Origin of the sequence: Caulobacter sp. 602-1, from assembly GCF_003931565.1 — a bacterium.
Lineage (GTDB): Bacteria > Pseudomonadota > Alphaproteobacteria > Caulobacterales > Caulobacteraceae > Caulobacter.
The window spans coordinates 169040-279045 of sequence record NZ_RRYI01000002.1 but is presented as its reverse complement, the minus strand read 5'-3'; the positions used below and the strand labels follow the sequence as shown (position 1 = coordinate 279045).

112 protein-coding genes, 2 tRNA genes and 2 pseudogenes (2 of these 116 running past the window's edge) are annotated in these 110006 nt (G+C 67.9%); 52 read left to right on the top strand and 64 right to left on the bottom strand.

Translation table 11 applies throughout. The features are described 5' to 3' along the window. The 3 genes in view from hutH to hutU are tightly spaced (each overlapping or abutting the next) and all read left to right on the top strand, a layout consistent with a single transcriptional unit that may run on beyond the window. A protein-coding gene (gene hutH, locus EIK80_RS06130; RefSeq protein WP_125156095.1) for a histidine ammonia-lyase crosses the window boundary here: on the top strand, positions 1-666 show its end. The gene continues 876 nt to the left of window position 1, outside the view; the window shows 666 of its 1542 coding nt (coding positions 877-1542); its start codon lies off the left edge, out of view; its stop codon occupies positions 664-666. After that, positions 663-1478, top strand: a complete 816-nt coding sequence (gene hutG / locus EIK80_RS06125; RefSeq protein ID WP_125156094.1) for an N-formylglutamate deformylase — start codon at positions 663-665, stop codon at positions 1476-1478. The genes hutH and hutG overlap by 4 nt, the downstream gene beginning before the upstream one ends. After that, positions 1475-3139, top strand: coding sequence for a urocanate hydratase (hutU, locus tag EIK80_RS06120; RefSeq protein ID WP_125156093.1), 1665 nt, complete (start codon positions 1475-1477; stop codon positions 3137-3139). The genes hutG and hutU overlap by 4 nt, the downstream gene beginning before the upstream one ends. Here hutU and EIK80_RS06115 read toward each other — a convergent pair. Both EIK80_RS06115 and EIK80_RS06110 read right to left on the bottom strand, forming a co-directional pair. Further along, positions 3136-4683 carry a glycine betaine ABC transporter substrate-binding protein gene (locus EIK80_RS06115; RefSeq protein WP_125156092.1) on the bottom strand — a complete coding sequence of 516 codons (1548 nt, stop codon included), beginning with the start codon at positions 4681-4683 and terminating at the stop codon, positions 3136-3138. The genes hutU and EIK80_RS06115 overlap by 4 nt on opposite strands. Then, a complete protein-coding gene (locus EIK80_RS06110; protein WP_125156091.1) occupies positions 4676-5440 on the bottom strand; it encodes an ABC transporter ATP-binding protein in 765 nt (254 codons plus the stop codon). The genes EIK80_RS06115 and EIK80_RS06110 overlap by 8 nt, the downstream gene beginning before the upstream one ends. 146 nt (positions 5441-5586) lie before the next feature. On the opposite strand from EIK80_RS06110, the gene EIK80_RS26335 reads away from it, so the two are divergent. Further along, positions 5587-5757: a hypothetical protein gene (locus EIK80_RS26335; protein WP_199743397.1), complete on the top strand. Its 171-nt coding sequence runs from the start codon at positions 5587-5589 to the stop codon at positions 5755-5757. 107 nt (positions 5758-5864) lie between these two features. On the opposite strand, the gene fliE is transcribed toward EIK80_RS26335, so the two are convergent. Genes fliE through flgB form a run of 3 tightly spaced genes read right to left on the bottom strand, consistent with a single transcriptional unit; the run spans position 5865 to position 7062 of the window. Next, the gene (fliE, locus tag EIK80_RS06100; RefSeq protein ID WP_125156089.1) at positions 5865-6176 is read right to left on the bottom strand and encodes a flagellar hook-basal body complex protein FliE; all 312 of its coding nucleotides are present in this window, start codon (positions 6174-6176) and stop codon (positions 5865-5867) included. An 11-nt stretch (positions 6177-6187) separates the two neighbouring features. Then, positions 6188-6607 (bottom strand): flagellar basal body rod protein FlgC, encoded by a 420-nt coding sequence (flgC, locus tag EIK80_RS06095; protein ID WP_099580657.1) that lies wholly within the window; start codon positions 6605-6607, stop codon positions 6188-6190. 11 nt (positions 6608-6618) lie between these two features. Then, positions 6619-7062, bottom strand: coding sequence for a flagellar basal body rod protein FlgB (flgB, locus tag EIK80_RS06090; protein ID WP_125156623.1), 444 nt, complete (start codon positions 7060-7062; stop codon positions 6619-6621). Between the two features lie 111 nt (positions 7063-7173). On the opposite strand from flgB, the gene EIK80_RS06085 reads away from it, so the two are divergent. From EIK80_RS06085 to EIK80_RS06070, 4 genes are read left to right on the top strand one after another with little or no spacing between them, the layout of a single operon-like run. Continuing rightward, entirely contained in the window at positions 7174-7482 is a 309-nt protein-coding gene (locus EIK80_RS06085) for a flagellar biosynthetic protein FliO (protein ID WP_125156622.1), read from the top strand. Further along, a complete protein-coding gene (gene fliP / locus EIK80_RS06080; protein ID WP_125156088.1) occupies positions 7482-8282 on the top strand; it encodes a flagellar type III secretion system pore protein FliP in 801 nt (266 codons plus the stop codon). Before EIK80_RS06085 ends, fliP begins: the two co-directional genes overlap by 1 nt. A gap of 26 nt (positions 8283-8308) precedes the next feature. Beyond that, complete coding sequence (locus tag EIK80_RS06075) at positions 8309-9220, top strand: ribokinase (protein WP_125156087.1); 912 nt, start codon at positions 8309-8311, stop codon at positions 9218-9220. Between the two features lie 36 nt (positions 9221-9256). Further along, entirely contained in the window at positions 9257-9892 is a 636-nt protein-coding gene (locus tag EIK80_RS06070; protein WP_125156086.1) for a glutathione S-transferase family protein, read from the top strand. Positions 9893-9920: 28 nt separating this feature from the next. Here the strand turns inward: EIK80_RS06070 and EIK80_RS06065 are convergent, their stop codons facing one another. The 4 genes from EIK80_RS06065 to EIK80_RS06050 all read right to left on the bottom strand — a co-directional run bounded on the left by EIK80_RS06065 (position 9921) and on the right by EIK80_RS06050 (position 13454). Continuing rightward, positions 9921-10415, bottom strand: coding sequence for a PAS domain-containing protein (locus EIK80_RS06065; protein WP_125156621.1), 495 nt, complete (start codon positions 10413-10415; stop codon positions 9921-9923). A 197-nt stretch (positions 10416-10612) separates the two neighbouring features. Beyond that, positions 10613-11032 (bottom strand): MucR family transcriptional regulator, encoded by a 420-nt coding sequence (locus tag EIK80_RS06060; RefSeq protein WP_125156085.1) that lies wholly within the window; start codon positions 11030-11032, stop codon positions 10613-10615. Between the two features lie 229 nt (positions 11033-11261). Further along, positions 11262-12485, bottom strand: coding sequence for a DUF2336 domain-containing protein (locus EIK80_RS06055; RefSeq protein WP_125156084.1), 1224 nt, complete (start codon positions 12483-12485; stop codon positions 11262-11264). Positions 12486-12569: 84 nt separating this feature from the next. Next, positions 12570-13454, bottom strand: a complete 885-nt coding sequence (locus tag EIK80_RS06050) for a crotonase/enoyl-CoA hydratase family protein (RefSeq protein ID WP_125156083.1) — start codon at positions 13452-13454, stop codon at positions 12570-12572. A 123-nt stretch (positions 13455-13577) separates the two neighbouring features. Here EIK80_RS06050 and EIK80_RS06045 point away from each other — a divergent pair, with 123 nt between their 5' ends. After that, positions 13578-15002, top strand: a complete 1425-nt coding sequence (locus tag EIK80_RS06045; protein ID WP_125156082.1) for a S41 family peptidase — start codon at positions 13578-13580, stop codon at positions 15000-15002. A gap of 4 nt (positions 15003-15006) precedes the next feature. Here the strand turns inward: EIK80_RS06045 and EIK80_RS06040 are convergent, their stop codons facing one another. Beyond that, entirely contained in the window at positions 15007-16341 is a 1335-nt protein-coding gene (locus EIK80_RS06040) for a cytochrome P450 (RefSeq protein ID WP_125156081.1), read from the bottom strand. A 177-nt stretch (positions 16342-16518) separates the two neighbouring features. On the opposite strand from EIK80_RS06040, the gene EIK80_RS06035 reads away from it, so the two are divergent. From EIK80_RS06035 to EIK80_RS06010, 6 genes are all read left to right on the top strand, one after another. Then, positions 16519-18186, top strand: a complete 1668-nt coding sequence (locus EIK80_RS06035) for a GMC family oxidoreductase (RefSeq protein ID WP_125156080.1) — start codon at positions 16519-16521, stop codon at positions 18184-18186. Positions 18187-18203: 17 nt separating this feature from the next. Then, positions 18204-19742 (top strand): acyl-CoA synthetase, encoded by a 1539-nt coding sequence (locus EIK80_RS06030; RefSeq protein WP_125156079.1) that lies wholly within the window; start codon positions 18204-18206, stop codon positions 19740-19742. A gap of 69 nt (positions 19743-19811) precedes the next feature. Then, complete coding sequence (locus tag EIK80_RS06025) at positions 19812-20825, top strand: GSU2403 family nucleotidyltransferase fold protein (RefSeq protein WP_125156078.1); 1014 nt, start codon at positions 19812-19814, stop codon at positions 20823-20825. 50 nt (positions 20826-20875) lie between these two features. After that, positions 20876-22210, top strand: a complete 1335-nt coding sequence (locus EIK80_RS06020; protein WP_125156077.1) for an Nramp family divalent metal transporter — start codon at positions 20876-20878, stop codon at positions 22208-22210. A gap of 67 nt (positions 22211-22277) precedes the next feature. Beyond that, on the top strand, positions 22278-22727 hold the full coding sequence (locus EIK80_RS06015; RefSeq protein ID WP_125156076.1) for a MaoC family dehydratase: 450 nt from the start codon (positions 22278-22280) through the stop codon (positions 22725-22727). 63 nt (positions 22728-22790) lie between these two features. After that, positions 22791-23267 carry an OsmC family protein gene (locus EIK80_RS06010; RefSeq protein ID WP_125156075.1) on the top strand — a complete coding sequence of 159 codons (477 nt, stop codon included), beginning with the start codon at positions 22791-22793 and terminating at the stop codon, positions 23265-23267. Positions 23268-23328: 61 nt separating this feature from the next. Here the strand turns inward: EIK80_RS06010 and EIK80_RS06005 are convergent. Beyond that, positions 23329-23525: pseudogene (locus EIK80_RS06005) on the bottom strand (CsbD family protein). Positions 23526-23599: 74 nt separating this feature from the next. Beyond that, positions 23600-24448: a serine protease gene (locus EIK80_RS06000; RefSeq protein ID WP_125156073.1), complete on the bottom strand. Its 849-nt coding sequence runs from the start codon at positions 24446-24448 to the stop codon at positions 23600-23602. Positions 24449-24580: 132 nt separating this feature from the next. Between EIK80_RS06000 and EIK80_RS05995 the strand changes: the two genes are divergently transcribed. The 3 genes from EIK80_RS05995 to EIK80_RS05985 all read left to right on the top strand — a co-directional run bounded on the left by EIK80_RS05995 (position 24581) and on the right by EIK80_RS05985 (position 29193). Further along, the gene (locus EIK80_RS05995) at positions 24581-26767 is read left to right on the top strand and encodes a S9 family peptidase (protein ID WP_125156072.1); all 2187 of its coding nucleotides are present in this window, start codon (positions 24581-24583) and stop codon (positions 26765-26767) included. After that, positions 26764-27318, top strand: a complete 555-nt coding sequence (locus EIK80_RS05990; RefSeq protein WP_125156071.1) for a GNAT family N-acetyltransferase — start codon at positions 26764-26766, stop codon at positions 27316-27318. Before EIK80_RS05995 ends, EIK80_RS05990 begins: the two co-directional genes overlap by 4 nt. A 72-nt stretch (positions 27319-27390) precedes the next feature. Beyond that, the gene (locus EIK80_RS05985; RefSeq protein ID WP_125156070.1) at positions 27391-29193 is read left to right on the top strand and encodes an ATP-binding protein; all 1803 of its coding nucleotides are present in this window, start codon (positions 27391-27393) and stop codon (positions 29191-29193) included. Between the two features lie 73 nt (positions 29194-29266). Here EIK80_RS05985 and EIK80_RS05980 read toward each other — a convergent pair whose 3' ends face one another. Beyond that, positions 29267-29695 (bottom strand): MucR family transcriptional regulator, encoded by a 429-nt coding sequence (locus EIK80_RS05980; protein ID WP_125156069.1) that lies wholly within the window; start codon positions 29693-29695, stop codon positions 29267-29269. Between the two features lie 536 nt (positions 29696-30231). Then, positions 30232-30305: transfer RNA gene (locus EIK80_RS05975), tRNA-Gln, on the bottom strand. Between the two features lie 165 nt (positions 30306-30470). Between EIK80_RS05975 and EIK80_RS05970 the strand changes: the two genes are divergently transcribed. Both EIK80_RS05970 and sppA read left to right on the top strand, forming a co-directional pair. Further along, a tRNA-Pro gene (locus tag EIK80_RS05970) sits at positions 30471-30547 on the top strand. A gap of 174 nt (positions 30548-30721) precedes the next feature. Continuing rightward, positions 30722-32506 (top strand): signal peptide peptidase SppA, encoded by a 1785-nt coding sequence (sppA, locus tag EIK80_RS05965; protein ID WP_125156068.1) that lies wholly within the window; start codon positions 30722-30724, stop codon positions 32504-32506. A 340-nt stretch (positions 32507-32846) separates the two neighbouring features. Here the strand turns inward: sppA and EIK80_RS05960 are convergent, their stop codons facing one another. Next, positions 32847-35783: a TonB-dependent receptor gene (locus tag EIK80_RS05960; protein WP_233586456.1), complete on the bottom strand. Its 2937-nt coding sequence runs from the start codon at positions 35781-35783 to the stop codon at positions 32847-32849. A gap of 703 nt (positions 35784-36486) precedes the next feature. Here EIK80_RS05960 and EIK80_RS05955 point away from each other — a divergent pair. After that, a complete protein-coding gene (locus EIK80_RS05955; RefSeq protein WP_125156066.1) occupies positions 36487-36894 on the top strand; it encodes a TIGR01244 family sulfur transferase in 408 nt (135 codons plus the stop codon). A 6-nt stretch (positions 36895-36900) separates the two neighbouring features. On the opposite strand, the gene EIK80_RS05950 is transcribed toward EIK80_RS05955, so the two are convergent. Continuing rightward, positions 36901-37047 (bottom strand): hypothetical protein, encoded by a 147-nt coding sequence (locus EIK80_RS05950; RefSeq protein WP_125156065.1) that lies wholly within the window; start codon positions 37045-37047, stop codon positions 36901-36903. Between the two features lie 74 nt (positions 37048-37121). Between EIK80_RS05950 and EIK80_RS05945 the strand changes: the two genes are divergently transcribed. Next, entirely contained in the window at positions 37122-38015 is an 894-nt protein-coding gene (locus tag EIK80_RS05945; RefSeq protein WP_125156064.1) for an MBL fold metallo-hydrolase, read from the top strand. Between the two features lie 11 nt (positions 38016-38026). Here EIK80_RS05945 and EIK80_RS05940 read toward each other — a convergent pair whose 3' ends face one another. After that, positions 38027-40975, bottom strand: coding sequence for a long-chain-fatty-acid--CoA ligase (locus EIK80_RS05940; protein ID WP_125156063.1), 2949 nt, complete (start codon positions 40973-40975; stop codon positions 38027-38029). 210 nt (positions 40976-41185) lie between these two features. Here EIK80_RS05940 and EIK80_RS05935 point away from each other — a divergent pair, with 210 nt between their 5' ends. Next, on the top strand, positions 41186-42943 hold the full coding sequence (locus EIK80_RS05935; protein WP_125156062.1) for an ATP-binding protein: 1758 nt from the start codon (positions 41186-41188) through the stop codon (positions 42941-42943). A 3-nt stretch (positions 42944-42946) separates the two neighbouring features. On the opposite strand, the gene EIK80_RS05930 is transcribed toward EIK80_RS05935, so the two are convergent. Then, a complete protein-coding gene (locus EIK80_RS05930; RefSeq protein ID WP_125156061.1) occupies positions 42947-44446 on the bottom strand; it encodes a bifunctional aminoglycoside phosphotransferase/ATP-binding protein in 1500 nt (499 codons plus the stop codon). Positions 44447-44590: 144 nt separating this feature from the next. Between EIK80_RS05930 and EIK80_RS05925 the strand changes: the two genes are divergently transcribed. Next, entirely contained in the window at positions 44591-45211 is a 621-nt protein-coding gene (locus EIK80_RS05925; RefSeq protein WP_125156060.1) for a TetR/AcrR family transcriptional regulator, read from the top strand. Between the two features lie 18 nt (positions 45212-45229). Here the strand turns inward: EIK80_RS05925 and pdxH are convergent, their stop codons facing one another. Further along, positions 45230-45898: a pyridoxamine 5'-phosphate oxidase gene (gene pdxH / locus EIK80_RS05920; protein ID WP_125156059.1), complete on the bottom strand. Its 669-nt coding sequence runs from the start codon at positions 45896-45898 to the stop codon at positions 45230-45232. A 131-nt stretch (positions 45899-46029) separates the two neighbouring features. On the opposite strand from pdxH, the gene EIK80_RS05915 reads away from it, so the two are divergent. From EIK80_RS05915 to EIK80_RS05905, 3 genes are all read left to right on the top strand, one after another. Continuing rightward, entirely contained in the window at positions 46030-46728 is a 699-nt protein-coding gene (locus EIK80_RS05915) for a DnaJ domain-containing protein (protein ID WP_125156058.1), read from the top strand. Between the two features lie 106 nt (positions 46729-46834). Beyond that, a complete protein-coding gene (locus EIK80_RS05910; RefSeq protein WP_125156057.1) occupies positions 46835-47251 on the top strand; it encodes an organic hydroperoxide resistance protein in 417 nt (138 codons plus the stop codon). A 12-nt stretch (positions 47252-47263) separates the two neighbouring features. Continuing rightward, the gene (locus tag EIK80_RS05905; RefSeq protein ID WP_125156056.1) at positions 47264-47713 is read left to right on the top strand and encodes a MarR family winged helix-turn-helix transcriptional regulator; all 450 of its coding nucleotides are present in this window, start codon (positions 47264-47266) and stop codon (positions 47711-47713) included. A gap of 41 nt (positions 47714-47754) precedes the next feature. On the opposite strand, the gene EIK80_RS05900 is transcribed toward EIK80_RS05905, so the two are convergent. From EIK80_RS05900 to EIK80_RS05890, 3 genes are all read right to left on the bottom strand, one after another. After that, the gene (locus EIK80_RS05900) at positions 47755-48159 is read right to left on the bottom strand and encodes a DUF4282 domain-containing protein (protein ID WP_199743396.1); all 405 of its coding nucleotides are present in this window, start codon (positions 48157-48159) and stop codon (positions 47755-47757) included. Between the two features lie 103 nt (positions 48160-48262). Next, positions 48263-48769: a hypothetical protein gene (locus EIK80_RS05895; protein ID WP_125156054.1), complete on the bottom strand. Its 507-nt coding sequence runs from the start codon at positions 48767-48769 to the stop codon at positions 48263-48265. A gap of 88 nt (positions 48770-48857) precedes the next feature. After that, positions 48858-49478, bottom strand: a complete 621-nt coding sequence (locus tag EIK80_RS05890; RefSeq protein ID WP_125156053.1) for a TetR/AcrR family transcriptional regulator — start codon at positions 49476-49478, stop codon at positions 48858-48860. 112 nt (positions 49479-49590) lie between these two features. On the opposite strand from EIK80_RS05890, the gene EIK80_RS05885 reads away from it, so the two are divergent. Further along, on the top strand, positions 49591-50907 hold the full coding sequence (locus tag EIK80_RS05885; RefSeq protein ID WP_125156052.1) for an oxygenase MpaB family protein: 1317 nt from the start codon (positions 49591-49593) through the stop codon (positions 50905-50907). 4 nt (positions 50908-50911) lie between these two features. Here EIK80_RS05885 and EIK80_RS05880 read toward each other — a convergent pair whose 3' ends face one another. The 11 genes from EIK80_RS05880 to EIK80_RS26330 all read right to left on the bottom strand — a co-directional run bounded on the left by EIK80_RS05880 (position 50912) and on the right by EIK80_RS26330 (position 64443). Further along, positions 50912-51907 (bottom strand): class I SAM-dependent methyltransferase, encoded by a 996-nt coding sequence (locus tag EIK80_RS05880; RefSeq protein ID WP_125156051.1) that lies wholly within the window; start codon positions 51905-51907, stop codon positions 50912-50914. A gap of 47 nt (positions 51908-51954) precedes the next feature. Next, positions 51955-54060, bottom strand: a complete 2106-nt coding sequence (gene flhA, locus EIK80_RS05875; RefSeq protein WP_125156050.1) for a flagellar biosynthesis protein FlhA — start codon at positions 54058-54060, stop codon at positions 51955-51957. 136 nt (positions 54061-54196) lie between these two features. Beyond that, positions 54197-55564, bottom strand: a complete 1368-nt coding sequence (gene flbD / locus EIK80_RS05870; RefSeq protein WP_125156049.1) for a sigma-54-dependent transcriptional regulator FlbD — start codon at positions 55562-55564, stop codon at positions 54197-54199. 30 nt (positions 55565-55594) lie between these two features. Then, complete coding sequence (gene fliN / locus EIK80_RS05865) at positions 55595-55927, bottom strand: flagellar motor switch protein FliN (protein ID WP_125156048.1); 333 nt, start codon at positions 55925-55927, stop codon at positions 55595-55597. Positions 55928-55942: 15 nt separating this feature from the next. Next, complete coding sequence (locus EIK80_RS05860) at positions 55943-56581, bottom strand: flagellar assembly protein FliH (protein ID WP_125156047.1); 639 nt, start codon at positions 56579-56581, stop codon at positions 55943-55945. Positions 56582-56591: 10 nt separating this feature from the next. Then, positions 56592-57614, bottom strand: coding sequence for a flagellar motor switch protein FliG (fliG, locus tag EIK80_RS05855; RefSeq protein ID WP_125156046.1), 1023 nt, complete (start codon positions 57612-57614; stop codon positions 56592-56594). Next, on the bottom strand, positions 57614-59272 hold the full coding sequence (fliF, locus tag EIK80_RS05850) for a flagellar basal-body MS-ring/collar protein FliF (protein ID WP_125156045.1): 1659 nt from the start codon (positions 59270-59272) through the stop codon (positions 57614-57616). The genes fliG and fliF overlap by 1 nt, the downstream gene beginning before the upstream one ends. Positions 59273-59548: 276 nt before the next feature. Beyond that, a complete protein-coding gene (gene sciP, locus EIK80_RS05840; protein WP_047410412.1) occupies positions 59549-59830 on the bottom strand; it encodes a CtrA inhibitor SciP in 282 nt (93 codons plus the stop codon). A 168-nt stretch (positions 59831-59998) separates the two neighbouring features. Beyond that, positions 59999-61759 (bottom strand): flagellar hook protein FlgE, encoded by a 1761-nt coding sequence (gene flgE / locus EIK80_RS05835; protein ID WP_125156044.1) that lies wholly within the window; start codon positions 61757-61759, stop codon positions 59999-60001. 129 nt (positions 61760-61888) lie between these two features. Next, positions 61889-62617 carry a flagellar hook assembly protein FlgD gene (locus EIK80_RS05830; RefSeq protein ID WP_125156043.1) on the bottom strand — a complete coding sequence of 243 codons (729 nt, stop codon included), beginning with the start codon at positions 62615-62617 and terminating at the stop codon, positions 61889-61891. A 14-nt stretch (positions 62618-62631) separates the two neighbouring features. Beyond that, the gene (locus EIK80_RS26330; protein ID WP_233586454.1) at positions 62632-64443 is read right to left on the bottom strand and encodes a flagellar hook-length control protein FliK; all 1812 of its coding nucleotides are present in this window, start codon (positions 64441-64443) and stop codon (positions 62632-62634) included. A 403-nt stretch (positions 64444-64846) separates the two neighbouring features. Between EIK80_RS26330 and flgK the strand changes: the two genes are divergently transcribed. From flgK to mnmA, 3 genes are read left to right on the top strand one after another with little or no spacing between them, the layout of a single operon-like run. Beyond that, a complete protein-coding gene (gene flgK / locus EIK80_RS05820; RefSeq protein ID WP_125156042.1) occupies positions 64847-66958 on the top strand; it encodes a flagellar hook-associated protein FlgK in 2112 nt (703 codons plus the stop codon). Positions 66959-66961: 3 nt separating this feature from the next. Beyond that, positions 66962-67885 (top strand): flagellin, encoded by a 924-nt coding sequence (locus tag EIK80_RS05815; RefSeq protein WP_125156041.1) that lies wholly within the window; start codon positions 66962-66964, stop codon positions 67883-67885. 54 nt (positions 67886-67939) lie between these two features. After that, positions 67940-69160, top strand: coding sequence for a tRNA 2-thiouridine(34) synthase MnmA (mnmA, locus tag EIK80_RS05810; RefSeq protein WP_199743395.1), 1221 nt, complete (start codon positions 67940-67942; stop codon positions 69158-69160). 104 nt (positions 69161-69264) lie between these two features. Here the strand turns inward: mnmA and EIK80_RS05805 are convergent, their stop codons facing one another. Next, a complete protein-coding gene (locus EIK80_RS05805; protein WP_125156040.1) occupies positions 69265-69576 on the bottom strand; it encodes a hypothetical protein in 312 nt (103 codons plus the stop codon). Between the two features lie 165 nt (positions 69577-69741). Here EIK80_RS05805 and EIK80_RS05800 point away from each other — a divergent pair, with 165 nt between their 5' ends. Then, on the top strand, positions 69742-70107 hold the full coding sequence (locus EIK80_RS05800; RefSeq protein ID WP_125156039.1) for a DUF2200 domain-containing protein: 366 nt from the start codon (positions 69742-69744) through the stop codon (positions 70105-70107). Here EIK80_RS05800 and EIK80_RS05795 read toward each other — a convergent pair. Next, positions 70104-70319: a hypothetical protein gene (locus EIK80_RS05795; RefSeq protein WP_125156038.1), complete on the bottom strand. Its 216-nt coding sequence runs from the start codon at positions 70317-70319 to the stop codon at positions 70104-70106. The two genes, EIK80_RS05800 and EIK80_RS05795, sit on opposite strands and share 4 nt — an antisense overlap. Continuing rightward, on the bottom strand, positions 70316-70816 hold the full coding sequence (locus EIK80_RS05790) for a helix-turn-helix domain-containing protein (RefSeq protein WP_125156037.1): 501 nt from the start codon (positions 70814-70816) through the stop codon (positions 70316-70318). Before EIK80_RS05790 ends, EIK80_RS05795 begins: the two co-directional genes overlap by 4 nt. 323 nt (positions 70817-71139) lie before the next feature. Here EIK80_RS05790 and EIK80_RS05785 point away from each other — a divergent pair, with 323 nt between their 5' ends. After that, the gene (locus EIK80_RS05785) at positions 71140-72327 is read left to right on the top strand and encodes an acetyl-CoA C-acyltransferase (protein ID WP_125156036.1); all 1188 of its coding nucleotides are present in this window, start codon (positions 71140-71142) and stop codon (positions 72325-72327) included. 82 nt (positions 72328-72409) lie between these two features. Continuing rightward, positions 72410-72679: a GNAT family N-acetyltransferase gene (locus EIK80_RS05780; protein ID WP_125156035.1), complete on the top strand. Its 270-nt coding sequence runs from the start codon at positions 72410-72412 to the stop codon at positions 72677-72679. A gap of 48 nt (positions 72680-72727) precedes the next feature. On the opposite strand, the gene EIK80_RS05775 is transcribed toward EIK80_RS05780, so the two are convergent. Continuing rightward, the gene (locus EIK80_RS05775; RefSeq protein ID WP_125156034.1) at positions 72728-73228 is read right to left on the bottom strand and encodes a helix-turn-helix domain-containing protein; all 501 of its coding nucleotides are present in this window, start codon (positions 73226-73228) and stop codon (positions 72728-72730) included. 101 nt (positions 73229-73329) lie between these two features. On the opposite strand from EIK80_RS05775, the gene EIK80_RS05770 reads away from it, so the two are divergent. Then, a complete protein-coding gene (locus tag EIK80_RS05770) occupies positions 73330-74130 on the top strand; it encodes an SDR family oxidoreductase (protein WP_125156033.1) in 801 nt (266 codons plus the stop codon). Between the two features lie 221 nt (positions 74131-74351). On the opposite strand, the gene EIK80_RS05765 is transcribed toward EIK80_RS05770, so the two are convergent. After that, positions 74352-74921 carry an OmpA family protein gene (locus EIK80_RS05765; RefSeq protein WP_125156032.1) on the bottom strand — a complete coding sequence of 190 codons (570 nt, stop codon included), beginning with the start codon at positions 74919-74921 and terminating at the stop codon, positions 74352-74354. Between the two features lie 200 nt (positions 74922-75121). Next, complete coding sequence (locus tag EIK80_RS05760) at positions 75122-75991, bottom strand: LysR family transcriptional regulator (RefSeq protein WP_125156031.1); 870 nt, start codon at positions 75989-75991, stop codon at positions 75122-75124. 110 nt (positions 75992-76101) lie between these two features. Here EIK80_RS05760 and bla point away from each other — a divergent pair, with 110 nt between their 5' ends. Then, on the top strand, positions 76102-76992 hold the full coding sequence (gene bla, locus EIK80_RS05755) for a class A beta-lactamase (RefSeq protein WP_125156030.1): 891 nt from the start codon (positions 76102-76104) through the stop codon (positions 76990-76992). 298 nt (positions 76993-77290) lie between these two features. Beyond that, the gene (locus EIK80_RS05750) at positions 77291-77707 is read left to right on the top strand and encodes a DUF2330 domain-containing protein (protein ID WP_125156029.1); all 417 of its coding nucleotides are present in this window, start codon (positions 77291-77293) and stop codon (positions 77705-77707) included. Here EIK80_RS05750 and EIK80_RS05745 read toward each other — a convergent pair. Next, positions 77704-78672 (bottom strand): SDR family NAD(P)-dependent oxidoreductase, encoded by a 969-nt coding sequence (locus EIK80_RS05745; protein ID WP_125156028.1) that lies wholly within the window; start codon positions 78670-78672, stop codon positions 77704-77706. The genes EIK80_RS05750 and EIK80_RS05745 overlap by 4 nt on opposite strands. A 106-nt stretch (positions 78673-78778) precedes the next feature. Between EIK80_RS05745 and EIK80_RS05740 the strand changes: the two genes are divergently transcribed. Beyond that, complete coding sequence (locus EIK80_RS05740; protein ID WP_125156027.1) at positions 78779-79369, top strand: TetR/AcrR family transcriptional regulator; 591 nt, start codon at positions 78779-78781, stop codon at positions 79367-79369. Between the two features lie 81 nt (positions 79370-79450). Next, a complete protein-coding gene (locus EIK80_RS05735; protein ID WP_125156026.1) occupies positions 79451-79969 on the top strand; it encodes a type II toxin-antitoxin system PemK/MazF family toxin in 519 nt (172 codons plus the stop codon). Between the two features lie 127 nt (positions 79970-80096). Here the strand turns inward: EIK80_RS05735 and EIK80_RS05730 are convergent, their stop codons facing one another. The 10 genes and pseudogenes from EIK80_RS05730 to prmC form a co-directional block, all read right to left on the bottom strand. Further along, positions 80097-80429: a hypothetical protein gene (locus EIK80_RS05730; RefSeq protein ID WP_125156025.1), complete on the bottom strand. Its 333-nt coding sequence runs from the start codon at positions 80427-80429 to the stop codon at positions 80097-80099. Positions 80430-80508: 79 nt separating this feature from the next. After that, positions 80509-81366 (bottom strand): hypothetical protein, encoded by an 858-nt coding sequence (locus EIK80_RS05725; RefSeq protein ID WP_125156024.1) that lies wholly within the window; start codon positions 81364-81366, stop codon positions 80509-80511. Positions 81367-81575: 209 nt separating this feature from the next. Continuing rightward, positions 81576-84161 (bottom strand): ATP-dependent chaperone ClpB, encoded by a 2586-nt coding sequence (clpB, locus tag EIK80_RS05720; RefSeq protein WP_125156023.1) that lies wholly within the window; start codon positions 84159-84161, stop codon positions 81576-81578. Positions 84162-84258: 97 nt separating this feature from the next. After that, positions 84259-85026, bottom strand: coding sequence for a M48 family metallopeptidase (locus EIK80_RS05715; protein WP_125156022.1), 768 nt, complete (start codon positions 85024-85026; stop codon positions 84259-84261). 71 nt (positions 85027-85097) lie between these two features. Then, positions 85098-85670 (bottom strand): hypothetical protein, encoded by a 573-nt coding sequence (locus EIK80_RS05710; protein ID WP_125156021.1) that lies wholly within the window; start codon positions 85668-85670, stop codon positions 85098-85100. A gap of 75 nt (positions 85671-85745) precedes the next feature. Next, entirely contained in the window at positions 85746-86093 is a 348-nt protein-coding gene (locus EIK80_RS05705) for a response regulator (RefSeq protein WP_255414584.1), read from the bottom strand. A 4-nt stretch (positions 86094-86097) separates the two neighbouring features. Continuing rightward, entirely contained in the window at positions 86098-87147 is a 1050-nt protein-coding gene (locus tag EIK80_RS05700) for a sensor histidine kinase (protein WP_125156020.1), read from the bottom strand. Between the two features lie 231 nt (positions 87148-87378). Further along, entirely contained in the window at positions 87379-88524 is a 1146-nt protein-coding gene (locus EIK80_RS05695; RefSeq protein ID WP_125156019.1) for a DUF4167 domain-containing protein, read from the bottom strand. Positions 88525-88528: 4 nt separating this feature from the next. Beyond that, positions 88529-88708 (bottom strand): annotated as a pseudogene (locus EIK80_RS05690) (hypothetical protein); the annotation flags it as partial. A gap of 73 nt (positions 88709-88781) precedes the next feature. After that, positions 88782-89651 carry a peptide chain release factor N(5)-glutamine methyltransferase gene (gene prmC / locus EIK80_RS05685; protein WP_125156018.1) on the bottom strand — a complete coding sequence of 290 codons (870 nt, stop codon included), beginning with the start codon at positions 89649-89651 and terminating at the stop codon, positions 88782-88784. Positions 89652-89741: 90 nt separating this feature from the next. Between prmC and EIK80_RS05680 the strand changes: the two genes are divergently transcribed. Together EIK80_RS05680 and EIK80_RS05675 are read left to right on the top strand one after the other, a co-directional pair. Continuing rightward, the gene (locus EIK80_RS05680) at positions 89742-89993 is read left to right on the top strand and encodes a type II toxin-antitoxin system ParD family antitoxin (protein ID WP_125156017.1); all 252 of its coding nucleotides are present in this window, start codon (positions 89742-89744) and stop codon (positions 89991-89993) included. After that, complete coding sequence (locus tag EIK80_RS05675) at positions 89990-90283, top strand: type II toxin-antitoxin system RelE/ParE family toxin (RefSeq protein ID WP_158624641.1); 294 nt, start codon at positions 89990-89992, stop codon at positions 90281-90283. Before EIK80_RS05680 ends, EIK80_RS05675 begins: the two co-directional genes overlap by 4 nt. Here the strand turns inward: EIK80_RS05675 and EIK80_RS05670 are convergent. Continuing rightward, the gene (locus EIK80_RS05670; RefSeq protein ID WP_125156015.1) at positions 90266-91036 is read right to left on the bottom strand and encodes an MOSC domain-containing protein; all 771 of its coding nucleotides are present in this window, start codon (positions 91034-91036) and stop codon (positions 90266-90268) included. The two genes, EIK80_RS05675 and EIK80_RS05670, sit on opposite strands and share 18 nt — an antisense overlap. A 103-nt stretch (positions 91037-91139) precedes the next feature. Here EIK80_RS05670 and EIK80_RS05665 point away from each other — a divergent pair, with 103 nt between their 5' ends. Genes EIK80_RS05665 through EIK80_RS05650 form a run of 4 tightly spaced genes read left to right on the top strand, consistent with a single transcriptional unit; the run spans position 91140 to position 94324 of the window. Then, positions 91140-92354 carry a YihY/virulence factor BrkB family protein gene (locus tag EIK80_RS05665; protein ID WP_125156014.1) on the top strand — a complete coding sequence of 405 codons (1215 nt, stop codon included), beginning with the start codon at positions 91140-91142 and terminating at the stop codon, positions 92352-92354. Between the two features lie 37 nt (positions 92355-92391). Then, positions 92392-92919: a GNAT family N-acetyltransferase gene (locus EIK80_RS05660; RefSeq protein ID WP_125156013.1), complete on the top strand. Its 528-nt coding sequence runs from the start codon at positions 92392-92394 to the stop codon at positions 92917-92919. Positions 92920-92966: 47 nt separating this feature from the next. Next, the gene (locus tag EIK80_RS05655; RefSeq protein WP_125156012.1) at positions 92967-93494 is read left to right on the top strand and encodes an AAA family ATPase; all 528 of its coding nucleotides are present in this window, start codon (positions 92967-92969) and stop codon (positions 93492-93494) included. A gap of 59 nt (positions 93495-93553) precedes the next feature. Then, positions 93554-94324 (top strand): hypothetical protein, encoded by a 771-nt coding sequence (locus tag EIK80_RS05650; RefSeq protein WP_125156011.1) that lies wholly within the window; start codon positions 93554-93556, stop codon positions 94322-94324. Positions 94325-94328: 4 nt separating this feature from the next. Here the strand turns inward: EIK80_RS05650 and EIK80_RS05645 are convergent, their stop codons facing one another. Beyond that, positions 94329-95705 carry a PLP-dependent aminotransferase family protein gene (locus EIK80_RS05645; protein WP_125156010.1) on the bottom strand — a complete coding sequence of 459 codons (1377 nt, stop codon included), beginning with the start codon at positions 95703-95705 and terminating at the stop codon, positions 94329-94331. A gap of 122 nt (positions 95706-95827) precedes the next feature. On the opposite strand from EIK80_RS05645, the gene EIK80_RS05640 reads away from it, so the two are divergent. Both EIK80_RS05640 and EIK80_RS05635 read left to right on the top strand, forming a co-directional pair. Beyond that, on the top strand, positions 95828-96493 hold the full coding sequence (locus EIK80_RS05640) for a LysE family translocator (protein WP_125156009.1): 666 nt from the start codon (positions 95828-95830) through the stop codon (positions 96491-96493). A gap of 65 nt (positions 96494-96558) precedes the next feature. Beyond that, positions 96559-97032: a molybdopterin-dependent oxidoreductase gene (locus EIK80_RS05635; RefSeq protein ID WP_125156008.1), complete on the top strand. Its 474-nt coding sequence runs from the start codon at positions 96559-96561 to the stop codon at positions 97030-97032. A gap of 47 nt (positions 97033-97079) precedes the next feature. Here the strand turns inward: EIK80_RS05635 and EIK80_RS05630 are convergent, their stop codons facing one another. Further along, positions 97080-97607: a DUF1993 family protein gene (locus tag EIK80_RS05630; protein WP_125156007.1), complete on the bottom strand. Its 528-nt coding sequence runs from the start codon at positions 97605-97607 to the stop codon at positions 97080-97082. A 213-nt stretch (positions 97608-97820) separates the two neighbouring features. On the opposite strand from EIK80_RS05630, the gene prfA reads away from it, so the two are divergent. Both prfA and EIK80_RS05620 read left to right on the top strand, forming a co-directional pair. Then, the gene (gene prfA / locus EIK80_RS05625) at positions 97821-98891 is read left to right on the top strand and encodes a peptide chain release factor 1 (RefSeq protein ID WP_125156006.1); all 1071 of its coding nucleotides are present in this window, start codon (positions 97821-97823) and stop codon (positions 98889-98891) included. A 58-nt stretch (positions 98892-98949) separates the two neighbouring features. Then, entirely contained in the window at positions 98950-99714 is a 765-nt protein-coding gene (locus tag EIK80_RS05620; RefSeq protein WP_125156005.1) for a pseudouridine synthase, read from the top strand. 3 nt (positions 99715-99717) lie between these two features. On the opposite strand, the gene EIK80_RS05615 is transcribed toward EIK80_RS05620, so the two are convergent. From EIK80_RS05615 to EIK80_RS05580, 8 genes are all read right to left on the bottom strand, one after another. Next, entirely contained in the window at positions 99718-100110 is a 393-nt protein-coding gene (locus EIK80_RS05615) for a hypothetical protein (protein WP_125156004.1), read from the bottom strand. Positions 100111-100133: 23 nt separating this feature from the next. Then, complete coding sequence (locus EIK80_RS05610; RefSeq protein WP_125156003.1) at positions 100134-100586, bottom strand: MaoC family dehydratase; 453 nt, start codon at positions 100584-100586, stop codon at positions 100134-100136. Positions 100587-100672: 86 nt separating this feature from the next. After that, positions 100673-101086 carry a hypothetical protein gene (locus EIK80_RS05605; protein ID WP_125156002.1) on the bottom strand — a complete coding sequence of 138 codons (414 nt, stop codon included), beginning with the start codon at positions 101084-101086 and terminating at the stop codon, positions 100673-100675. 122 nt (positions 101087-101208) lie between these two features. After that, positions 101209-101616, bottom strand: a complete 408-nt coding sequence (locus EIK80_RS05600; protein ID WP_125156001.1) for a hypothetical protein — start codon at positions 101614-101616, stop codon at positions 101209-101211. 12 nt (positions 101617-101628) lie between these two features. Then, positions 101629-102768 (bottom strand): flavodoxin-dependent (E)-4-hydroxy-3-methylbut-2-enyl-diphosphate synthase, encoded by a 1140-nt coding sequence (ispG, locus tag EIK80_RS05595; RefSeq protein WP_125156000.1) that lies wholly within the window; start codon positions 102766-102768, stop codon positions 101629-101631. Positions 102769-102831: 63 nt separating this feature from the next. Then, a complete protein-coding gene (locus tag EIK80_RS05590) occupies positions 102832-103884 on the bottom strand; it encodes a RodZ family helix-turn-helix domain-containing protein (protein ID WP_125155999.1) in 1053 nt (350 codons plus the stop codon). A gap of 158 nt (positions 103885-104042) precedes the next feature. Then, entirely contained in the window at positions 104043-106307 is a 2265-nt protein-coding gene (ptsP, locus tag EIK80_RS05585) for a phosphoenolpyruvate--protein phosphotransferase (protein ID WP_125155998.1), read from the bottom strand. 323 nt (positions 106308-106630) lie between these two features. After that, entirely contained in the window at positions 106631-107029 is a 399-nt protein-coding gene (locus EIK80_RS05580; protein WP_125155997.1) for a hypothetical protein, read from the bottom strand. A gap of 210 nt (positions 107030-107239) precedes the next feature. Between EIK80_RS05580 and EIK80_RS05575 the strand changes: the two genes are divergently transcribed. Beyond that, the gene (locus EIK80_RS05575) at positions 107240-107743 is read left to right on the top strand and encodes a hypothetical protein (RefSeq protein ID WP_125155996.1); all 504 of its coding nucleotides are present in this window, start codon (positions 107240-107242) and stop codon (positions 107741-107743) included. On the opposite strand, the gene EIK80_RS05570 is transcribed toward EIK80_RS05575, so the two are convergent. Then, positions 107740-108693 carry a DMT family transporter gene (locus EIK80_RS05570; protein WP_125155995.1) on the bottom strand — a complete coding sequence of 318 codons (954 nt, stop codon included), beginning with the start codon at positions 108691-108693 and terminating at the stop codon, positions 107740-107742. The genes EIK80_RS05575 and EIK80_RS05570 overlap by 4 nt on opposite strands. A gap of 132 nt (positions 108694-108825) precedes the next feature. Here EIK80_RS05570 and EIK80_RS05565 point away from each other — a divergent pair, with 132 nt between their 5' ends. Then, positions 108826-109191 carry a SprB repeat-containing protein gene (locus EIK80_RS05565; protein WP_125155994.1) on the top strand — a complete coding sequence of 122 codons (366 nt, stop codon included), beginning with the start codon at positions 108826-108828 and terminating at the stop codon, positions 109189-109191. Here EIK80_RS05565 and EIK80_RS26630 read toward each other — a convergent pair. After that, a complete protein-coding gene (locus EIK80_RS26630; RefSeq protein WP_255414583.1) occupies positions 109188-109355 on the bottom strand; it encodes a helix-turn-helix domain-containing protein in 168 nt (55 codons plus the stop codon). The two genes, EIK80_RS05565 and EIK80_RS26630, sit on opposite strands and share 4 nt — an antisense overlap. Positions 109356-109466: 111 nt before the next feature. On the opposite strand from EIK80_RS26630, the gene EIK80_RS05555 reads away from it, so the two are divergent. Further along, the gene (locus tag EIK80_RS05555; RefSeq protein WP_125155993.1) at positions 109467-109841 is read left to right on the top strand and encodes a SprB repeat-containing protein; all 375 of its coding nucleotides are present in this window, start codon (positions 109467-109469) and stop codon (positions 109839-109841) included. Positions 109842-109843: 2 nt separating this feature from the next. On the opposite strand, the gene EIK80_RS05550 is transcribed toward EIK80_RS05555, so the two are convergent. Beyond that, positions 109844-110006, bottom strand: partial view of an AraC family transcriptional regulator gene (locus EIK80_RS05550; RefSeq protein ID WP_125155992.1) — the 3' portion only. The gene runs 569 nt beyond the window's last position; only the last 163 of its 732 coding nucleotides appear in the window; its start codon lies beyond the right edge, outside the window; it ends in the stop codon at positions 109844-109846.

Genomic DNA, 110006 nt, shown 5'->3' with positions numbered 1-110006 from the left:
ATGGGCGCGGCGCTGGATGTCCTGCGCCAGGCGGCGGCGACGCTGGGGACCGAGGCCAATGGCGTCTCGGACAATCCGCTGATCTTCCCGGAAGCCGATGAGGCGCTCTCCGGCGGCAATTTCCACGCCGAGCCGGTGGCCTTCGCCGCCGACATGATCGCCCTGGCCGTCTGTGAGATCGGCTCGATCGCCGAGCGCCGCATCGCCATGCTGGTCGACCCGGCGCTGTCAGGCCTGCCGGCCTTCCTGACGCCCAAGCCCGGCCTGAACTCCGGCTTCATGATCCCGCAGGTCACGGCCGCCGCCCTGGTTTCGGAGAACAAGCAGAAGGCCTATCCGGCCAGCGTCGACTCGATCCCCACTTCGGCCAATCAGGAGGACCATGTCTCCATGGCCGCCCACGGCGCGCGGCGCCTGCTGGGCATGGTCGAGAACGCCACGGCGGTGCTGGGCATCGAGCTGCTGGCGGCGGCGCAGGGCTGCGACTTCCACGCTCCGCTGCGGTCGAGCCAGGCGCTGGAAGCGGTGCGGACCCTGACGCGGAGCCAGGTGCCGCATCTGGACGACGATCGGCACTTCCACCCGGACCTGGAGGCGGCCAACGCCTTGGTGCAGTCCGGTGCGGTGATCGCCGCGGCGGGCGACCTGCCGGGGGTTAGCGGATGAACTGGCTCCAGATCGCCCGCGGCGACGCGCCGCTGATCGTCAGCCTGCCCCACACCGGGACCGAGATCCCACCCGATATCGAGGTCGGCCTCACCTCCCCCTGGCTGGCCCGCAAGGACGCCGACTGGTGGGTCGACCGGCTCTACGCCTTCGGCGAGGGGATGGGGGCGACGATGGTGCGGACGGCGATCTCGCGCACGGTCATCGACGTCAATCGCGACCCTTCGGGCGCCTCGCTCTATCCGGGCCAGGCGACGACCGAGCTGTGTCCCACCACCACCTTTGACGGCGAGCCGCTGTGGCGTGATGGCGGCCCGGACGCAGCCGAGATCGACAGTCGCCGGGCGATGTACTTCGAACCTTATCACGCCGCCCTGCGCGCCGAGATCGACCGCCTGCTCACGATCCATCCGACCGTGGTGCTGTACGAGGCGCACTCGATCCGTTCGCTTGTGCCGCGCCTGTTCGACGGCGAGCTGCCGCAGTTCAATCTCGGAACCAACAGCGGCGCCTCCTGCGACGACGCCCTGACCGCCGCCGTCGAGGCCGCCTGCGACGCCTCGGGACGCTCGCGCGTCTCCAACGGCCGCTTCAAGGGCGGCTGGACCACGCGCCACTACGGCCAGCCAGCGACCGGCGTCCACGCCATCCAGATGGAGCTGGCCTGCCGGGGCTACATGGACGAACCCGCCGAGCTCGCCGAAGACACCTGGCCCACGCCGTTCCACGCCGACCGCGCCGAGCCGCTGCGCGCGGCGCTGGAAGACGTCCTTTCCGCCTGCCTCACCTTCGCCCGGAGCCACCGAGCATGACCCGCCGCGACAACACCCGCATCATCCGCCCCGCCACCGGGACCGAGCTCACCGCCAAGTCCTGGCTGACCGAAGCCCCGCTGCGGATGCTGATGAACAACCTGCACCCCGACGTCGCCGAGCGGCCGGAGGAGCTGGTCGTCTATGGCGGCATCGGCCGCGCCGCCCGCGACTGGGAGAGCTTCGACAAGATCGTCGAGACCCTGCGCCGGCTCGAGGACGACCAGACCCTGCTGGTCCAGTCCGGCAAGCCCGTCGGGGTGTTTCGCACCCATGCGGACGCGCCCCGGGTGCTGATCGCCAATTCCAACCTGGTGCCCCGCTGGGCGACCTGGGAGCACTTCAACGAACTCGATAAGCGGGGTCTGGCCATGTACGGCCAGATGACCGCCGGCTCGTGGATCTATATCGGCGCCCAGGGTATCGTGCAGGGCACCTATGAGACCTTCGTCGAAATGGGCCGCCAGCACCATGGCGGCGATCTGTCGGGCAAGTGGCTGCTGACGGCGGGCCTGGGCGGCATGGGCGGGGCGCAACCCCTGGCGGCGGTGATGGCCGGCGCTTCGTGCCTCGCCATCGAGTGCCAGCCCTCGCGGATCGATATGCGGCTGCGCACCGGCTATCTCGACAAGTCCACCGACAGCGTCGACCAGGCCCTGGCCTGGATCGAGGAGTCGTGCGCCGCGAAATCCCCGATCTCGGTCGGCCTGCTGGGCAACGCCGCCGAGCTGCTGCCGGTGCTGTTCAAGCGCGGCGTCCGCCCCGACCTTCTGACCGACCAGACCAGCGCCCATGACCCGATCAACGGCTACCTGCCAGCCGGCTGGACCTTGGACCAATGGGCGGACGCCAAGGCGCGCGATCCGCAGAGCGTAAACCGCGCCGCCCGCGCCTCGATGGCCACGCACGTGCGGGCCATGCTTGACTTCCAGGCCGCCGGCGTCCCGACCGTCGACTACGGCAACAACATCCGCCAGATGGCGCTCGAGGAAGGGGTCGAGAACGCCTTCGACTTCCCCGGCTTCGTGCCGGCCTATATCCGGCCGCTGTTCTGCCGGGGCGTCGGGCCGTTCCGCTGGGCGGCGCTGTCGGGCGATCCGGAAGACATCGCCAGGACCGACGCCAAGGTCAAGGAACTGATCCCGGACAATCCGCACCTGCACAACTGGCTCGACATGGCCGGCCAGAAGATCAAGTTCCAGGGCCTGCCGGCTCGCATCTGCTGGGTGGGTCTGGGCGATCGCCACCGCCTGGGCTTGGCCTTCAACGACATGGTCGCCAGTGGCGAGCTGAAGGCCCCGATCGTCATCGGCCGCGACCACCTGGATAGCGGCTCGGTCGCCTCGCCGAACCGCGAGACCGAGGCCATGCAGGACGGCTCGGACGCCGTATCGGACTGGCCGCTGCTGAACGCCCTGCTCAACACCGCCTCGGGCGCCACCTGGGTGTCGCTACACCACGGCGGCGGGGTCGGCATGGGCTTCTCGCAGCACGCGGGGATGGTGATCGTCTGCGACGGGACCGAAGCGGCGGCCAAGCGGATCGCGCGGGTGCTGTGGAACGACCCGGCCTCGGGCGTCATGCGCCACGCGGACGCCGGCTACGACATCGCGCTCGACTGCGCGCGGGAGAAGGGCCTCGACCTGCCGGGGATCCTTTAACGAACCAGCTGCGCCGCCGCCTCGGCGGGGCTCTTCTTGCCGGTGTCCCGATCGACCGCATAGTTGGCCGCCTGCATCGCCTTGACGTCGATACTGCCGCCTAGCGGCGTCAGGGCGTCCAGCAGCCGGCGATCCCCGGCCCGCTTCGGCGAGACCAGGATCACCGCGTCATACGGCGGCAGCGCGCCCTTCGGATCGCCCAGCAGCACCAGGTCGTCGGCCGCGATCCGTCCGTCCGACGAGAAGGCCGAGATCACGTCGGCCTCGCGGCTCGCCAGCGCCCGATACATGAAGGTCGGCTGGAACTGGCGCTTGGCCTTGAAGCTCAGGCCATAGGCCTTGACCACCGCCGCCCATTCCGGCCGCGAGAAGAACTCCAGGTCGCCGCCCATGACGAGGTCAGGCGCCTTGGTCGCCAGGTCGGCCAGGGTCTTGACGCCTAGCTGCTCGGCGCGGTCGCGGCGCATGGCCAGGGCGTAGGCGTTCTCGAAGCCCAGGGCGCTGAGCAGCACGACGCCGTCGCGGGCCTTCAGCTCGGTCCTCAGGCCGTCCCGCACCGCCTGGCGGCCGGGATTGTCGGTCCGGTTCAGGACATTGGCCCACAGGGTGCCGGAATAGTCGACATAGGCGTCGATCTCGCCGCTCGCGAGGGCGCGGTAGGCGACGGCCGAGCCCAGGTTCACGCGGCGCTGGACGCTGGCGCCCCGGGCCTCCAGCTTGCCGGCCATCAGCTCGGCCAGGATGTACTGTTCGGAGAAGTTCTTGGCCCCGATCACATAGGTCGGCCGGCCTTGCGACAGCGCCGCGCCGGCCAGGGGCGCGATCGCCGCCAGCAGGCCGATGGCGAGGCCCGCGCCGCCGGCCCACAGGCGCCGGCCGTCGCGTCGCGCCACGCCGGCCTCGATCAGGCCCAGCAGGCCGTCGACGATCAGCGCCAAGCCCGCCGAAGCCGCGCAGCCGACCAGCACCGCGACCCAGTCCTCGGTCTGGAGCCCTGAGAAGATGTAATCGCCCAGCGAGGTCTGGCCGACGGGCGTCGAGAGCGTCGCCGCCCCGATCGTCCACACGGCGGCGGTGCGCACCCCGGCCATGATCACCGGCGCGGCCAGGGGCAGTTCCACGCGCCACAGCCGCTGGCGGTCGGTCATGCCCACGCCCCGCGCGGCCTCGACCACGGCCGGGTCGACGCCGGAGACGCCCGCCGCCGCGTTCCGCAGGATCGGCAGCATCGAATAGAGGGTCAGGGCCAGCAGCGAGGGCAGGAAGCCCAGGGCCGGGAAGCCGTGACCCAGCACCTTCGTCGCCAGGCCCGAAAGCAGCAGGAGCACCGGATAGAACAGGGCCAGCAGGGCCAGGCTCGGAATGGTCTGCACGAGGCCCGCAGTCGCCAGCGAAATCCACTTCAGGCGCGGGCTGCGGGCGGCCGCGATCCCGAGCGGCAGGGCGATGGACAGGCCAAGGGCGAGCGCGGAGGCCGACAGCGCGACGTGCCAGCCCAAACGCTCGGGAAGCGCCGCCAACGCGGCGGAGAGACGATCAGCCACGGGCCAGCTCCGCCAAGCGCTCGGCCTGCCGTCTCGGCGCGGCGATCAGCTGGGCGACGACGGGATCGGAATGGCCGGCCAGCAGCGCGCACGGCGGGGCCTGGGCCAGCACTTGGCCATTCGCCATCACCACCACCTCGTCGGCCAGCAGCAGGGCCTCGCCGACGTCGTGGGTGACCATCACCGTGGTCAGGCGGAGCCGCTCGTGCAGCGCCCGGACATCGTCGGCCAGGGCCGCGCGGGTCACCGGATCCAGCGCCCCGAACGGCTCGTCCATCAGCAGGATCGCGGGCCGCGCGGCCAGAGCGCGCGCCACGCCGACCCGCTGGCGCTGGCCGCCCGACAGCTGCGATGGCGCGCGGCCGGCGATCTCGCGCGGCAGGGCCACGAGGTCGAGGAGTTCGTCGGTCCGCGCGGCGATCTCGTCGGCCGGCCACCCCAGTAGCTCGGGCGTGACACCGATGTTCTGGCCCACGGTCATGTGGGGAAAAAGGCCGATCTCCTGAAAGACGTAGCCGATGCCGCGCCGCAGTTCCGGTCCCGGCTTGGCGGCGATGTCCGCGCCGTCCAGCAGCACCCGGCCCGCGCTCGGGACGGACAGGCCGTTCATCAGTTTCAGCAGCGTGGTCTTGCCCGCGCCCGAGCCGCCGACCAGGGCGACGAAGCGGCCCTTGGTGATCGTCAGCGAGGTTGGCGCCAGCACCGCGCGCCCGCCGTACGTCTTGCTGACCTGATCGAGAACGATGGCTTCGGTCATGCGGGCTCCGGGCGGCGAGAATCAACCTTCGCCCCTCCCAAGCGTTGACTCAACGGCTGGGTGCGACAAGGCGGCGCGCGACAGGTCGCCCGGTTCGCGAAGGCCGAGTCAATCTCGACCATGGGGTCATGGTTAAGGAGCCCGTCATGACCGTTGCGTCTCAAGCCCGTCCGTTCGATCCGCGTCCTGTCCGCCGGCCCGCCAAGGGGTCTGGCCGTCAGTGGCCGCTGGGTTTCGCGGTTCTGCTGGCCTCGGTGCTGAACGTCATCGTCTGGGGCGGCCTGTTCACGGTCGCCAAGGCGTTCCTGCATCTCTGAGTTTGTTCAGTAAGCGTAGCGTTTCCATCTTCTCCCCCGAAACAAACTGGGCCGCGTCCTCCCCGGACGCGGCCCTTCTTTTGAGACGGAATGAAGAGGCGGACGCCTTAGATCGGCATCCGCATGATTTCCTGATAGGCTGAGATCACCTGATCCCGCACGGCCATCACCGTCTCCAGGCTGGCCTCGGCCGAGCTGATGGCGGTGACGACGTCGACCAGCTCGGCCTTGCCGGCCACCTGGTCGGCGATCTTGGTTTCGGCGACCTTGGAGGTCTTGGCCGCGCCTTCCATGGCCGACTTCAGCATGTCGCCGAAGTCCATGCCCTTCTTCTCGGAGCCGCCGATCGAGCCGATCGAACCGACGCCCATGGCGCCTTGAGAAGCATAGGCCTTGGCGGCGGCGAGCGCGGTGATCATGGCCTAGCCCCTTACTTCTTGAGGATGTCGAGGGTGCGCGATTCCATCGACCGCGCGGTCTCGATCACATTGAGGTTGGCTTCGTAGGCGCGCTGCGCCTCCTTCATGTCCAGCGCCTCGACCAGCGTGTTGACGTTGGGCAGCTTGACGTAGCCCTTGGCGTCGGCGGCCGGGTTGCCGGGTTCATACTCGGTCTTGAACTCGCTCTGGTCGGGATCGACGCGCAGCATCTGCACGCCCTCGGCGCCCTGGACCTTGGTCGGCTTGAACACCGGCACCTGGCGGCGGTAGGGATCGCCGCCGGCGGTGCGCGCGGTGGAGTTGGCGTTGGCTATGTTCTCGGCGATGACCCGCATGCGGCCCTGCTGGGCGCGAAGGGCCGAGGAGGCCACGGCCATGGTCGCCAGCGAATTGGATTTGATCTCGGGCATCGCCTAGTCCCCTAGCCGTTTGGCTTGCGCGCGGCCTGGCGCAGCATGTTCATGGACTTCTGGTAGAAGCTGATCGCCGCGTCGTAGTTCATCCGCGCGTCGGTCATCTTGAGCATCTGGTCCTCGAGCGACACCGCGTTGCCGTCGAGGGTGACTTCCGAATCGACGCCCGCCGTCGACCGCCAGGCGCTGGGCGCGTTCGACGGGGCCATGTGGGCGGCCGAGGTCGCCATCATCTGGACGCCCGAGGTCGGCGCCGCGCGCCCGCCGCGATAGACCGCGCCCGAACCCTGGTTCATCAGCGAGGCCTGGAAGCTGTAAGCCTTGAGATCGCGCGGGCGATAGCCGGGCGTGTCGGCGTTGGCGACGTTCTGGGCGACAAGCTTCTGGCGCTCGGTCAGATAACCGAGGCGGCTCTTGAGCATGCCGAAGAGAGGAATGTCGTCCGGACCCATGGCGATCATGGTGAAGAAACAGGGTTAATTCGGCATTAAGAACCCTCAGGCACACCAGGATGAGCGAGGCCTTCCGCCTGCGCCAAGTTGTCTCGCTTTTGGGCGGCCATGATCGACATCATCGAGTTCATCCGCGCCCTCGCCGCCCTGGCCGTGACCCTGGGCCTGATCGGCCTGGCCGCCTGGGCGATGCGCAAGTACGGCCCGGACGCCATCGGCCGCGCCATCGCCGCGCGCCAGGACCGCCGCCTGAGGATCGTCGAGAGCCTGGCCCTGGACCCCACGCGCCGCCTGGTGATCGTCAACCTGGATGGCGAGGAGCGCCTCGTGCTGCTGGGCGATGGCAAGCTGCTGGACTGGATTCCGCAACCGCGCCCCGTCGTCGAAGTCCCCGCCCCCACCCCGGAGCCCGTGGCCTGATGATCCGCGACCTGATCAAGACCGTGACGGGCGCCCGGCCGGAGGATCTCCGCCGCGCCGCGATCATCTCGGTGCTGGCCGCCATCGCCTTCGGGGTCATGCCGGCCGCGGCCATGGCCCAGTCGGCTGTGAACATCAACCTGGGCACCGGGGCCGGCCTGACCGACCGGGTCGTTCAGCTGGTCGGCCTGATGACGGTGCTGTCCCTGGCCCCGTCGATCGTGATCATGACCACCTCGTTCGTGCGGATCGTGGTGGTGCTGGGTCTGCTGCGCACGGCCATCGGCATCCAGCAGAGCCCGCCGAACCCGGTGATCATCAGCCTGGCCCTGTTCCTGACCGCCATCGTCATGGGGCCGACCTTCGAGCGCTCGTACGACGCGGGCATCAAGCCGCTGCTGGACCATCAGATCGAGTTGCCCGAGGCCTTCGACCAGGCCAGCGGTCCGGTGAAGCAGTTCATGCTGAAGCAGGTCGGCCGCGAGGACCTGGCCCTGTTCGTCCGCCTGTCGAAGGTCCCGCAAACCAACAACGTGCAGGACCTTCCAATGAAGGTGGTCACCCCCGCCTTCATGATCTCGGAGCTGAAGCGCGCGTTCGAGATTGGCTTCCTGCTGTTCATCCCGTTCCTGGTCATCGACCTGGTGGTGGCCAGCGTGCTGATGAGCATGGGCATGATGATGCTGCCGCCGGCGACCATCAGCCTCCCCTTCAAACTAATCTTCTTCGTGCTAGTGGACGGCTGGCGACTCGTGGCGGGCAGTCTCGTGGAGAGCTTCCAACGGGGCGGCGGCGGTTAGGCGCATTTAGCTAGAAGACGTACGACATGACTGTTTTTGTCCTGGGCTCGATCAATCTGGACGCCGTGGCGCGGGTCGATGACCTGCCAAGACCCGGCGAGACCGTGGCGGGCACCTCCCTGGAACTCTATCTCGGCGGCAAGGGCGCCAACCAGGCGGTCGCCGCCGCGCGCATGGGCGTGCCCACGCGGCTGATGGGCGCCGTGGGCGGCGACGACAGCGGCGTCGGCCTCAAGGCCAAGCTGGCCGGCTATGGCGTGCAGGTCGCCGACGTCATGGAGTTGGATGGCGTGCCGACCGGTCAGGCCCACGTCTGGGTCGCCAACAACGCCGAGAACATGATCGTGGTCACCGCCGGCGCCAACGCCACGATCACGGCCCAGCATGTCGCCGCCACGGCGATCGAGGGCCAGCGGGTGCTGCTCTGCCAGTTGGAGACCCCGCCCGTGGCCATCGAGGCCCTGTTCCGCCTGGGCGCGGCCAAGGGCGCGCTGCGCGTGCTGAACGCCGCACCGGCCCTGCCGCAGGGCGCGGCCCTGTTCCCGTTGACCGATGTCCTGATCGTCAACCAGACCGAACTGGCCAGCTACGCCAAGCTGGACCGCGAACCGGTGCGCCTGGAAGAGGTCTCGGTGGCGGCCCGCAAGCTGATGAGCCGGCCCGACCAGACGATCATCGTCACCCTGGGATCGACCGGCGTCGCCGCCGTGCGCCGCGATGAGGCCTTCCTGGTCGAGGGCAAGAAGGTGAAGGCCATCGACACCGTCGGGGCCGGCGACTGCTTCTGTGGCAGCCTGTGCGCGGCCCTGGCCTCGGGCATGGACCTGCGCGAGGCCGTAGAGCTGGCCAACGCCGCCGCCGCCCTCTCGGTGCAGAAGGCCGGCGCCGCGCCGTCGATGCCGTCCCGCCGCGAGGTCGAGGCGTTTCTGGAGGGGTGAGACCCTCTGATCGCCGAAGCTGATTGGAGCCCGCGCATGGAGTTGATCAGCCTACCGGTATCGCCCTTCGCGGCGCGGGTCCGCATCGCGATCTACGCCAAGGGCCTGCCGATCGACCTGGTCCCCCCGCCGGCGGACTGGCGCGAGAGCCGCCGCTTTCGGGACCTCAGCCCGACCGGTCGCATCCCGGTCCTGCTCGACGACCGCGGCCCGATCTGGGAGTCGGCGGTCCTGCTCGACTATCTGGAGGAACGGTTTCCGGAAGCGCCGACCCTGATGCCCGTCGACGCCTTCGACCGGGCGATGGCCAGACTCCTGGTGCGGCACGTCGACCTGTACCTGATGCCGCCGATGGTGGTTCTCGCCCGGCCTGGCGTCGAAGACGCCAACGCCCGTCGGGCCGTCGAGGACCTGCTGGACGGCGTCGCCATGCTTGATGGCCTGCTGAAAGGGCCGCGATACGCCCTGTGCGATCGCCTCACGATCGCCGACTGCGCCCTCGCGCCCGCGCTCTTCGCGATCCGCGTGACGGCCGAGCGCCTCGGGATGGACCTGATCGAAGCCGGTTCGCTCACCGAGACCTATAGCCGGCTATCGGGGCGGGATCCCCATGTGGGACGGGTGATCGAGGAGATGGAGGAGGGCTTGCGCCACCTGGTTCGGCTCGGCTAACCGCCCCCGCCCCGCCGAAGCCCAGGCCTCAGGCCGCCCGGATCCCCGAGAAGCCCTCGGACGCCGCGCCGACCACGGCGTCATAGCCGAGGATCATGTCGACGTCCTTGCCGTTGCTGGCCAGAGGCAGGCGCAGCCACAGGATCGACATGTGCGGAGCGCCGCGCCAGGCCAGGCTGTGGACGCCGACGCCGGGACGGCGCTCGTCGACCACCTTGTCCAGCTCCCTGCGCCAATAGTCGAAGGCGTCCTTGTTGTAGACGTCGCCGATCATCCGGCCGGTGATCTCACGGCCATACACGCCGTAGAGGCCGGTGCCGGCCAGGCGCAGCCGGTAGTCGCGCGGCTGGTTGACGACGTCAATCAACGACACCGTCGGCAGCAGCCGCTTCATGCTCGTGGGATGCAGGTCGACGCGCGCGGGGAGGTTCGCCCCCCGACGGAGGGACGCCCAGTAGGCGAACATCTCCTGGTGAGCGCGGGCCGCCGTAGCGGATGCGCTCAGTTGCGCGGACATCTTCAGAGTCCTTAACAAGCCCTTGGAATCACTTCGATTCACTATCGCTTAAGGAACGAATCGGCGGCAAGCGAAAAACATGTCGCGCGACAAGATTCCCACGGAGAGTCAATCACCAACGAGTACGCCCGCCGTCCGGATCCGGACGACGGGCGCTGCGATCTTCAGAGCGGCCCTAAGGCCAAGCTTTTGTTCCGACTCGGCTATTTCGTCTTGCGGGCGGGTTTGCGGCCGCCCTGGCCCAGGCCCATCTGCTTGGCGAGGTTCGAACGCGCCTCGGCGTAGTTCGGCGCCACCATCGGGTAATCCTTGGGCAGATTCCACTTCGCCCGGTACTCTTCCGGGGTCATGTCGTACTTGGTGCGCAGGTGGCGCTTCAGCGATTTGAACTTCCGGCCGTCTTCCAGGCAGATCAGGAAATCCGGGGTGATCGATTTCCTGACGGCGACCGCGGGCTCCTTCGGAGCGGGCGCGGGCTCGGCCGCCGGCGAACCGACGGTGGCGAGGGCGGCGTGAACTTGCTGGATCAGCGCGGGAAGGTCAGCCGTGGCGACCACATTGTTGCCGACATAGGCCGAAACGATGCCCGCGGTCATCTCGATCAGGTCGGATTGATCTTCCATCATAGCCTCGCCCGTCGACAATCTTTTTGTTGATGCAGCTGATTCCTGGATCAGTCGAGGGCTGCATACAAAGATTGCAGGCGCCCGGCAATACGGCCTCTACAAAGAGATCGTACGTAATCTTCCAGTGTTCGTGAGAAGGACATGACCGGCCAGAGGTTGTGTCCCGCATATTGAGTTCCTGAACGACGTCCAGCGAACATATTGAGATACCGAAGATATCCCGAAATTAACGACCGAAGTCGCGGGACAGAGCCAGCATCGCCGCGCGCTGCGGCGCCGAGTATTCGTCAACAGCCGCTTCGTCGCCGTCGCGGATAGCCTTCAGCAGGGCCGGCGTCAGGGCCGAGGTCAGCGACCAGTTCCAGTAGCGCAGCACCGTCTGGGCGCGGTCGACGGCGATGGTGTCATAGACGGTAAGCACCCGCTCCAGGGCTTGATCGACCTGACCGCCGACGTCGATTTCCTGGCGTCGCAGCCCGCGCCACAGCTGGCGCACGCAGGCGCGCGGCAGACCGGTGGCCTTGCACAGAATGGCCAGCGGCTCCCCGCCCGGATCGGTGAAGATCTTGGCGCCGGTCATCGGCTTCAGGCCCGAGAGGTACGAAATCTCCTCGGCGATCTCGCGGGTGATGCCCGCCTCGCCGGCCGCCACCGCCTCGTCCAGGCTGCCATAGGGGCTCTTGGCGATGGCGGCGCGGTTGCGCTGGCGGCGTTCGATGAACTGCAGCGCCTTGCGCGACAGCGGGTCCTGCCAGCCTTCGGCCGAGGCCAGGGCGAAGACGTCGCCAACCGCCTCCTGCAGGATCTCTCGCGACACCGCGAAGCGCTGGAGGATCGTCTTGCGCGCCTCGGCGTCGGCCCACCAGAACATGACGTAGGCGTGGCTGGGCCGCAGTTCCGGCCGGCGCAGCAGCAGCGGGATCAGGTACTGGGCGTCGCGCGTGGCGGCGACGATGTTCTCGACGCCCTGGTGGCTGAACCTGACCAGCTCATTGCGCAGCAGGGTCTCGATGACGGCCCCCTCGCCCATGTCGATCAGCGCGTCGGCCACCACTTCGCTGACGCCGCGCCGCTTGGCGATCAGGCGGCGGTGATCGGTGGTCGACTGGTAGAGACAGGCGATCAGGTCGGCGTCCGACAGCCTCTCGGCCTCGACCAGCAGGGCGCGGGCCACCGGCAGCTCGTCGCGCATCAGCAGCCGGGCCAGCACGCCCGGGATCTCGACCAGCGTGGCCAGGCGGCGGGCGACCCTCTCGCGCTCGCCGACATTGGCGTCGCGCAGCATCTCGACCAGCAGGTCGGCGGTCATCGATCGCTCGAAGGCGTTGATCCGGCTGGTCGGCAGGCAGACCACGTCGGCCAGCCGCTTCAGCAGGGCCGTGCGCGAGCGCGGCGCGGCCCTCGGGGCCTCCGGCTCGGGAAACGACGACAGGGACGCGGGCTCGCTCATCGCATCGACAAGATCAGATCGTGCTTAACGGCTGGTGAGCGAAGGGCGCGACAAACTCACCAAGACGCGCTTGGCGGATCTCGCTTAGCGGAACTGGGGCTCCTCCCATTCCGGCCAGATGTCCGGCAGGTCGGTCGAGACCTTGTTGGGATAGACCGGCGCGCGCTTTTCGAGGAACGAGGTCACGCCCTCCTTGGCGTCGCCGGACGAACCCCGCGACTGGATCGCTCGGCTGTCGGCCTTGTGGGCCTCCATGGGATGCGAGGCGCCAGCCATGCGCCACAGCAGCTGCCGGGTCAGGGCGACCGAGACGGGGGCGGTGTTGTCGGCGATTTCGCGCGCCAGGGCGCGGGCGGCGGGCAGCAGATCCTCGGGCGCGTGCAGCGAGCGGACGAGACCCTTCTCCAGAGCTTCCGACGCCGGGAACACGCGGCCGGTGTAGCACCACTCCAGCGCCGTCTGCAGTCCGACCAGGCGCGGCAGGAACCAGCTTGACGCGGCTTCCGGATTGATGCCCCGGCGGGCGAAGACGAAGCCGAACTTGGCCTCGGTCGAGGCCAGGCGAATGTCCATCGGCAGCTGCATGGTCACGCCGACGCCCACCGCAGCGCCGTTGATCGCGCCGATGATCGGCTTGAGGCTGTCGTACATCCGCAGGGTCACGCGACCGCCGCCGTCGCGATAGATGTCGCCGACCTTGCCCTCTTCACGCTCCAGCGCCTGGGGCGAGGTGCGGTCGAAGGTGGCTCCGCCAGCGCCGAGATCCGCGCCGGCGCAGAACGCCCGCCCAGCGCCGGTCATGATCACCACCTTAACCGCGTCGTCGGCGTCGGTGACGTCCAGCACCTCCAGCAGGTCCTTCATCATCCGGGCGGTGAAGGCGTTCATCCGCTCCGGACGGTTCAGGGTGATCGTCGCGATCCCGTCCTCGACGTCATACAGCAGGGTCTCAAAGGTCGGATTGGACATGGCGGCCTCCCTGGCCTTTTGGTCGCTCGCGGATCGACTCTCGTCGCTTCAAACGATCGTATGACCGAGAGAACCTTGCAAACAACTTTTCACGACCGCAAGTTGCCGCGAGGGGAGATCTTCATGAAACGTCTCGGTGCTTGGGCGCTGGCGGCGATCGCCCTGGCGATGACGGAGCCGTGTTCGACGGCCGCTGCCCAGGACTGGAAGGCGCTGACGCGCGCCGACCTCGCCTCGGCCGCCGGCCTGATCCGCGACAACCATCCGGCCATGGTCCCGGCGATCGGCGACAAGGACTTTGTCGCCCGCTTCGACGCCAGCCTGGCGAAGGCGACCGCGCGACTGGACAAGGTCGAGGACGCCGACGGCATGGCCGCCGTGCTGCGCGGATTCGCAGCCGGTCTCGGCGACGACCACATCGCATGGGCGAAGTCCGGCGGCGGCCAGCTGAAGGCCTGGCCGGGCTTCGTCGTCACGCGCCAGGGCCAGGACCTGCTGGTGACCATCACCGGCCCCGGGGCGCCGCCGGCCGGCGCGAAGCTCGTGGACTGCGACGGCGTCCCGGCCCCGGCGCTGTTACGCCAGCGCACTGCCGACCGCGTGCCCGACCCGGACATCGACGCCCAGCTGACCATCAACTCTATCTGGGTCGTACTGGACGACGGCAACCCCTTCATCTCCCGCCCCAGGACCTGCCGCTTCCAGGCCGAGGGCCATATGCTGGAACACACCCTGGCCTACCGCCCCGCGACGCCTGCCGACCTGCAGCGGATCCGCGATGAGCGGAAGTTCTTTGGTCATGCCGGCTTCGGCGTGCGCCAGGTGGGCCAGGCCTGGTGGATCGCGATGGAGTCCCTGAACGATTCCGCCCCTGCCGTGCTGGACGCGGCCAAGGCCCGGCAGGCGCAACTTCGCACCGCGCCGCTGGTGGTGATCGATCTGCGCGGCAACGGCGGCGGCAACTCGCTCTATGGCGACCGCCTGGCCGAGATCCTCCTGGGCGAGGCCCCGCTGAAGCAGGTTCGTAGCGGCGGGAGCGGCCGCGCCTGCGCGCCCGTCTGGCGGGCCTCGCCGGACAACCGCAAGACCTTGGACCTCTACGCCGCCAAGTTCGCCGACGACGCCGACGCCTGGCGCATGGAAGCCGCGCGCATGGACGCCGCCCTGGCCGCCGGCCAGCCCCTGACAGGTCCGGTCGACGGCTGTGAAGTGGTCGAGCGGCGCGCGCCGCCTCCCGCCCATCCGCTGTTCGCGGGCAAGCTGGTCGTGGTCACTGACGTGGCCTGCTTCAGCTCCTGCCCGCTGGTGGTCAAGCGCTTGAGGAGCCTAGGCGCGATCCAGGTCGGGACGGCCACCAACGCGCCGACCCGCTACATGGAGGTGCGGGCGATCGACCTGCCTTCGGGACTGGGCCGCTTCACCACCATGCAGAAGGCCGCCGTCTCCTCGCCGCCCATGATCGGGCCGTACAGCCCGGACATCGCGTTCACGGGAGACATCAGCGACACCAAGGCCCTGGAAGCCTGGATTCCCTCGGCGGTCCGGTAGCCGGTTAGCCCCGCTTCACGCCCAGCTTACTGATCGCGTGCACGAAGTTGTTCGGCGCGATCTCGATGTTTCCTGTCCAGTTCAGGTCCGGGAAACGGGCCAGGATCTGGCGGTAGGCCTCCTCCAGCTGGATCTGGGCCACGCGCTTGCCGATGCAGGTGTGGGGGCCATAGCCGAAGGCGATGTGCTTGGCCGCGTTGGCGCGCGTAACGTCCAGCTGGTCAGGATTCTCGAACATGGCCGGGTCGCGGTTGGCGGCGCCGTAGTACATGACGACCTTCTCGCCCTCGCGGATCAGCTGGCCGTTGACCTCGACATCGGCGGTGGCCGTGCGGCGCATGTAGATCACCGGGCTCACCATGCGGATGAATTCGTCGACAGCGCCGGGCAGCAGCGACGGATCGCTGATCAGCCGCTGCTTCTGGTCCGGAAACTCGGTCAGCAGCTTCATGGCGCCCGACAGAGTGTTGCGGGTGGTGTCGTTGCCGGCGAAGACGATCAGCAGCCACGAGCCGTCGAGATATTCGTCGGCCAGCAGAGCGCCGTCGACCTGGGCGCGGGCGATCGCGGTCATCAGGTCTTCCTGCGGGTCTTCGCGGCGCTTCTTCAGCATCATGCGGCCGTAGTCGAACATCTCCTCAACGCCGTTGTTGAAGTCCTGGACGAACTGCATCAGCTCCAGCGTCGGGGCGACGGGAGCGGCGGCGTTCTGGACGGCCAGGTCCTGGGCGCGCTCCAGATAGTGCATCCACTTGAGGAACTTGGGCCGGTCCTCGGGCGGAACGCCCAGGATCTCGCACAGGGTGAACAGCGGCAGGTGCGAGGAGAAGTGCTCGACCATGTCGATCTCGGCGCCATCGGCCAGCAGCGGCTCCATGGCGTCCAGCAGGCGCGTCACCTCGGCCCGCACCCGCTCGGTCAGGCCGCGCAGATAGGCCGGGGTGAAATAGGGCATGTGCTCACGACGCAGCTGCAGGTGATGCGGCGCGTCCAGATTGATCATGGTGTCCATCGACGCCCGGAACAGGAGGGCGTGGCGCTTCTCGGGCGAGCCCATCGACATCAGGATGCCGCCGCGCTGTGACGAGAAGGTCTCCGGGTCGCCATTGACCCGCTGGACGTCCTCGTAGCGCGTCAGGGCCCAGAAGCCCGGTCCGTCGAACGGCTCCGGATGCCACATCACCGGCGCATCGGTCCGCATGCGCGCGAAGTCGGCCCAGGGCTGGCCCTTGGTGAAGCGGAAGATGTCGGCGAGATCGACCCCGCCAAGCGTCGGATAGGTCGGCGGCGCACCGGGCCCGGCGACGCCATCCACGACAGTCTGGCTGATCAGGTCCATATCACGCCTCCCAAGGGCGCTTCCATAAACGCCGTTCTTTCGGCCGACGATAACCCGGAAACTCGCCCAACCAACGGCGCCGCGACGGCAACTTGCGCGATCCCGGATCCTGGGCGCATCCTCCAACTTAACGCCGATCACGCGGGGCACACGCGAACGGCTAATGGGAGAGAAGCGATGACCGGGATCATCGAGGTCGACTACGTCGTCGTGGGCGCGGGCTCGGCCGGCTGCGTGCTGGCCGCGCGGCTGTCCGAGGGCGGCAAGTTCAAGGTCGTGCTGCTGGAAGCCGGCGGCGACGATCGTCCGACCAAGAACCTGTCCCAGTTCGCCTCGAACCTGATGATCCACATCCCGGTCGGCTACTCGTCGACGCTGAAGGATCCCAAGGTCAACTGGCTCTACCAGACCGAACCGGACCCCGGCACCGGCGGCCGGACCCACGTCTGGCCGCGCGGCAAGGTGCTGGGCGGTTCGTCCTCGATCAACGGCCTGCTCTATATCCGCGGCCAGCACGCCGACTATGACGGCTGGCGGCAGTTGGGTTGCGAGGGCTGGGGCTGGGATGACGTCGCCCCCTACTTCCGCCGCGCCGAGCACCAGGAACGCGGCGAAAGCGACTGGCACGCCACGGGCGGACCGCTGAACGTCTCGGACGTCACCGAGAAGAACCCGATCTCGAACGCGGTGATCGAGGCCTGCGAGCAGGCCGGCATCCCGCGCAACGACGACGTCAACGGCGTCTCGCAGGAGGGCGCGACCTACTACCAGCTGACGGTCAAGAACGGCCAGCGCTGCTCGGCCGCGGTGGCCTATCTGCACCCGGCGATGAACCGCCCCAACCTCCGGGTCGAGACCAACGCCCTGGCCGGCAAGGTGCTGTTCGAGGGCAAGCGCGCGGTCGGCGTCGAGTTCACCCAGAACGGCGTCCAGCGCGTGGCCAAGGCGCGGGCCGAGGTCATCCTGGCCGGCGGCGCGATCAACTCGCCGCAGCTGCTGCAGCTGTCGGGTGTCGGCCCCGCCGAACTGCTGATCCGCAACGGCGTCCCCGTAATCCGGGATCTGCCCGGCGTCGGCGAGAACCTGCAGGACCACTACGTGATGAGCGTGCGCTATAGGCTGAAAGCCGGCGTGGTCTCGGTCAACGAGCAGTCCAAGGGCGGCCGGCTGGCCGGCGAGGCGTTGCGCTACCTCTTCCAGCGCAAGGGCCTTCTGACCCTGTCGGCCGCGCACATCGCCGCGTTCTGCAAGTCGCGTCCGGACCTGGCTGGGCCGGATATCCAGTTCCACATCCTTCCCGCGACCATGGACCTGGACAAGCTGGTCAACGAACAGAAGATGGAGCTGGAGAACGCCCCCGGCCTGACCATCGCCCCCTGCCAGCTGCGTCCCGAGAGTCGCGGACACGTGCGGATCAAGTCGGCGGATCCGAGCGTCTACCCGACCATCTTCGCCAACTACCTGGCCGATCCTCTGGACCAGGAAGTCGCCGTGGCGGGCCTGAAGTGGGCGCGCAAGATCGGCCAGGCCGCAGCGCTGTCGCCCTATGTCGAGAGCGAGATCAATCCGGGCGGCGAGTTCACGACCGACGAGCAGCTGCTGGCCTATGCCCGCCTCTCCGGCTCGACGATCTACCACCCGGTCGGCACGTGCCAGATGGGCCAGGGCGTGATGGCCGTGGTCGACGCCCAGCTGCGCGTGCGCGGGGTCGAGGGCCTGCGCGTCGTCGACGCCTCGGTCATGCCGCGCCTCGTCTCCGGCAACACCAACGCTCCCACGATCATGATCGCCGAAAAGGCCAGCGACATGATCCGCGAAGCCGCCCGCGCGCCCGTCACCGCCTGAGCGAAGAGGTCCCGGACATGCACCCCTACCTCCACGCCCAGACCCAGGGCGACAAGCCCGCCTACATCATGGCCGGCTCCGGCGAGGTCGTGACCTACGCCCAGCTGGACCAGCGCTCGAACCAGGGCGCGCACCTGTTCCGGTCGCTCGGCCTGCAGCAAGGCGACGTCATCGCCATCCTGATGGAGAACAACGCCCGCTTCTTCGAGGTCGCCTGGGCGGCGCAGCGTGCGGGGCTCTACTTCGTCTGCGTCTCGACCAAGCTGACCGCCGCCGAGGTCGAATATATCCTCAAGGACTGCGGGGCGAAGGTGTTCATCACCTCCACCGCCATGGGCCCGCTGATCGACGAGGTGGCCCGGCTGGTCCCCGACCTGACCCTGTTCTCGGTCGGCGGAACGCACGGCGCCTATGCCGACTTCGAGACGGCCCGCGCCGGCGAGCCGACCACGCCGATCGCCGACCAGAGCGCCGGTTCGGACATGCTCTACTCGTCCGGCACAACCGGCCGCCCCAAGGGCGTGAAGCCGGCCCTGAACGGCGGCCCGATCGACGCGCCCAACGCCTTGCAGATGATGGCCCAGGGGTTGTTCGGCTTTTCCGGCGATAGCGTCTACATCTCGCCCGCCCCGCTCTACCACGCCGCCCCGCTGCGCTGGTGCATGACCGTCCACAAGCTGGGCGGCACGGTGATCGTGCTGGAGAAGTTCGATCCCGAGACCGCTCTGGCCCTGATCGAGCGGCACAAGGTCAATTGCGGCCAGTTCGTCCCGACCCACTTCGTGCGGATGCTGAAGCTGCCGGAAGAGGTCCGCGCCAGGTACGACGTGTCGTCGATGAAGTCCGCGGTCCACGCGGCCGCCCCCTGCCCCATCCCGGTCAAGGAGCAGATGATCGCCTGGTGGGGTCCGGTGATCTACGAGTACTACGCCGGCACCGAGGGCAACGGCTTCTGCTGGATCAACTCCGAGAACTGGCTGACCCACAAGGGCAGCGTCGGCCAGGCGGTGCTGGGCGAACTGCGGATCTGCGACGACGCCGGCGACCCGGTCCCGCCCCGCACCGAGGGCGCGGTCTACTTCGCCAACGGCCCGGCGGTGAACTATCACAACGCCCCGGAGAAGACCGCCGAGAGCTACAACAAGCACGGCTGGACGACGCTGGGCGACGTCGGCTGGGCGGACGAGGAAGGCTTCCTCTACCTGACCGACCGCAAGAGCTTCATGATCATCTCGGGCGGGGTGAACATCTATCCGCAGGAGATCGAGAACCTGCTGATCACCCACCCCAAGGTCGCCGACGCCGCCGTGGTCGGTGCGCCGTGCGAGGAGATGGGCGAAAAGGTCGTGGCGGTCATCCAGCCCATGGATCACGCCGAGGATCAGACCGCCCTGGCCGCCGAGCTGATGGCCTTCGCCCGCGCCAATCTCAGCCACGTGAAGTCGCCCAGGCGGATCGACTTCATGGCCGAACTGCCCCGGCACCCGACCGGCAAGCTCTACAAGCGCCTGATCCGCGACGCCTATTGGGGCAAGGGCGAGAGCCGGATCGCCTAGGTCCACCTTTCTGTTGATTTTCCGACAAATTGCCACCACTCTATGGAAAGTGGTGGCAACGGTGATGTCGTGACCCTTCAGCGCCTGCCCTTAGCGATCCACACGAACGTCGCAGAGCTGCTGGATCAGCTCCGCGCCGCGCAGATCGCCGAGTTCGGCGAGGGCGCCAGCTTCCTACGCCGCGAACGCAAGGGGCGCTTCTACTGGTATGTCCGGTCGAGGCAGGTGGATGGCGAGCGCCCCGAGCGGTATCTGGGCCCCGAAACCCCCGAATTGCTTGAAACCATCGAGCGTGCCAAGTCCCTGAGGAACGCCGCGGAGGGCCGTCGCATGCTGGTGCGCGCCCTGCGCGCGTCCGGACTTCATGCGCCGGACGACCGAACGGGCCGCATCCTCCAAACCTTGGCCCATGCTGGCGTCTTCCGCCTGCGCGCGGCGATCGTCGGCACCGTGGCCTTTCAGACCTACGGCGCCTTGCTCGGCTTCATCTTGCCTGCTCAGGCCGTGCGGACCGGCGACCTCGACATCGCCCAGGACTACGGGATCTCGATGGCGCTGGACGACGGCCTGGACCGGTCGTTCCTGGACGTCCTGCGCGCAGCCGACACGGCCTTCTCGCCCGTGCCCAAACTGGATCCCAGCAAGAGCGCGACCTACCGCACGCCCGACGGCTACGCGGTCGACGTGCTGACCACCAGCCGGAACGCAGGCGACGAAGAGACATCACGCCTTGATGCATTAAAGACAGACGCCACGCCCCTGCGCTTCCTCGATTTCTTGCTGCGAGAAACCATCGAAGCCGCCGCGCTGCATGGCGACGGCGTGCTGGTGCGCGTTCCCGCCCCGGCGCGCTACGCGGTCCACAAGCTGATCATCTCGCGCAAACGCAGCCAGGCCAACCCGAAGCGGCGGAAGGACCTCGAACAGGCGACGGCGCTGATCGGAGCCCTGGCCCAGGACGACCCCTTCGCCCTCCGCGACGCCTATGCCGAGGCTCGTGAACGCGGCGAGACGTGGCGGACCCTGCTGGACGAGGCCGTCAGCCTGCTGCCCGAGACCGCACGCGCGGCGTTGGAGCGCTAAGCCGCGCCTTTGGTTCTATACGTCCGCCGAATCCACGCTAACGCTTGCCCATGCTCGCCGCTCTCCTCGACCGCCTCCCCAAGACCGCAACCGCCCCGTTCTGCCCGGCGGAAGTTCGGGGCGCAGTCACCGTCCCCGACGGCCTGCCAGCCTGGAAGCGGATGCTGCGGGTCGCGGGGCCTGGCCTGCTGGTCAGCGTCGGCTACATGGACCCCGGCAACTGGGCGACCGACATCGAGGCCGGGTCGCGCTACGGAACGTCGCTGCTGTTCGTGGTGGTGCTGTCGAGCCTGGCGGCGATCGTGCTGCAGACCCTGTCGATGCGGCTGGGCCTGGTCACCGGCAAGGACCTGGCGCGGATGTCGCGCGAACGGTTCGGGCCACGCACGGTCAAGGTCCAGTGGCTGCTGGCCGAACTGGCCATCATCGCCTGCGACATCGCCGAGGTGCTGGGCAGCGCCCTGGCCTTCAAGCTGCTGCTGGGCATCCCGCTGTGGGGCGGGGTGCTGCTGACCGCCTTGGACACGGTCATCGTGCTGGGTCTCAAGGGCAAGGGTTTCCGGCAGCTGGAGGCGATCATCCTGGGCCTGATCTCGACGATCGGGATCTGTTTCGCGGTGCAGCTGATCCTGGCCCCGCCCAATGCCGGCGACGTCGCGCGGGGTCTCGTTCCCTCGCTGGACGCGCTGAAGCAGGGCAACGCCCTCTATCTGGCGATCGGCATCCTGGGCGCGACGATCATGCCGCATAACCTCTACCTGCACTCGGCGATCGTTCAGACCCGGGTGACGCCGGCCGACGAGGCGGGCAAGCGGGCCGCCCTTCGCCTGTCGACCCTCGACACCGTCGTGTCGCTGTTGCTGGCGCTGTTCATCAACGCCGCCATCCTGATCCTGGCGGCCTCGGCCTTTCACGGCTCGGGCCTGACCGAGGTGGCCGGCATCGAGGAGGCCCAACAACTGCTGGCCCCGGTCACCGGCGGCGCGCTGGCCGGCGTGCTGTTCGCCATCGCCCTGTTCGCCTCGGGCCAGAGCTCGACCTTCACCGGCACCATCGCCGGCCAGGTGATCCTGGAGGGCTTCCTGGACCTGAAAATCCCTTGCTGGCAGCGGCGACTGATCACCCGCGGTCTGGCCATCGTCCCGGCCCTGATCGGCGTGCTGACCCTGGGCGAACACTCGGTCGGCAAGCTGCTGGTGCTGACCCAGGTGGTCCTCTCGGCCCAGCTGCCGTTCGCCATCTGGCCGCTGCTGCGCTTCACCGACGACAAGGCGCTGATGGGCGTTTTCGCCAATGGCTGGCTGACCAAGACGGTGGCGTGGTTCCTGTTCGTGGTGATCTCGGCGGCGAATGTCTGGCTGGTGGTTTCGACCTTCTCCGGTTGACCCGCGACGTCCGGACTGGTCTCTATCCGAACAACTGTTTGCCAGATCGTTTTGGGGAGAAAACATCATGAAGGAAGTCGCCTACGCCGACGTCGCCAGCCTGGTCGGCCAGGAGATCGGCGTGTCAGACTGGGTCGAGGTCACCCAGGAGCGCGTCAACCTGTTCGCCGAGGCCACCGGCGACCACCAGTGGATCCACGTCGACGTCGAGCGCGCCACCCGGGAGATCGGCGGCCCCATCGCTCACGGCTACCTGACCCTGTCGCTGATCCCGATGCTGGGCGCGGACATCCTGCGCGTCACCGGCGTCACGCGCGGCATCAACTATGGCTGCGACAAGGTCCGCTTCACCGGCATGGTCCGGGTCGGCAAGCGCGTGCGCATGCGCCAGAAGCTGCTGTCGGCCGAGCCCAAGTCGGGCGGCCTGCAGATGAAGAACGAATGCACGATCGAGATCGAGGGCGAGGAGCGCCCGGCCTGCGTGGCCGAGACGATCTCGGTGATCTACGGAGCATAGGTCGCCCACGACCCTCGGACCGCCGGAATCGCGCTAAGCGTCGAGCGGTCCGAGGAGCGTCTCATGGCCAAGCAACACGACTATACCAGCCTGATCGAATGGACCGGCGACCGGGGCCAGGGGACGAAGACCTATCGCGGCTACGACCGCACCTGGACCATCGCCACGCCCGGCAAGCCGCCGGTGCCCTGTTCCAACGACCCGCTGCTGGGCGGCGACCCGACGCTGCACAATCCCGAAGACCTGCTGCTGTCCTCGCTGAGCGCCTGCCACATGCTGTGGTACCTGCACCTGGCCTCGGTCGCCGGGATCGTGGTGCGCGGCTACCGCGACCAGCCGATCGGCGTCGGCGAGAGCACGCCCGACGGCGCTGGCCGCTTCCTGAGCGCCACTCTGAAGCCGCACATCAGGGTGGAACGCGGCGCGGACCTGGCCAAGGCCGACGCCATCCATCACGAGATCCACAAGGTCTGCTTCATCGCCAGATCGGTGAACTTCCCGGTGACCTATGCGGCGACCTACGAGGAAGCGGCCGACTAACGGACGGCTCGACCCAAACGCGAAACGGCCGCCGGATCGCTCCGGCGGCCGCTTCGGTCAGTCATAGGCGGGTGTTCATTTCTTGATGGCGTCGCCGACCTTGTCCTGAACCTTGCCCACCTTGTTCTGGATGTCGCCCTTGACCTTCTGGGCCGCGCCCTCGGCTTCGAGGCGTTCGTTGTCCGTGGCCTTGCCGACGGCTTCCTTGGCGGCGCCCACGCCCTTGTCGATAGCGCCTTCGACACGATTGGTGCTCATGGCTTACTCCTGCGGTTGCTGGTGTTGCGTTGCAGAAGAAACGGGTCGGGCGCGGGTCTAGTTCCCCTTAAAGCCTAGTGCGAAGCGCCCATCGCGTTGGCCGAGACCGCCACCGCCGGGATCGCGCCCGGGATGGGCGTCTCGGGTTTCGATAGCCGCGCCTGGGTCACCGGCGAGCCGGGAACCTTGTCCAGCAGGGCCAGGGTCTCCCGGATGAACTTGGCGTGGGTGACGATGCCGATCTCCAGACGCTCGCCCGAAAGCTCGACCTGCTGGGTCAGGAGGCCGGCCACGAACTGGACCTCCTGGCTTTCGCTGGCGCCCGGCCGTCGGCGCGCGCCCTCGGCCATGAACACCGGTCCGCCCGAATTGCCGGGGAACACCGAAAAGTCCATCAGGAAGGTCGGAAAATTGGTCGCCGGCGCCAGAGGATAGCTGGCCACGCGGCCCGAACGCAGGATCGGGAAGCCGGCCGGGTTCGCGGAGAGACCGCGCGGGAAGCCCAGGGCCATCATCTCGTCGCCAGGGCCGAGGGCGTATTTGTTGAAGGTGTCGTCCTGGGCCAGGTAGTTGATCGGGATGGCGGCCTTGACGAACTCGGGCGGCGCCTCGACCACCATGACCGCGACGTCGCGGGTCGGGTGCTTGACCCACAGCGGATGGTCGCCGTCGCGGATCTTCAGGGTCTCGGGATCGAAGCGCCACACGCCGTCGCCGCCTTCGATGCGGTAGCCGACCTTGGCCGACACCGAGGGCATCTTGTCGAACACGTGGGCGGCGGTGACCAGGATGGTTCGCGGCTTGCCGTCAGGGGTCGGGTCGGAGATCAGAAAGCCGGTGCCGACCGTCCGCGTGCCGTCACCCAGCGGCTGTTCAATCTGGACCGTCGCCTTGATCAGGTCGACCGACAGATCCCAGGCCATATCGCCCCCTTGGTTACGCTTAACTCGACTACTCGCCCGACTACCGAGTGAGTTTGACCACAGGATTCTCGCGCCGCAAGTTGTCGTTCTGCCGCAGTCGCGCGTTAGAGCATGTTGGGGAAAATTCTGGCCATGAACCGGCGACAGATGATGACGAGCGCGGCTGCGACGCTTACGTCATCCCCCATAGTCCTCCCTGAAATAGCTTTCGGATCCGCCATGTCCTCAGACGCAGCCCGCCCCGTTCCCCCGGTCGCGCGCAAGATCCCCAAGACGATCGAGCAACTGGGGCGCACCCGCGTCGACGACTATGCCTGGATGAAGGACGACAACTGGCAGAAGGTTCTGCGCGACCCGGCCCTGATCAAGGCCGACGTCAAGGCGCACCTGACCGAGGAGAACGCCTACACCAAGGCCATGCTCGCCTCGACCGAAGCGCTGCAGGCGACAATGTTCGAGGAGATGAAGGGGCGCATCAAGGAGGACGACGCCAGCGTCCCCGCCAAGGACGGTCCCTTCGAGTACTACACCCGCTTCGAGAAGGGCGCTCAGCACCCGATCCACGCTCGCAAGCCAATCGGCGGCGGCGCCGAGGAGATCCTGCTCGACGAGGAGACAGAGTCGAAGAGCAAGGCCTTCTATCAGGTCGGCGCGGCCAGCCATTCGCCGGACCACAAGCTCTACGCCTTCGCCGTCGACGAGCAGGGTTCGGAAGTCTACCGCGTCCATGTCAAGGAGCTGGCGACCGGCAAGGTCCTGGAAAGTCCGGTCGAGAGCTCCACCGGCGACTTCTGTTTCTCGCCCGACAGCCAGTGGCTGTACTGGACGTTCCGCGACGACAACGGCCGCCCGGCCAAGATTTATCGTCGCCCGGCCAAGGGGACGGCTCAGGACGACGTGCTGATCTATGACGAGCCCGACGAGGGTTTCTTCATTGGCGTCGGCGTCACCAGCTCCGAGAAGTACGTCGTCATCTCGTGCGGCAACCAGGAAACCAGCGAGAACCTGCTGATCCCGGCCGCCACGCCGACCGCGACGCCGGTCGTCTTCCACCCGCGCGAGGTGGGCGTCCGCTACGAGGTCGAGCACTGGAACGACCACTGGGTGATCCGCACCAACGCCGACGGCGCCGTCGACTGGAAGCTGGTTACCTGCCCCGAGACCGCCACCGGCAAGGCGAACTGGAAAGACTGGATCGCCCACAAGCCGGGCCGCCTGATCTCCGGGACCATGGCCTTCAAGGCCTGGTTCGTGCGGCTGGAGAAGGTGGACGCCCTGAACCAGGTCGTGGTCACCGCCGTGAACGGCGACGAGCACACCATCGGCTTCGATGAGGCGGCCTACGCGCTCAGCCTCGAGGGGGGCTACGAGTACGACACCGACAACCTGCGCTTCATCTACAACTCGATGACCACGCCCCGGCAGTGGTTCGACTACGACATGGCTTCGCGCCAGCGCACCCTGCGCAAGACCCAGGAGATCCCGTCAGGCCACGACCCGGTCCAGTACGAGACCCGCCGCCTGAACGCCAAGGCCAGCGACGGGACCGACGTGCCGGTGTTCATCCTGATGAAGAAGGGAACCCCGCTGGACGGCTCGGCGCCGCTGCTGCTGTACGGCTACGGCAGCTACGGCATCGCCATGGAGCCCAGCTTCTCGATCCGGAACCTCAGCCTGGTCGACCGCGGCTGGATCTGGGCCACGGCCTGCCCGCGCGGCGGCTCGGAAAAGGGCTGGGGCTGGTTCCTGGACGGCAAGAAGTTCAAGAAGAAGAACACCTTCACCGACTTCATCGCCTGCGCCGAGCACCTGCACGCGGCCGGTTACGGCGCGCCTTCGAACACGGTCGCCTATGGCGGCTCGGCCGGCGGCCTGCTGATGGGCGCCATCACCAACATGCGCCCGGATCTGTTCGCCGGGATCATCGCCGCCGTGCCCTTCGTCGACGTGGTCAACACCATGAGCGACACGTCCCTGCCCCTGACCCCGCCGGAATGGCCCGAGTGGGGCAATCCGCTGGAGGACAAGGAGGCCTACGACTACATCGCCAGCTACTCGCCGTACGACAACGTCTCGGCCAAGCCCTATCCGGCCGTACTGGCCACCGGCGGTCTCTCGGATCCTCGCGTCACCTACTGGGAACCCGAGAAGTGGGTCGCCAAGCTCCGCGACTTCACAACCAGCAGCAATCCCGTTCTGCTGAAGATCAATATGGACGCCGGCCATGGCGGGGCCTCGGGACGCTTCGATTTCCTCAAGGAGATCGCGCTCGACTACGCCTTCGCCGTCTGGGCGGTGGAAAAGGGCTGGTCGAAATGAGCTCCGTCGTTATCCGCCCTTCCGTCGACGCAGACCTTCCCGCCATCACCGAAATCTACGCCTGGAATGTCTTGAACGGTCTGGGCACGTTCGAAGAGAGTCCGCCGGACCAGGCCGAGATGACCCGCCGCCGCGCGAACTTCCTGGATCGCGGCCTGCCCTATCTGGTCGCCGAGCTGGACGGCGAGGTCGTCGGCTATTGCTACGCCGGCCCGTTCCGCCTGCGCGCGGCCTATCGCTACACGGTCGAGGACAGCGTCTATGTTTCGCCCAAGGCGGTCGGCAAGGGCGTCGGTCGGGCGCTGCTGGAGGCGTTGATCGTACGTTGCGAAGCCTTGGGTCTGCGGCAAATGTGCGCCGTGATCGGCGACAGCGGCAACACCGCGTCGATCGGCCTGCACACGGCGCTTGGCTTTGAAAAGAAAGGTGTTTTCCCGGACATGGGCCACAAGTTCGGCCGCTGGGTCGACCTGGTGTGGATGCAGCGCCCTTTGAACGGCGGCGGCGCGACCCCGCCGGACGCCCCTGGCATGGCCCTCAGCGGCGTCTAATACCGACGTTCGAAGCAAGGCTTAACTAGTCTTCGTCTAGGATCCCGCTCTGGGGATGATCGAGGACAGGTTGTGACCGCTTCGAAAGCCAAGCAAACGCGACCGGAAAAGGTCGCTCTGATGCGCGCCTATGTGCCGATCGTCAGCGGCTACTTGTTCGCGACCTCGATCTACTATGCGCTCATCAGCGTCTCTCACCCCTTCTACGAGACCGGCCTGGCGCTCGTCGTCCTGGAAGGTCTGTCCGTCGCCGCCGGTCTCTACGCCGTGTGCGCCTGGGTCCTGCTGCGCCGGGGCCGGATCACGGGCCTGCCGCTTGAGGCGCTGACCCTGGGCATGAACGCCCTCTTCTTGATCAACACCGTGGCCTACCAGACCCTGCACTTCGAGGCGCAGAAGCTGGTCTATTTCGTGCTGATGGCCCTGGTCTTCGCGACCTCCGCGCCTAGCCGGCGTGTCGCGATGATCAGCGCGACCGCCGCGATCACCGGGCTCCTGTGGATGACCCGCCATGTCCCGCCGGAGAGCGTCGATCAGTTCCTCTATGTCGGCGTGGCCGGGGCCTTCGCGGCGGCCGGCATGTCGACCCTGATGCGCGGCGTCGTCGGCCGCGAAGTGCGCGCGCGCCTGGCCAGCGAGACCCTGACCGCCGAGCTGCAGCGCGAGCTGACCGAGAACCGCCGCCTGAGGACCGAAGCCCAGGCGCTGGCCTTGGCCGCCGAGACCGCCAATCGCGCCAAGACCGAATTCCTGGCCACCATGAGCCACGAGATCCGCACCCCGCTGAACGGCGTGCTGGGCATGGCCCAGATCATGGGCGCCGGCGACCTCTCGCCCGACCAGCGCCAACGCCTGGAGACCATCACCGCCTCGGGCCAGTCGCTGCTGGGCGTGATCAACGCCATCCTCGACATCTCCAAGATCGAGGCTGGCAAGATGGACATCCAGCCCGCTCCGTTCGACCTCTGCGCCCAGCTCAACGCGCTGCGCCAGCTCTATGGCGGCCTGGCGCGCGACAAGGACCTGGCGTTCAGTCTGGAGGTCGCGCCTGACGCTGGCGGCTGGCGCCTGGGCGACGCCGAGCGCCTGCGCCAGGTGCTGTCGAACCTGATCTCCAACGCCGTCAAATTCACCGAGGCCGGCGCGGTGCGGGTCATTGTCGAGGGCGACGCCACGACGCTGACCGCGCGCGTGATCGACACCGGTGTCGGCATCCCCGAGGACCAGCGCGACCGTCTCTTCACCAAGTTCGCCCAGTTGGACAGCTCCAGCACCCGCCAGGCCGGCGGCTCGGGCCTGGGCCTGGCGATCTGCAAGACCCTGACCGAACTGATGGGCGGCGCGATCGCCTTCTCGGCTCCAGCCGAAGGCGGCGCCTGCTTCACCCTTGTCCTGCCGATGGCCAAGGCCGCTCCCGTTCCGACCCTCGACATCGCCACGCCCGAGCTCGAAGACAAGGCTGGCGCGCCGCGAATTCTGGTCGTTGACGACAACCAGACGAACCGCGCCGTGCTGCTGACCCTGCTGAGCCATCTGGGCGTCGACGGCCACTTCGCCGTGGACGGCCGCGACGCGGTGGCGATGTGGGAAACCGACCGCTGGGACGCGATCCTGATGGACGTGCACATGCCGGTCATGGACGGCGTCGAGGCCAGCAAGGCCATCCGCGAGGGCGAGCGCAGGACGGGTCGGCCTCGCACCCCGATCATCGCCGTGACCGCCAGCGTGCTGACCCATGAGCGGACGCTCTACGCCGACGCCGGCATGGACGCCATGGTGCCCAAGCCGGTCGAAGTTCCGCGCCTGGTCGAGGCCCTGGCCCGGGCTCTGGAGATCACGGAGGTCGACGAGACCGAAGGACGCGGGGCGGCCTGAGCTTGCTGAAGAGCGGATACGAAAAAGGGACGCCGCCGGCGTCCCCTTCGTCGTTCCAAAGGTCTGTGAGCGATCAGCCCTTGCGCGAGCGCGTGGCCTTGCCCTTGCGGCCGCCCTGGCCCAGACCAAGAGCCTTGGCCATCGCCGAACGGGCCTCGCTATAGGCGGGCGCCGTGGTCGGGTAGTCGTTCGGCAGACCCCACTTGGCCTTATACTCGGCGACGGTCATGCCGTGGGTCGTGAGGTGGCGCTTCAGAGTCTTGTAGGGCTTGCCGTCTTCGAAGCTGATCAGAGCCTCCGGCGTAATGCTCTTGCGGATCTGAGCCGGCGTCGCCTTGGTCACGGCCTCGACCGTGGGCGCCGGCGGCGCGCCAATACCGGCCAGAGCATCGTGCGTAGCACGGATCAACGCTGGAAGTTCGGAAACCGGCGTAACGTTATTGGCCACATAGTTGGCCACGATCTCGGCGGTGAGCTCGATTAGGGTCGCTTTATCTTCCACGATCACAACTCCATTCCCCTTTGGTCCGCAATTACACGGTCGCCTGAGAAAAACAAGTAGTTTGCCGGTTATTTGTCAGCCAATTCGTGAATTACCGTAACAATTCACTGTCGTTGAGCGGGCTCAGCAGCGCTAATTTTCGCCAACTATAACGGTGACATCGCCGATATCAGGCATCGATTCGAAAGCTAAACCCCAGGGTGCAGCCCTCTATCTCGCAACTGCGAACTCAACTTGCATGAGTTCTGACATCCTCGGGGCCAATACCGCGACATGCTGCGTGCTCAACGCTCGAAGCGGCGCCGATTGCCCCTCGCGGCCCGAGAACAGCGGCGGGCCGACATGATCATTGCGCGAATGGACTTGCCAATCGATTGTATTCACGCCGCCGTCGACCTCGCCCCCTCGACGACCAGGCCGCGGGCCTCGCGAAATCTCGCGGAGACCGCCACGCGGGCGACAGCGACCGGCGCACGCATCCGGCGCGGGAACGCGTGCAAGAGCTGAAGATCAGCTCGACTAGTGATGGAAGGAAGTGGCTGGGGAACTAGGACTCGAACCTAGAATGACGGTACCAAAAACCGCAGTGTTACCATTACACCATTCCCCAGCAGGAACGGCGAAACCCCTCGGGGCTCGGCGAGGCGGTGGAAATAGCTCACGACTCGGACGGATGCAACAGGCCATTTCAGAACTTTTTTCGGGTCCTCGCGCGAACCTCGAAAAAGGCGCTTGCGCCCTCCGAAACCGACCCCTATAAGGCCGGCCTCCAAGTCGGAGTGTGGCTCAGTCTGGTAGAGCACTGCGTTCGGGACGCAGGGGTCGCAGGTTCAAATCCTGCCACTCCGACCATTTTCTCCCCGCCAACCAGAGGCGGGAAAACAGCCCAAAATTCATAAGTTTAGGCGTCGCGAGAGCGGCGCCTGACTTGCGACTCGCCAGAACCGGGGCGCGTTGCGCGCTGTTCATTTGGTCGCAACCCGAACAGCGGTTAGCTTGTCGCCGGTTTCGCTCACAGGACCTCCGATGAAGCAGTTCTTCCTGACCGTCGCCGGCGTCTTCGTCGGTCTTCTGCTGTTCGTGGTCGGCGTCCCCTTCCTGCTCATCGTGATGGCCGCCGGCGCGGCCCGGCCCGCCCCCGTTCCCACCCACACCGTGCTGCAGTTGGACCTGCGCGGCGGCCTGTCGGACCAGGCGCCTCAGAACCCCTTCGCCGCGTTCGGCGGCGGCGGGAGTTCGGTGATGTCGATCATCGAGACGTTGCGGCGCGCCGAGAAGGACGACAAGGTCCAGGCCATCCTGGTGCGCCTGCCCGAGGGCGGCATGGCTCCGGCGGCCGCCGACGAGCTGCGCCTGGCGTTCAAGCACTTCCGCGAGACCGGCAAGAAGCCGATCTACGCCCACAGCCAGGGGCTCTATCCGTCCGGCATGGTCACCTCGACCTACATGCTGGGCGCGGCCTCCAGCGAGTTCTGGATGCAGCCCGACTCCAGCTTCCAGGCGGTCGGCGTTTCGTCGGAGGCGATGTTCTTCAAGCGCTTCTTCGACAAATACGGCGTCAAGGCCGAGTACGAGCAACGCTACGAGTACAAGAACGCGGTGAACCCCTATCTCTACAGCGACTATACCCCGGCTCACCGGGAATCGACGCTGTCATGGATGGGCTCGGTCTATCGCACGGCTCTGACCAGCGCTGCGATCGACCGCAAGCGCGATCCGGTCGCCCTGACCAGGACCCTTGAGGCGGGGCCGTACAGCGCCCAGGAAGCGCAGGGCAAGGGCCTGATCGACAAGGTCGGCCAGGTCAGCGACATCCAGGCCTTCGCCCTCGACAAGGCCGGCAAGGGGGCGAAACTTGTCGATTTCGACGACTACGCGGCCCGTTCCAAGCCGCCGACCGTCAAGACCGGCCCGGCCATCGCCGTGATCGGCGCCGAGGGCGCGATCGTCACGGGCGCCGACGGTGGCGGCTCGCCGTTCAGCGGCGACGGCAACGTCTATTCCGACACCGTGGCCCAGGCCTTCAAGACGGCGATCGACGACAAGGACGTCAAGGCGATCGTGTTCCGCGTGTCCTCGCCCGGCGGTTCGGACACCGCCTCGGAGCAGATCCTGGCGTCGGTCAGGGCGGCCAAGACGGCCGGCAAGCCGGTGGTGGTCAGCATGGGGACCTATGCGGCCTCGGGCGGCTACTGGATCTCCAGCCAGGCCAATTCGATCGTCGCCCAACCCTCGACCCTGACCGGCTCGATCGGCGTCTATGGCGGCAAGTTCGCCCTGGGCGACGCCCTCGCCCGGTTCGGCGTCGACACCAAGCCCCTGCATGTCGGCGGCGACTATTCGCAGGCCTTCGGCGCGGGCGAAGGCTTCACGCCCGAGCAGCGCGCCAAGTTCTCCGGCTGGATGGACCGCATCTATGCCGGTTTCGTCGCCCGCGTGGCCGAGGGCCGTCACCTGCCGCCCGAGCGCGTGCGCGAGATCGCCAAGGGCCGCGTCTGGACCGGCGAGCAGGCCAAGCAGCTGGGCCTGGTCGACGAGCTGGGCGGCTTCTACGACGCGGTCGACAAGGCCAAGGCCCTGGCCAAGCTGAAGGACGATGTGCGCCTCAAGCGCATGGATGGCGGCAAGTCGCCGTTCGAGGCCTTCGAGCGCTTCCTGGGCGTCAGCGAGACCTCGGCCAAGACCCTGGCGGCCGCCGCCTGGGTGCTGGGCGATCCGCGCTCCCAGGCGATCCTGGACGAGATGGCCAAGGCCCGCCTGCGGGCCGCGCCGGGCGGGGCGTCGGTGCTGGCGGACACGCCGGTGCGGTAAACCTTCCTACAGATTGAAGCATGAAGCCCCGGCGCGGCGCGCGTCGGGGCTTTTTGTTTACGTGGGTGCAAGGCGCCCAAGGCCGCCCTAGGGGTCGTCGCGGCCCCTTCCCTCCGTCTTGCGGGGAGAGGGGGACCAGCGAGGCGGGTGGGTGGGGCTTTCACGGCCGCCAGGCGTCAGACATCCCTCAACGTCCCCCACCCACCCCGCAAGGGGGAAGGAAAATAGCCCCCAACACGCCAAAGCCGCCGACCTCACGGCCGGCGGCCCAGGACACCGCCCAAAAGAAAACGCCGGTGCTTTCGCACCGGCGTTCCCCATCGATAGCCGAAGCTGTCGATTAGAAGGAGTAGCGAACGCCCAGATAGGCGCGACGCGACGAGACCCAGCCGTTGGCCTGTTCGAAGCCATACTGGCCGCTGCCGGCGCGGTTGGCGACAACGCCGGTCGGCGACTGCTTGTCCAGGATGTTGAAGACGTCGAGGAAGAACTCGGCCTCGCCGACCGGGAGCTTCTGGACGTACTTCAGGCGCGCATCCAGGGTGTAGTAGGACGGGTTCTTGCCCGAACCCACGAAGCCCGGCAGCACGTAGGTGTCGTTGATGCCGCCCACCGGGCGGACGTCACCCATCGGCGGCAGATAGCGGCTCGAGACGACGTCGGCCGGCGTGTAGTACGAGCCGCTGTTCCAGTTGAACACGCTCGAGACCTGCAGGCCGAACGGGAAGTCGTACGAACCGTAGGCCTTGACCTGGTGCTTGATGTTGCCGGCCTGGCGACCCCAGATGTTCGGCGCGCGCGGATCCAGGGCGAGCCAGTCGCCTTGGAAGTCGGCGTTGCCGTCCGAGTTCGAGTTACCGTACGCCTTGTTGTGGGTGTACGACAGCTGACCGAACCAGTTGGTGGTCTTGTACTTGGTCAGGACGAACTCGTAGCCGGTGTACTCACGCTTGCCGCCGGCCAGGGTGCCGATCACGTAGTTCGTGGTCGGAGCCGAGCTGAAGCCGAAGTACGAGTACGGCAGGTAGAGCGGCGAGCCTGGGAAGGCGATGCCGGGCACCGGCGTGACGCCGTCATCCGGGTCGACCGGCGCGCCATCGGCGGCTGTCGCGTTCGGATTCGAATACAGCGTCAGATCATAGTCTTCCATGATGTCTTTGCTGATCCGGCGCGTCACCGTCGCCGAGAAGCCGATGCTCGAACCGATCGTGGTCGAGGCGCCGATCATGAACTCGTCCGTGTACGGCGTCTTGGTGCTCGGCGCGAACTGCGCGTCGCCCGGGCCGCGGGTACGGAACGTGATCCACTCGTTGCCCACGCGGATCTGCTCGTTGTTCACCGGACCGGTCAGCGCACCAGCGAAGTCGCTCATGTCGTTACGGATCGGGTCGTAGTAGCGGCCGACATAGGCGAAGACCTTGGTGCGGCCGTTGCCGAACACGTCGTAGGTCGTGCTGACCCGCGGCGCGATATCCCAGTCGAACTTGGCGATCCGGCTGCCGTCCGAGGCGAAGTGACGCCACTTTTCAGCGCGCAAGCCGGCGTTCACGGTGAGGCGATCGATCGTCCAGGTATCCTGGAGGTACAGGGTCTCACCCTTGCTCGACACGGTGTACGGAGCATCGGCCGCGCGGACCGAACGGTAGACGTTGACGTTGCCGTACGGGTTGCCGGCGGTGCTGTTGAACACCAGGGCGTTCAGTTCGGTCTGGGAGATCGAGCCGTTACCGTTGGTGTCCAGCAGCGCCTTGGCGCTGGCGCTGGCGTTCAGAGCCGGCAGAATGAAGCCAGCGGTGTCCGTCGAGGCGATAGCGCGAGCGGTCCAGCCCGAGCCGATGTACTGGCCGTAGGTGGTGCCCAGATACTGCTTGTCGATCGAAGCGTAGGTCACGCCGCCCGGGACCGAGTCGGTCTGGAAGTAGGTGTTGTCGGTGTTGACGTAACCACCCTTGAAGGTGTGCGTGCCCAGCTTGGTGTCGAGGAAGTACTCGAAGTTCAGGCCGTATTCCTTGCGGTCACGGTGCTCTTCGAAGTTGATGCCGCGACCACCCAGCGAGCGCTGTTGGAGGGTGGATTGGGCGGTCGTGCGGAAGGTGACGTTGTCGCGGATGGTGCTGTCGACGGCGATGTCGGTCAGTTCCGACTTGTGCTTGAACGCATAGGCGTTCACGCGCAGGTCGTTCCAGGTGTGGGTGTAGTCAACCTTGTAGTTATCGCCGCCTTGCTTGCGGCTATAGTCACGGTTGTTGAGGATCGTGGCGTCACGCTGGCCGCTGAGCTTGGTCGGATCGTTGAAGAACGTCCCCGTCAGACGGTCGTTGTCGGTGATCTGCCAGGTGCCCTTGAAGAAGGCGTACTTCTCGTTGCGCGACACGTTGCGGATCGTAGCGCCGGTCGTAGCGTTGAGCACTTCGTCTTCGCGGTGCTTCTTCTGGTACGAACCGAAGACCCACAGCTTGTCCTTGATGATGGGGCCGCCGAGGGTGAAGGCCGTGTCGTAGGTCTTGTAGCCGCCCGAGGTCGAGTGCTTGTCCTTGGCGACCAGGCTGTCGTTCTGCAGGTAGTAGTTGACCGAGCCGTGCCACTCGTTCGAACCCGACTTGGTCACGACGCGCGAAACCAGACCCGAACCGCCAGCGTATTCAGCCGGCACGCCGCCGACGATCACTTGCTGTTCCTGGATGATTTCCGAGTTGAAGTTGGCGCCGAAGGTGCCGGTGACCGGGTCGGTCACGTCGACGCCGTCGAGGTAGTACAGGTTGTCCGACGAGCTGCCGATGGCGCCGCCGACGTCCGAGTAGTTGACGCCCGAACGCGAAGACGGGTTGCCGCCGGACGAGGGCTTCACGCCCGGAACCAGCTGCAGGTAGCTCTGGTAGTTGCGGCCGGTGGGGAGCGATTCCACCGTCTGCAGGGTCAGGGTGGTGCCGACGGTGGCCGAGGTGACGTCGACGGCGGCCAGCGAACGGCCGGTGATGACGACTTCTTCGATCGTGTTGCCTTCGGCGGCCAGCGCGTAGCCGACCGACAGGTCCTTACCCGAAACGACGGCGACGTGGTCGGCGCTGAAGTTGCTGTAGCCACCGGCCGAGATGGTCACGGTGTAGTTGGTCGACGGATCCAGGCCGCCGACGCGGACGCGGCCTTCGGCGTCCGTCGTGGCCGTCTTCGGGCTGAGCGAGTCCGGCGACTTGATGACGACCGTGGCGCCCGCGAGCGGGGCGCCGTTCGGGCCCGTGACGGCGACGCGCAGGGCGCCGGTTTGCGACTGGGCCATGGCGACCCCGGTGACGCAAACGCTCAGCGCAATGCCAAGCGCGACGCGGCTCACGCCCTTCGCGAGGCGCGCGCGTGCGCTACCTTTGTTGAATTCCATGTTTTTCAAATCCCCTCTGAGCGTGGCGCGGGCGGCAAGTCGGACAGAACCCCTCTAGAAACTTTGTCCGACCTGGAGCGGAAAACCGCCTAACGGCGCCACGAGATCACTGGTGTCCCGGAAAACATTTCTCCGGTTGTACCGACGTTAGGGGGGCGCGCCGCCGAGGGTCAATTGTCATTGCAAAATTGTAATTCACATCGCGCCTCCCTGTCGCAAAATCGCCACAGGGTCGCCGCTTTTCCAGAGACCGTTGCTCAGCTGGAGTACCGAAGGCTCGGAAGCGCGCGCAATATCTTCGCCAGGCTTTTGTTTTAACGAGGTTATTCTAACCTCAAGGAACGCCGTTCAAGCCGTTATCGTTTCGAAGAAAATCCAGCGAGAAAATTACCGGCCATAATTGACAGACAGAAAATCATGCCCAGGACAACGCGGTTCTGCACAAATCTCTTTTGAGAGTGAGGCAAAGAGCGACACAAACTCTTCACATATGCCGGCTTAGCGCGCACCGTGACCGACGGCGCTGACCATTGCCTAGGCGCCCGTCGCCCACGAAGATGCCGGGGCGGCGGAGCACGCCGCGCGACATGAGCTCCAAAGACCCATGAGTGAATTTCGACGCGTCACCGACTCCCTTTCGGTCAGCCCGCAAGTGACCGAGGCCGACATGGCCCGCGCCGCGGCGCAGGGATTCGTTCTGGTGATCAACAATCGTCCCGATGGCGAGGACCCCAGCCAACCGTCGAGCGCGGCGATCGAGGCTGCGGCGCGGGCGGCGGGGATGGATTATCTGCATGTGCCGGTGCGGGGCGGCCCGACCCAGGAGCAGGTGGACGCCGTTCGCGCGGCGACGCAAGGCGCCGGCGGACCGGTGCTAGCCTTCTGCCGCTCGGGCACACGCTCGATCGTCACCTGGTCGATCGGCCAGGCCCTGGCGGGCGAGGACCGCGAGACCCTAGTCAACCAGGGTCGTGAAGCCGGTTACGACCTGTCGGGCGTGTTGCCCGCTTAAGCCCGGCTAGAAAGCGGCCGACTCGCGGGCCGCCATCGGCGTCGGTTCGGGCTGGCAACTGGCCAGAACGAACTGCGCCAGGATGATACACAGAATGGCGAAGGCCGCGCGCTGGAGCCGTTTTGAGACAAAAATCGCCGCGTCCGCCGTCATGGCCGATCCCTCCAGGGTTACTGGAAGCTTAAAGCGCAAGACCGGCGCCGCCGCCGCGTCCCAGGAGCGAACCGATGATCCCCTTCGTCCGCGAACTGGAATTCGAATACGGCCGCTGTGACCAGGTCTCGCCGCTGATCCGGCGGGTGATCGCCTCCAATCCCGGTCCGTTTACCTATACCGGCACCGGCGTCTATATCGTCGGGCGGGGCGAGGTGGCGGTGATCGATCCCGGCCCGGACATCCCCGAACACTTCGAGGCTCTAAAGGCCGCCTTGGCGGGTGAACGGGTGAGCCACGTGCTGGTCACCCATCATCACCTGGACCACTCTCCCCTCGCCCATCCGCTGGCGGAGGCGTTCGGCGCCAAGGTTCACGGCCTGCCCGCCCCCGCCGACCACGGCGAGGCGGCGTCTCCGGGGCTCGAGGAAGGCGCCGACCGGCGCTTCAGGCCCGATGTCACCCTGGCCGACGGCGACTTGCTTTCGGGGCCGGGCTGGACCCTGGAGGCCGTGACCACGCCCGGTCACACCTCCAACCACATCTGCTTCGCCCTGAAGGAAGAGAACGCCCTGTTCTGCGGCGACCACATCATGGGCTGGTCAACCACGGTGATCACTCCGCCCGACGGCGACATGGGCGACTATTTCGCCAGCCTGGCCAAGGTGCGGGCGCGGAACTTCGACGTCCTGTGGCCCACCCACGGCGCGCCGGTCCGCGAGGTCGCCCCCTTTATCGACGCCTATGTCGCCCACCGCCGGGGCCGCGAGGCGCAGATCCTGGAAGCCTTGGGCGCGGGCTTCACGACCATCAAGGCGATGGTCCCCAGCCTCTACGCGACCGTGGATCCGCGACTGCACCCGGCGGCGGCCCACTCGGTCTTCGCGCACATGATCCAGTTGGTCCGCGAGGGGCGGGTCGTAACGCCAGGCGAGCCAGGGTTGGAGTCGGAATATCGGCTCGCCTGAGACGGAATGGCCTACTCCCCCCGCACCGCGCTCATCAGCGCGCCGATCCGGGCGCAGTTGCGGCCTTGGTCAGGGCCCGCGTCGCGGCCGATCGAGCGCATGTCGAGGCGCGAACCCTGGGCGTCCGGACGCACTCGCACCACCAGGTCGTCGGTCAGGCCATACCAGAAGCTGCTGCCCGTGGCCTCCAGCCGGCCGTCCATCGGGTCGTCGGTGACCAGGGTCATGCCGGACGCCAGAACGGCGGCCTTGACCGACTCGTAGACGTCGCCTGGCGCGCGTGCGCTGACCAGCGGACGGGCGACCGGGCAGGTCTCGGCGTTGATCTCGGCCACGCGACGCCCGGCATAGGCGGCCGAGCCCACCGGCAGGCTGGGGTCGTCGTCAACCACCACGGCCGAACCGCCCCGGGCGGCCATGGCCGCATCCGAGAAGCCCAGCGGCGTCTTCCAGTCGGTGGCCACGTCATGAATCGGCGGCGACTGGCCGCCCAGCGCCTTCGCCGCGAACATCGCCCCGAAGGTGGCGGCGGTAATCACCAGGGCCAGCGCCGCGCCCTTCCACAGGCGGGCGAAGCCGGCGCTGAGCGCGATGACCAGGCCGATCAGTCCAGTGGCGACGCTGATGAAGGCCAGCCGCGGCGCCCAGTCCAGGGTCATCGATGTGTAGCCCAGCGGCAGCGGGATCATGCCCAGCTTGACGCCGAGCGCGCCGCCGCCAGCCAGGATGGCCGGCGCCAGGGCGATCAACAGGGCCAGGTCCAGATAGAGCGACGCCCAGCGCGGCGGCTTGCCGGAGACCTTGTCCGTCGTCGCGACCTTGGCGGCTTTCTTGCCCTTGCCGCGCTTGCCCGGCGTGATCGGCATGGCGAACGGCAGGGCTTCGCCGGCGTCGGCGAGCACGGGCTTGGGCGCCTCCGCCTGATCCGGATCGCGCAGACGCAGCGGCGGCTCCGGCTCGACCTTGACCTCGACCGGCTCGGGTTCCGACGCGGCAACCGCGGCCTGGGCCTCGGGCGCCGAGGGGTTCTCGGCGACGGCGGCGGCGATGGCTGTGGCCTCGGCGATGATCGCGTCGGTCGCCGAGACCTGCTGGACTTCCGGCTCCGGGGTCGGGTCGGCGACCACCTCAGGCTCAGGCTCCGGCTCCGGCTCCGGCTCCGGCTCCGGCGCGATGGCTTCGGCCTCGACCTCCTCGGCGGGCTCGGGCGCATAGATCACCGCCGCGTGGCCGCCGTCGGCGGCGGCCAGGGTCGGCGCGGGCTCCGGCGGAGGCGGAGGGGGCGCGGGCGAAGGCTGCACCGGGGTCTCCGGCAGCGTGTAGCCCTCGTCCTGCAGACGCTTGCGGATCACCTTCTTGTCGATCTTGCCGGTCGCGCCCAGCGGGATGTCGTCGACGAACAGCACGTCGTCCGGCATCCACCACTTGGCGATCTTGCCCTGGAGGTAGTCGATGAACTCCTCCTTGGTGGCCGTCTCATCCGGCTTCAGCTTGACCAGCAGCACCGGCCGCTCGTCCCACTTGGAGTGCGGCATGCCGACCACCGCGGCCAGGGCGGCCTTGGGGTGGCCCACGGCGATGTTCTCGATCTCGATCGTGCTGATCCACTCGCCGCCGGACTTCACGACGTCCTTGGCGCGATCGGTGATCTGCATGAAGCCGTGCTCGTCGATCGTGGCGATGTCGCCGGTGTCGAAGAAGCCGTCCTCGTCCAGGATCTTGCCGCCGGCGCCCCGGAAGTACTCCGCCGCGATGATCGGGCCACGAATCTTCAGATGGCCGAAGGCCTTGCCGTCATGCGGCAGGAGCTTGCCGTCGTCGTCGGTCAGGCGCAGCTCCACGCCCAGCGGCGGCCGGCCCTGCTTCAGGCGGTAGGGCATCTGCTGGTCGTAGGGCAGCTTTTCCAGTTCGTCGGTCATCACCGACAGGGTTCCGACCGGCGAGGTCTCGGTCATGCCCCAGGCGTGGACCACCTCGACGTCGTACGTTTCCTGGAAGGCGCGGATGATGCTCTCCGGACAGGCCGCGCCGCCGATCACCACCTTCTTCAGCACCGGCAACCTGGCGCCCGTAGCCTCCAGATGCTGCAGCAGCATCTGCCAGACCGTGGGCACGGCGGCCGAGAAGGTCACGCCCTCGGTGTCCAGGAGCTCGAAGATCGAGGCGCCGTCCATCTTGGGACCCGGCATGACAATCTTAGCGCCCGCGCCCGGGGCCGAGAACGCCACGCCCCAGGCGTTGGCGTGGAACATCGGCACCACCGGCAGGATCACGTCCTTCTGCGACAGGCCCATCACGTCCGGCTGCAGGGTGATCAGGGTGTGCAGGAAGTTCGAGCGGTGCGAGTACATCACCCCCTTGGGATCGCCCGTCGTGCCCGAGGTGTAGCAGAGGCCCGCCGCCGTCCCCTCGTCGAAGCCGCCCCACGCGCATTCGGCGCCGTGCTGCTCCATCAGGTCTTCATAGGCGATCAGGCCCTTGAAGTGCGGGGCGTCGCCGGCCAGCGGGAAGTCGGCCGGCATGTGGCCGCGATCGGTGAACACCACCACGTGCTCGACGTGCGGCAGCCGCGGCAGGATCGCGGCGATGATCGGCAGGAAGGTCAGGTCGGTGAAGATCAGCCGATCGCCGGCGTGGTCGGCGATCCAGGCGATCTGCTCGGGGAACAGGCGCGGGTTCAGGGTGTGGCAGACCGCCCCGATGCCCATGACGCCATACCAGGCCTCCATGTGGCGGCCGGTGTTCCAGGCCAGGGTGCCGACGCGGTCGCCCGGCTTGATCCCCAAGGCCAGCAACGCGTTCGAAACCCGCTTGGCGCGATCGCGGATCTCGCGATAGGTCGTGCGCACGATCGGCCCCTCGACCGAACGACTGACCACCTCGCGCCCGCCGTGCCACTGGGCGGCGTGATCGATGATCTTGTCCAGGGTCAGGGCCCCGTGCTGCATCAATCCCTGCATCCGAACGCTACGCTCCCATCGCTTATCGTTGTTCACGCAAGGCTATCGTTGTGCGGCGCAACACGCAACGCGCCGCGCCCTTCGGGGGAAAAGACGGCGCTCAAGCGGCGACGCCGCGCCAATCGGCCGCACGCCGCGTTTAAAGACTCTTGATTGCAATGGGCGGATAGTTCCCGTGGGCGAACAAGGTTCGCGGATGGGAGACGGCGCTTGGGCTGGCTGGCCGACACTCTGGCGGATGAAAGACTGGACGAGGTGGGCGCCGACATTCGGCGGCTCGGCGTCTCGCGTCTCGTCTCCGGCTGTCTGGCCGCCTGGATCGTCGGCCTGGGCCTGGGAGCGGCGACCGCCGTGGCGTGGCTGGCCGGCTTCCTGGTCGCCGAGGGCTTGGCGACCCTGGCTTGCCGCAACTTCGGCCGAGGCCGTCCCGTGTCGCGCGGCGACCGCGCCGCCTTCGTCCTGGCCGCGATCCCCGTCAACGCCAGCTGGGCCGCACTGGCCGGCCTGCTCTGGCTGCAGGGCTCCGACAAGCTGAAGATCGCCGCCGTCGCCATCTGGTGCGGCCAACTGGTCTTCGCCCAGCAGTACCGTCACCAGCCGCTGGCCCTGCTGATCATCAGCGGACTGATGCCGGCGGCCTCACTGATCGTCTTCCCCTTCTTCTTCATGCCCGGCGCCGACATGGCCACCCAGTCGATGCGCTGGTCGTTGGTGCTGCTGATCGCCGTCACCCTGAATGTCGCCCTGCGCAACCGCGCCGCCGCCCGCCGCATGGATGCGTTGACCCGGGGCCTGCGCGAGGAGCGCGAGCGCGCCCTTGAGGCGGCCCGCGCCAAGTCGACCTTCATCGCCGTCACCAGCCACGAACTTCGCACGCCGATGAACGGCCTGTTGGGCATGGCCCATGCCCTGGAGCGCTCGCCCCTGAACCCGGCCCAGCGCGAACAGGTCGCCCTGATGCTCAAGTCGGGCGACAGCCTGATGCAGTTGCTCAACGACGTTCTGGACATGTCGCGGATCGAGACCGGCCGTGTCGAGCTGGCTCCCGAGGCGATCGATCCGCGCGCCATCGTCGCCGACGTGGTCGACGCCTGGCGCGACGCGGCGGTGTCCAAGAACCTGTCGCTGTTCGCCGATTTCAGCGCCGAGACGCCGGACTGGATCCTCGCCGACCCGCTGCGCATCCGACAGATCCTGACCAATCTCGTCTCCAACGCCGTCAAGTTCACGACCCAAGGCCACGTCCGGGTGGGCGTCGACGCCGAGCGCGCGAGCGACGCGTGGATGCTGCGCTTCACGGTCAGCGACACCGGACCCGGCGTGCCGGCGGCGGCCGCGGACCGGGTGTTCGACAGCTTCACCCAGGCGGATGAGACCATTTCGCGCCGGCACGGCGGCGCAGGGCTCGGCCTGACCATCTCGCGCGCCCTGGCCCGCCAGCTGGGCGGCGACCTGGAGCTGCGCCCGTCCCAGGTCGGCGCCTGCTTCGTGCTCAGCCTCCGCGTCGAGGAAGCCGAAGCGGCCGCGCCCGCGCCGGAACTCGAGACCCAAGACGACAAGACCCTCGATCAGATCCGGGTGCTGATGGCCGAGGACAACGCCGTCAATCAGCTGGTCGTGCGCGCCATACTGGAGCCGACGGGCGTCACCCTGACCATCGTCGAGAACGGCGAGGAGGCGTTGAAGGCCATGGCCTCGGGCCAATACGATTGCGTCCTGATGGACATCAACATGCCGGTGATGGACGGCATCACCGCGCTGGAGGCGATCCGCCAGGGCCGGACCGGCGATCCCGCCCTGCCCGTCATCGCCCTGACCGCCTCGGCCATGGCCGGCGACCGTGAGCGGTTCCTCGGCATGGGCTTTGACGACCACCTGGGCAAGCCGGTCAAGCCGATGGACCTGATCACCGCGATCGTCCGGGCGGTGAACCCGGAGCCGCCGGGCGAAGACCGGCAGGCGGCGTGAGCCTCAGCCCATGGTCTCCGCCAACGCCCGGGCTTCGTCCTCGAACGCGTTGACCGTATCGACCTTGCGCCAGGTGATCTCGCCGGTCTCGCGGGTCAGCTGGTTCTCCAGCACGGCCACGTCGGCGTCCGAGGCGTCGTTGACCCGGGCCGCCACCCGCGCGCGCAGAACCTCGGGCGGCGCCTCCAGCCAAACGCCCAGGAAACCGACGTCGCAGGTCTTGGCCAGGGCCTCGGCGCGAGCCCGCTCCTCGGCCTTCAGGAACACCGCGTCCAGCACCACCGAGCGACCGGCCTTCAGGCACAGCTCGGCGTCATGGAACAGCTGGTCGTAGACCTTCTGGCTCATCTCCGGCGTATAGGCCTCGCGCGGCAGGCGCTGCAGCGAGGGCACGCCCCACAGACGCTTGCGGATCTCGTCGGTGCGCAAAACGACCGCGCCCGGGGCCGAGCCGAGACCCGGGGCGCAGACACGCGAAAAGGTCGACTTGCCCGACCCCGACAGGCCGCCGGCCGCCACCAGGCTGACCGGCTTGGGGGCCAGGTGCTCGAGGGCGGTGTTGAGGTAAGCCCGCGCGGCCTCGTCGTCGCCGGTATAGGCCCAGACGTGGGTGCGTACGGCGGCGCGGACGCTCAGCATCAGCGGCAGGGCGGCCAGGCCCGTCCATAGCCCTTCGCCGAACGTACGGGCGGCCTCGTCCAGATAGGCGTTCAGCACCCGGCCGGCGGCGTCGCGGCGACGGCGGAAATCCAGGTCCATCAGCAGGAAGGCCAGGTCGTACTGCACGTCGATGTCCGACAGGGTGTCGTTGAATTCGATGCAGTCGAACAGGATGGGCTGGCCGTTCTCGATCAGGATGTTCCCGAGGTGAAGGTCGCCGTGGCAGTGGCGGGCGAAGCCGTCCTTGGCGCGGCCGTCCAGCAGCGGACCCAGGCGCTCCAGCGCGATGTCGGTCTCGTGAACCAGGCGCTCGACCGCTTGCTTGCCCAGCCGGGCGGACAGGCCGCGCAGCAGGTTGGCGTTGGAGCGGATCGTGTAGCCCAGGGCCGCGACGCCGCCGCCTTGCGGACGCAGCGACGAGCCGGCGTGGAAACGCGCCACGGTGCGGCCCAGCGAATCCTCCAGCGCGTCGTCGATCGCCCAGGGCTGGGTGGCCAGCACGCCGTTCTGGTCGAAGCGGCGCATCTCCAGCAGGTACTCGACGATCTCGCCCTCGCCGTCGATCTCCAGGCCGCCGTTTGGGGTGCGGTTCAGCCGGCGGACCTCGCGATAGATGTCCGGCGCGGCGGCGCGGTTGAAGGTCAGCTCGCGCTCCAGCGCCCAGCGGCGCAGTTCCAGGGTGGAGTAGTCCAGGAAGCCGAAGTCGACGGGGCGTTTGACCTTGAAGGCCGAACCGTCGATCAGGAACACCCGGGCGCACGAGGTCTCGATCGTGCTTTCCGCCCGCTCGCCAAACCAGGCGGCCACTTCCTGCTCGCGCGCGGCTTCCGCGTCCTTGATCACGCCCAGCGTCCCATCTCGTCGCGCCCGAAAATCGGCGCCGGGGCTGCATAGCCGAAACACGCGCCCGCGTCCTCTCGCGCGAGCCTTGCCGAGCTTCGATTTTCGCGGTTAGATTGCATCGAAGCCATTGAGTGCGAGTGTCATATGCTTGTCGGCGCGGGTCTGAAGCGGTCTGGACACAAGCGCGAGGAAATCCTCGCCTCGGCCAGATTCCTATTTCTGAAGGAAGGTTACGCCGACACCGGCATGGAGGTGGTCGCCCGCGCCGCCGGGGTCTCGACCGCCACCCTCTATGCCTATTTCCCCAGCAAGGCCGACCTGTTCAAGGCGATCGTGATGGAAACGGTCAGCGGGATCGGCGCCCCGGTCCGCGAGGCCGTCCGCATGAAGGGCGACGCCCGAACGCGCCTGACCGCCCTGGCCGTCGCCTACGCCACCTTCCTCTCGCGAGCCGACACCCGGGCCATGTTCCGGATGGTCACGGCCGAGCGCCGCCGCTTCGAGGACGTGGCCGAATACTTCCTGCAAAGCGCCCGCGACGAACTGGGCGGCGCGACGATCTCGGTGATCAACGACCTGGCCAAAACTGGCGAGATCAGGGTCGAGAAAGCCTCCTGGGCCGCTGGCCAGCTGATGGGCCTGCTGGACCACGTCACCCTGGTTCTGGGCATAACCGCCGGCGACGATGTCCTGCCCCGCCGCACGATCCAGGACATCGCCGACGACGCGGTAGAGACGTTCCTGGCGCGGTATGGGGCGAGGTGACCGGGAGCGGGCGCTGGCTTAAGGAAACAGCCGTTTCGTCGTCCAGCCCCTGTCCGCGCGATCGAACACCAGCCGCTCATGCAGGCGGAACGGACGGTCGCGCCAGAACTCGAGGGTGACGGGGATGATGCGATAGCCCGACCAGTGCGGCGGGCGCGGAACCCTGCCCAGGCCGAACTTCAGCCCCATCTCGGCGACCCGCTTTTCCAGGGCCAAGCGGTCGGGCAGCGGGCGCGACTGGTCGCTGGCCCAGGCGCCCAGCTGGCTGGGACGGGCGCGGCTGGCGAAATAGGCGTCGGCCTCGGCGTCGCTGACCGACTCGACCACGCCGCGAATCCGCACCTGGCGGCGCAGGGACTTCCAGTGGAACAGCAGGGCCGCCTTGGGCTGGCCGTTCAGCTCGCGCCCCTTGGCGCTCTGGGTGTTGGTGTAGAAGACGAAGCCGCGCGCATCGACGTCCTTCAGCAGCACCATGCGCGAGTCCGGCATGCCGTCGGCGTCGACGGTCGAGACGGTCATGGCGTTGGGATCGTTGAGCTCCTTCTTGCCCGCCTCCTCCAGCCACTCGGCGAACAGGGCGAACGGATCCTCTTCGGACAGCAGGGGCGGCGGAACCGCCTCGGTCACCTGGCGGACATAGTCGTCCTCGCTGGGCGAGGCGGGGATCAGGGTCGGGTCAGCGCTCATGGCCTTCGATATAGGACGACGCGCAAGCCAGGGCCACATCCGGACGATCCCTGGGGGACGATCCCCTTGGGGGAAGTCCTCTAAAGTCTTAACTTAACCCGCCGTTGACCATCCGGCGCCAGGGTCGGGCCATGACGACCCGTACGCCCGCCCTGACGCTTTCGGCCGCTCGCGCCCTGCTGGGTGTCGCGTCCAACGCCGACGAGCGCGAGCTGCGCACCGCCTATCGCGAGGCGGCCAAGCGAGCCCACCCCGACCGCCCGACCGGCGATGCGGCCCTGTTCCGCGACGTGCTGGCCGCCTATCGCCTGCTGCAGGATACGCCGGTCGCGCAGCACAACTTCCCGCCCGCGGTGCAAGCCGTCCCGCTGGCCGACCGCGTCTTTCTCGAGATCGACATCGCCACGGCCGTCGCCGGCGGCGCCGAGGAGCTGGCCATCGACGGTCGCCGCCTGCGGCTGAAACTGCCCGCCGGTCTGCGCGAGGGCGACAAGGTCCGGGTCGAGGGCGTGATGTTCGAGGTCAAGCTCCGCGCTCAGGACGGCGCCCTGGTGCGCGGCGACGATATCTGGCTGACCGGCAAGGTCGACCCCCGCGTGCTGGCCGAGGGCGGTCGCGTCGAAGCCGACACCCCGCTGGGCCCGCGCCCGGCCTGGATCTCGACCAAGGCCGCCGCCCGCGGCCTGGTCCGCCTGCCCGGCCAGGGCCTGCCCGCCCGCGCCAGCCACAAGGCCGGAGATCTGTTCCTGCGCCTGGAAGCCGCCGAAGCCTGCGGCGAAAGCCCGGCGCGCTCGCTGCTAAAGCGCTTCGCGGCGGCTTGGGCGGCCTAGGGCTTCACAGAAAATAATCGCGCACGATCTTTTTCATCGCCGAGCTCTTGCATTTATATCGCACACGATTAAATCGTTCACATCACTTCAAGCCAAGGAAGCTCCCATGACCACCCTCTACACCACCCGCGCCACCGTCGTCGGCGGCCGTGACGGCCACGCCCGCAGCGAAGACGGCCTGCTGGACGTCCAGCTGTCGATGCCCAAGGCCCTGGGCGGCAAGGAAACCGGCACGAACCCCGAGCAGCTGTTCGCCGCCGGCTACGCCGCCTGCTTCCAGAGCGCCATGGCTCATGTCGCGCGCACCCAGAAGATCGCGCTGACCGGCTCGACCGTGACCGGCCAGGTCGGCCTCGCCACGCAAGAGGTCGGTTTCAAGCTGGAAGTCGCGCTGGAGGTCGAAACCCAGGGCCTGAGCCAAGCCGACGCCGAGGCGCTGGTTGTGACCGCCCACCAAGTCTGCCCCTATTCGAACGCCACGCGCGGCAATGTCGACGTGGCCATCACCGTGAAGGCGGCCTAAAGCCGTAATGTCATGAGCCAGAAGAAGTCCGCACCGTCCGATGCTCCGATCGAGGTCCTGCGCCTCGACAACCAGCTGTGCTTCGCCCTCTATGGCGCGGCCAACCGGATGACGCGGCTCTACCGGCCCATGCTGGACGCCCTGGGGCTGACCTATCCGCAGTATCTGGCCATGCTGGTGCTGTGGGAGGCCAGTCCCCGGACCGTCGGGGCCCTGGGCGACGCCCTGGATCTGGATTCCAGCACCCTGACCCCGCTGCTCAAGCGCCTGGAAGCCGGCGGTCTTGTCGAGCGCGCCCGGGATCCGGAGGACGAGCGGCGGGTCATCGTGGCGCTGACCGACAAGGGCCGCGCCCTGCGCGATCAGGCGGTCTCCATCCCCGAAAAGCTGTTCTGCGCGCTCGACATGCCGCTGGAGACGATGGGCGCGCTGCGCGATCAGCTGAAAACCGTCGCGAAGTAGCGGCCTTAAACCTGAGTACGCGGCGGCTGGGCCGCTTGACCTTAAACCTGAGAACGTGGCGGCTGCGCCGCCTGGCGAGCCCGGATGGCGGCGTGATCGGCGTCGCTGGTCTGGCGCAGGGCCCGCAGGTCCTCGCTGATCCGGAAGATGGCGACATAGAACTCGCAGAAGGCGCGCCACAGCAGCACCAGCGCGCCGGCGACCAGCAGGCCGGCGACCAGCACCGGGAAGGCGAGCAACAGCGAGCCGACGCCCGGTTCCTTCAGCGCCAGGCCCACGGCGGCGCCCACGACCGAAAAGCCGAACAGGGCCACGACCCCGAGGCCAGCCCAATAGATGAAGTGAATCACCGGCCCGGTGACCAGACGATCGAACGTCAGTAAGTCCCAGAGCAGCGAGTTGGACCCACGCTTAGTCTTATTGGCCGGAGGCATACGGAACCCCAAATCGGCGGAAAACGCCCCTTTGTGAAGGCATCGCTATCAGTGACGAGCCCGCTCGGCAATGCCGAGCGGGCTCGCGATGGTTTCAGCGGTGCGGCGTGACGCTTTACTGCGGCTTGGCGCCCGCGACCGTGGCGTCGATCTGGGCCTTGGTGGCCGTGGTCGAGACACTGCCGTCCGCGCCCGCGCTCAGGCTGTTGGCCGGCAGGGCGAACTTCACACCGCCATTGGTGACGATGACGTTGGTCGAGCCGTCGGCGCCGGTGCTGGTGCCGGTGATCTGACCGACCGAGACGCCGCCGGCGTCCTTCACGGCCGAACCGACCTTGAAGCTGGCGACACTGGCAGAAGTCGGCGCGCCCGCGGCGTCGGCGGACGGGGTAGTGGTCTGAGTCGTGGTCGAAGCCGACGGCGTGGTCGTGGTGGTCGTGCTCTGAGTCGGCGTCGTGGTGGTCGTGGACTGAGTCGGCGCCGGCATGGTGGTCGAGGCCGGCGGCATGGCGCCGGTGGTCGGCGCGGCCGGGGTCGTGGTGGTGGTCGTGCTCTGGGCGAAAGCGGCGCCGGCGAACGTCAGGGTCGCGGCGGCGGCGAGCAGGGCGATCTTGTTGGTCATGGTCACTCTCCGTCGAAAGGGGCCCCTCCCTTGCCGGAAACAACGTGACCTTGCGGACACGGTTCCGTCGGCGAGTCGACGCGACGTTCTACCGGGGCGAGTTCCCGTCGCCATGAGGGGCCGCGACCAGGGCCCCGATATAGGCTTCCATCAGCCGCACCAGCTCGTCCTCCAGCCGCGCGTGGTCCAGCGCCAGCTCGGTCTCGGCGGTCGCCGCGCGCAACAGGCCGACCACCGCGTGGGTCAGGACGAAGCCCGCCTCGGGCGACAACGGGAAGCCGAAGGCGGCCTTGCCGGCGATCGTGTCGAAGAACGTCAGATGGTGACGCATGACCACGTCGTCGCCGCCCGCCAGGGTCAGGGCGTCCAGCAGCGCGCGGCGGGTGGCGGGCGAGCCCTCGAAGGCCGTGGCCAGGGTGCGGACGATCAGGCGCACCGCCCCCAGTTCAGGTCCCGCGATGACGATCTCGGCGATGCGGTCGCGGGCGGCGGCGGCGCGGCGCTGAGCCAGGGCCGCCAGGATCGCCTGCTTGCCGGCGAAATACTGGTAGAGCGTGCCGACGCTGACTCCGGCCCGCTCGGCGATGTGGTTGGTGGTCAGGGCTTCGACGCCATCGGCCTCGAGAAGTTGAAAGGCCGCTTCCAGAATCGCGTCCACCGTCGCTTCGGAGCGCGACTGGCGCGGCGTTCGCCTCGTCTTTTCAGTCACTTGTGGCTTGGCCTCCAAGATGCGGGCAAGGCGAGTAGCGTCGGGGTTCTGTGGGCCTAACCTAGCGCCGAACAGTTGGATCCGTCTCGGTTCCGCTACGCCAGGAGTTCCCATGAACGCCGCCCTCGAAAAGGTCCGGGCCAAGGTTGCGTCGCAGAAGACCGCCCTGCCCGCGCTCTATGGCGAGGTCGATTTCGACGCCACGCCGGAGCGCTTCACCGACGATCCGAAAGCCAGCGTCGCGCCGCGCCTCCGTAAACTCGATCCGGACAAGGTCGCCCTGATCAAGGCCTACACCCTGCTGGGCGATGTGGTGGCCGACGCCTATGCCGCCCTGATGCCCAGATATGGCTTCCGCCCGCTGATCCAGATGCTGACCAAGGCCTGCGACGAAGGCGTCGCGGCCGTGCCGGACGCGCCGCCGGAACTGGCCGCCTTCATCGCCGACATGGAGGCCACGCCCGCATGGGTCGATATGGACCTGGTGCGCGAGGGCCAGCGGCTGGACCGCAACGCCGCCGCCAATCTGGGTCCGTTCGCGATCCGCGGCGCGTTCATCGCCACCTTTATGAACAAGTACGCCGCCCTGCCGATGGCCCTGACGGGAACTCTGTCCAACGACACGGCCGCCCGCCGGGTCAACGAAACGGCGACCTTCTTCACCACCACCCTGCTGCCGGGCTCGCTGGAGCGCCACGGGGCCGGCTTCAAGGCCGCCGCCATGGTGCGGCTGATGCACTCGATGGTGCGGTTCAACGCCCTCAAGCGCTCGGACCAATGGGACGTCGGCGTCTACGGGATCCCGATCCCGCAGGTCGACCAGATGCCCGCCGGCCTGATCCCGATCTTCCTGATGAGCTACAAGATCGTCGCCCAGGGCCGGAAGACCTTCAGCGCCGAGGAGCGCGCCCGGGTCGAACTGGCCCGCTACCGCTGCTTCCTGCTGGGCCTGCCCGAGGACCTGCTGGCCGACACCCCGCAGGGCGTGGTCGACACCATGAACGCCCGCAGCGGCACCCTGCGCGCCGGCTTCGACGACGCCACCTGCGGCGAACTGGTCCGCGCCACCCTGAACGCCTACCTGCCGCCGGACGAGAGCCCCGAGAACCGCCTGTTCGACAAGGTCGAGCGCCGGTTCTCCAAGGTGTTCTTCCTGCGCAACTTCATGAACGGCGACGTGGCCGCCGCCAGGCGGATGGGCGTCGAGATCGGCCCGCGCGACTTCATGATGTTCGGCGTCGTGGCGCTGATGGTGACCAGCCAGCTGCTGGCCTACCGCCTGGCGCGCAACGTCCCCGGCGTCTCGGACCTGGCCGACGCACGCCTGGTGGCCAAACTGAAGAAGCAGCTCAAGCGCTACGGCCACGCCGAGTTCACGAGTGACGCCGAGAAGTACCGGCCGACCGGCGCGAAACCCGTAGCGGCCTAGGACGTCATCGCCGCGCCAGCCACCAGCGGCCAAGCGGCCGAAGCAGGGGGCGCACCCAGGCCGGAGTGGCGGCGCGCAGCCGGGTCGCCAGCGCAAGCCGGGGATCGGGCGAAGCGGGTTCGGACGGCCCGACGGCGCGCGAGGGGACCAGTCGCAGCAGGGCCGCCTCGCTGGTCGCGCACAGGCAAATATTGGCGTCCGAGGTGATCCGGGCCAGGGCGGCGTTCAGGTCCGCGCCGGCCTGGGCGCTCTCCGGGAAAAAGCCGTTGATCGGTCCGAAGAACTCGACGGCGGGAAAGCCGGCGTGGGCCAGGATCTCCAGCAGCTGGGCGCGGCTGTAGGGGCGCTCCAGGGTCTGGGTGTCGAGCATGACCCGCATGTAGTCGTCACGGATCGGGCCCTGGCGGTTGTCGCTCTCGATGATCAGCACCACGCCCTCGGGCGCGAGGCCGCGGCGGATGTTCTCCAGCGCCGCGATCGGATCGACGAAGTGGTGCAGGCACGATTCCAGGATCGCCGCGTCGAACGAACCGGCCAGCCGTTCCGGCAGCGCCTGGCGCTCCAGGTCGACGGTCTCAAACATCGCCTCCAGATCCGCCGCCGGGATGTCGAGGCAGGGATCGGCGGCCAGGCGCTTGCGCGCCAGGGCGACGAACTCGGGCGAGATGTCCACGCCCACGGTTCGATAGCCCAGCCGGGTCAGCCAGTGCGACACCCATCCAGGCCCGCAGGCGACGTCCAGGATCCGGGCCCCGCGCGGCAGGCGCAGCAGGTGGATCGTGTTGCTGAAGTGGTTCAGGTAGCTGACGATCTCGGCGAGGCTGCCGGCCGGATCCTCGGGCGTGATCGCCGCCAGCGGCTTGGTGGCCGCGAACATTTCGATCTGCTCGCGCGAATAGCGCTGGAAGAAGACCTCCAGATAGCGGCGCGCGCCCTCGGCCCAGTCGAGGTCGGGCAACTCGGCGTTGATGTCCGCCAGGACGGCGTCCTTGGTCCGCATGAATCCCCCGCTGCGTTCGCGGGGGAGGTTAGCCGGAGCCGGAGCGCCTAGACCATCCCCACCGTCTTCAGGCGGGCGCGGGGGTGGATCTCGTTCTGGCTCATTACCACGGTCTGGCCGCGGAAGCGTTCGATGATCGAGCGGACATAGGGGCGGACGCCCGGGCTGGTCAGCAGCACGGCGTGTTCGCCAGCCAGGGCCGCGCGCTCGAAAGCGTCGCGGACGCCGCGGATGAAGTCCTGCAGGCGCGAGGGCGGCAGGGCCAGTTGCTTGTCGTCGCCGGGACCGATCAGGGCTTCGGCGAAGGCCTGCTCCCAGTCGGCCGAGAGGGTGATGATCGGCAGGGCGCCGTCGTCGCCGCGATTGGCCCAGCACAGCTGGCGCGACAGGCGGGCGCGCACCTGCTCGACCAGCAGGGTGACCGAGGCGGTGTGCGGCGCGGCCTCGCCGATGCCTTCCAGGATCTGCGGCAGGTCGCGGATCGAGACGCGCTCCCGCAGCAGCGATTGCAGCACGCGCTGCACCGTGGCGGCGGTGGCCGTGCCTGGGATCAAGTCGTCGACCAGCTTCTTCTGCGACTCGGGCAGCTCCTTCAGGAGCTTCTGCACCTCGGCGTAGGACAGCAGGTCGGCCATGTTCTCCTTGAGGATCTCGGTCAGGTGCGTGGTCAGCACCGTGGCCGGGTCGACGACCGTGTAGCCGCGGAAGGTGGCTTCCTCGCGCAGGTCGTCGGCGATCCAGGTGGCCGGCAGGCCGAAGGCGGGCTCGCGCACGTGTTCGCCGGGCAGCTCGACCTGGCCGCCGCGCGGGTCCATGGCCATCAGGGAGCCCAGGCGCACTTCGCCGGCGCCGGCTTCCATTTCCTTGATGCGGATGGCGTAGCCCTGGTTGGCCAGGCGCATGTTGTCGAGGATCCGGACGGGCGGCATGACGAAGCCAAACTCGCCGGCCAGGGTCTTGCGCAGGGCGCGGATCTGGTCGGTCAGCTTGCGGCCGTCCAGGTCGTTGATCAGGGTCAGCAGGCCGTAGCCCAGCTCGATCTTGACGTCGTCGATGGCCAGCGAGGCGCTGATCGGCTCCTCTTCCGCCTCGGCCGGGGCGGAGGCGGCTTCGAGCAGGGATGGATCGATGGGCTTGGGCTTCTTGGCGTCCTGGATGCGCTTGTAGGCCAGGGCCCCGGCGCCCAGCGACAGCACCGCGAACGGGATGATCGGCATGCCCGGGATCAGGGCGATGATGCCGGCCGAGGCGGAGACCATGCCCAGACCCGCCGGGTTCATGGCCAGCTGGGTCGTCAGGGCCTTGTCGGCCGAACCTTCGACGCCGGCCTTCGAAACGACCATGCCCGCGGCGATCGAGATGATCAGGGCCGGGATCTGGCTGACCAGACCGTCGCCGATGGTCATGATGGTGTAGGTCGAGGCGGCCTGGCCGATCGGCAGCTTGTGCTGCACGACGCCGATGATGATGCCGCCGACGACATTGATGCCGGTGATGATCAGGCCGGCGATCGCGTCGCCCTTCACGAACTTGCTGGCGCCGTCCATGGCGCCGAAGAACGTGCTTTCCTGTTCCAGCTCCTTGCGGCGCAGCTTGGCGCCTTCCTGGTCGATCAGGCCGGTCGACAGGTCGGCGTCGATCGCCATCTGCTTGCCGGGCATGGAGTCCAGGGTGAAGCGGGCGGCGACTTCGGCGATCCGGCCCGAACCCTTGGTGACGACCATGAAGTTCACCACCACCAGGATGATGAAGACGATCACCCCGATGACGAAGTTGCCCTGCATCATCAGGTGACCGAAGGCCTCGATGACCGCGCCGGCTCCGCCCGTGCCCTCCTGGCCGTGGCCGAGGATCAGGCGGGTCGAGGCGACGTTCAGGCCCAGGCGATACAGCGTCGAAACCAGCAGGACGGTCGGGAACGAGGTGAATTCCAGCGGCCGCTTGATCAGGATCGCGGTCATCAGGATCAGCACGGATCCGGTCACCGAGATGGCCAGCAGCATGTCCAGCAAGACCGGCGGAACCGGCAGGATGAGCAGGACGATGATGCCCACGACGCCCAGGGCCAGGCCCATTTCACCGCGCAGAAAACCGTCCAGCAGCGAGCGCGCGCTGGGGACGGATCGGGCGGTCGGGGCGGCGGCGTCGGCCATGCTGAACCTTGAACCGTTGATGGGTAAGCTAGACCAGCGCTTGAAGCGATTTGCGGTCCGCCGCCATCTCCTTAACGAGAATTAGCCATGTTCGGCGCCGGACGGATGGTCGCGGCGCAGAGCCATGGAGTCGCACCTAGGCTGCGGCGCCCACGCCCCCTTGCGGCGGCGGCACCGGAACGCCGGCGTCGCTGTATTCCTTCAGCTTGTTGCGCAGCGTGCGGATCGAGATGCCCAGGATGTTGGCGGCGTGCGTGCGGTTGCCCAGGCAATGCTCCAGCGTGTCGATGATCAGCTTCTGCTCGACCTCGGCGACGGTCGAGCCGACGAAGGTGCGCGAGACGGCGTCGGCGGCCATCTGGGCGCCGCGGGCGACGGCGACATCCGGCGCGGGGGCCAGTTGCTGACCGTCCGGCAGGCGGATGGCGAACTCCTCGATCTCCGGACCGGTCGACAGCAGCACCGCGCGGTGCATGGCGTTTTCCAGCTCGCGGACGTTGCCCGGCCAGCGGTGGGCGATCAGCCGACGGCGGGCTTCGGCCGAGATCGGCTTTTCCGCCACGCCGTTGGCGGCCGAGTACTTCTTCACGAAGAACTCGCACAGGCTGATCACGTCGCCCGGGCGCTCGCGCAGCGGCGGCAGGCGCAGGTTCACGACGTTCAGGCGGTAGAGCAGGTCTTCGCGGAAGACGCCGTCCTTCACGGACTGAGCCAGGTCGCGGTTGCTGGTGGCCAGGATGCGGATGTTGACCTTGACCGGCTTGGAGCCGCCGACGCGGTCGATCTCGCGCTCCTGGATGGCGCGCAGCAGCTTGGCCTGCAGGCGCACGTCCATTTCCGAGATTTCGTCCAGCAGCAGGGTGCCGCCGTCGGCTTCCTCGAACTTGCCGATGCGGCGGGCCATGGCGCCGGTGAAGGCGCCCTTCTCGTGGCCGAACAGCTCGCTCTCCAGCAGGTTCTCGGGGATGGCGGCGCAGTTGACGGAGATGAACGGCGCCTTGGCCCGGCGCGACTTGGAGTGGACGTAGCGAGCCATCACCTCCTTACCCGAACCGCTTTCGCCGGTGATCAGGATCGAGGCGTCGGAGGGGGCGACCTGGTCGGCCAGCTTGATGACCGACTCCATGGCCGGGTCGCGGACGACCATCGGCTTTTCATCGTCGGTGACGGCGGCCAGGACGGCGGCGATCAGCTCCGCGTCCGGCGGCAGCGGGATGAACTCCTTGGCGCCGGCCTTGATGGCCGCGGCCGCGCGCATCGGGTCGGCGTCGACGCCGCAGGCCACCACCGGCACCCGCATCCGCTCGGCCTCGTTGGCCGCGATCAGGCCGGCGATATCCAGCGAGTACTCGACCATCAGCAGGTCGGCGCCCTGCCCGGCCCGCAGCGCGTTGGTCGCCTGCTCCGTCGTTTCGACGTGCGAGACCTTCGCGCCCGCGTTCATCGCCATCTTCACGGCGACCGAGAGCTGCCCGTTCAGTTTTCCGACGACCAGAAGCCGCATTTTCCACTCTCCCTCACGGACGGCGGGGCGTTAGCCCTGGTCGCCGTCCTTGATGATTTCCGTCATGGTCACGCCCAGGCGTTCGTCGACGACGACGACCTCGCCCCGGGCGACCAAGCGGTTGTTGACATAGATGTCGATCGCCTCGCCGACCTTGCGGTCCAGCTCCAGGATCGAACCCTGGTTCAGTTGCAGCAGCTGCGCCACGGACATGTGCGCGCGTCCCAGCACGGCCGAGATGTTGACCGGCACGTCGAAGACCGGCGCCAGGTCCGACGCGGTCTTGTCGCTGAGCTCGACCGGCATTTCGGAGGCCAGCATCGAGCCTCCGAATTCGTCGAGCGTGAGATTGTCTTCGGCCATCTTGGATCAGCCTTTTCAGGAGAACAGGGGTTCGGCGTGGAGACCTTCGGCGGCGATGGCCGCTTCCAGCGCTTCGGCGACGCGCTGGGCGGCGCCGTCTGGATCGAAGGCGGCGCGGCCTTCCCCCCAGTCGAAAGTGAAGGCCGCCGGGGCCATGGCGCCGTCGGCGCGGGCGACGATCTGGCCCTGGAAGCCGATCTGGGTCGCCACGTGCTCCAGCGCCTGCTGGGTGCGCTCCTCGAGCTCTGGCGACACCCGCACGAAGATACGCGGCTGGGCCTCGACCTCGCGGGCCAGGGCTTCGAGGGCCGCCGAGACCGGAGCCTCGGGGAAATGGTGCAGGGCCGCGTCGGCGATCTTGCGGGCGCAGGCCAGGGCCAGCATGGCCGAGCCTTCGCGGTGCTCGTGGGCCACCTGGTTCAGCGACCCGAACGCCTCGCGGATGGCGTGGGCCACCTCGTTCAGGGCGTGGGCCGCCTCCTGCTCGGCGCGAGCCACGGCCGAGCGCTCGCCGTCCTGATAGGCCTGGGCCTTGGCCGCCTCGACCTCCTCGGGCGTGAAGCTCTTCTTCACCTTCGGCGGGGTGTAGGCGACGCCGCCGCGGTCGTCGAAGACCGTGTCGAAGGCGAATTTGCGGTGAGGGGTGTCGTTCATGCCATCCGCCTCAGTAGATCAGCTCGTCGTCGCCGCCGGAGCCGGCCAGCATGATCTCGCCCTTGGCGGCCAGGTCCTTGGCGACCTGCACCATGCCCACCTGGGCGGCGTCGACGTCCTTCAGGCGCACCGGGCCCATGCTTTCCATGTCCTCGCGCATGATCTTGGCGGCGCGCTCCGACATGTTGGAGAAGAACATGTCGCGCAGCTTGTCCGAGGCGCCCTTGAGGGCCAGGGCCAGCTGTTCCTTCGGCGTGCCGCGCAGCAGGGTCTGGATGCCCCCCGGGTCCAGCTTCGACAGGTCCTCGAACACGAACATCAGGGCCCGGATGCGCTCGGCCGCCTCGCGGTTGCGCTCCTCCAGGGCCGCGATGAAGCGGGCTTCGGTCTGGCGATCGAAATTGTTGAAGATCTCGGCCATCATCTCGTGGCTGTCGCGCTTGGACGTGCGCGCCAGGTTCGACATGAATTCGGTGCGCAGGGTCATCTCGATCTTGTCGAGGATCTCGCGCTGCACCGGCTCCATCCGCAGCATGCGGGTGACGCATTCCAGGGCGAAGTCTTCCGGCAGGCAGGCCAGCACGCGCGCGGCGTGATCGCTCTTCACCTTCGACAGCACCACCGCGACGGTCTGCGGGTATTCGTTCTTCAGATAGTTGGCGAGAACGGCTTCGTTCACGTTGCCCAGCTTGTCCCACATGGTTCGACCCGCCGGACCGCGGATCTCTTCCATCAGGGCGTCGACCTTCTCCTGGGGCATGAACGAGGCCAGCAGGCGCTGGGTCTGCTCGTACGACCCCATGATCGCGCCGGTCGAGCTCATGCCCGAGACGAACTCGACCAGCAGCTCTTCGACCACGCTGGCCGAGACCGTGCCGAGGCCGGCCATGGCCTGGGAGACTTCCTTGATCTCCTCGTCGTCGAGGGCTTCCCAGATCCTGGTGTGATCTTCGCCGAGGGCGAGCAGAACGATCGCGGCCTTTTCGGGCCCCGAGAGGTTCTTGATATCGTTGACGGCGACTTTCATAGCCATCAGTTCGACTCGTGCAGCCAGTTACGGAGGATCGCGACGGACTCTTCCGGATGCTTCTCGACGAACTCTGACACGCGCTTGATAGACGAGGCCTTAACCTGCCCCTCGATCTTGGCGATGTCGATGCGCGAGTCGATGTCGGAGACCGGGCCGGCGATGGCGATGGGCTCGCCAGCCTGGTCGATGACCACCTGCTGCTGGGTGCCGTCCGACAGGGTGACCAGACGGGTCACCGGCGCGCCGCCCGGACCGGCCAGGGCCATCGGGCCCGGCGCCGGCGTCGACAGGTTGTTGATGAACGGACGGACCGCGAACAGCAGGATCAGCAGGGCCACGACGCCCAGGACGCCCAGTTCGGCGAAGCGCATGATGTCGTTCTTGTCGAAGCCGGCCAGCAGACCCTGCTTCTCCAGACCCTGGTCCTCGGGCTGCGGGAACTTGATGTTGGTGACCTTCACCTGGTCGCCGCGCTGAGCGTCGAAGCCCACGGCGGTCTTCACCAGTTCCTCGATCTGGGCGATCTCCTGAGCGGTGCGCGGCGTATAGGCGCCCGGCTTGCCGTCCTTGCCCGGAGGGGCGGAGACGCCGTCGATGGCCACGGCCACGGAGACCTTGCGGATCGTCCCCGGCTCGCGGACGGTCGTAGTGACCGACTTGGAGATCTCGTAGTTGGTGACGCTCTCGTTGGCGTTCGAGCGCGAGCCCAGTTGCTGGAAGCCATTGGCCCCGCCCTGGCCCGGCACGTTCGAGGTCGCGGTGACGCCCGAGGTGTCGTCGTTCTTGGTCTCGCTGTTGCCTTGCTCGTTGGTGCTTTCCGAGCGGACGACCTGGCCATCCGGGTCGAACTTCTCTTCCTGGGTGGTCACGCGGTTCAGGTCGAGGTCGGCGGTGACGTTGACGCGGGCCTTGCCCGGGCCGAGCACGCCTTCGATCATGTCCTTGACGGTCTTGGCGATGCGGGCCTCGGCCTCGGTGCGACGATCCTCGGCTTCCTTGCCGGCCAGGCTGTCGTCGCTGGGGGCCGACAGGGTCTTGCCATGCTGATCGATGACCGCGACCTTTTCGGCCTTCATGTTCGGGACCGAGGACGACACCAGGTTCTGGATGGCGCGGACCATTTCCGACGAGGGCTCGCGAGCGCCGACGCCGATGGTGACGGCCGCCGAGGGCTGCTCGGCGTCTTCCTCGAAAAGCTGGCGCTTGGGCAGCACCAGATGGACGCGGACGCTGTTGACGCCCTGCATGGCCTTGATCGTGCGTTCCAGCTCGCCCTGCAGGGCCCGCTGACGGTTCAGCTGCTGGACGAAGTCGGTCTGTCCCAGCGCGTTGTTGCCGTCGAAGATTTCGTAGCCGATGGAGCCGGAGCTCACGAGGCCCTTGCCGGCGACCATCAGGCGGGCGCTGGCGACCTTGTCGCGCGCCACCATGATCGTCGAGCCGTCGCCCTTGGTCTGGTACTTGATGCCGGCCTGGTCCAGCGCCTGGGTGACCTGCGAGGCTTCCTTCAGGTCCAGGTTCGAATACAGCAGCTCATTGGGCTCCTTGCCCATGAACATGACGAGGGCCACCAGGACCGCGACGACGCCGGCGCCAACGCCGAGCATCGCGGCCAGACGGCCGACGCCAAACTGCTTGATCGAGCCCAGAAAGCTTTCCACGAAGCCTCACCCTTGATCCCACGCCCCTCCGCGAGGAGGAACCGGCGGGCGAACGAGAACCGCCCATCGGTAGGCAGGATTTACCCAGTACAAGGTAAACGAGGCGTTTATATCTTGGCCCGGAAGGCGGCCTGGGCGGCGCCAAAACGTCGCGGCCGCCCCCTTGCGAGGGCGGCCGCTGAACGTCTTCAAACCTTTGTGGCGCAAGGCCTCGGGGTTCTCAGGAAGAGCAAGGGGCGGTCATAATATCGCACCCCATGGCCTAACGAGCGGCCCTTAACGGTACTGCTGGATCCGGGTGGTCCGCAGGCCCGCCAGGCCGTGCCGGTCGATCGACTGCTGCCAGGCGAGGAACTCCTCGTTGGTCAGCTTATAACGATCGCAAGCCTCGTCGAGCGAGAGCAGGCCCCCGCGGACGGCGGCCACGACCTCGGCTTTACGACGGATCACCCAACGCTGGGTCTCCGGCGGCGGCAGATCGGACAGGGTAAGAGGAGCACCGGTCGGACCGATGACATACTTCTCACCCCGGCTGTTCGTGCGCTGCTGTTGCAACATGGCTTTACGCCTTTCCCACAACCATCACTGTTGAAGGCCACTATAGGCGCCGCCTAATAACAGCGACTTAATCCCAATAGTAAAGAAGGCCTGAACAGAGTGGCTCCTCTAGCAGTCCGTAGTGTCTCGATGTGAAACACAAGAATTAAAGAGCGTTAATCCCTATGATCAGCGCTTAATATTCAGAAGCTCTTCAAGCATCTGATCCGCCGTCGTGATGATCTTCGACGACGCCGAGTAGGCGCGTTGCGTGGTGATCAGGCCCGTAAACTCAGTAGACAGATCGACCGTCGAAGCTTCCAGCGTCGAGGGTGCCAGGGCGCCGGCCCCGCCCTGGCCCGGAGCCTTCAGGCTGTAGGTGCCGCTTTCGTTGGTGACGCGATAGGCGTTGCCGTTCACGCCCTTCAGGCCGTTCGGGTTCGAGAAGGTGGCCACGGCGACCTGGGCGATCCGGCGGGTGACGCCGTTGTCGAAGATAGCCGAGACGTAGCCGTCGTCATCCACTTCGATGTTGGTCAGGTTGCCGAAGGCGGTGCCGTTGGTGTTCACCGACTGGACGACCGACTGGCTGTTGTACTGGGTCAGGCCGCCGGCGGCGTTGGCCAGGTCGATCTGGACGTCCTGGGTGTCGATGCCCAGGGCGTCGGCCCAGATCGGCGGTTGCGGCAGTTGCGCGGCCGGCGGCGCCGGCTGGACCACCAGCGGCGTGCCCGAGGCCTGGACCGAGATCGAGGTCGGGTTGGTGCCGCCGAACAGGTTGCCCGTGTCCTTCAGCTTGCCATCGGTGGTGAATTCGATGATGCCAGAGCTGATCAGGCCGTTGGCGTTGTTGGCCAGGTCGCCCGGCTTGGCGCGCAGTTCGGCGTACCACTGGTTCGGGCCCGGGCCCTTCAGCAGCGACAGGGTGACGGTGCGCTGGCCGCCCTTGGAGTCCGACAGCGGAACCTGGATCTCGAAGTCCGGCTTGACGCCCTTGGTGTTGTCCAGGGCGTAGTCCGACATCGACCACGTGGCCGGATCATAAAGCTTGCCCAGCTTGACGTCGGCGTCGGTCGAGATGCCCAGGTCGACCAGGTCGACGGTGTCGCCGGCCGAGTTGATCGCCGTGTCCGTGGTGTTGCCGGCCGGGGTGGCGGCGCCCTTGTAGTCGATCGTCGAGCTGACCAGGGCGCCCGTCGAGTCGTAGCCGACCTTGCCGGTGGCGACGATCACGCCGTTTTCCTTGATGTCGACCAGGTACTCGTTGTTGCCGGCGACCGGGTTGGCCACGCCCGTCGAGCTGTAGACGACGTCGAAATTGTGGTTGACCAGGGCCGAGTCCTGGACGTTGGTCTTCGACGGCGAGCCGGCGGTGCCGACCTTGTAGGAGACGGCGGCCGCGACCGGCTGTTCCGAGCGCAGGTTGGCGTTGACGCCGACGCGGGTCGTCTTCTCGGCCGTGCCGCCGACGCTGCCGACGTTGATCGACGACAGCTGCATCAGGTCCGACGGGTCGGGCGTGATCATGCCGCTGACCGGATCGGCCAGCCAGCCCTGCAGGTAGAGGCCAGCGTCGTTGCGCAGGTAACCCAGGTTGTCCAGCTGGAACGAGCCCGCGCGGGTGAACGAGCGGGTGTCGGTCGCCGTCAGGTTTTCCGGCTTCTCGGTGGTGACGAAGAAGCCCGAACCCGAGATCGAAAGGTCGAGGTTCGAGGTGGTCGACTGGGTCAGGCCCTGCTGGCTGACATACTGGTGCGTCTGGGCCTTCACGCCGCCGGCGCTGTAGGCTTGGTTCTTCGAGCCCGAGGTCACCAGGGTCGAGAAGTTGGCGCTGGAGCGCTTGTAGCCGACCGTGTTGACGTTGGCGATGTTGTCCGAGATCGCGGCCAGGGCCGACGAGTTGGCGATCAGGCCGGAGACGCCGGCGAGCATGGCGCTGTTGATGCTCATGACTGAATTCCTGCTTCTAAAGGGGTTCGAAGGGTTCAGCGCTGTTTGCGTTTGGGTCCGGGGGAAGACCGTCTTCCGGGGACCGCGTCGGCGTCTTTCTGACGCCCGTTCGATAGGGTGGTGGTCGGCCTAGGCGGCTTTATCTTCCGTCTTGGTGTCGGTCTTGGTGTCCGAGTTGGCGGCCACGGCGGTGACGCCGATGACGTTGTCGATGGGGACCGGCTTGCCGTTGATGATGACCTGCGGCGAGCCGGTGGAGTTGTCGACCGCCGTGACCACGCCCTCGGTGCGGCCCTTGATGTTCGTCGCCTTGATTTCCTTGCCGTCGGCGCCCTTGGCGGTGACGGCGATGGTGTAGACGCCGCCGTCTTCCAGCTGGGCGCCGCTGTCGTCCTTGCCATCCCAGGTGATGGTGTGGTCGCCGCTCTTCTGGTCGTCCGGATGTAGCGTGCGGACCACTTTCCCGGCCGCGTTCTTCACTTCGACCGTCAGCGAGGTCGAACCGCCCGGCTGGCTCCACGAGAAGGTCGCCTTGCCGTCCTTCAGGGTCGAGTTGTCGGTGGTCGCGGTGACCTGCTTGCCGATCATGTTGACGCCTTCGGACAGGCCCGTGCCGGTATTCATCCCGACCAGGGCGGCCAGCAGGTCGTTGGTGACCAGTTGCTGCTCGACGCCCGTCATCTGGGTGATCTGGCTGGTCATCTGGGTCGTGTCGGTGGGCGACAGCGGGTCCTGGTTCTTCAACTGGACGGTCAGCAGCTTCAGGAACGTCTGCTCGTTGTTGGCGAGCGACGTGCGCGAGTTGTTGATCTTGTCGAGGACCGAAGAGGTGTTCTGAGACGAGACGGCGGTGGCCATGACTCGGTCCTTCCTTAGATGCGGATGTCGAGACCGCTGTCGGCGACCGTCTTCAGGCCGGGCAGCAGGTCAGCGGGGGCGATGGCGATGTCTTCCTCGCCGGTCAGCGAAGCCTGGAAGGCGCGGCCCGAGAAGGCGCGTCGTCCCTGGTCGCCGAAGTCCTGGAAAGCGAGGAAGGGGTTGGAATTCTGGCCGTTGTTCTGGCTGGAGACGTCGAACGAGAGGCCGTTGTCGGCCACGTTGAAGCCGGCGTCGTTCAGGGCCTGGCGCAGTTCGCCCGCCTTGCCGCGCAGCTCCTGCGCGGCGTGGAGGGTGTCGAACCTCATCGAGGCGGTCATCGCGCCGTCGCGGCCGATCTCGATGCGCACGTCGACCTTGCCCAGGTTGTCCGGGGTCAGGGTCACGTCGAAGCGGGTGGCCTTGTCGGCGCGCTTGAGGATCTCGGCCGACAGGGCGGCGACGGTCTCGGGCGAACCACGCACGGGGGCCGCCGCCGCGGCCGGCGCGGCGGCGCTGGCGGCCTGAGCCTGGGCGGCCGGAGCCTGGACGGCCATAGCGTTGGTGTCGACGGCGGCCGCGGCGGCGACGGCGACCGGCGCTTCGACCGAGACGATCGTCGCGGCGGCCTGGTCCGAGCCCTTGGCGTCGGTGGTCGTTTGCCCCTTGTCCGCCGCGACGGCGGTGACGGCCTGGGCGGTCTCGACGGCGACCGCGTCCGCGGCCTTGGCCTGGGCGGCCAGCGGCGACGGCGCGGTCTTGGGAGCCTCGGCGGTCTTGGTCGTCGTCGGGGCGGCTTCCGGTTCGGCGGCTTCGGCGGCGACGTCCGCGGCGTCCGCGACGACGGTCTCGGCGACGACCGGAGCGGCCTCGACCACCGGCGCCTCGACCACCTCGGCGGCGACCTGGACGGCAGGCGCAACGACCGGGGCCACGGGCGCTTGCGCGGCGGCCGGCTGGGTTGGGGCGGTCTTGGCCGTGTCGACGGTCTTGGCGGCGGCGACCTTGGGCGCGGTCAGGTCGTCGGTCGAGACCGCCGTCGCTTCGTCGCTGGCGAGGGCGGCCAGGGCCTCGAGCGCGGCGGCGTCGACGGCCTGGCCTTCCGGCGCGGCGGCGACCGGCGCGGCCGTCTGGACCAGCGCCTGAGCAGCGACGGTCTGTTGCTGGGTCGAGGCGGGCTGAGCGGCTTCGGCGACGGCCGGCGCGGTCGTCTGGGCTTGGGTCTGGGCCGTCTGCACGGCGGCGGCGAAATCGGCGACCTGGTCGGCGGCGACGGCCGTCGCGTCCACGGCCGGCTGAGCGGCGGCGGCGACTTCGGCCGGGGCCGGGGCCGGGACCGGCGTGGTCATGGCGGCGATCAGGGCGGCGGCGGCCTGGGCCGTGGCGTCAGCGGCGCTCGCCGCGTCATCCTTCTGGCCGGCGTCCTTGTCCGAGGCCTTGTCCGAGGCCTTGTCGTCCGCGGCGTCGCTCTTGGCGTCCTTGCCGGCGGCGGCCTTGTCCGAGGCCTTGGCGTCGGCGGCGTCCGCCGTCTTGGAGTCCCGAGCGACCTTGGCGTCTTGAGCGTCGTCGGCCTTGTCCGCGCGATCGGCGCGCTTGGCGTCGCTCTTGCTGTCCGTCCTGGCCGGCTTGTCGGCGACCCTGGTGTCACGGTCGTCGTCGCGAGCGTCGCTCTTCGACTCCGTACGCGACGGGGCGCGGGGGGCGGAAGCCTCTTCGCTCTTGCCGGCGATGGCCAGCAGGGCGTCGAAGCCGTCGCCAGACGACTTCCCGTTCGCGGCCGGAGGCGGCGCGGCGGGAAGAGCGGCGGTGGGGGCGGCGATCGCGGTCATTCGCAGTCGTTGCTCGGTTGAGACGGCGGTCCATGACGAACACGCCTTTGTCCGGCCTCCTTACGCAACGGTCGGGCCAACTCGTCAGAATGATATCAAGTCGTTGTTTTATTTGATTTTAATAGCTTGTTTACGAAGCAAAAACGCTCTCCGCGCGGCGCTTTTTGCCGAGCCCGCCCGGTCGAAAGGGACGGGAGTTGCCGCGTCGCCCCGTCGCGGGGCCAGTTGGCGCCGTCCTTGCGCATGACGTCTTGTCGAATTTCCGACCACCGGAACTTTTCGCAATGAAATTCAGTAGCTTGGCAAATATCGGGAACGCAATTCCCTCTGTGACCCGGCAAGTTTCGCCGGGCAACGACGCGTCGTGCATTGCGCGGTTTGCCGAGCTTATGGGGGTTACCGCATGTCGCTGAATGCGATCATGAATACGGCGACGTCCGGCATGATGGCCGCGCAGACGGGTCTGCGCGTCACCTCGGACAACATCGCCAACGTCAACACCACGGGCTACGTCCGCAAGACGATCTCCCAGTCGAACCTGCTGTCCAACGGCATGGGCGTGGGCGTCAGCATCGACGCCATCAAGCGCGCGACCGACCGCTTCCTGCAGTCGGCCAGCCTGAACGCCGCCTCGGACAGCGGCCGCACCTCCGTGGTGTCCGATACCCTGAACCGCGCCCAGCAGCTGTTCGGCGATCCCAGCGGCGACACCAGCTTCTTCTCGACCCTGGACGACATCTTCTCGGCCTTTTCGTCGGCCCAGGACGATCCGTCCTCGTCCCTGCTGCGCACCCAGGCGCTGACGCGGATGGACGACTTCCTCAGCGAATCGAGCCGCATCACCTCGTCGCTGTCCAAGCTGGGCAAGGACGCCGACACCCGCATCTCGGCCGATGTCGACCGCGTCAACGACCTGCTGAGCCAGATCGACGGCCTCAATACCGACATCACCCGCGCCAAGGTGGCCGGGGCCGACGCCACCGGCGCCGAGAACGTCCAGAGCGGCCTGATCGACGAACTGTCCAAGCTGATGAACGTCCAGGTCACGCCCCGCCAGCTGGGCGGGGTCTATGTCCGCTCGACCGAAGGCCTGCCCCTGGCCGGCGACGGCGCGGCCAAGATGACCTACCAGACCTCGGCCACCGCCACGGGCTACCTGACCGTGCAGCTGGCCAACGGCTCGGTGCAGCCCACCCCGTTGAACATCACCAGCGGCGAGATCAAGGGTCTGCTGGACGTGCGCAACACCGAGCTGGTCAACCTGTCCGACCAGCTTGGCGAGTTCACTTCGCGCGCGGCCGAGGAGCTCAACCGCGCGGCCAACGCCGCCTCGTCGGTGCCCGCCCCGACCAGCCTGACCGGCCGCGACACCGGCCTGGACGACACCGCGGCCATGACCGGCTTCACCGGCAAGACCACGATCGCCCTGACCGATAGCAGCGGCGTGATCCAGCGCCGCATCGACATCGACTTCGACTCCGGCACGATGAGCATCGACGGCGGGGCGGGTCCCACCTTCAACCCGTCCGACTTCACGGCGCAGCTGAACACCGCCATGGGCGGCATGGGCGCGGCCGGCTTCTCGGGCGGAGCCCTGACCCTGACCGGAAACGGCGGCCTGGGCGTGGCCATCCAGGACGACGCGACCAGTCCGTCCAACAAGGCCGGCAAGGGTTTCAGCCACTATTTCGGGCTGAATGACATCATCCGCACCAACGGCTACTCGCCGTACGAGACCGGCCTGACGGCGACCGACCCGAACGGCTTCACCTCGGGCTCGATGACCATCCGCCTGACCGACGTCGAGGGCGGCCGGATCCGCGACATCGTCGTGGACCCGCCCGTCGGCGGCACGATGCAGGACATGCTGGACGCGCTGAACTCACGCGCCTCGGGCGTCGGCCTCTACGGCCAGTTCTCGCTGAACGCCAAGGGACAGATCAACTTCCAGTCGAATGGCGCCACGCCGGTGACCATGTCGGTCCAAGCCGACACCACCCAGCGCGGCGTCGGCGGCCCGTCGGCCAGCCAGCTGTTCGGCATCGGCCCGGCCGAGCGAAGCACCCGGGGCGAGAAGTTCTTCGTCAATCAGGCGATGAACGAGAATCCAAAGCTGCTGCCTCTGGCCCAGCTGGACCTGACCCAGGCCGTCGGCGGCAATCCCGCCCTGGCCGTCGGCGACGGTCGCGGGGCCCTCGCCCTGGCCAAGGCCGGCGACAACACCGCCGGCTTCTCGGCCGCCGGCGACGCCAGCGCCGTCAATATGAGCGTCAATCGCTACGCCTCCGACTTCAGCGGCGCGATCGCCCGCAAGTCCGCCACCGCCGCCAGCCGCAAGGACGCCGCCGACGCGGTGTCCAGCGAGGTCGACAGCCAGCGGCAGTCGGAAGAGGGCGTGAACCTCGACGAAGAACTGATCAATCTGACCACCTACCAGCAGGCCTTCAACGCCTCGGCCCGCCTGATCCAGGCGACCAAGGACATGTTCGACGTGCTCACCGGAATCCTGGGGTAAGCCATGACCCGTGTCTCAACCGTTCAGAACTACAACATCATGACGGCCAACCTCATGAAGGCGCAGATTCGCCAGAATGACGTGGGCGCCCAGGTGTCCAGCCAGAAGGTCGCCAACGACCTGAAGGGCTACGCCAAGAACGCCGAGATCCTGACCGCCATGCGCGGCACCCAGAACCGGATCAACGGCTTGCTCGATCAGTCAAAGCAGGTCGGAAACCGCCTGGAGATGCAGGATACCGGCCTTGGCCGCGTCGCCGACGCCACCGGGAGCGCGCGCGAGGCCATCGCCAACGCCCTGGCCGCCGGCAACGCCACCACCCTGATGCAGCAGATGCGCGCCGCCTTCGGCGACGTGGTCCAGGGGCTGAACACCAAGTCGAACGGGCTCTACGTGTTCTCGGGCGCCAAGACCGACACGGCCACGACCTCGGCGACCACCATGGCCGACCTGACCGCCGCGCCGACCACCGCCGACCTGTTCCATAACGATCAGTACATCACCACCAACCGCATCGACGAGCAGACCAACGCCAAGACCGGCGTGCTGGGCGACGCGATCGGCACGGACGTGTTCGACGCCTTCAAGCAGGTGCAGGCCTATGTCGACGCCAACGGCGACTTCACCGGCAAGCTGGACGACACCCAGGTCCAGTTCCTGACCGGCCTGCTGAGCACGTTCGACGCCGCCCAGAAGGGCGTGGTCGACCTGCAGGGCAAGAACGGCGTCACCCAGAAGCGCTTCGAGGCCGCGACCACCGACCTGTCGAACCAGGCCGACACCCTGACCGGCATGGTCGGCGGCATCACCGATGTCGACATGGCCGACGCCGTGACCCGCCTTGAAGCCGCCAAGCTGGCCGTCCAGGCCTCGGCCCAGGTGTTCACCAGCCTGCAGGCCTCGTCGCTGCTGAACGTGCTGAAGTAGAAGCGCCCCTCCGCAAACCTCGCAAAAGCGCTCCCTAGCCGCTATATGGCGGCGATGGACGCCGATCTGCTGACCCCCGCCGCTACGAACGACGCTGACGCGCTCATCGCGCGCGCGGTCGAGCAGGTGCGCGCGGCCGTTGGCCTGCCGGAAGGAACCCGGATCGTCGCGGCCATGTCCGGCGGCGTGGACTCCACCGTCACCGCCGCCTTGCTGGCCAAGGCCGGCTATGACGTCGTCGGCGTCACCCTGCAGCTCTACGACCACGGCGCGGCGATCACCAAGAAAGGCGCCTGCTGCGCGGGCCAGGACATCCTGGACGCCCGCATGGCGGCCGAGCGGATCGGCATCCCGCACTATGTGCTGGACTACGAGAGCCGCTTTCGCGAGCAGGTCATCGAGGACTTCGCCGACGCTTATCTGCGTGGCGAGACCCCGATCCCGTGCGTGCGCTGCAACCAGACGGTCAAGTTTCGCGACCTGCTGGACGTGGCCCGCGACCTGGGCGCCGAGGCCATGGCCACCGGGCACTACGTCCAGCGCGCCTTCGCCGGCGGCGGCAACCGCCCGCAGCTGCGCCGCGCCGCCGATCCGGCCAAGGACCAGAGCTATTTCCTGTTCGCCACCACGCGCGACCAGCTGGACTTCCTGCGTTTCCCGCTGGGCGGGATGGACAAGCCCACCGTGCGCGCCGTCGCCGCGGCGCTTGGCCTCTCCATCGCCGACAAGCCCGACAGCCAGGACATCTGCTTCGTCCCCGAGGGCAAGTACACCACGGTGATCGACCGCATCCGTCCGCAGGGCGCGGAGGCTGGCGACATCGTGCATCTGGACGGCCGCGTGCTGGGCCGCCATGAGGGCGTCACCCGCTACACCATCGGCCAGCGCCGGGGCCTGAACATCGCGGTCGGCGACCCGCTGTTCGTGGTCAGGATCGACGCCGACAAGCGCCAAGTCATCGTCGGCCCGCGCGATGCCCTGCTGACCGCGTCCCTCACCCTCAAGGAAGGCAGCTGGCTGGGCGGCCAGGACAGCCTTGAGGCCGCCGCCGAGGATGGGCAGCCTGTGCTGGCCCGCGTCCGCTCGACCCGCGAACCGGTCGCCGGCCGCCTGGCGATCCGCGACGGCGAGGTCTCGGTGGTGTTCGACGGCGCCGAGGAAGGCGTCGCGCCCGGCCAGGCCTGCGTGCTCTACGATCCGGCCGATCCGGAACGCGTGCTGGGCGGCGGCTTCATCGCCGGCACGACCCGGATGGTGGATCTGGCGGAGGCCTGATCGCGGCCTGGCTGTCGCCGAAAGCGTTGCTCCAGGCCCCAGGACGAAAAACCCCCGCCGGCGAACCGACGGGGGCTTTTCGCGTCAAGCTGACGAAGCGATGCTTACGCGCCGCCCGGGAAACGGAAGGGAACCTTCACCGAACCGGTCTTGGCGCCCATCGGCAGCTTCTCGGCGATGCACATGGCGGCCTTGTCGAAGCCCTTGCCCGCGGCGCTGTTGTCGACGACCTTGCAGTCCGACAGCTTGCCGGCGTCGGCGGTGCATTCCAGCATCACCTGGGCGGCGTCACGGGTGTTCGCGAACTGCTGCAGGCAACGGCCCATCTGGTCTTCGAAGCCGCCGGCGGCCGAAGCGGCTTGAGCGACGAAGAAGCTGCCAGCGATACCGGCGGCGAGCGCGATCGAGAGTTTCATGTGTATTCCTGCCCCTTGCGGCGTTCAAATCTGATGTGACTGTTTTACGCAGGCAGGCGCCAAGGAATGGCTAAGGTTCGCGGTTAATCATTTCCAAAAATGGTGAATGACCGCGGGCGGATGAATTGGACGGTCGAGGCTTTTGGAGACAACCGCCGACAACGAATGGATGGGACCGTGACGACCAAGCCCCGCATCTATGCGATGAGCTTCGCCAGCGTGTATCCGGCCTATGTCGCCAAGGCCGAAAGGAAGGGCCGCACCCGAGCCGAGGTCGACCAGATCATCCTCTGGCTCACCGGCTTCAGCCCGGAGGCGTTCGCGGCTCAGCTCGCCAACAAGACGGATCTCGAGACCTTCTTCGCTCAGGCGCCCCGGTTGAACCCCGCCCGCGCCGAGATCAAGGGCGTGGTCTGTGGCGTCCGCGTCGAAGAGGTCGCCGAACCGCTGATGCGCGAGATCCGCTACCTGGACAAGCTGATCGACGAACTGGCCAAGGGCAAGGCCATGGAGAAGATCCTGCGCGGCTAGTCGATCTCGTCGAACGCCAGGCCGATGCGGAACAGGCAGTAGCCCGTCTCGTCGACCAGTCGGGCCACGTCCGGGTTCGTGTCCGCGCGCTCGCGAACGCGGGTGAAGCGCCAGTCTTCCTCGCGACCGCTCGCCGGAAACGGCGCGCCGTCGGCGGTGACCAGACGATAGTCGGGCTTGGTAAGGTGAACGTAAAACCGATAACGGCTCATTCCGCCGCGATCTTGGCCGCTTCCAGGGCCTCGCCGACGGTCAGCCCTCGCTCGGGCGGCGCGCTGCGTTCCAGGTCGCGGCGCTGGACGACCTCGCCGCAGGCCTCGCAGGCCAGCACGGGATGGAAGGCGCAGCCGCAGCCCTTGTGGTTGAACAGCACCGGCGACTGGTCGCGACCATAGACGTAGCGGTCGCCCCACTCCGACATGGTCAGCAGCACCGGCGACAGGGCCAGGCCCTTTTCGGTCAGCCAGTATTCGTGACGCGGCGGACGCTCGGAATAACGGCGGGTTTCCATGACGCCGTGGGCGACCAGGGTCTTCAGCCGCGCGGCCAGGACGTTGCGAGCGACGCCCAACCGCTCCTGCCACTGCTCGAAGCGTTTCACCCCCGCGAAGGCGTCGCGCAGGATCAGCAGCGTCCACGGATCGCCCACGACTTCCAGCGTGGCGGCCACCGAGCAACGTTCGTTCGTATAGTCAGCTGTACGACCCATTTCGCGAGGTTGAGGCGTTCCGCGAGGGAAAGCAAGAGAGCGTTGCGTTTGAAGATGAACCAGAGTAGGTTTTTTATCGCAATTGACTCTCTCGGTTGCCACCTGGCGAGCGGAAGCCGGCGAAATCCGTCGACGGCCGCTCGCCCCTTCTCATCACAATCTCGCAAACCCCTTGCGCGCGATGAGGCGGTGGGGGTCTATCCCGCCTTAAAATATATCCATCGTGGTTCGGCTTGCCGAACGACGCCAATTCAAAAAGCCGGAGCGTGATAGCCGCCGAAACCGGCTTCCACTTTCGGCTATCACGCTCAGGGAGCTAAACCATGTCCGCGTCCGATCCCGTCGTCATCGTCTCCTACGCCCGCACGCCGATGGGCGGCTTCCAGGGCGCCCTGGGCGGGGTGAAGGCCACCGAGCTGGGCGCGACGGCGGTCAAGGCGGCCATCGAACGGGCCGGCGTTGCGGGCGACAAGGTCGAGCAGATCTTCATGGGCTGCGTGCTGCCGGCGGGCCTGGGCCAGGCGCCGGCCCGCCAGGCGGCGCTGGGCGCGGGGCTTCCCCTTTCCGTCGAGGCCACTACCGTCAACAAGATGTGCGGCAGCGGCATGCAGGCCGCGATCATGGCTCATGACGCCCTGAAGGCCGGATCGGTCGATGTCGTGGTGGCCGGCGGCATGGAGAGCATGACCGGCGCGCCCTACCTGATGTCCAAGCACCGCGGCGGGGCCCGCATCGGCCACGACCAGCTGTGGGACAGCATGTACCTGGACGGGCTGGAGGACGCCTATACGCCCGGCAAGCTGATGGGCGCCTTCGCCGAGGACACCGCCGCCCAGTACCAGTTCACCCGCGAGGCCATGGACGACTACGCGACCAAGGGCCTGATGAAGGCCAAGGCCGCCGTCGAGAGCGGCGCCTTCAAGGCCGAGATCACCCCGGTCACCGTCGTCTCCCGCAAGGGGACCGAGGTCGTCGACACCGACGAGCAGCCGGTCAAGGCCGATCCAGCCAAGATCCCGACCCTGCGCCCGGCCTTCAGCCGCGACGGCGGCGTCACGGCCGCTAACAGCTCCTCGATCAGCGACGGCGCCGCGGCCCTGGTCATGACACGCGAGAGCGTCGCCAAGGCCCTGGGCCTGCCGATCCTGGCCCGCGTGGTCAGCCACGCCGCCCACGCCCACGAGCCGGCCCTGTTCGCCACCGCCCCTGTGCCGGCCATGCGAAAGGCGTTGAAGAAGGCCGGCTGGTCGGTCGAGGACGTCGATCTCTTCGAGATCAACGAAGCGTTCGCCGTGGTGCCGATGGTCGCCCAGCAGGAACTGGGCTTCGACGCCGACAAGCTGAACGTCAACGGCGGCGCCTGCGCCCTGGGCCACCCGATCGGCGCCTCGGGCGCGCGGATCCTGTGCACCCTGATCAACGCCCTGCAATCGCGCGGCAAGACCAAGGGTCTGGCGTCCTTGTGCATCGGCGGCGGCGAAGCCACCGCGATGGCGATCGAGCTGGTCTGACGTTCGGGCGCGCCTTGCCGCGATGCGGCAACGGCCTACCTAAGCCTTAGCATCCCTTCTCCGTAAGGCGCGTTCCCCCGTCATGACCGACACCTTCCGCCATAATCCCGAACTCAGCCGCTACGAGCTGGAGGTCGACGGCCTGCTGGCCGTGGCCGACTATCAGCGCTCCGGCCATCGGCTGGTGATCCCGCACGTCGAGGCCGACATGGCCCTGCGCGGCACGGGCGCGGCCGGACGGCTGATGACCAAGGTCGCCGAGACGGCGCGGGCGGAAGGCATGCGGATCACGCCGCTGTGCTCCTACGCGGCCGCCTGGCTGAAGCGGAACGATCCGGACCTGATCGCCTAGGCCTACGGTTGGCGGCCACCGGCGAGGTCGGAGCCACGCCCACCCTTTTCACCCCTTGGCCTGGCGCTCCGCCATGAAGGCCACCCGGGCCAGAACCTCTGGCCCCGCCGCCGGTCCTGGGGCGTAGGCGAAGTGCTCGCTGGTGATCGGCTTGCCGCTGACCCGGTCGACCATGATCGGCTCGGCCGGGACGCCCGTCTCGCGATCGACCAGCTGGCCGGCCACGCCCTCGAGCGCGAAGTGGCGGTTTCCGAAGGCCAGCATGGCCGTCAGCACCGGCGCGAAGTCCCGGCCCCGGTCCGTCAGCAGATATTCGTAGCGCGGCGGCCGTTCGCTGTAGGCGTGCTTCTCAAGAAGTCCGTTTTCGACAAGCCCCGCCAGCCGCTTCGTCAGAATGTTCGGCGCGACGCCAAGGCTCTTCTCGAACTGGTCGAAGCGGGTCAGGCCCTGGGCCGCGTCGCGCAGGATCAGCAGGGTCCAGCCGTCGCCCACGCGCTCCAGCGTGCGGCCGACCGGACATTGGGTGGCTGGGCGTTCAGATTTGCTCATGACGAAAGATTTGGCCACTCACTTGCGAAAAGCAAGTTACCCCATAGCTAGAGCTGGAAGCCGGACCACCAGGGCCTTGGCGAGAACTGAGGACTAACACGATGAGCGACACCAACACCAAGGGCTCGGCCCTGATCACCGGCGCCTCGACCGGCATCGGCGCGGTCTATGCCGACCGCCTGGCCAAGCGCGGCTACGACCTGATCCTGGTCGCCCGCGACGAGGCCCGCCTGAACGCCCTGGCCGAGCGTCTGCGCGGCCAGACCGGCGTCAAGGTCGAGGTCATCAAGGCCGACCTGACCGACAAGGCCGATCTGCTGAAGATCGAGCAGCGCCTGGCGACCGACGCGGCCATCACGGCGCTGGTCAACAATGCGGGCGTGGCGGGCGCCAACGACTTCGTGGCCACCGATCCCGACGCGTTCGAGAAGATGATCCAGCTGAACGTCACCGCCGTGACCCGCCTGGCGGCGGCGGCGGCCCGCAACTTCGTGCCCCGCGACAAGGGGACGATCATCAACCTGGCCTCGGTGGTGGGCTTGATCCCAGAACTGGGCATGCCGGTCTATGGCGCGACCAAGGCCTTCGTGACCTACCTGACCCAGGGCCTGCGCGTGCAGTTCGCCAATTCGGCCGTGCGCCTGCAGGCGGTGCTGCCCGGCGCCACGCGCACCGAGATCTGGGAGCGCTCGGGCTCGGATATCGACGCGATCGATCCGAACACGATCATGGATGTCGACGACATGGTCGATGCGGCGCTGGCCGGCTTCGACAAGGGCGAACTGGTGACGATCCCGTCCCTGCCCGACATCGCCGATTGGGAGGGCGCCCTGGCCGCCAAGGCCAAGCTCTATCCGAACCTGTCGCGCCGCGAGCCGGCGGCTCGCCTCCGCAAGGCCTAAGAGCCTGTCCGTTTCTGATGGAAACATCAGAAACGGATAAACAGGCTCTATCTCAAACACTTGGAGCGTGGCAGGCGCCGAAACCGCTCACACTTTCGGCTGCCACGCTCTGACAGCGGAAAGCTCGCCGGCGCGGCGCTCACTCCCGCGCCGGCGAGTCCGCCCTGATGGCCTTTCCCGGGTTGATGCGCACCGGGAAAGGCCACCTGGAACGCAAACTCTTAGCTGAGCACCATCACCACGACGCGGCGGTTCTGGGCCCGGCCTTCGCGCGTCTCGTTGGGGGCGACGGGGGCTTCCTGGCCGTACGAGATCGTCGCCATGCGGTTCAGGGCGACGCCGTGCTGGCTGAGGAACTTGCGGACGGTTTCCGCGCGCTTTTCGCCGAGCTCGTCGTTGTATTCCTTCGAGCCCGAATTGTCGGTGTGGCCCTGGATCTCCAGGTACACGTTCTTGTTGTCGGCCTTCAGCTTCTCGGTGAATTCCGACAGGCGCTGCTCGGCCTCGGGCGACAGGGTCGCGGCGTTGACCGGGAACTTCACCGAGTCATCGCTGAGCACCAGGGCGTACTGGAACTTGCCCTCGGCCAGCTTGCCGGCCGCGATGGCGCGGTCCAGGGCTTCCTTGGAGGTCTTGTCGAGTTCGCCGATCTGGGTGTCGTGAGCGCTGACCCGCGTCTCGACCTGGCCGACCTGCTGATTGACGAACTTCTTGGTCGCGCAGCCGCTGACCGACAGGCCGCCCATCACCAGGGCGGCGGCGACCATCATGGTCTTCGTGCTTGCTATCATTGTTTGGGTCTCGTCCGTAGAATGGGGGCGCGAGACGTCCTGCAACGCTCGCGGTGACAAATCGGACAGCAGAACTTGACCAAAGATGGGCGCGATTCCGGCGCTTCGGGGTCAAGCTAGACCATTGATACTTCAGTTTATTTCATCGACTTCTATACCGCGCGCAAGCGCCGTTGACCAAGATTGGTTCCGAAGATTTTTTAGTTTTCGCGGAAGCTCGAAAGCCAATCCAGGAAGGCCCTGAGGGCCGGAGTCTGGCCCCTGGATTTCAGCCAGGTCAGCCAGTAGCGGCCGGCGCTGACCTGAGTCTCGAAGGGCTGGAGCAGCCGCCCTTCCCGCAGATGACGCTCGAACATCATCGGCGGGGCCAGGGCGACGCCGGCGCCCAACAGCGCCGTCTCGACCATCACCCAGGAACTGTCGAACACCGGACCACGGATCGGCGGCGGCGACAAGCCAGCGGCGGCGAACCAGTCCGGCCAGTCGGCGGCGCGATAGCTGCGCAACAGGGTCTCGGCGAACAGGTCGGTCGGATCGGAGAGTCGCTCGGCCACCGCCGGCGCGCAGAGCGGACTCATCGGGGCCTCGAACAGCGGCGCGGCCTCCGTGCCGTGCCAGGCCCCGTCGCCGAACCGCACCGCGCAGTCCAGCCCTTCGCCCGCTAGGTCGGTGCGGTTGTTGTTGGTGAACAGCCGCAGGTCGACGAACGGATGGGCCTCGCGGAAGGCCGGCAGGCGCGGCAGCAGCCAGCCGACGGCGAAGGTGCCCACCACCCCGACGCTCAGGACCTCCAGCACCCGGCCGCCCTCGAAGCGGGCCAGCACGTCGCCCAGCTTGTCGAACGAGTCTCGTACGCTGGGCAGCAGGGCCAGGCCCTCGTCGGTCAGGGCCAGACCGCGCGGCAGGCGACGGAACAGCGCCGCGCCCAGCCGGGCCTCCAGTCCCTTCACCTGGTGGCTGACGGCGGCCTGGGTCACGCACAGCTCGATCGCCGCCCGGGTGAACGACAGATGCCGGGCCGAGGCCTCGAAGGCGCGCAGGGCGTTCAGCGGCAGTTGGGCGCGACTCATGCGGACCGGAACTCCAGAGACCCAAATTCAGCTAGGGGCTCCGCCAAGGTATCGTCGTTTGCGGCCAAGGCCAGCCCCGGGCAGGTTCGGCGGGCAAGGAGACCCCATCAATGCTTGATCGTCGCATGTTTTTGACGGCCCTGGCGGCCGCGCCCGTCGTCGCGCCCGTACCGTCCCAGGCCGCCGTCTTCGCCAGTCCGCCGCCCTCCGCCCTTAGCTCACGTATTAACGAATTGGAACGACGCAGCGGCGGCCGCCTCGGGGTGGCGGTGCTGGACACCCAGGATGGCCGTCGGTTCGCCTGGCGCGGCGACGAGCGATTCCGCATGTGCAGCACCTTCAAGATGCCGCTGGCGGCGGCCATCCTGCGCCGGGTCGACCAGGGCCGCGAGCGCCTGGACCGCCGGGTGACCTATGGCCGCGAGGTGCTGATGGGCAATTCGCCGGCGGTCGAGAAACACCTGGCCCAGGGCATGACCATCGGCGAGCTCTGCGCGGCCACCATCACCCTCAGCGACAACGCCGCCGCCAATCTGCTGCTCGACGCCCTGGGCGCTCCCACCGACCTGACCCGCTTCCTGCGGGCGCTGGGCGATCAGACCACCCGCTGCGACCGCCGCGAGCCGGAGCTCAACACCGGCGCCCCGGACGATCCGCGCGACACCACCACGCCGGCGGCCATCGTCGAGACCTGGAAAACCCTGCTGACCACCGACGCCCTGTCGACCGCCTCCCGCAAGCGACTGACGGCCTGGGTCGTGGCCAACCGCACCGGCGACAAGCGCCTGCGCGCCGGCCTGCCCCGCGGCTGGAAGGTCGGCGACAAGACCGGCAACAACGGCCAGGACCAGACCAACGACATCGCCGTGATCTGGCCGCCGGGGCGCAAGCCGCTGTTCGTCTCGGCCTTCCACGACCAGGGCTCGGCGGACGACGACGTCCGCAGCGCGGTGCTGGCCGACGTGGCGCGGGCGGTCGTGGGCGCGGGGTTCGGGGCTTAAAGTTATCCACAGGGGCGGGGCGACCTGCGGCTCTCCTCCCCCTCTCGGGCGAGGTGGGCGGCGCGAATACGCGCCGTGACGGAGGGGGACAGCGCGGACCCAATTGGCGCGGCGCAGACTCCCTCCACCGCCGTCGCCGTTCGGCGGTCCCCCTCCCCCAAGAGGGGGAGGACAAAAGGAGCGTTGCGCCCGCTCCTGTCCCCGCTCCATCGCCACACTTTTCCAGTCTTCACAGCGCCTTACACAAAAACACCCGTTTCTTATCCCCGCCTGTCGCGACGCCCTCATGCTCTTCCCCATGAGCGCCTTCCCCACCCCCAGCGCCTGGTGCGCGGACCTGCAAGTCAAGTTGATGGCCGCCCTCGACGCAGCCTGGGCGCTGGCCGAGGCCAGCGACGACCCGGCCGTCATCGCCAAGGCTCGCGACAAGGCCAGACTCTGCGGCCAGCTGGCCGCCGAGGCCCGCAAGGTCGCCGCGCTGGTTCCCCAGCCCAAACCGCGCCAATTGCCGGCCATGATTCACGAGGCGTTCGACCGGCTGGACGCGGCCACCGCGCCGCTGGTCGCCGAGGCCGCGCGCCAGGAAGCGCGCGACGCGGGCAAGCCGCCCGCCGCCCAGGCCCTGGCGATGCAGGCGGCGCTGAAGAAACTGAAGCGACGAGAGCGCGACCGCGCCCGAGGCGCACAGGCCCCGGGCGCTATCCCGCGAGCCTAGAACGTTTCCCCGACCAGCTTCTCGCTCAGCGCCCACAGGGCCTGGGCGTGGGCGGGATCGAGGGCGTAACTCCGGACGCCGGCGCGGATCTGCGAGGCGTCCTCGGCCAGTTCCGCGACGTGACAGTCTTCGCAATAGAGGCCGCCGACGGCATCGGCCGGCGCCACGACCCCGGCCCACACGCTGGTCGCCGCGCCCTGCGGAATGGTCTTCCACTCGATGGGCGGCTGGCCCTCGGCCGCGGCCTGGGCGTTCAGCTGCTCGATCCAGCCCTGGATGAAGGCCGGGTCGAGGTGGCGGGCCAGCTCGGTCTGGATGCCGCCCGGATGCACGGCCACGGCCCGCACGCCGCGTTCCTTGTGGCGACGATCGAACTCGACGGCGAACAGGATGTTGGCGGTCTTGGAGCGGCCATAGGCTTCGAACGGCACGTAGTCGGTGGTCTCGAAGTTCGGATCCTCGAGATTGACGTCCGAGAAGCGGTGCCCCGCGGAGGCCAGGGACACCACGCGCGCCCCGGCCTTCAGCAGGCTGGCGATGCGGTTGACGAACACGAAGTGGCCCAGGTGGTTGGTGCCGAACTGGGTCTCGAAGCCGTCGACGGTCTTGCCGAACGGCGGGGCCATGACCCCGGCGTTGGCGATGACCAGGTCGAAGGCGCGGCCGTCGGCCACCAGGGCGTCGGCGGCGGCGCGGACGCTGGCGAGATCGGCCAGGTCCAGTTCGATCAGTTGCAGCGAGCCGCCGCTCTTGGCCGCCGCCTCGCGGACGACGGCGGTCGCGCCCTCGGCCTTCTTGAGGTCGCGGGCCGCGCCAACGACATCGGCGCCGTGGGCGGCCAGGGCGCGGGCGGTCTCGACGCCCAGGCCAGCCGAGACGCCGGTGACCAGCACCCGCTTGCCCTTGAGGTCGACGCCGGCCAGGACGTCGTCGGTGGTGGATTTGGCGCCGAAGGAAGTGCTCATGACTCTCTCGATCCCTTGCAGGGTTGTTGTCCGAGCCGATCCGGAGGATTAAATGGAGGATGGCTCCGGATAGATATTCGGAGGCCGCCTCCGCTTTTCAAGGTCGATGTCCGAAGATTCCGAAACCATCGTGGAGAAGGCTCCGCGCAAGCCGCGCGCCGACAGCCTGCGCAACCGCGACCTGCTGCTGACGGCGGCCAAGACGGCCTTTGGCGAGGCCGGGGCCGAGGCGCCGCTGGAGGACATCGCGCGACGCGCCGGCGTCGGCATCGGCACGCTCTATCGCCACTTCCCCACCCGCGAGGCCTTGGTGGCGGCGGTCTATTCGCGGGAGCTGGACCAGCTGGCCAAGGCCGCCGACGACCTGCTGGCCCGACGCCCGGCGGGTGAGGCGCTCGAAGCCTGGCTGGATCTGCTGATCGACTACATGGCCACCAAGCGCGTGGTGGCCCCGGCCTTGCGCGCCGATCCGGGCGAGGGCTCGCGGGTCTATGCCAGTTCCGGCGCGACCATCCTGCCGGCGCTGCAGCGGTTGACCGAAGCCGCCCTCGCCGCCGGCGACATCCGCGCGGACATCGGCTTCGAGGACATCCTGCGGATGATGAGCGGCCTCAGCCTCGGCTATGAACAACCCGGCTGGGACGCCGGCGCGCGACGGCTGCTCAGCGTGATGATGGCGGGGCTGCGGGCGCGCTAATCTCTTTTAGCGAGAAATTTTCTTAGAAATCTTCCTTAGATTGATCTTGAACGGTAGAGCTTACGGCCACACAGTTACCGGATGGACAAACCGAAGCGCCCGCCGCTTGCCGCCACCCCGGCCATGACCAAGGCCGTGGCCAAAGCCGTGCAAGTCTCGGCGATAAGGAAGAAGCCAAACTTAGAAATTCGGCGCTCGACGCGCGTTGGTGAAGTCTACTGGTGCGCCTTCAGTCCGCACAATTGGCTACCGGAGTTCGACGACCAGCATCTCGTGGTCGTGATCCGGGGTGGGAAGAAAGAGCATGATGCTCACGTCGTCGTGCCGCTGACGAAACAGCCCCAGCCAGAGAACCCTCACGGATATAGGCTGACCTCCAACCCTAATCCGAGCTCCGCGCCGGAAGCTTGGGCGGTCTGCAATCACGTCTACACGGTCGCGCCCGAACGGCTGAAATTGCTGCGAGACGCCAAGGGCGTGACCAAGGATCCCGACCGCCTGAGTCCTGTTGACCTCGCAGAAATCGCGCGTCGTGTTTTCAAAGCGCTGAAGCCTTTCTTCGACCATGGCTATCCACCGCGGGCGGTAGATGGCGCTTGAAAATTCAAGGTCCGTCGCTATGTTGTTCTCACGGCTTCGGCCGCCGGATCGAGAGATCCACGCCCCGGCGACGGGGCCAAATCAAAGGCCAGTCTTCGGACTGGCCTTTTTGCTTTGAAGACCTCCCCTAGGCCCCCTCCTCGTCCACATAGATCACCACCGGCTTGCCGCGCGACAGCGGCTCCCAGCCGGCCTCGATGGCCGAGGCGATGGCCTTGGCGACGATGCGGACGGGGATCTGCGAGGGCTTCAGCGGCGGGGCGCTGAACTTGGGCTTGGGGCCGGGCGGGAACTCGATCAGCGCCTCGCGCTGGCCTTCCTTGTGACGGACGGCCAGCACCTTGCCGTGCCGCTCCGACGGGTCGTAGTTCCACTGCGGCAGGCGATGCAGCCGCCAGACATAGGGGTTTTCGTCGACCTCGATGTCGAACTCGACGGTGAGCTTGGTGGTTTTGGCCATGCGGGGGAATACCCCGACACGCGCCCAAGAAAAAGGGCCGCCCCTTCCGGAGCGGCTCCCTATGCAACACTAGGCCCGCTCAGAGCCCAGGCCTGACACTCTTTTTAGGAGGCGCGGCAGGATCCGGCGATGGTGTTTCGGGCGTCAAGGCAGCCTTCACCGCGTCATCGACCATGGTTTGCTTGAGAACCGCATTGGGTGTTTCGGTCGTCTTCTTCTGGCCCTCGGCGGATCCCTGCAGATAGGCGAGCCCCGAGACGGCGCTGCAGCGCGAGTGATAAGTCACGACGCCCGCGAGCGCCAAGCTGACTGGCCAGGCCTCATAGCTGTCCTCCATCCGGCCAAGCAGCTCGGACTTGACCGCCGCGCGCTCGGCATTGATCCCCGAGACAATCGCGTCGGCCGCGCGGCTGGAAAACACCGCGTCTGCCAGATTGCCGCCAACCCCCGTCGAAATCCCCGCGAGCGCCGCCAGCAGCTTGCTGCTTCGCTCGGGCGTAGTGACCGTGGCCGCGCCCGCCAGAATGGAGGCCGCCATCGTCGAGAAGCCCTTGATGGCGACCTGGTTGCCGCGAAGGTATTGTAGATAGACCTCGCAGTTCTTCTCCGAGGCCATCAGCAGTGCGCCGACGATCTCATTTCGATTTAATTTCAGTTTTTCTTTGTCGCCGGCGGAGAACCCCGCCAAGGCTCTCTCGAAATTCCCGCTGCTGTTTTTGCCGGAATAGCTGTCGAGGAAGCCCGGCACATCGATCGTGACAATATCGGCGCTATTCCAGGTCTTGGGGTCGCGCCCCGGCGGCGGATTGGTCTTGCCGGTGCCCAAGCTGGTCCCGAACCCACCCATCGGCGACATCGGCGTCTGGCTTCGATCCTTGACCACGGTGCCGCAACCCGCAAGCAGCAGCGAAGCGCAAAGCGTTAGAAAGACACGCATAACCACCCCCCGATCGGATTTGCAGCGTGCCGAGCCATCCGCAAAGACACGCATCGAGGGTATTATTAGTTAGCGCAACCAGACTTTCAACATAAAGATATCGTCGTTATGCGAATAATCGCCGCCGATCAAAACGGGCCCAAGACGCCCATTTTGATCGGCCAGCGACGTAGCGCCGTCCTAACCGGCCATTCGACTTCGACGGCGCCCTACTGCAGCGTCGCCTTGCCGAACGACAGCTGGCCATCCTGGACCCCGACGGCGATGACGCCGCCGTCCTCGATCTCGCCCGCCAGCAGCTTGCGGGCGATCGGGTCGATCAGCTCCTTCTGGATCACGCGCTTCAAGGGGCGCGCGCCATAAACCGGGTCATAGCCCTTGTCGGCCAGCCAGTTCAGGGCCTCGGCGTCGATCGCCAGGCTCATGCGACGGTCGGCCAGCAGCTTCTCGACCCGCTGCAGCTGGATCGTGACGATATCGCCCATGTTGTGGCGCGACAGGCGCTTGAACAGGATGATCTCGTCGATCCGGTTGAGGAACTCGGGGCGGAAGTGGCCGCGCACCATGTTCATCACCATCGGCCGGACGGCTTCCACGTCCTCGCCCTCCTCCTGGTTGGCCAGGAACTCGGCGCCGAGGTTGCTGGTCATGATGATCAGCGTGTTGCGGAAGTCGACCGTGCGGCCCTGGCCATCGGTCAGGCGACCGTCGTCCAGCACCTGCAGCAGCACGTTGAAGACGTCCGGGTGAGCCTTCTCGATCTCGTCGAACAGCACCACCTGGTACGGACGGCGACGGACGGCTTCCGTCAGCGCGCCGCCCTCGTCGTAGCCGACATAGCCGGGAGGCGCGCCGATCAGGCGGCTGACCGAGTGCTTTTCCATGTACTCGGACATGTCCATCCGGGTGATGGCGTGCTCGTCGGCGAACAGGAACTCGGCCAGGCTCTTGGTCAGCTCGGTCTTGCCCACGCCCGTGGGTCCCAAGAACAGGAACGAGCCGATCGGCTTGGTCGGGTCGTGCAGGCCGGCCCGCGCGCGGCGGACGGCGTCGGACACGGCCGCCAGGGCCTCGTCCTGACCGACCACGCGACCGCGCAGTTCGTCCTCCATCTTCAGCAGCTTCTCGCGCTCGCCTTCCAGCATCTTCTCGACCGGCACCCCGGTCCAGCGGCTGACGACGGCGGCGATCTGCTCGGCGTCGACGACTTCCGGCGTCAGGGCCTTGCCATCATCCTCGCCAGCCTCGGCCTCGGCCAGGCGGCGTTCCAGGGCCGGGATCTCGCCGTACTGGATCTGGCCGGCGCGGGCGAAGTCGCCGGCGCGCTGGGCGTTGGCGAGGTCCGCGCGCAGACGGTCGAGGGCTTCACGGGCTTGCGCCGCGCCGCCGACCTTCTCCTTCTCGGCCTTCCACTTGGCGGTCATCTCGTCGCTGCGGAACTGCAGGTCGTCGATCTCGACCTCGAGGTTCTCCAGGCGATGCTTGGAGGCCGCGTCGGTCTCCTTGCTCAGCGCCTCGCGCTCGATCTTCAGCTGCACCAGGCGGCGGTCGATCTCGTCCAGCTCCTCGGGCTTGGAGTCGATCGCCATGCGCACGCGGCTGGAGGCCTCGTCGACCAGGTCGATGGCCTTGTCCGGCAGGAAGCGGTCGGCGATGTAGCGGTTGGACAGCGTGGCGGCGGCCACGATGGCGCTATCCGAGATTCGCACCCCGTGGTGGACCTCGTACTTCTCCTTCAGGCCGCGCAGGATCGAGATGGTGTCCTCGACCGTCGGCTCCTGCACGAACACCGGCTGGAAGCGACGGGCCAGGGCCGCGTCCTTCTCGACGTGCTTGCGGTACTCGTCCAGCGTGGTGGCGCCGACGCAGTGCAGTTCGCCGCGCGCCAGGGCGGGCTTGAGCAGGTTGGAGGCGTCCATGGCCCCGTCGCCCTTGCCGGCCCCGACCAGGGTGTGCATCTCGTCGATGAACAGGATGATCGAGCCCTCGGCCGCCGTGACCTCGCTCAGGACCGCCTTCAGGCGCTCCTCGAACTCGCCGCGGTACTTCGCGCCGGCGATCAGGCTGCCCATGTCCAGCGACAGCAGCTGCTTGTCCTTCAGGCTTTCGGGCACGTCGCCATTGACGATGCGCAGGGCCAGGCCCTCGACGATGGCGGTCTTGCCGACGCCGGGCTCGCCGATCAGGACGGGGTTGTTCTTTGTGCGGCGCGACAGGACCTGGATCGTGCGGCGGATTTCCTCGTCGCGGCCGATCACCGGGTCCAGCTTGCCGTCGCGCGCCGCCGCCGTCAGGTCGCGGGCGTAGCGCTTCAGCGCCTCGTAGCCTTCCTCGGCGTTGGCGCTGTCGGCGGTGCGGCCCTTGCGAATGGCGTTGGCGGCCGTCTCCAGGGCCTGGGCCGAGACGCCGGCCTCCTTGAAGAGCTTGGCCGCGTCGGCGCCTTCCTTGGCGATAGCGATCAGCAGACGCTCGGTGGTGACGAAGGCGTCGCCGGCCGCCTTGGCGCCCTTCTCGGCCTCGGCGAAGACGCGGGCCGTGTCGGGCTTCATGTACAGCTGGCCGCCGGCGCCGTCGACGCGCGGGGTCTTGGCCAGCAGGGTCTCGACGCCGCCGTCCAGCTGGTCGGGGCGGCCGCCGGCGCTCTGGATCAGGGCGCGGCTCAGGCCGTCCTTCTCCTCGAGCAGGACCTTGAGGATGTGTTCGGGCGCGAACTGTTGGTGGCCTCGCGCGAGGGCCAGGCTCTGGGCGGATTGGACGGCCTGTTTGGCGCGGTCCGAGTAGAGGTCGATATTCATGATGTCCCCTTCCTAGGCGGATCGGGGCGCGCCGCCTTGACTAAGCACAACGCGCTCCGATGGGGCATTTAGGTGTGGCGGATCAGCCACACAAGACCTACCACCCCTTGCTGGCGAGATAACGTTCGAGTTCGGAAATCCGCACCGCGTCCGAGGGGTGGGTCGAGCTCAATTCGCCGCCCGAGGCCTGGCCCGAGGCCGCGTCCTGGGCCTGCATGTTGCGCCACAGGACCACCGCCTCGCGCGGCCGATAGCCGGCGCGCTGCATGAAATCGACGCCCAGGCGGTCGGCCTCCAGTTCCTGCTTGCGCGAGAACGGCAGCAGCACGCCGTACTTGGCCGCGTCGCCCCCGTGATCCTTGAGCAGCTTGCCGAAATCGGTGCCGCCGGCCGCCGCTCCGGCGATGCCCAGCAGGATCTTCGAGGTCCGCTCCTGGGAGACCCGCTCGGCGGCGTGGTGGGCGACGACGTGGCCCGCCTCGTGGCCGATCACGGCGGCCAGCTGGTCGTCGTTCTGCACCATGGAGAGCAGGCCGACGGTCACCCCGACATGCCCCCCAGGCAGCACGAAGGCGTTGGGGGCCTCGTCCAGGAACACCGCATAGTCCCAGGGCCGGCCCGACAGGCCCGCCGCGGTGATCACCCGCTGGCCGACGGCCTGAACACGGGCGTTCTTGCGCGGCTCCTTGGAGATGTAGGCGGTGCGCAGCGTATCGGCCCAGGCCTTCTCGCCCTCGGCGGCCAGGTTGTCGTCATTGACGATCAGGAGCTGGTCGCGCCCGAGATCGGCGTTGTAGGCGCAGCCCGACACGGCGCACGCGGCGGCCATCAGGAGCGGCAGGGCGAGGCGGCGGAGAAAGGCCATGAAGCTCGGCTGTGTTGCGGATGCGACATGAGATTATCGACGGCGGCCTTCGCGCGCGCAACCGCTCAAGCTTAGAATGACTTCGCGCAGCCAAGGCCAAGGGTGGCGTCGGTTGCACCCATCAGGCCCGGCTTGATGCTCCCCACCGGCTTGCAGCCGTTCTCGGGCGGTCGTGTCAGATAGGGCCTGGCGTCACGGGCGAAACGGCCGGTCGGGTCGAGATTGGGGCGCGCCGCCCGCCCCTTGTCCATCGCCTGGGCCAGCCGCTCCTGGCAGCGGGCTCTTTCGTCGGCGGGAAGGCGATCCAGCGCCGCCAGTCGGCAGCCTCCCAGGCCCCGCAGGTCGGGCGCCGGCGCCTCGGCGACGGCGGCGCCCCCAGAGGACGACGGCGAAGCGGGGGCGGCGGGAACGGCGACCGGCGCGGCCGGCGCCGGGGCGGTCTTCGTCGTCGCGCTCGGCGTCCTGGGTCCGCCTCTCGACGCGGGCTTGGACCTGGGCGGAGTCGGCGCGCGCTCCAGCCAGACGGTCATGGCCGGCGGCGCCTCGGCGACGGGCCGGCGGCCCAGATCGAACATGAACAGCAGCACCAGCAGGGCATGGAACACGCCCGAGGCCAGCAGCACGCCCCACCGTCGTCGCCGCACGGTCCGCCCCTCTAAACCCCCGGTCGCGGCACTAGCGCGGAGGTCGATGGCGGAAGTCGGGCCTAAGCGTGGCTTTTAGCTGTTGGTCAGCCGGTCGATCACCCGCGCCAGATGGCGGGGGTCGATGGGCTTGGCGAGCACCGGCGCGTCGCGCAGGTCCGCGCGCACGCCCTGCTCGCCGTAACCGGTCACGAACGCGAAGGGCACGCCGCGCTCGCGAAGAATCTCGGCGGTCTCGAACGAGGTCTGCCCATCGCCGAGATTGACGTCGAGCAGGGCGAAATCGAAGGATTCCCAACGCGCGGCGCGGACGGCCTCCGACGCCGAGGCGGCCGGGCCGACGACGTGGCAGCCCAGATCGCCCAACAGGTCCTCGACAAGCATGGCCACGAACAGCTCATCCTCGACGATCAGGACCCGCAGAGGATCAGGCCGCGCCGCGGATGAAACGGTTTGACTGGCCGGTCTGGCCGAGCTCGGCGTCGATCTCGCAGACGACACCGTGCGGCGGGTACTCGAGGCGGACCTCGCCCCCGAGTTCGCGGGCCAGGCCACCCGTGATGAGACGGGTGCCGAAGCCTTGGCGGGTCGGAATCGAAACGGGTGGCCCATGGATTTCTTCCCACGTCATGCGCAGCCGCTCGCCAGCGTCTGCCTTGCTTCGCCGCCAGACCAACCGCACCTGGCCGCTTTCGTTGGAGAGCGAGCCGTACTTGGCCGCATTGGTCATCAGTTCGTGCAGGGCCATCGATAACGCCAAGGTCGCCTTGGGCGCCAGCCGAACGGGGGGGCCCTCCACGGAGAATCGTTCCGCCTCGCCATGCGCGGCGACCACCGAGGCGACGATATCGGCCAGCTCGGCCCCGTCCCAGCTTTCCCGGGTGAGGATGTCGTGGCCGCGCGCCAGCGCCAGCAGCCGGGTGGTCAGGGCTTCCCGGGCGTCGCCCAGGTCGGAGGCGTTTCTGAGGGTCTGGCCGGCCACCGACTGCACCGTGGCCAAGGTGTTCTTCACCCGGTGGTTCAGCTCGTTGATCATCAGGCGCTGCAGTTCCTCGGCGCGCCGACGGTCGGTGACGTCACGCATGACGCCCGTGAAGAAGCGCTTGTCGCCGTCGTTCCACTCGGCGATCGAGAGCTCCAGAGGAAAGGTCGTCCCGTCACTGCGCAGGCCGCTGACCTCCCGGCCGATGCCGATGATCCGCCGCTCGCCCGTTTCGCGATACCGCGCCAGATAGCCGTCGTGCTCGCCGTGATAGGGTTCCGGCATGAGGATGTGGACGTTGCGGCCGACCATCTCGTCGGCCGTATAGCCGAACAGGCGCTCGGCGGCGGGGTTGAAGGCCTCGATCCGTCCGCGCTCGTCGATGACGACGATCGCGTCGACGGCCGTGTCCACGATGGCTCTGTAGCGCGCGTCAACAGCAGCCACCTTGGCCGCCTTCTGTCCACGCGAGATACGCTTTTGCGATTCCGCCATACCCGGCTCCGCCCTGCCGAAGCCAACCTTATTGTCGGAATCGCGACCTAGCCAGAGGTTCTAGACGGACCCGGTGAGTTTGCGCTCCTTCCGACCTGTCGCGGCCCATCGTCCGCACACGTCCCGATGTGGACCCGGCCCGAGCCCGTTCAGCGCGCGCCAGACGTCATCACCAACGAAAAAGGAGCCGCTTTCGCGACTCCTTCACGTCTTTGGCGCTCAAGCGGCCGGTCAGGCCTCTTCCGGCTCCGAGCTGGCCGGAGCGCCCTCACCGGCTTCGAAGCTGCGCGGGGCGCGGCGACGACGGGGCTTCTTGGCTTCCTCGCCTTCCGCGGCCGGAGCCGGGACCGACGGTTCGGCGGCGGTAGCGGCGGCGGCGGCGCGCGAGGTCTTGCGGCCCAGGAAGGCCGGGGCTTCGCTGACGGCGCCGTCCTGGCCGCGCAGCACCGGCGAGCTGGCGCTCGTCGAGGCGTCGGAGATCGGCAGCGGCGAGGCTTCCGGCTCGATCACGGCCAGCGGGTCGCGGTCAGCGCGCGGCTGCCAGTCGCGATCGCGGTTGCGGTCGCGATCCCGGCCGCGGCGGCGGCCCTCGCGGAATTCGCCCTGGCCCTCGCCGCCCTGCGGCTGCTCGCCCTCGGCGGCGGCCGGACGGTCCTCACGCGGACGATCGTCGCGGGGGCGATCGTCACGGTCGCGGAAGCGGTCTTCGCGAGGACGATCATCGCGGGGACGATCATCACGGGGGCGATCATCACGGGGCCGGTCGTCGCGCGGGCGATCATCACGCGGACGGTCATCCCGAGGACGGTCGTCGCGGTCACGCCAACGGTCACGGCGGCCTTCGCCCTGATTGTTGTCGCGGGGACGATCATCGCGGTTGCGGTCGCGATTGTTGTCGAAGTTGCGGTCGCGATCGCGGTTGCGGTCCCGATCGCGGTTCTCGAAGCGGTCGCGGCGTTGCTCGCCGCCTTCACCGTTCTCGCCGCCTTCGCCCTGGCCTTCCGGCTGAGCGGGGGTCTCGGCGACCTCCTGCTCTTCCGGCGGTTCGGCCTCGAAGTCGATCTCGTAGGCGGCGTAGACGTCCTTGCCGACGATGTCGGACACCGGACGATTCGGCTGGATGGCTCGCAGGACGCGGAAATAGTGCTCAGCGTGCTGCAGATAGTTCTCGGCCAGCACCCGGTCGCCGGACGACGTCGCGTCGCGGGCCAGCTGCTGGTACTTTTCGTAGACGCTCTGGGCCGCGCCGCGAACCTTGACCCCTTCGGGCCCGTTCGAATCGAAAGCGCGGTTGGCGTTGTGCTGTTGAGGCTTGCCGCCGCTGCCACCGCGATTGTTGCGGCCGCGCTGGCGCTTCATGCCTTTGAAATCTCTCATGGTCTCTCTGAACCTGTCCGGAGGTCAGTCTTGCGCTGGCGCGTCCGGCCTTGCTGGTCTCTGAGCGGGTCGAACCCTGTTGAGTTTCAGAGACACTGGTTTCCGTAGAGCCCCCGCCCTGCTCTTTTGGCGCGGCGACCGGCGGACCGGGCGCGCCTGCCAGGGGAGCGTCGCATCCGTTCAACGCCTAGGCGTCATGAACGTCTGCTTTTCCCGTCACCTGGCGATCTGGAAGGAGACAAGACTCGTCTAACGGTTCACGCCCCGGTTTCCAAGGGATTTTTCACCCCGGTGACAACGCGGTCGTGCGTCGACAGGTCCTTGATCGTTTTGACCTGCTGGGCGCCGGCCGCCTTGAACAGCGCTTCGACGTCCCTGGACTGGTCGTGGCCGATCTCGACGGCGAACATGCCGCCGGGCTTCAGCACCCTCAGGATCTCCGGCGCCAGCAGGCGATAGGCGTCCAGACCATCGCCCCCGCCGTCCAGGGCGAGACGCGGCTCATAGTCGCGAACCTCGGGCTCCAGGGTGTCGATCACCGCCGTCGGGATGTAGGGCGGATTGGAGACCACGACGTCGAAACCGCCATCACCCAGGCCCGCCGTCCAGTCGCCGTGCATCAAGGCGGCGCGACTGTTGAGGTCCAGGCTGGCGGCGTTGTCGCGGGCCACGGCCAGGGCCTCGGCGGAGGCGTCGACCCCCAGCCCCTTGGCCGCCGGCCGCTCGGCCAGCACCGCCAGCAGGATCGTGCCGGAGCCGACGCCCAGGTCCAGTATCGAGAACGGCATCTGCTCGGGGAAGGCCTTCAGCACTTCGTCGACGATGACCTCGGTCTCGGGCCGCGGGGTCAGGACGTTCTTGTTCACCTGCAGCAGGATCTTCCAGAAGCCCTTGCGGCCGATGATGTGGCTGACCGGCTCGCGGCGCGCGCGGCGGGCCAGGTAATCCTCAAGGGTCGCCTGCTGCTCCGTCGTCAGTTCGCGGTAGGGATCGGTGACGATCTCGGTGCGGGTGACGCCCGCGGCCACCTCCAGCATCAGGCGCGCGTCGATCGACGGCTGATCGATGCCGGCGTCCTTCAGACGATCCTTGGCGGCGGTCCAGGCTTTGACGAGAGTCAGGGTCATGAACGGGATTTAGCGTTTCGGAAGCCGGTAGGCGAGATTGAAGATAGTACCAGTTTTTGGTACTTTCTCATTGAAGACCCGGAGCCGCTCATGAGCAAGAACACGTCGATCATCCTCAGCGAGCATTTTCAGTCTTTCATCGAAGGTCAGATCGCGGAAGGTCGTTACGGCTCGGCGAGCGAGGTCGTGCGAGCGGGGCTGCGGCTACTCGAAAGCCACGAAGCAAAGCTCGCCGCGCTCAAGGCCGCCGTTAAGGAGGGCCTGGAGAGCGGAAAGCCTGAGCCGTTCGATGTCGAGAGCTTCCTGGCCGAGGTGAACGCGGAATACGACGCCAAGTCGTGAACCGATACGAACTCACACCGCTCGCGCGGTTCGACATCCGCGAAATCTGGACTTACGCCGTCCAGCAATGGGGGCGGCGCACCGCCGATCGATATATTCGCGACCTGAGCGCCGCGCTCGAAGCCGTCGCCCGCGACCCCCATCGTGGCGTCGCTACGGAGTGGATCGAAGAGACCTGTCGTAAACAGGTCTTCCGATCACACGTTATTTTTTACACGGTTTCGGACAGCGGCGTTGTCGTCGCCCGCATTCTTCATCAGCAAATGGATGCCTCAAGCCGTCTTGGCTAGGGCCACCCCATCCCCCTCGCCCACCGCCCCGCCCCGCGTCACGTTCAGGTAGACGCCGCAGAACATGTGGCCGTAGGTGTCGAACAGGGCCTTCACCAGCTCGACGTCCCGCTCGGCGGTCGTCGGATCCACGTGGGTGGCGGCGCAGCGGACGATGGGTTTCAGGACCTCTGCGGTCGCGCCGCCGATCGTCAGGGTCGCGCCGGTCCAGTCGTTCTCGACCCAGGCCGGCCAGCCCTCGACATAGAGATTGGCGCGGAACCGCAGCGGGTCCAGATCCCGGCCGACCCGCTGGGAGAGGTCACGCACGCTGGCCAGGTTGACGATCGAGACATAGCCCGAGCGGCTGTCCATGAACCGGTAGGCGCCCGGTCCCTCGACCACCTTCAGCGGCCCCTTGATCTCGCCGTCCAGCAGGGTGGTCAGCCAGGCCTCCAGACCCGCGCGGCCCGCGGCCGTCCGCAGGTCGCCGGCGAAGTCGGGCGCGCCCTCGGCGCGGGCGCTGAAGATCCCCGTGGCCTCGTCATAGGCCGTGCGGGCCTTGGCGACGGCGGGGATCTTGGCCAGCACCGTGAACTTCATCTTCGAGATGTGGGCCGGCGCGGCGGGATCGAAGCCGCTGGGGCCGTCCTCGACCGCGTACAGCCGATCGCACGGAAAGCAGGCCCCGGCCTCCAGCGTGGCGGCGGTCAGCCGCTCGGGCGTGAAGCCCTTCACGGGATGGCGGTAGATCGAGGCGATGCGGGCGTCCATGACCGCGAAAATCGTGGACGCCGCGAGTCATGGCAAGGCTTGAGAGGTCTTGGACGGGAACGCGACTCGCCGCGCGGGGTTCTGGTGGCCTGGAGAGCGCTTCATGACCGACGCTTCGCCGCGTCCGATCCTCAAATGGCTTAAGTCACGTCCGTACCATCTGGCGCCGTGGATCGTGCTGCTGGCGGCCGCGCCGCTGGTGCTGCCGCGTAAGAAGGGCCCGGAACAGCCGGTCGCCGATCCGCCGGGCCTGTCGGAGGACCGCGCCATGCCGCCGGCCCAGTTCGACGAGGCCGAGCCCCAGCGCGGCCGCGCCGCGCGCCATCCCGGCCATATCCCGCTGCTGGGCTGGCGCGACATCCTCTGGCGCACCTGGCTGGAGATCGGCGTCGACCGCTTGCCGGCCGTGGCCGGGGGCGTGACCTTCTACACCCTGCTCGCCCTCTTCCCGGCCATCGGCGCCTTCGTGTCGCTGTACGGCCTGTTCGCCGACGTGCGGACGGTCGAGGCGCAGCTGCGCGACATGGCCGGCGTCTTTCCCCCCAGCGTCGTCCAGATCGTCGGCGAGCAGATGCTGCGCCTGGCCAGCCAGGGCCAGGCCAAGCTGGGCGTGGCCTTCGGCTTTTCGCTGCTGCTGTCGATCTGGAGCGCCAACGCCTCCATGCGCACGCTCTTCGACGGGCTGAACATCGCCTATGACGAGGAGGAGAAACGCCACCTCGTGCCGCGCACCCTGCAGAGCTACCTGTTCACCTTCCTCGCCCTGGCCTATGCGGCCGCGGCGTCCGGCGTGCTGATCGTCACGCCCATGGTGTTGAAGGCCGCCCACCTGTCGGCCCTGGAGGACATCTGGGCGCCGATCCGCTGGCTGATCGTGCTGATGATGACCGCCGCGGCCTTCGCCGTGCTCTACCGTTTCGGTCCCAGCCGGGCCCGAGCCCGCTGGCGGTGGGTCTGGATCGGCGCGGCCGCCGCGGCGGCCGGATGGCTGGCCGGCTCCCTGGGCTTTTCGCTCTACGTCAACACCATCGCCCACTACGACGCCACCTACGGACCGCTGGGGGCGGTGATCGCCTTCATGGTCTGGGTGTGGTTCTCGATCATGGCCATCCTGGTCGGGGCCGAGCTGAACGCCGAGATCGAGCACCAGACCGCCGTCGACTCCACCACCGGCCCCGAACAGCCGATGGGCGCGCGCGGCGCGGCCATGGCCGACACGGTGGGCCTGGCCTTCCATCCCTGGGAGATGATCAAGCGCGAGGCGGGCATGGTCCGCCGGGTGACCGGCGGCGCCTGGAACAGGGTGCGCGGCCGTTAGACTTCCCATGGCCGCGCTCGCCGCCTAAGGAACCGGCATGACCCTGCTCCTGCCCTACCGCGAAGACGAACTGGCCGACATCGCCGCCCTGGTGAACTCGGCCTATCGCGGCGAGCTGGCGGCCAAGGGCTGGACCAGCGAAAGCTACCTGCTGGGCGGCCAGCGCACCGATGAAGCGAGCCTGCGCGCCGACCTCGCCGCCACCCCCGGCTCCACCATCCTGACCCTGCGCGACGCCGAGGGCGACAAACCCTACGCCTCGGTATGGATCCAGCCGTCGGAGGACGACGCCTGGTACGTCGGCATGGTCACCGTCTCGCCGCTGCGTCAGGCCAACGGCATCGGCCGTACGATGCTGGAGGCCGCCGAAAACCACGCTAGAGAGCGCGGCGGCAAGACCATGGAGATGACCGTCATCTCGGTGCGCGACACCCTGATCGCCTGGTACGAGCGGCGCGGCTACCGCCTGACCGGCAAGACCGAACCCTTCCCCTATGGCGACGAGCGCTTCGGCGTCCCGCAGCGCGACGACCTGCATTTCGTGATCCTGGAAAAGGCGCTGTAGACGCGCTAGGCTCGGATCACACGCCGCCGTCGCGGCGAGGATCCCCCATGCATCGCTACATCCTGACCGGCGCCCCGAGCGCTGGCAAAACCGTGTTGCTGCGCGCCCTGGAGCGCGCCGGCCATGTCGTGGTCGAAGAGGCCGCGACGGACGTGATCGCCCTCGCCCAGGCCGAGGGCGTGGCCGAGCCGTGGACCGATCCGGGCTTCGTGGACGCGATCGTGACCCTGCAGCGGCGGCGCGAGACGCGGGCCGTCGGCGAGGTCGTGTTCTTCGACCGCTCGCCGGTCTGCGCCCTGGCCCTGGCGCGGTTCCTGGGTCATCCGGTTTCGCCGCTGCTGCGGGAGGAGCTCGCGAGAACGGAGAGCCGCTATGAGCGGCGGGTGTTCCTGGCCCGGGGCCTGGGCTTCATCACGCTCACCGCCGCGCGGCGGATCAGCCCGGAGGACGCCCTGCGCTTCGAGGCGATGCACGAAGAAGCTTATCGGGAACGGGGCTACACGCTGATCCCGATCGCGCCGGGAACGCCCGCCGAGCGGGCGGCGGCGGTGCTGACCAGCATTACCGAACCTTAAGTAGCCCCCGCCGCGCGCCTGGCCTCACATGCCGGCGTTCTTGGCTCAGGGGCTCTTCCATGTCGTTCATCACTCGTGTCGCCGCTGGCGCCGCGCTCGCGTTCGCCGTCGCGGCCTCCGCGCAGGCCGCCGTCACCCCGGTTCCCGTCGGCCAGCCCCTGGCGCGGTTCGACAAGCTGCAGCCCGCCACCCACCGCTATCTGCGCTACCGTCAGATGGGCGACACCATCACGCCGCTGGACGTCTGGACGCGCGAAATCCGCATCGAGCCTGACAAGGCCGGGGTCAAGCGCCTGCACATCGTCCAGCACTGGGACGGCTCGACGCCGGGCGTGGTCAAGACGCTGGACAGCTGGTTCGAGCTGGGCACCTTCCGGCCGTTCGCCCACGAGCGCCGCGTCACCGGCAAGGACGGCCAGACCAAGATCGAAGGCTTCGACTTCAAGCCCGACCGGATCGTCGGACTGAAGGATCTGGAGGGCAACACAACGGCCGCCTACGACATGGCCTCGCCCCAGCCGGCCTTCAATTTCGAGACCGACATGGAGTTCCTGCAGGCCTTGCCGCTGGCCAAGGGCTACGAGGCCTCGATCGTCTTCCACCATCCGGGCGGCGAGGCCCCGGCGGCCTATGTGTTCAAGGTCACCGGCAGCGAAGTCCTGACCAGCTCGGCCGGCGGCAAGGTCGACTGCTGGGTGGTGACCACCGACTACAACCACCCCGAAATGAAACCGACGACCTTCTGGCTGGCCAAGGACAGCCAGGTGGTGGTCAAGAACGTCGCGGTCGCGCCGGACGGCTCGACCTGGGTGAAGACGCTGCTGTGGTAGGCGGCTAGATCACCGCCCTAGACCGCTCCGAGACCTCGCTGGACAGCGCGCTGGCGACGATCTCAAGGCCGCGGCGCAGGACCTCGCGGTCCGGGACCGCGCCCAGGCAGACCCGGACCCCGCTCTCGTGCCCGGCCTCCACCACCGGGGCCGACGGCGGGGTGACCTCGGCCCCGCCGCGCAGGGCGCGGCCGGCCAGGCGCTCGGCCTCAAGCTCGCTCATCGGCAGCCAGATGTGCGGGGCGGTCTCGGCGTAGACGGTCTCCATGGCCGGCCCCAGGAGCTCCCGCGCCATGGCCATGCGGACGCGGGCCTCGTCGCGGGTCTCGGCCAGGATGGCGTCGGCCGAGCCGTCCTCGATCCACTGGGTGGCGATCAGCCCGCCAAAGGCCGGCGGCGCGTAGCTGACCACGCGCACCGCGTCCAGCACCCGCTCGAAGGTCTCGGCCGCCGGCACGACCAGGAAGCCGGCGCGCAGGCCAGGGGCCAGGGTCTTGGAGACGCCCGAGACGTGGAAGGTCCGCTCCGGGGCCAGCATGGCGAACGGCGGCGGCGCGCCATCGGCATAGGCGCCGTAGATGTCGTCCTCGACCAGGGTCAGGTCGTGCTTGCGGGCGATGGCGACGATGGCGTCGCGGCGCGCGCGGCTCATGATCCGGCCGGTCGGGTTCTGCAGGGTCGGCAGCACGGCCAGCACCTTCGCGCCGGTCGCGCGGATCGCTTCCTCCAGCGCGTCGGGGCGCAGGCCCTCGGCGTCCATCGCCAGGCCCCTAACACGCCAGCCGCTGTGCAGGGCCAGGGCCTTGAGGCCGTGATAGGCCAGGCACTCGGTCAGCACCACGTCGCCCGGGGAGAGCACGGCGCCCAGCGCCAGGGCCAGGCCCTGCTGGGCGCCGGCGCAGCAGATCAACCGCCGCCAGTCGACGCTCTCGTAGCTGCTGGTCCGCGACAGCCAGGCCGCCCCGGCCCGCCGCTGGGTCTCGTGACCCGCCGGCGGGGCGTAGGTCAGGTGTTCCAGGAGGTCCGGACGTCGCCGCAACCGCGCCAGGGCCTCGGGCAGGCGCGCCCCGGCCGGAGCCTGGGCGGCGATGTTCTGGGCCAGGTTGATCGGGCCGTCGCGCTCATAGGGCCGATGCTCGGCCGGCGCGTTGACGAAGCTGCCCCGCCCGACATGGGCGCTGACCAGCCCCGCCCGCTCAGCCTCGACATAGGCGCGGGTGACGGTGCCCAGGCCCACGCCCAGCCGATAGGCCAGGTCGCGCTGCGGCGGCAGGCGTACGCCAGGGGCCAGGACGCCCGAGACGATATCGGCGCGCAGCACCGCCACCAGCCGCTCGTACAGCGGGGCGCCGCCATCGGGAATTGTCGGTGTCCAGGCCAAGGCGGTCGCGCGTCTCGTTTATTGTCATCATGACAATATGCAATTTGACTCACGATACAATGGAAATCATCACCGTGACACCTCGGTTGCTCATACCGAGACACTTGTCAGGGAGACCGGAGATGACCCCCGAACTGCTGCTCGCTTACGTGCTGTTCTGTTTCGCCACGGCGGGGACGCCGGGGCCGAACAACATGATGCTGCTGGCGTCCGGGGCGAACTTCGGCTTCCGCCGGACGGTGCTGCATATCCTGGGGATCAGCTGCGGCCTGGGCTTCATGGTGCTGTGCATGGGCCTTGGCCTGGGCGGCGTATTCCGGGCGTACCCGCTGCTGCACGAGGTGCTGCGCTGGGTCGGGGCCGGCTACATGCTGTGGCTGGCCTGGAAGATCGGAACGGCCAGCGCGATCAGCGACAAGGAGCTGGCCAAGCCGATGACCTTCCTGCAGGCGGCGGCGTTCCAGTGGGTCAATCCCAAGGCCTGGGCCATGGCGCTCGGCGCGGTCACGACCTACGCCCCCGAGGGCAGCGGTTGGACCCTCGTGCCGCTGCTGGCCGGGACCTTCATGCTGATCGGCGCGCCGTGCAGCGCGGCCTGGGCGGGGTTCGGCCAGGGGCTGCGGCCGTTCCTGAACAAGCCGGCGGTGCTGCGGACGTTCAATATCGTGATGGCGGCGCTGCTGGTGGCGTCGCTGTACCCGCTGTTCGTGGACCACAAGGCCAAGCCGGTGAGCCTGGAGGCGTTGGCGGACGTGGCCCCGCCGCCGCCGATGCGGTCGCACGGGTGAGCGGGCGCTCGGCGCTTTCGCGGGGACGGACGCCGGCATAGGGTGACGCATCACAAGGACCTCCCATGCGCCTGCTGCTCGCCCTCGCCGTCACGGCCCTGCTCGCCACAACGGCCGCCGCCCAGGATCTCAAGGTCACGGTCGCCGGCCGGGACACCGTCACCCTGAGCCCCAAGGACCTCGCCGCCCTGCCCCGCGCCAAGGCCACGATCACGGTCAAGGGCGCGGCCGTCACCTACGAGGGCGCGCGCCTCGACGCCGTGCTGGCCCAGGCCGGGGTGGTGCATGGCGAGCGACTGATGGGGCGCTATCTGAACCAGGTGGTCATCGCCCGCGCCGCCGACGGCTTCTTCAGTGTGCTGTCCCTGGCCGAGACCGACCCGGTCTATCGCGCCAATCCGGTGGTGGTCGCCGACACGGTCAACGGCCACAGGCTGGACGACCGCGAAGGCCCCTATCGCCTGGTCGTGGACGGCGACCTGCGGCCCTCGCGGGCGCCGCGCCAGCTGGTGTCCATCGAGGTGAAGCCGGCGTTCTGATGCGGCGGATGCTCCCCCGCAACGCGAGGGAGCATCTTGGGCCCGTCCTAAGCCGCCTTCAGGCGCTCCGGACCGATGCCGAGGAAGTCGCGCTTGCCCAGCGGCACGCCCTTGTGGCGCAGGATGTCGTAGGCGGTGACAACGTGGAACTGGAAGTTCGGGATCACGAACTCCAGCAGGTAGTCCAGGCCGGTGAACTGCAGCGTGAACGTGCCCGCCGGGACCACGACCTCGCGCGTCTCTGCGCCGTCGAAGGCCGAGGCCGGGACGCTCTCGACATAGGCCAGGGTCTTGGCGACGCGCGCCTGCAGGTCGGCGAAGGTCTTCTCCTCGTCGGCCATGGCGGGGGCCTCGAGGCCCGTCAGCCGCGACACCGCGCCCTTGGCCGAGTCGGAGGCGCGCTGGATCTGGCCGGACAGCGGCAGCATGTCCTCGAACAGGCGCGCCTCGACATAGGCGTCGGGGCTGGTTCCGGCGGCCTCGGCGTGGGCCTTGGCCTTTTCGAGCAGAGACGACAGCGTCTTGAGGCCGCGCGTGAGCGACGTCACGGTGACGGTCTGGATGGTGACGGACATGGAAATTTCCCTCGCAAAGCCCGCCGGACCTCTCCGCGCGCGCTGCATCGCGACCTAAGCACGTCTGGGTTAGTTTTCAATCGCCACGCATGACAATGAGCGTCAGCAGCGCGCCCTTGGCGTCCGCCTGGCTCAAGCGCGGGAAACATTCCCTTCGGCGGGGAAAAGCACTAGGAAGACCGACCCTATCCCTTAGCCATTGCGACATCTCCCTTGCGACTGCCCCAGGCCCGCCTCGACCAGGTTCTCGACCGCTTCCGCGAAGTGGAGGCCCGCATGGGCGCCGCGACGGATGGGACCGAGATCGTCAAGCTCTCCAAGGAGCACGCCGAACTGCGCCCGGTCGCCGAGGCCGTCGAGCGCCTGGCCAAGCTGTCGGCCGAGCGCGCCGAGCTGGACGTCATGGCCGCCGATCCCGAAATGGCCGACATGGTCAAGGACGAGATCGAGAGCCTGGACGAGAAGCTGCCGGCCCTCGAGCGCGAGCTGGCCCTGATGCTGGCCCCCAAGGACAAGGACGAGAACGCCTCGGCCATCCTGGAAGTGCGGGCCGGCACCGGCGGCGACGAGGCGGCCCTGTTCGCCGGCGACCTCTTCCGCATGTACCAGCGCTACGCCCAGCTGCACGGCTGGAAGGTCGAGATCGACAGCATCTCGGAAGGCGAAATGGGCGGCTACAAGGAAATCGTCGCCTCGATCACCGGCGACGGCGTGTTCGGACGGCTGAAGTTCGAGAGCGGCGTCCACCGCGTGCAACGCGTGCCGGCCACCGAGGCGCAGGGCCGCATCCACACCTCGGCCGCCACCGTCGCGGTGCTGCCGGAAGCCGAGGACGTCGAGATCGACATCAAGGAAAGCGACCTGCGGATCGACACCTATCGCTCTTCGGGCGCGGGCGGCCAGCACGTCAACAAGACCGACTCGGCCGTGCGCATCACCCACTTGCCGACCGGCGTGGTGGTGACCAGCTCGGAAAAGTCGCAGCACCAGAACCGCGCCCGGGCCATGAAGAACCTGAAGGCGCGCCTCTACGACATGCAGCGCGAGGCCCTGGACAGCGCCCGCTCCGAGGCCCGCAAGAGCCAGGTCGGCAGCGGCGACCGTTCGGAGCGCATCCGCACCTACAACTTCCCGCAGGGCCGGGTCACCGACCACCGCATCAACCTGACCCTCTATAACCTCTCGCGGATCATCGAAGGCGACGCCCTGGACGACGTGATCAACCCGCTGATCGCCGAGGACCAGGCCGAGCGCCTGGCCAGCCTGGAAGAGAGCTTCGGCTGATGGGTTGGCGCATGATCTTGTCCGAAAGCCGGTTCCCACTTTTCGGGATCATGCTCTGATGGCGTTCACCCGGACCTACGACGAGGACGAGCCCCAGCGGGTCAACAAGTGGCTGGCCCAGAGCGGCGTGTGCTCGCGCCGCGAGGCCGAGGCGCTGATCTCCGAGGGCCTGGTGTCGATCGACGGCGAGGTCGTGGAAGACGTCGGTCGCAAGATCCTGCCGGGCCAGACCCTGGTCCTGGCCGATCGCGCCACGGCCAAGCTGGAATCGACCTTCACCTACATGATCCACAAGCCGGTCGGCGTGGTCTCGGCGCAGCCGGATCCCGGCCAGATCCCGGCCGCCCGCCTGCTGACCCGCCAGAACATCTGGGGCGGCGTGCCCGCGCCGATCCCGCAGTCGGGCGACCTGCTGCCGCCGATCGGTCGCCTGGACAAGGACTCGCGGGGCCTTCTGCTGCTGTCCCAGGACGGCGTCGTGGCCAAGGCGGTGATCGGCCCGCAGTCGGACCTGGAAAAGGAATACCGGGTCGCGGTGATGGGGGAGCTGACCGAGGAGAAGCTGGAGCTGCTCCGCTTCGGTCTGGAGCTGGACGGCCGCGAGCTGCGCCCCGCCGAGGTCGAGGTCATCTCGGACCAGCGCCTGCGCATCGTTCTGCGCGAAGGCCGCAACCGCCAGATCCGCCGCATGTGCGAGCTGGTCGAGCTGAAGGTCGTCGACCTGTTCCGCGTCCGGATCGGTCCGCTGACCCTGGGCGAGATGCCGGAAGGGCGCTGGCGTCCGCTGACCAGCGAAGAGCGGGCGGCGCTGATCGCGGGCTGAGGCCTACGGCGCGACCTTGCCGTAAGGCGCGAACGGACCCAGCAACAGGAAGCTCGCCCCGCCGAAGCGGCTGGCGATCATGGTGTCGTAGCGGCATAGCCGCGCGCCGACGGTGCGGCTGGTCAGGGTTGAATCCCACTTCAGGTCGGCGGCGCCGGCTTCGGGCCGGTTCACATAGAGCCGGCCGCCGGGCATCCGGTAGAGGATGGCGGTGCGGTCGATGATCTCCACCGTCTCGACGGACCTGAGATCGACGCAGTCCAGCGGCGGACCGGCGGTGCGCCCTTCCAGGATCTTGGCCAGCCTGGCCTCGCCCTTCAGGCGGGGCTTGGGCGCGGCCTGGGCCGTGGAGGCGAGGGCGACGAGCAGGACGCTCATCAGGATCCACGGGCGCATGTCGATCACTCCTGAAGAGGGTGTCAGGCCTTGGCCGGTTTGCGTCGCCGCGGCACGCGGACCACGGCCTCGCCGTCCATGATCAGGTCCTCGCCGACATAGCCGGCGCAGCGCAGGGTGACGCGGGCGCTCTCGGCGTCGATGGCCGCGACGGTGATGCGGGCGATGACCACGTCGCCGACCCGCACCGGACGGTGGAAGGCCAGGGTCTGGGACAGATAGATCGCCCCCGCCCCGGGCAGGATGGTGCCGACGACCGCCGAGCCGAACGAAGCCGACAGCAGGCCGTGGGCGATCCGGCCGCGATAGGCGGTCTTGGCGGCGAACGCCTCGTCCATGTGCACGGGATTGAAGTCGTCCGAGGCCTCGGCGAACAGGCCGATCCGCGCTTCGGTGACGGGGACATGCTTTTCGGCGGTCATCCCGACGGACAGTTCGTCCAGGATATAGCCGCCCGAGGGGTGAGGTCCGATCATCCCACGCCGTTAGCCGTCATGACGCGCCATGACCAGCGAAAATGCGCGCCGGATGGTCCGACGCGCGCTTCGCGAGGTTCGATGGCCTAGCGCTGGGCCGGGCTGTAGGGAACGAACTGGCCCAGGCGGACCGAACCGCTGAGCATAAACGGGCCCTCGCCGCCGCGATCGTACAGATGGACGAAGTCCTGGCTGCACAGGGCCGTGTTGACGTTGTTCCACGACACGATCGCTTCGTGATCAAGATTGCGGACGCCGAGGATGGGACGGTTCACATAGAGCTTGTTGTCAGGCATTCGGTAGACGATGGCGGTCCGGTCCATGATCTCGATGCTGACGGCGCGGCGCGGATCGATGCAGCTAACCGGCTGGCTCGCGACGCGGCCGTTGATCGTCCGATCCAGGCTGCGTTCGCCCCTGGCGTTCAACTCGCCAGCCGAGGCCCCGAACGCCGCCGCCACAACCGCCGCCGCCACAACACCTTGAAGCAGTTTGCGCATCGTCGTCTTGCTCCTTGCCGCCCGCCGGAGGCGTCCGCCGCTCGGCCTGAGCGAACACTGTCCGCCCACCTCGCGGGACAGTCAACCTCCGCGATCATCCACCGCCTGAAGTAGAGATTATATTACGGTTTGCCCGGCTTGGCGTACGGCACGAAGTCGCCGAGGTTCACGAAGCCTCGGGGAAAACGCGCCAGCGGGTCGACCAGGGTCACCACGTCGATGTTGCAGAGCTGCGAGGTGACCGTTTTGGTGACCAGGATGTCATCCCGGCGAAGGCTGTCGGCGCCGCCGCGCGGGCGGTTCACATAGAGACGGCCGCCGGGGCCCTTGTAGACGATCGCCGTGCCTTCGATGATCTCGCTGCTGTCGGTGGCGCGCAGGTTGATGCAGTGGACCGGCTTGCCGGCCACGCGTCCCTCCAGAAGCTTGGCCAGCTTGGCTTCGCCTTCCGGGTTGGGGTGGTCGGCGGCAGAGGCCCCCGAAGCCGCCAGAACGAGAGCCGCCGACAGGCCCAGAACGATCGCACGCATGGCGCTCACTCCCTACTCGGCCGCGAGGGTCTCCGCGGCGGTCGCGGCCCGGATCTCGGCCGCCTTCTTCTCAACGAGTTCGACGATGTGATCGATCATCCCCTCATTGGATTGCTTGTGGTCGGGCTTGCCGGCCATGTAGACCATGCCCGCCCCGGCCCCGCCCCCGGTGAAGCCGATGTCGGTCATCAGCGCCTCGCCCGGGCCGTTGACGACGCAGCCGATGATCGAGAGCGACATTGGCGTCGAGATGTGGGCCAGCCGGCTTTCGAGCGCTTCAACGGTCTTGATGACGTCATAGCCCTGACGGGCGCACGACGGGCAGGCGATGATATTGACGCCGCGGTGGCGCAGGCCCAGCGACTTGAGGATGTCGAAGCCGACCTTGATCTCCTCGACGGGATCGGCCGCCAGCGAGACCCGGATGGTGTCGCCGATGCCGGCCCATAGCATCGAGCCGATGCCGATCGAGGACTTCACCGTGCCGGTCCGCAAGGCTCCCGCCTCGGTGACGCCCAGGTGCAGCGGGCAGTCGATGGCCTCGGCCAGCTGGTAATAGGCGGCCACGGTCATGAACGGGTCGGACGCCTTCACCGAGATCTTGAACTCGTGGAAGTCGTGATCCTGCAGGATGCGGGCGTGGTTGAGGGCGCTCTCGACCATCGCCTCGGGGCACGGCTCGCCGTACTTTTCGAGCAGCTCGCGCTCCAGCGAGCCGGCGTTGACCCCGATGCGCATCGAGCAGCCATGGTCGCGGGCGGCCTGGATGACGTCGCGGACGCGATCGGGCGAACCGATGTTGCCCGGATTGATCCGCAGGCAGGCCGCGCCGGCTTCGGCCGCCTCGATGCCGCGCTTGTAGTGAAAGTGGATGTCGGCCACGAGCGGGACCTTCGCTTCACGCGCGATGGTCTTGAAGGCGGCCGTGCTGTCGACGTCGGGGCAGCTGACGCGGACGATGTCGGCGCCGGCCTCCTCCAGCTGGCGGATCTGCTCCAGCGTCGCCTTGGCGTCGCTGGTCAGGGTGTTGGTCATCGACTGGACGGTGATCGGCGCGTCGCCGCCCACCTCGACATCGCCGACGCGAATCTTGCGCGATTGCCGACGCGTGATCATGCGCCAGGGACGGACGTGCGTGTGGTCTGCGGCCATGCGCCTAATTTAGAGAGTCTTGAGGGCGGATAGAAGGCCCAAAGCTCTCGTTCTCCCGCGGGCCTACGGCTGGGGCGTCGCCGCCGCCGGAGCCGCCGCGGGCGCCGCCGGGATCAGCTTGGCCACCGGCGTCTGGTTCGAGGTCAGGCGGCTGGTCAGGCGGCCGTTGTAATAGACATCGAACAGGGACGGTTCGACCACGTCGAGGATCAGGCCCGGCGCGCGCGGCGCGCGATAGGCGTCGCCGGCCGACAGCCAGCGGGTCATCTGGATCGTGCCGTCGGCGCGGCGCACGGTCAGGGAGCCGGCCTTGCGGGCCTGGATCAGCACGCCCGAGGCCTCGGCGGGGGTCGCGCCCAGAACCTGCCCCTTGAGCTTGAATGGCGAGCCCACCACGAACTGACTGGCCGGATCGACCACGCCGGCCTTGGCGTCGGCCGCGGCGCGCGCCTTGGAGGCGGCGTTGGCCGCGTCGACCGAACCGCCGTTGGCGGCGGCGTCGTCGAGGCCAGGGGTCTTGTAGGGATCGGGCGTGGTCGACTCGACCGGAGCCGGCAGCGGCGAGCCCAGGGCGACTTGGCTGTTGCTGGCGTGCGACTGGACCTGGGTCGAGACGGCGGCCGGGGCCACCTGCGGCGGCGGCTCTTCCTTGGTGATGGCGCGCTGAGCGACGTTCCAAAGGAGGATGGCGCCCACCACCAGCAGGCCGCCGGCGAAGATCAGAGCCAGGCGCGGGTCGCGCTCGCGCCGCACGCCGACCGGAGCGCGCAGTTCGGCGCCCTCGTCGGGGCTGTCCTGCTTGAAGCGGGCCACGGCCGCCTCGGCGTCCAGGCCCAGCAGGCCGGCATAGGCGCGAACATAGCCAATGGTGAATGGGCGCGACGGCAGATCATCGAGACGCATGTCCTCGATCGCCTCGATATAGCTCTGGCGAATGCGGGTGCCGTCGGCGACGTCCTGGGTGGTCAAGCCGCGGAACTCGCGGGCCGCCTTCAGGGCCAGGCCGATGTCGGCCCCCTCGTCCAGCGAAGGTTGCGCGACGGCGATCGGCGTATCGTCCACATCAGCGTCCGTGACGAGATGCAAACGCCTCACGTTACCCGTATCCAGCGGCATGACCGACTAAACGCCCCCAATATCGCGCCGCGCGCGAAAGCGCGGAGCCCCCCAACTCCGTATCTCACGGAAGTCTTAACAACTGTTTGTGGATATCAAACTAAGTAGCGGGATTCAATGTACTAAACTGTGACGCTTGGTTAACGGACAAGCTTTCGTCACACCGCCACGTACAGCTTTCTCGCCAGGGTTTCGATCTCGCCGCGCAGCGATCCGCCGGAGCCCTTGAGCAGGGCCTCGACATTGCGCCGGGCGGCCTCGCGATCGCACGACAGGACCATCTGCTTGACCGGCCCGATGCCGGCCGGCGGCATGGAAAGGGCGTCAAAGCCCAGGGCCACCAGGGTGAAGGCCTCCAGCGGACGGCCCGCCATCTCGCCGCACACCGACACCGGCGTGCCGGTGTCGGCGCAGGCCTGCTGGATGGTCTTCAGGGCGCGCAGGGCGGCCGGCGACAGGGGGTCGTAGCGGTCCGAGACCTTCGGATTGCCCCGGTCGGCGGCGAACAGGTACTGCATCAGGTCGTTGGTGCCGACCGAAACGAAGTCGGTCATCGGCAACAGTGCGTCCAGATGCCACAGCAGCGACGGGGCCTCGATCATCGCCCCGACGTCCAGGCGCGACGGCGCGGGCCGGCCGCGCTTCAGCGCCCAGGCCACTTCCTGGTCGACGAACGAGCGCGCGGCGCGGAACTCGTCGACATTGGCCACCAGCGGGAACATGACCTTCAGCGGCCGGCCGGCGGCCGCCTTGATCAGGGCGCGGATCTGCATCCGCAGCAGGGCCGGACGGTCCAGGCCCATGCGCACGGCGCGCCAGCCCAGGGCCGGATTGTCCTCTCGCTCCAGCTCCATGTACGGCAGCAGCTTGTCGCCGCCCAGATCCAGCGTGCGGAAGGTCACCGGCATGCCGTTGGCGGCCTCCAGCACCTTTTCATAGAGCGCGGTCTGGGCCTCCAGGCGCGGCAGCTCCTCGGCGACCATGAACTGGAACTCGGTGCGGAACAGGCCGATGCCCTCCGCCCCGGTCTCGGCCAGGATGTCGAGATCGACGGCCAGGCCGGCGTTCATCAGCAGGGTGATCTTGGCCCCGTCCTTGGTGATCGGCGGGGTGTCGCGCAGGCGGGCGAACTCGGCCTTGCGCTGGGCGCGAACCTCCATCCGCACCTTCAGCGCCTTGACGACGTCCGGACGCGGGCGAAGCCAGGCCTCGGCCGTCTCGGCGTCGACCACGACGGGGTCGCCTTCGCTGAGCCGGTCGCGCAGGCCGGCCAGCCGCCCCACGCACGGGATGTCCAGCGCCCGGGCCACGATGCCGGCGTGGCTGGCCGCCGAGCCTTCCTCCAGCAGGATGCCCTTCAGCTTGGTGCGGTCGTATTCCAGCAGGTCGGCCGGACCCAGGTTACGGGCGATGAGGATGGCGTCGTCGGGCAGCTGACGCACGGCGTGGACGTCGCCCGACAGGTGGCGCAGCAGCCGGTCGTTGAGGTCTTCCAGGTCGTGCAGCCGCTCGCGCAGATAGGGATCGCGGGCCTGGCCCAGGCGGGCGCGGTGCTCGGACCGCACGCGCTCGACGGCCGCCTCGGCGGTCAGGCCCGAGCGCACCGCCTCCTGCAGCGACCGGTTCCAGCCCCGGTCGTGGGCGAACAGGCGATAGGTCTCCAGCACCTCGTAGCTGGCGCCGACCAGGCCGTGCTGGCCCTCCAGCATCTCGTCGATCTGGGTCTGCAGCGCCTCGATGGCGTAGGACAGCCGGGCTTCCTCGGCCAGGGCGTCGTCGGACAGCAGGGTCTCGGGCGCGACCGGCTGCTCGTGCAGCACCGCGACGCCATAAGCGAGACCTTCGGCGAAGCGCGAGCCCTTCAGCCGCTCGGGCTTGTGTGGCGCCAGCTCGACGTCCTTGAGCTCGTCGGCGCCCAGCAGCTCGCTGGAACTGACCATCTCGGCCAGCACCATGGCGATGATCTGGAGGTCCTCGACCTCCTCCTCGTCATAGGTGCGCTCGGTGCGGTTCTGGACGACCAGCACCCCGATCGCCCGGCCGCCGCGCAGCAGCGGCACGGCCAGGAAGGCGTGGTACGGATCTTCGCCCGTTTCCGGACGGTACGAGAACTGCGGATGGCTGGCGGCGTCGGACAGGTTCAGCGGCCGGCCCAGGCGCATGGTCTCGCCGACCAGGCCTTCGCCCGGCTTCATCCGGGTGACGTGCACGGCTTCGCGCGACAGGCCCTCGGTGGCGAACAGTTCGAGATCGCCCGAGGCGCGGCGCAGATAGATAGAGCACACCTCGGCGACCATCGAGATGGCGATGGTGCGCACCACCATGTCGAGCTTGGCCTGGGCGGGACCGCCGCCGGCCATGGCCTCGCGTATCTGCCGCAGCAGGCTGCGTGGTCCTCGAACGGCGATGCCGGATGCCGCCATGACGCCTTTACGCGCTCCCTCTCCCTGGAACCGGTGTAGCCCAGCTTGATGCGCCAAGGGTTAAGGCCGGATCCAAGCCTTCCAGATGGGGGCTACAGCAGATTCCGCCAGCGCGATAGCCGGCGCGGACAACCGAACGGCGATTAGGTGCGACCGCGCAGAAAACAGCCGCCCATTCTCGAAGGGGCACGGGCGGCGGGAAAAAGCGCCGCCCAATTCTCAAAAGGGGAAGGGCGGCGCGAAAAAGCGCCGCCCCGGGGAGGGGCGGCGCAGGTTAGCTCGCTCGGGGAGGGATCAGGACACGAGCGGCCTAGAGGCGGGGCCTAGCGGCGATAGCCGTAGGCGTAGCGGCTGTCGTAGCGGTTGTCGTAGCGGGCGTCGTAACGGTCGTGGCGGTAGCCGCCGCGATCATAGGCGTATCGGTTGTCGTAGCCGTAGCGGCTGTCGCTGTAGCGCGGGGCGGTCCGGTAGCCGTGGCTGTAGCGACGGTCGTACTTGTCCTTGGCCGTCGAGGCGCCCAGGGCCGCGCCGGCGACCGCGCCGATGGCGACCGCTTCGCCCTTGCCGTCGCCGATCGCGGCGCCGGCGATGCCGCCGATCACGGCGCCCAGGACGGCGCGGTTGGTCTTCTCGCCGGCGAAGGCGGCCGAGGCGGGGGCGACCAGCGCGCCGGTGATGGCGACGGCGACGGCGGTCTTGGTGAACTTGCCGATGGTCTTCATGGCAGGGCTCCTGTTCCAGAAGCGTCGCCCCCTTTCCCGAAGATGAGACTGGGCGGCGCTGTTGAATGTTGTTTTAGAGGGGCCCGCCTGAACCTGATTTGAACCGCGCTGTTCAGGTTTGGTTTAGGTTTTGAACACAAGCCGACGAAGCTTGACCGGGATCCGCCGGCGAAAGATAGTCGACCGATCAACCTAGAGATAATCGACCGAATGACGCGCGGACTGGCTGTAGCGAAGAGATTGCTGACGCTACATCCTTGGGTGCTGACGGTCCTCCTCTTGGGCTTCAACCTGGCGGCTGGCCCGGTGAGTTGGATAGCGCCCCCTTTAGCGCAGACGCTGAATTGGCTGACCGTTGCGGTTGATATGAGCTGGATCTGGTCGATCTACACCGTATCAACAGCCGTCGTTCCAGAGCGGTCTCGCCCCGCCTGGGAGCCTTGGATCTTCGTCGTTCCGTCCCTGGTCGAGATGATCGCAATGATCGGCAAGCTCTCGATGAACAATAGTCCGGCGGCGTTCCTCTTCTTCGCCGCGTTCCTGTTTTGCATCGGTAGGACGGCAATCGCGCTGGAAACAGCAGACCCAAGCGCCGCGCCGACCTCGATGGGCAAGACTCTCGGCACGGCCGCGCTGCTGTTCTTCTCGGTCGTCGGAGTCTGGTGGCTGCGACAACGCCTACTGGGTGTCGCCGCCCGGACCCCCTCGGTCTAGGCCAGCTCCACTCGCGGCCGATGCAGCCGCACCGACCACAGCACGCCGGCCAGCATCAGCACGATCGCCGCCGTCTCCAGCCCGCGCGGCCAGCGGCCTTCGTGCAGGAAGCCGTAGAGCAGCGCGAACAGGGTCTCGAACACGATCAGCTGGCCCGACAGGCTGAGCGGCAGCAGGCGGCTGGCCGCGTTCCACAGGCCGTTGCCGATCACCGAGGCTCCGATCGCGACGGCGAAACTGACCATCCAGAACCAGCCCCAAGCTTCAGGGGCATGGGCCGCCGACGCGCGGGCCTCGCCGCCCAAAAGGAAGGCCGGGACCACCAGCGCCAGCGACAGCAGGCCGGTGGCCAGGCCGGTCAGCAGCGACCACTCGTGGCTGGTGAACTTCGGCGTCGCGGCCAGGCGGCGGGCGTTCCAGACGGCGTAGGCGGTCCACATCGCCAAGGCCAGGGTCGCGCCCAGCACGCCCACCACCTGCTTGCCGATCCCGACGCCGTGGCTGTCGGTGAACACCGAGACGTTGATGCAGACCCCGCCGGCCACGACCAGGGCCAGGGGCGCGGCCAGGTGGCGGAGCGCAACGCCCTCCCCTGGCTTCGCCCCAACCAGGGTGACCGTCACCGGCAGGAGACCGATAATCAGCGAGGCCAGGGCCACCCCCGCGCTCTGCACCGACACCGACAGGCCGACATAGTAGATGAGGTTGCCCAGCAGGCTCAGCGCGGCCAGGTCCCGCCAGTCCTTGGCCGTCATCTTGGCCATCACCGTCTTCCAGCTCGGCGCCAGCAGCACCGCCGAGGCCAGGCCGTAGGCGATGTAGCGGCCGGCCGTCATCTGCAGCGGCGTGAAGGCGGCCAGCAGCTTCGGCGCCAGGAACACCCCGCCCCAGAACGCGCCGGCGATCAGGCCGAACAGCAGGCCGAGTAGGAGATTGCGGGAGGCGCTCATGGGGCGGAATTAGCAGGTCGCCGCGCGGCCGGCTTGGCGAAAGCTCCCGAAAGTCCGGCGGTTTCTATTATAGATTGACTCCAAGGTAGAGCGATGGCGTCATCCAACCTTAGGTAACATCAGGAGGGTTGAATGAAGTCCCGTCGTGAATTGATGTTCGGCGCCGCTGGGGTTGGCGTCGGCGCCCTGATGGTGGCGACCGCCGCCCACGCGCGGACGCTCTCGGCCAGCGCCTCGCCGTCGACTATCGGTGTCGGCGAAGGTTACGTGACCGTCAGCGTCAGCGGCGGCGTCGGCCCCTACAGCTACCAGTGGACCCGCATCTCTGGCTCGACCGACATCGAGGTGTCGGACCCCAACAGTCCGGTGGTCGAGTTCGGATGGGTCGGCCCCTCGAGCGGACCGCCGCGCCTCTCGGCCTGGGTGTGCCAGGTGACCGACAGCGCGAACGATACGGTGAGCACCAACAGCGTCCACGTCGCCTACGGCGGCGCCTAAGGACGCCCCTTTCGCCAGGCGCCGGGGGCGACGCCCAGCGCCGCCTTCATGCGCCTGGTGAGACCGCTCTGATCGCCGCGCCCCGTGCGCGCGGCGATCTCGGCGATCGACAGACGGGTGTCCGACAGCAGGCGCTGGGCCGCGCGCAGCCGCGTGTCGGACAGCGAGGCGCGAGACGGGGCGGGGCGACGGGTGACTTGGCAGTCTCCAACATAGGTTGACTCTTAGGTAGAGCAATGAACTCATTCAATCCTAGGTAACATCAGGAGGATTGAATGAAGTCCCGTCGTGAATTGATGTTCGGCGCCGCTGGTCTCGGCGCGCTGCTGGTGGCTACGTCCGCCCAAGCCCGAACCATGACCGCCAGCGCCTCGCCGTCTTCCCTCGAAGGCGCCGGCTGGCCGCCCACCGACCCCACCTACGTCACCGTCAGTGGCGGGACACCGCCCTACAGCTACGAGTGGGTGCACATCGGCGGCACCGGCTATGTCTATCCCAACGACCCGGCAGGCGAATCCACCACCTTCTACTGGGACGGCCCATGGGGCGGTCCGCCGAAGATGTCGCGCTGGGTCTGCGTGGTGACCGACTCCGCCAGCCAGACAGCGACCACCAACACCGTCACGGTCACCTTCGACCCGACGATGTAAGGCTAGCGCCGCTTTCGCCAGGCGCCGGGAGTGACGCCCAGCGCCGCCTTCATGCGCCTGGTGAGACCGCTCTGATCGCCGTGCCCGGTACGCACGGCGATCTCGGCGATCGACAGGCGGGTGTCCGACAGCAGGCGCTGGGCCGCGCGCAGCCGCGTATCGGAC

Coding starts and splice junctions, on each gene's coding strand:
- EIK80_RS06060 (WP_125156085.1), bottom strand. CDS start 11,032: ATGGAAGATCAATCCGACCTGATCGAGATGACCGCGGGCATCGTTTCG.
- EIK80_RS05640 (WP_125156009.1), top strand. CDS start 95,828: ATGACCCCCGAACTGCTGCTCGCTTACGTGCTGTTCTGTTTCGCCACG.
- flgC (WP_099580657.1), bottom strand. CDS start 6,607: ATGCCCGAGATCAAATCCAATTCGCTGGCGACCATGGCCGTGGCCTCC.
- fliP (WP_125156088.1), top strand. CDS start 7,482: ATGATCCGCGACCTGATCAAGACCGTGACGGGCGCCCGGCCGGAGGAT.
- EIK80_RS05815 (WP_125156041.1), top strand. CDS start 66,962: ATGACCCGTGTCTCAACCGTTCAGAACTACAACATCATGACGGCCAAC.
- EIK80_RS05600 (WP_125156001.1), bottom strand. CDS start 101,616: ATGCGTGCGATCGTTCTGGGCCTGTCGGCGGCTCTCGTTCTGGCGGCT.
- hutG (WP_125156094.1), top strand. CDS start 663: ATGAACTGGCTCCAGATCGCCCGCGGCGACGCGCCGCTGATCGTCAGC.
- fliN (WP_125156048.1), bottom strand. CDS start 55,927: ATGGCCGAAGACAATCTCACGCTCGACGAATTCGGAGGCTCGATGCTG.
- EIK80_RS05945 (WP_125156064.1), top strand. CDS start 37,122: ATGATCCCCTTCGTCCGCGAACTGGAATTCGAATACGGCCGCTGTGAC.
- EIK80_RS05555 (WP_125155993.1), top strand. CDS start 109,467: ATGAAGTCCCGTCGTGAATTGATGTTCGGCGCCGCTGGTCTCGGCGCG.
- prmC (WP_125156018.1), bottom strand. CDS start 89,651: ATGACCCTGACTCTCGTCAAAGCCTGGACCGCCGCCAAGGATCGTCTG.
- EIK80_RS05775 (WP_125156034.1), bottom strand. CDS start 73,228: ATGAGCAAATCTGAACGCCCAGCCACCCAATGTCCGGTCGGCCGCACG.
- EIK80_RS05800 (WP_125156039.1), top strand. CDS start 69,742: ATGGATGGGACCGTGACGACCAAGCCCCGCATCTATGCGATGAGCTTC.
- EIK80_RS06075 (WP_125156087.1), top strand. CDS start 8,309: ATGACTGTTTTTGTCCTGGGCTCGATCAATCTGGACGCCGTGGCGCGG.
- EIK80_RS05695 (WP_125156019.1), bottom strand. CDS start 88,524: ATGAGAGATTTCAAAGGCATGAAGCGCCAGCGCGGCCGCAACAATCGC.
- EIK80_RS06055 (WP_125156084.1), bottom strand. CDS start 12,485: ATGAGCGAGCCCGCGTCCCTGTCGTCGTTTCCCGAGCCGGAGGCCCCG.
- EIK80_RS05635 (WP_125156008.1), top strand. CDS start 96,559: ATGCGCCTGCTGCTCGCCCTCGCCGTCACGGCCCTGCTCGCCACAACG.
- EIK80_RS05570 (WP_125155995.1), bottom strand. CDS start 108,693: ATGAGCGCCTCCCGCAATCTCCTACTCGGCCTGCTGTTCGGCCTGATC.
- EIK80_RS05880 (WP_125156051.1), bottom strand. CDS start 51,907: ATGCGGACCAAGGACGCCGTCCTGGCGGACATCAACGCCGAGTTGCCC.
- EIK80_RS05770 (WP_125156033.1), top strand. CDS start 73,330: ATGAGCGACACCAACACCAAGGGCTCGGCCCTGATCACCGGCGCCTCG.
- fliE (WP_125156089.1), bottom strand. CDS start 6,176: ATGATCACCGCGCTCGCCGCCGCCAAGGCCTATGCTTCTCAAGGCGCC.
- flgE (WP_125156044.1), bottom strand. CDS start 61,759: ATGAGCATCAACAGCGCCATGCTCGCCGGCGTCTCCGGCCTGATCGCC.
- flgK (WP_125156042.1), top strand. CDS start 64,847: ATGTCGCTGAATGCGATCATGAATACGGCGACGTCCGGCATGATGGCC.
- EIK80_RS05780 (WP_125156035.1), top strand. CDS start 72,410: ATGACCGACACCTTCCGCCATAATCCCGAACTCAGCCGCTACGAGCTG.
- EIK80_RS05885 (WP_125156052.1), top strand. CDS start 49,591: ATGAACGCCGCCCTCGAAAAGGTCCGGGCCAAGGTTGCGTCGCAGAAG.
- EIK80_RS05925 (WP_125156060.1), top strand. CDS start 44,591: ATGCTTGTCGGCGCGGGTCTGAAGCGGTCTGGACACAAGCGCGAGGAA.
- EIK80_RS05660 (WP_125156013.1), top strand. CDS start 92,392: ATGACCCTGCTCCTGCCCTACCGCGAAGACGAACTGGCCGACATCGCC.
- EIK80_RS05760 (WP_125156031.1), bottom strand. CDS start 75,991: ATGAGTCGCGCCCAACTGCCGCTGAACGCCCTGCGCGCCTTCGAGGCC.
- EIK80_RS05615 (WP_125156004.1), bottom strand. CDS start 100,110: ATGCGCCCGTGGATCCTGATGAGCGTCCTGCTCGTCGCCCTCGCCTCC.
- EIK80_RS05960 (WP_233586456.1), bottom strand. CDS start 35,783: ATGGCCCAGTCGCAAACCGGCGCCCTGCGCGTCGCCGTCACGGGCCCG.
- EIK80_RS05915 (WP_125156058.1), top strand. CDS start 46,030: ATGACGACCCGTACGCCCGCCCTGACGCTTTCGGCCGCTCGCGCCCTG.
- flgB (WP_125156623.1), bottom strand. CDS start 7,062: ATGGGTCCGGACGACATTCCTCTCTTCGGCATGCTCAAGAGCCGCCTC.
- EIK80_RS05745 (WP_125156028.1), bottom strand. CDS start 78,672: ATGAGCACTTCCTTCGGCGCCAAATCCACCACCGACGACGTCCTGGCC.
- EIK80_RS05730 (WP_125156025.1), bottom strand. CDS start 80,429: ATGGCCAAAACCACCAAGCTCACCGTCGAGTTCGACATCGAGGTCGAC.
- flbD (WP_125156049.1), bottom strand. CDS start 55,564: ATGCGGCTTCTGGTCGTCGGAAAACTGAACGGGCAGCTCTCGGTCGCC.
- EIK80_RS06020 (WP_125156077.1), top strand. CDS start 20,876: ATGCTCGCCGCTCTCCTCGACCGCCTCCCCAAGACCGCAACCGCCCCG.
- EIK80_RS05565 (WP_125155994.1), top strand. CDS start 108,826: ATGAAGTCCCGTCGTGAATTGATGTTCGGCGCCGCTGGGGTTGGCGTC.
- EIK80_RS05830 (WP_125156043.1), bottom strand. CDS start 62,617: ATGGCCACCGCCGTCTCGTCTCAGAACACCTCTTCGGTCCTCGACAAG.
- ptsP (WP_125155998.1), bottom strand. CDS start 106,307: ATGGCGGCATCCGGCATCGCCGTTCGAGGACCACGCAGCCTGCTGCGG.
- EIK80_RS05630 (WP_125156007.1), bottom strand. CDS start 97,607: ATGTCCGTCACCATCCAGACCGTCACCGTGACGTCGCTCACGCGCGGC.
- EIK80_RS06040 (WP_125156081.1), bottom strand. CDS start 16,341: ATGGACCTGATCAGCCAGACTGTCGTGGATGGCGTCGCCGGGCCCGGT.
- EIK80_RS05620 (WP_125156005.1), top strand. CDS start 98,950: ATGGCGTTCACCCGGACCTACGACGAGGACGAGCCCCAGCGGGTCAAC.
- EIK80_RS05905 (WP_125156056.1), top strand. CDS start 47,264: ATGAGCCAGAAGAAGTCCGCACCGTCCGATGCTCCGATCGAGGTCCTG.
- EIK80_RS05950 (WP_125156065.1), bottom strand. CDS start 37,047: ATGACGGCGGACGCGGCGATTTTTGTCTCAAAACGGCTCCAGCGCGCG.
- EIK80_RS05610 (WP_125156003.1), bottom strand. CDS start 100,586: ATGATCGGACCTCACCCCTCGGGCGGCTATATCCTGGACGAACTGTCC.
- EIK80_RS05735 (WP_125156026.1), top strand. CDS start 79,451: ATGGACAAACCGAAGCGCCCGCCGCTTGCCGCCACCCCGGCCATGACC.
- EIK80_RS05955 (WP_125156066.1), top strand. CDS start 36,487: ATGAGTGAATTTCGACGCGTCACCGACTCCCTTTCGGTCAGCCCGCAA.
- EIK80_RS05605 (WP_125156002.1), bottom strand. CDS start 101,086: ATGCGCAAACTGCTTCAAGGTGTTGTGGCGGCGGCGGTTGTGGCGGCG.
- EIK80_RS05665 (WP_125156014.1), top strand. CDS start 91,140: ATGACCGACGCTTCGCCGCGTCCGATCCTCAAATGGCTTAAGTCACGT.
- EIK80_RS05650 (WP_125156011.1), top strand. CDS start 93,554: ATGTCGTTCATCACTCGTGTCGCCGCTGGCGCCGCGCTCGCGTTCGCC.
- bla (WP_125156030.1), top strand. CDS start 76,102: ATGCTTGATCGTCGCATGTTTTTGACGGCCCTGGCGGCCGCGCCCGTC.
- EIK80_RS26335 (WP_199743397.1), top strand. CDS start 5,587: ATGACCGTTGCGTCTCAAGCCCGTCCGTTCGATCCGCGTCCTGTCCGC.
- EIK80_RS05725 (WP_125156024.1), bottom strand. CDS start 81,366: ATGCGTGTCTTTCTAACGCTTTGCGCTTCGCTGCTGCTTGCGGGTTGC.
- hutU (WP_125156093.1), top strand. CDS start 1,475: ATGACCCGCCGCGACAACACCCGCATCATCCGCCCCGCCACCGGGACC.
- EIK80_RS06035 (WP_125156080.1), top strand. CDS start 16,519: ATGACCGGGATCATCGAGGTCGACTACGTCGTCGTGGGCGCGGGCTCG.
- EIK80_RS06010 (WP_125156075.1), top strand. CDS start 22,791: ATGGCCAAGCAACACGACTATACCAGCCTGATCGAATGGACCGGCGAC.
- EIK80_RS05790 (WP_125156037.1), bottom strand. CDS start 70,816: ATGGGTCGTACAGCTGACTATACGAACGAACGTTGCTCGGTGGCCGCC.
- EIK80_RS05895 (WP_125156054.1), bottom strand. CDS start 48,769: ATGACCAACAAGATCGCCCTGCTCGCCGCCGCCGCGACCCTGACGTTC.
- EIK80_RS05670 (WP_125156015.1), bottom strand. CDS start 91,036: ATGGACGCCCGCATCGCCTCGATCTACCGCCATCCCGTGAAGGGCTTC.
- EIK80_RS06045 (WP_125156082.1), top strand. CDS start 13,578: ATGAAACGTCTCGGTGCTTGGGCGCTGGCGGCGATCGCCCTGGCGATG.
- EIK80_RS05580 (WP_125155997.1), bottom strand. CDS start 107,029: ATGAAGACCATCGGCAAGTTCACCAAGACCGCCGTCGCCGTCGCCATC.
- EIK80_RS06015 (WP_125156076.1), top strand. CDS start 22,278: ATGAAGGAAGTCGCCTACGCCGACGTCGCCAGCCTGGTCGGCCAGGAG.
- EIK80_RS05785 (WP_125156036.1), top strand. CDS start 71,140: ATGTCCGCGTCCGATCCCGTCGTCATCGTCTCCTACGCCCGCACGCCG.
- ispG (WP_125156000.1), bottom strand. CDS start 102,768: ATGGCCGCAGACCACACGCACGTCCGTCCCTGGCGCATGATCACGCGT.
- EIK80_RS05680 (WP_125156017.1), top strand. CDS start 89,742: ATGAGCAAGAACACGTCGATCATCCTCAGCGAGCATTTTCAGTCTTTC.
- EIK80_RS06050 (WP_125156083.1), bottom strand. CDS start 13,454: ATGTCCAATCCGACCTTTGAGACCCTGCTGTATGACGTCGAGGACGGG.
- EIK80_RS05910 (WP_125156057.1), top strand. CDS start 46,835: ATGACCACCCTCTACACCACCCGCGCCACCGTCGTCGGCGGCCGTGAC.
- EIK80_RS05940 (WP_125156063.1), bottom strand. CDS start 40,975: ATGCAGGGATTGATGCAGCACGGGGCCCTGACCCTGGACAAGATCATC.
- EIK80_RS05590 (WP_125155999.1), bottom strand. CDS start 103,884: ATGCCGCTGGATACGGGTAACGTGAGGCGTTTGCATCTCGTCACGGAC.
- EIK80_RS05795 (WP_125156038.1), bottom strand. CDS start 70,319: ATGAGCCGTTATCGGTTTTACGTTCACCTTACCAAGCCCGACTATCGT.
- EIK80_RS05715 (WP_125156022.1), bottom strand. CDS start 85,026: ATGGCCTTTCTCCGCCGCCTCGCCCTGCCGCTCCTGATGGCCGCCGCG.
- EIK80_RS05655 (WP_125156012.1), top strand. CDS start 92,967: ATGCATCGCTACATCCTGACCGGCGCCCCGAGCGCTGGCAAAACCGTG.
- EIK80_RS05990 (WP_125156071.1), top strand. CDS start 26,764: ATGAGCTCCGTCGTTATCCGCCCTTCCGTCGACGCAGACCTTCCCGCC.
- EIK80_RS05750 (WP_125156029.1), top strand. CDS start 77,291: ATGAGCGCCTTCCCCACCCCCAGCGCCTGGTGCGCGGACCTGCAAGTC.
- EIK80_RS26330 (WP_233586454.1), bottom strand. CDS start 64,443: ATGACCGCGATCGCCGCCCCCACCGCCGCTCTTCCCGCCGCGCCGCCT.
- EIK80_RS05995 (WP_125156072.1), top strand. CDS start 24,581: ATGAACCGGCGACAGATGATGACGAGCGCGGCTGCGACGCTTACGTCA.
- EIK80_RS06110 (WP_125156091.1), bottom strand. CDS start 5,440: ATGACCGAAGCCATCGTTCTCGATCAGGTCAGCAAGACGTACGGCGGG.
- mnmA (WP_199743395.1), top strand. CDS start 67,940: ATGGACGCCGATCTGCTGACCCCCGCCGCTACGAACGACGCTGACGCG.
- EIK80_RS05575 (WP_125155996.1), top strand. CDS start 107,240: ATGACGCGCGGACTGGCTGTAGCGAAGAGATTGCTGACGCTACATCCT.
- sciP (WP_047410412.1), bottom strand. CDS start 59,830: ATGTTGCAACAGCAGCGCACGAACAGCCGGGGTGAGAAGTATGTCATC.
- EIK80_RS05805 (WP_125156040.1), bottom strand. CDS start 69,576: ATGAAACTCTCGATCGCGCTCGCCGCCGGTATCGCTGGCAGCTTCTTC.
- EIK80_RS05700 (WP_125156020.1), bottom strand. CDS start 87,147: ATGGCGGAATCGCAAAAGCGTATCTCGCGTGGACAGAAGGCGGCCAAG.
- EIK80_RS06000 (WP_125156073.1), bottom strand. CDS start 24,448: ATGGCCTGGGATCTGTCGGTCGACCTGATCAAGGCGACGGTCCAGATT.
- sppA (WP_125156068.1), top strand. CDS start 30,722: ATGAAGCAGTTCTTCCTGACCGTCGCCGGCGTCTTCGTCGGTCTTCTG.
- EIK80_RS06030 (WP_125156079.1), top strand. CDS start 18,204: ATGCACCCCTACCTCCACGCCCAGACCCAGGGCGACAAGCCCGCCTAC.
- pdxH (WP_125156059.1), bottom strand. CDS start 45,898: ATGAGCGCTGACCCGACCCTGATCCCCGCCTCGCCCAGCGAGGACGAC.
- EIK80_RS05740 (WP_125156027.1), top strand. CDS start 78,779: ATGTCCGAAGATTCCGAAACCATCGTGGAGAAGGCTCCGCGCAAGCCG.
- EIK80_RS05860 (WP_125156047.1), bottom strand. CDS start 56,581: ATGAACGACACCCCTCACCGCAAATTCGCCTTCGACACGGTCTTCGAC.
- EIK80_RS06070 (WP_125156086.1), top strand. CDS start 9,257: ATGGAGTTGATCAGCCTACCGGTATCGCCCTTCGCGGCGCGGGTCCGC.
- clpB (WP_125156023.1), bottom strand. CDS start 84,161: ATGAATATCGACCTCTACTCGGACCGCGCCAAACAGGCCGTCCAATCC.
- flhA (WP_125156050.1), bottom strand. CDS start 54,060: ATGGCCGACGCCGCCGCCCCGACCGCCCGATCCGTCCCCAGCGCGCGC.
- EIK80_RS05765 (WP_125156032.1), bottom strand. CDS start 74,921: ATGATAGCAAGCACGAAGACCATGATGGTCGCCGCCGCCCTGGTGATG.
- fliG (WP_125156046.1), bottom strand. CDS start 57,614: ATGGCTATGAAAGTCGCCGTCAACGATATCAAGAACCTCTCGGGGCCC.